Raw genomic sequence first — 93,972 nt, 5'->3', positions numbered from 1 at the left:
CGCCGGCTCTACGTCACTGGCTCGGGACTCCGGTCGTATGTGACCGGTGAGCGGTCCCGCGTTTACGCTCCCGGTGCTGGACCGGGGCCAGGCGTCCCCGGAAACGGGCCCGTGAGACAGCGTGCCCGAGCGCTGGCGCCCCGACCCGGTGTCGGTGCCGGTTTCGTGGCCGGTGTCCGGGGTGGAGTCGGAAGGCGCCCCGAGAGGCCCGTGCGGGCCGAACCCCTCCGGGAGCGCTCCGAGTTGGTCGAAGACCTCGATCAGCTCGTCGTCGGGGCCCGGCTCGGGCAGCAACTCGGCAGCCGAGGCGAGCGCCTTGCGCGCCCCCGTGGCGGTGCGGAACCGCGCGTGCGGGTCGGGCTGCAGCAGCGTGGCCACGACCTGCCACAGCGGTTCCGGTATGCCCCGAGGAGCGGACGGCGTGCCGTTCTCGGAGAAGTACTCGATCAGCGCCTTGGCATCGGGTTTGGCGCCCTCCAGCAGATACAGGGCGACCAGGGCCACGGCGAACAGATCGGCCGGGAAGTCCGGTTCAGCACCCATCATCTGCTCGGGAGCGAGGTAACCCGGCGTTCCGACCACGTAGTTGGTCTCCGTCAGCCGGGGCTCGCCCAACCGCATCGCGATGCCGAAGTCGGACAGGCGCAGCCGTGGCCGTGCGGTGCCGGTCGCTTCGAGCAGCACGTTGGCGGGTTTGATGTCCCGGTGCACGACCCCCTCCGCATGCACGGCGGCGACGCCCGCAAGCAGCTGGTCGAGCAGGACGCAGACGAACGAAGGAGGCAGCGGGCCGTAGTCGTTGACCAGGTGGACCAGAGAGCCCCCGGCGACCAGATCCATGGTGAACAGGACCTTGTCGTCGTCGGCGGCCCAGCTGGCGGGAGCCAGCACATGGGGATGGTCGATCCGCAGCGCCTGCTCCCGCACGAAACGCAGCAGCGCGTGCGCGTCGCTCTGCTGCAGCACCTTGGCGGCCACATACCGCCGCCGCCGGTGGTCCCAGGCGCGCCAGACCGCACCGACTCCCCCGCGTCCGATCGGGTCGACCAGTTCGTACCGGCCGGCGAAGACCTCACCCATCGTCGTGCGTCGCTCCCCTTCGGCGGTCGGTCCGGAGGCCTCTTCCGAGGTGCCCGGCTGCCTGACGTGCGGCGGCTGGAAGCTGTAACGGGCCTCCCGCGACCGGGCGTTCGGCGGCCGGGCGGCCTGCTCAGCTCTGGTGGGACTGGTAGTGCGCGACCGCGTCGGAGGTACGGCCGGCGCCGTAGACCCGGAGGAACTCTGCCAGTTCCGGGTGGCTCGGGGCGAGGGTGTCCGCCGCGTCGATGATGTCCCCGGCGGCTGCCACCGAGCGCAGCAGCGACTGGATCTCCCGGACCACACGCTTGACCGTGGGCGCTCCCGAACTGGTCGTCGACTGCGTGGTGTTGCTCAGCACCGATCCCCCCTGCGACCTCTTGATCTCGTCCATGCGCTCGGTCGCCTCGGCGGCGCTGACGCTGCCGTCGGCGACCTGCCCCGCCAGGTCCTGCAGCAGCTGCACTCGCTGGACCACCGCGGGATTGCCGATCTTGGCGCGCTGACCGCTCATCAGCTGCGACAGCATGGGCGCGGACAGCCCCAGCACCCCGGCGAGACGCGCCTGGTTGAGCCCCAGATCGTCGATGAGCCTACGGAAGAGCGCCCCCAGCGGCTCCCCGTACCAGTTCCGCTGCAGCTCCCGGGCTCTTGCGGTCGCTTCCTGCTGTGCGGCGTCCATTGCGTCTCCCCATCGCTTCCCCAAATACCGCGGTTCGCTGTAGCGAACCACGTCGAGCATCCTACGGAGAGTGGTCGTCCACGGGGAGCCCCCATCTTTTTGCGAGATCCCGGCGATGACCCGGTACTCTGGTCTGCGACGCTCGTCGGCAGGGTGTTTCTGCGGTCGGACGTTCCTCTTACGGGGCCTTAGCTCAGTTGGTAGAGCGCTGTCTTTGCATGGCAGATGTCAGGGGTTCGACTCCCCTAGGCTCCACACCTCGGACCGGTCAGACGCCCCTCGCGGCGGCCTGGCCGGTTTTTTTATGCCCATTTTCTCCCCCGTGCGGTGACCTGAGTCACGGGATGATCTTTGCATGCGTTGCATTTCTTTGCGCAAACAAGTCCGGGGTGCGATGTCCGCATGCACGCCGTTCCGACGGTCGGTGTCGGCACGCGCTGGACGTACGTCCGTGCGGATGCCTTGTGTGGGCTGGCGGGAGCGGTGCCGTGTAGCCGGACCATCGCATTCCGTCAACAAAGTCTGCACGGATCCTGCACGCGGGGGCCGTTGCAAACGTCATCGAGGGGTTGTGCGTAAATCACCCCGCGCCGGCGTCATCGCCCGTTCCACGTGAAACATCGCCGTGGGGCAGAAGACGAAGTCTCCTGCCCCACGGCGATGTTGAGGACGGGTTCAGTGGCGGTCGTCGCGGTCCGCCGCTTCCTCGTCGGCTTCCTTGGCCTGAACCTCGGGATCGAGAGTGGGCTGACCGCTACCGTCGACCGACGCCAGGCGCTCACCCACCGGGACCTCGGTTGCGGCGGGCGGCTCGACCAGCCAGTCGGGGTTGGCCTGCTTGTCCCACCACTTCCAGGCGGCGAAAGCGCCACCCGCCAGAACGCCCAGGACGGCCAGCCCCTTCGCGAGACGGCCGGCCTTCGCCCGCCGCTCGTGCTTGCGGACCAGCTTCTGGATTTCCTTCGACGAGACCTGGCCGCGCAGCGCGGCCACCGCCGCCGCACCGCGTGATACAGCCTCCTCCCGAACGGGCTGGGCCGCGGCCACCGCCTGCTCGATCCTCGGCTTGGAATAGTCGGCGGCCTGACGAGCCGCCTTGCGGGTACGGACGGCGGCCACATGAGCGGCCTGGTCGACCTTCGGCGGCACATGCGTGCGAGCCTGCGTACGGGCCTGCTCAAAACGCGGCGCGAGATGGGCGTCGTACTGCACGCGGGCCTGTCCAGCGGCCTGCGACACCTTCGGCGCGAGCCGGACGCGCGCCTCGTGCGCATACTGCGAGGCCCTGTCCTTGGCCGTGTCGGCGTAAGGCGCCACCACTTCCGCGGCGTGCAGCACGCTGTCCTTCGCCGAGCCGGTCGCGGCGCGCACGCTGTCAATGCGGGTCACGGGTTTCCTCCTCCTCGGTGGCGTACGTCGGGGGTCCGGGTACCCCCAATGACACACAGTTCACCTTTCCACCCTTATCGGGATCATGCCCGCCCGAGCGGTCCGGGGCATGTGAGGGCGGGCATCCGGGTCACGGGTACTTGAATCAGGGTGACTCCGAACCGAGAGCCGGTCAGGTGTCGATCAAGTGAGATAGCGGATGAATACGGGGCAACAGGAGCTTGTCGTCGACAATGCCACGGATCGCCGCGACGCGCCCCCGTCCCGGGGCCACTCGACTGTATTTCTGCAAGCACGACGCCCCGGCATTCGCCCAGAGGTGGTGGTCGGGCGACGAGCGGCGCCGACCATGCGAGGATCGGGGAGTCAAAAGAAGGCAACGGAAGGCAGATCGTGGCTGAGCAGCTTTACGCCACCCTGAAGACCAACCACGGCGACATCGCAGTCCGGCTGCTGCCGAACCACGCGCCCAAGACGGTCCGGAACTTCGTCGAGCTTGCCAAGGGCGAGCGTGAGTGGGTCAACCCGGAGACGGGCGCGAAGTCCACGGACAAGCTCTACGACGGCACGGTCTTCCACCGGGTGATCAGCGGTTTCATGATCCAGGGCGGTGACCCGCTGGGCAACGGCACCGGCGGTCCCGGCTACCAGTTCGAGGACGAGTTCCACCCGGACCTCGCCTTCGACAAGCCCTACCTGCTGGCCATGGCCAACGCCGGCCCGGGCACCAATGGCTCGCAGTTCTTCATCACCGTCTCCCCGACGGCCTGGCTGACCCGCAAGCACACCATCTTCGGCGAGGTCACCGACGCGGCCAGCCAGAAGGTCGTGGACACCATCGCGAGCGCCCAGACCAACCCGCGCACCGACCGCCCGGTCAACGACGTCGTCATCGAGTCGGTCGTTGTCGAGACCCGCGAGGGCTGAGCCCGCGGGCTCGCACCACGGACTTACTGGACTCGCAGCGCCGAGTCCGACCACCGGACTCTCAGCGCCGAGTCCGAAGGCTCCCGCAGGGAACCAAACGCCCCGTTCATCCGTAAGGATGGACGGGGCGGCGCGTTGCGCACACAAGCCCCGTGAGCCCGCGCGCGGGCCGTCGTACGGAGATTGAGGGGACCCCATGGACGAGGCGCCAGGCAGCCCGCAGGGCCCGCGGGACCAGGGACCGCAGGACGCCCAGAGCCTGCCCACCTGCTACCGGCACCCGGACCGCGAGACCGGCATCCGCTGTGCCCGCTGCGAGCGCCCGATCTGCCCCGAGTGCATGGTCAGCGCCTCCGTCGGCTTCCAGTGCCCCGAGTGCGTCCGCGGCGGCTCCGGCACCGGCCACTCCCCGGCCGCCACCCAGCCCCGCACCCTCGCCGGCGGCACCGTCACCGCCGACCCCCGGCTCGTCACCAAAATCCTGATCGGCGTCAACCTCGCCGTCTTCCTGGTCCAGCTGTCGGTAGGCGACAGCTTCACCGACCACTTCGACCTCTTCGGCCGCGCCTGGCTCTCCGGGCAGCTGCAAGGCGTCGCCGAAGGCCAGTGGTACCGGATGCTCACGGCGATGTTCCTGCACGGCAGCTACATCCACATCCTGTTCAACATGCTCAGCCTCTGGTGGATCGGCGGCCCCCTGGAAGCGGCCCTCGGCCGCGCCCGCTACGTCGCCCTCTACTTCGTCTCGGGCCTCGCAGGCAGCGCGCTCACCTACCTCATCGCCGCCCCCAACCAGCCGTCGCTCGGCGCCTCCGGCGCGATCTTCGGCCTGTTCGGCGCGACCGCCGTCCTCATGCGCCGGCTCAACTACGACATGCGTCCTGTCATCGCCCTGCTGGTGATCAACCTGATCTTCACCTTCGGGTGGAGCAACATCGCCTGGCAGGCGCACATCGGCGGCCTCGTCGGCGGCGTGCTCATCGGCTACACGATGGTCCACGCGCCGCGCGAGCGCCGGAACCTTATCCAGTACGGCGTGTGTGCTCTGGTCCTGGCCGCTGTGGTGGTCGCGGCGCTGGTCAGGACCGCTCAGCTCACCTGAGAGACCGATGTTGTCCACAGATCGTGGCGGATCTTGTGCATGCTGTACGGGAACAGCTGTGCCCCCTGTCGCTGACCCGAGTTTCCCCAGGTCGGACAGGGGGCGAACAGGCTTACGGATCCCGGTAGGTCAGTCACACCGGCGTCAACCTCGGATGAGTTATCCACAGATCGTCGTTCTTTTTCCACCGCTGTGGACGACTGTGGACGGTAGCTGTGGATAACTCAGTGGATAGCCCTGGGCAGAGCTACTTCCCTGGGGCTTTCCAGGGCCTTCCGAGCCGCTACTTCCACTGCGTGGAGACGCCGAATCCCGCCGCGATGAAGCCGAAGCCGACCACGATGTTCCAGTTGTCGAGGGCGTCGATCGGCAGGGAGCCGTCCGTCACATAGAAGATGACGATCCAGGCGAGGCCGATGAGGAACATGGCCAGCATGACCGGTGCGACCCAGCCGCGACTGGTCAGCTTGATATTGGTCGCCTGCTTCGCCGGGGGCGGCGTGTAGTCGGCCTTCTTGCGGATACGTGACTTCGGCACGAGGGTCTCTCCTGTCGATGCGCTGCGTGGCCGCGCAGGGAACTGGGGCGGGCTCCGGGGCAGCGTACAAGGGGACACTGAGCGCTCCCCCGGGCGTCCGTTAGCGTAGTGCTTCCGCGGCGCCGAAGGAGATAAGGGTACGTTGAGCAATTCTGCCGACTCCCCCGGGACGGGTTCCAGTCCTGCCGGTACGCGCCGTTTCCGGCCTGTACGCGTACTGACCGCGGCCGTGTTCGCCCTGGCCGGCCTTATTTTCTTCACCAGCTTCAATACGGCCAAGGGCACCAATATCCGCACGGACACGTCTTTGCTGAAGCTCTCCGACCTGATCCAGGAGCGCAGCCACAAGAACGCGTCGCTGGACGACTCCAACGGTGTCCTGCGCGACGAGGTGGACGGGCTCGCAGGGCGCGAGGACGGCAGCAGCAAGGCCGAGGACGCCAAGCTCGCCGCCCTGGAGAAGAACGCGGGCACCCAGAAGCTCAAGGGCAAGGCTGTCACGGTCACCCTCAACGACGCCCCGCCGAACGCCACGGCCAAGCTGCCCGGCTATCCCGAGCCGCAGCCCGACTACCTGGTCATCCACCAGCAGGATCTGCAGGCGGTGGTGAACGCCCTGTGGCAGGGCGGCGCCCAGGGCATCAAGGTGATGGACCAGCGCCTGATCTCCACGAGCGCCGTGCGCTGCGTCGGCAACACCCTGATCCTCCAGGGCCGCGTCTACTCACCCCCGTACAAGATCACCGCCGTCGGGGACCCGCAGAAGCTGCAAGACGCGCTCGCCGCGTCCAAGGCGATCCAGAACTACATGGTGTACGTCAACGTCTACGGGCTCGGCTGGAAAGTCGAGGAGAACGGGACGGTGACTCTTCCCGGCTACTCGGGCACAGTGGATCTCCACTACGCGAAGCCCGTGGAGTAACTGCCGCCGGGGGGACCTTGTGTCGGTGCGAGTGGTCGTCAGGACGATCAGTGAACTGTGCATCACCGTGGGCACCCTGATCGTGCTCTTCGTGGTCTACCTGCTGTTCTGGACGGGTGTGAAGGCCGACAGCGCGATGGACCACCAGATCGATGTGCTGCAGAAGCAGTGGTCGAAGGGGGCGGTGGCCCAGGAGTCGAGGGCTCCCTCGGACACCATGGCCACCGAGAGCCCGAAGGCGCCCGGTGCCTATGGATACGGCAAGCCCTTCGCGGTGATGTACATCCCGCGTCTTGGTTTCACGTGGAACAAGCCCGTGCTCGAGGGCACGGCCACGGACGTCCTGAAGAACGGGCTCGGGCACTACCGGGGCACCGCCCAGCTCGGCCAGGAGGGCAACTTCTCGATCGCCGGCCACCGGCGCACGTACGGGGACCCCTTCAAGGACTTTCCGAAGCTGCGCCGCGGCGACGCGGTGGTGCTGACGGATGGGACGACCTGGTTCACGTATCGGATCGACAAAGGCCCCTACAAGACGCTGCCCTCGGACATTGAGGTGATCGACCCCGTGCCACGTAAGTCGGGGTACACGCGGCCGGGCCGCTATCTCACGCTGACCACCTGCGATCCGGAGTGGGGGCACAGTCACCGGCTGATCGTCTGGGCGCATCTTGATTCCACACAGCCTGTGGAGGCCGGGAAACCGCGGGCTCTGCGCCGTTAGTCTGGTGCGGTACGGCGACGGAAGGGACGGCATGTACGGCTGGATCTGGCGGAATCTGCCGGGGAATGTATGGGTGAGGGCGCTGATCTCACTCGTACTGGTCCTCGCGGTGGTCTACGTGCTGTTCCAGTACGTCTTCCCGTGGGCCGAACCGCTGCTTCCCTTCAACGATGTGACGGTGGACAACCAGTGAGCGCGCGGATCCTCGTCGTGGACAACTACGACAGCTTCGTCTTCAACCTGGTCCAGTACCTGTATCAGCTGGGCGCCGAGTGCGAGGTACTGCGCAACGACGAGGTGTCGACCGCGCACGCCCAGGACGGCTTCGACGGGGTGCTCCTGTCACCGGGCCCGGGCGCTCCCGAGCAGGCAGGGGTCTGTATCGACATGGTCCGGCACTGCGCCACGACGGGCGTCCCCGTCTTCGGTGTCTGCCTCGGAATGCAGTCGATGCAGGTGGCGTACGGCGGTGTGGTGGACCGCGCGCCCGAGCTGCTGCACGGCAAGACGTCCCTGGTGGAGCACGAGGGCAGGGGGGTCTTCGCGGGCCTGCCGTCGCCCTTCACCGCGACGCGCTATCACTCCCTGGCGGCAGAGCCGGCGACCGTCCCCGCCGAGCTGGAGGTCACGGCCCGTACGCACGACGGGATCGTCATGGGCCTCAGACACCGTGCACTGCCCGTCGAAGGCGTGCAGTTCCACCCCGAGTCGGTGCTGACCGAGCACGGGCACCGGATGCTCGCCAACTGGTTGGTGGAGTGCGGCGACCAGGGGGCCGTGGCGAGGTCGGCGGGGCTCGCCCCGGTGGTGGGCAGGGCCACGGCGTGACCGCGCTGCGCCCCGAGCGCGACAGCTCTCCCTACGGCGGCGAGGCCGCGTACGGGGGCGGCGACGCGTTCGAGGTTGCGGGTGCCGGTGCTCTTGAAGGCACGGGTGCTTTTGAGGCGGCGGTCGACCGGCTTGCCGACCCGCTGACGGATCCGCTGCCGGGGCAGCCGCGGAGAGGGCAGCAGGAGGAGTGGTACGACCCGGAGGGGTACGCGCGCGACTGGTACCCGGGTCAGGGACAGGGGCAGGGGCAGGGGCAGGGACGGCGGCGAGCGCAGATGCCTGCGCCGCCGCAGCCGCAGCAGGTGGAGGAGCGGCCGTCTCCGCCGTCGTACGAGGAGACGTACACCCCGCCGTACGAGGAGCCGGTGGCCGTCCCGTACGGCGAACCGGTCGCCGCTCCCTACGAGGAGCCGGTCGTCGCGCCCCTGCCGCTGGACGACGAGACGGTGGCGCTGCGGATCCCGGACGCACCGGACAAGCCGCGAATAAGCGAGAGCGGGGCCGTTCCCGCCTCCGGGGGCCGTGCGGCGCGGCGCAAGGCGGCCCGGCGCCATGGGCGGCGTGGAGGCGCTCACGACCCTCTGGAGTCCCAGGAGCCCCACGAGGCCCGGAAGTCGGCGGACAAGGCCGCTGGGGCGCCTCTCAGCCGTCTGGAGGCCCGCCGGGCGGCGCGCGCACGGAAACCCGGTGCGGGCGTCATCGCGAGTCGGTTGATCGGCGAGGTGTTCATCACCACCGGCGTGCTGATGCTGCTGTTCGTGACCTACCAGTTGTGGTGGTCGAACGTGCGGGCGCACCAGCAGGCGGGCAGCGCGGCGCACCACCTTCAGCAGGACTGGGCGAGCGGCAAGCGGACCCCGGGAACCTTCGCACCCGGGCAGGGGTTCGCCATCCTGCACATTCCGACGCTGGACGTGGTCGCGCCGATCGCGGAGGGCACCAGCAAGACGCAGGTGCTCGACCGCGGGATGGTGGGCCACTACGGCGAGGGCGCGACCAAGACGGCGATGCCGGACGCCAAGACGGGCAACTTCGGGCTGGCGGGGCATCGCAACACGCACGGGGAGCCGTTCCGGTACATCAACCGGCTCAAGCCGGGCGATGAGATCGTGGTGGAGACGCAGGACGACTACTACGTCTACGAGATGACGTCGATCCTGCCGGTGACGCAGCCGAGCAATACGAGCGTGCTCGACCCGGTTCCCAAGGGGTCGACTTTCACCAAGCCGGGCCGCTACATCACACTGACCACCTGTACGCCGGAGTTCACCAGCAAGTACCGGATGATCGTCTGGGGCAAGATGGTCGAGGACCGGCCGCGCAGCAAGGGAAAGCCGGACGCGCTCGTCAGCTGAGAGCACGTGGGTAAGCCTGAGACAACCTGAGACAGACCAGACGGGGCAGATGCACAGTGGCAGCGAGGACCGACCACGACGAGCGCGCCGAATCGGAAGCCGAGGCAGAGTTGGCCGCGCCCGCACCGCGACGCCGCCGCTTCGGCCGTATCGCGATGGCGGTCAGCGTCTTCGGTGAACTCCTCATCAGCGCGGGTCTGGTGCTCGGCCTGTTCGTCGTCTACTCGCTGTGGTGGACGAACGTCGTCGCGGACCGGCAGGCGCACCAGCAGGCCGACAAGGTCCGCGACAACTGGGCGCAGGACAAGGGCGGTCCCGGCGCGCTGGACACCAAGGAAGGCATCGGCTTCCTGCACGTCCCCGCGATGAAGAACGGCGAGGTGCTCGTGGAGAAGGGCACCTCGACCGAGGTCCTCAACGACGGCGTCGCCGGCTACTACACGGACCCCGTCAAGGCATCCCTGCCGATGACCGACAAGAACGGCAACTTCACCCTCGCCGCGCACCGCGACGGCCATGGTGCCAAGTTCCACAACATCGACAAGATCAGGACGGGCGACCCGGTCGTCTTCGAGACCAAGGACAACTGGTACGTCTACAAGGTCTTCGCGATCCTCCCGGAGACCTCGAAGTACAACGTCAAGGTCCTCCAGTCGGTCCCCACACAGTCCGGCAAGAAGAAGCCGGGCCACTACATCACCCTGACGACCTGCACGCCGGTGTACACCTCCCGCTACCGCTATGTGGTGTGGGGCGAACTGGAGCGGGTGGACAAGGTGAACAGCGACCGGACTCCGCCGAAGGAACTGGGCTGAGGCGACTGAACTCCTGCGAGGCGGGTGCCGCACTCCTGCGAGGCGGGTGCCGCACTCCTGCGAGGCGGGTGCCGCGACGGCTGTACCTCCGTCGTCCTACTCGTGGTCGTGTGCGTCAGGCACACACAGCAGAGCCCTGGCCCCCGGAGAGGGGGTCAGGGCTCTGCTGTTCTGGAAGGCGGGTCAGTCCTTGCCTCGGGCGGTGCTTCAGCCGCTGGTGCCGCCGAATATGTTCGTGCCGCCGTTGTTGTTGCCGCCGTTGTTTCCGTTGCCCAAGGTGGTGAGCGTGACCGTCGTGTTGTCGGGGGAGTCGACCGGGGAGTTCCCGGCCGGGTCCTGACTGATGACGATCGCGTTGTCGCTCTGGTCGCTGCCGTCCGCGAACTGGATGGAGTTGAATCCGGCCTGCTGCAGGGTCTGCTTGGCCTGCTTCACGGTCTGGCTGACGACGCTCGGCACGGCCGTCTGGGCCTTGGCCTTGCCGATCTGGATCGACACCTTGGAGCCGGGGTCCGCCTGGGTGTTGGCCGCCGGGGACGTCTGGATGACCTTGCCGACCAAGTTGGCGTCGTTCGTCTCGACCTCGGTGCATTCGCCGATGAGGTTGCTGGCCGTCATCTGCTGCGTGGCCACGTCACAGGTCTTGCCGGTGACGTCGGGGACCGTGACCTGCTTCTTCTCCTTGGCGACAGTCAGGGTGATCGTCGAGCCCTTCTGCACCTCTTTGCCGAGCTTCGGGGTCTGATCCAGAACCAGGTTCGGGGACTCGGTCGACTCCTCGTACTTCGTCTTCACCTTGAACTGGTATTCGTCGCCCCCGAGCAGCGTCGTGGCCTCGTCCAAGCTCTTGCCGGTGACGTTCGGCACTGCCACCTTCGGCGCCCCGGTCGACACGACCACATTGACCGTGTCGCCCTTCTTCACCTGCGTGCCCGCGCTCGGATTCTGGGAGCAGACGTTGCCCTTCGGTTCCTTCTCGCAGGGTTTGTTGGTGGACGTGAGCTTCAGTTCGCGGTTCTGCGCCATCTTCTTGGCGTCGTCGTAGGTCTGGCTCACGAAGTTGGGCGCATCGAACGAGTCGTTACTCGCCCCGTTCCCCGTAACCGCCCACTTGCCAATCAAGATCGCGCCGATAAGCACCAGCACCCCTGCCACGATCAGGAGGATCGTCGAGGTGTTCGACTTCTTCTGGCGGCGGCGGTCAGGGCGGTCGTCGTAGCCGTAGCTGCCGTCGTCCGGGTTCATCGGGGGGAGCATGGAGGTCGCCTGCGCGTCGGTGGAGCGCAGGGCCGTGGTCGGCTGGTCGTCGGGGTAGCCGCCGTAGCCGACCGAGCCCATGGCGGCCGTCGCGGCGACGGGCTGGCCGTCGAGGCAGGCCTCGATGTCGGCGCGCATCTCGTCGGCGGACTGGTAGCGGTAGTCCGGGTCCTTGACCAGGGCCTTCAACACGATCGCGTCCATCTCGGGCGTGATCTCGGGGTCGAAGACCGACGGGGGCTGCGCTTCCTCACGTACGTGCTGGTACGCGACCGCGACGGGAGAGTCGCCGATGAAGGGCGGCCGGACCGTCAGCAGCTCGTAGAGCAGGCAGCCGGTCGAGTAGAGGTCCGAGCGGGCGTCGACCTGCTCGCCCTTCGCCTGCTCGGGCGAGAGGTACTGGGCCGTGCCGATGACCGCCGCGGTCTGCGTCATCGTCATGCCGGAGTCGCCCATGGCGCGGGCGATGCCGAAGTCCATGACCTTGACCTGGCCATTGCGCGTGAGCATGACGTTGGCCGGCTTGATGTCGCGGTGGACGATGCCGTTTCTGTGGGAGTACTCCAGGGCCTGGAGGATCCCGATGGTCATCTCCATGGCGCGTTCGGGCAGCAGCTTGCGGCCCGAGTGCAGCAGCTCGCGCAGCGTGGACCCGTCGACGTACTCCATCACGATGTACGGGATGGAGGTGCCGTCGATGTAGTCCTCACCCGTGTCGTACACGGCGACGATCGCGGGATGGTTGAGCGAGGCGGCCGACTGGGCCTCCCGGCGGAACCGGGCCTGGAACGACGGGTCGCGTGCGAGGTCGGCCCGCAGCGTCTTCACCGCCACGGTGCGGCCGAGCCGGGTGTCATGCGCGAGGTAGACCTCGGCCATGCCACCACGGCCGAGCACCTGGCCCAGCTCGTACCGGCCGCCGAGGCGACGCGGCTCTTCCATAGCTACCTACCAGCCCTCTCCGTCGGTCCCGACCGCACCTTTGTGTGGTCCGGCGGTGTGCCGTCCGGGCATACCGTACCCGGCTCGCCTTCTGTGACCTGGCCAAGACCGTCAGCCGATACAGGACCGGTATCCCAACGTGCACCGATGTGAAGGAGACGTGATGGGGGTCACTTCTTGCTGTCGATGACTGCCTTCATCACGTCCTTCGCGATCGGCGCGGCGAGACCGCCACCCGTGATGTCGTCACGGTTGGCGCTCTCGTCCTCGACCACCACGGCGACGGCGACCGGAGAGCTGCCGTCGCTGAGCTTGGCGTAGGAGATGAACCAGGCGTAGGGGTTCTCGCTGTTGGCGACGCCGTGCTGGGCGGTACCGGTCTTGCCGCCGACGGTGACGCCGTTCTCGTTGATCTGGCCCTTTTTGCCGGTGCCGTCCTTGACGACCGTCTCCATCATCGACTGCAGGATCTGGGCGTTCGCCTGCGAGAGCGGCTTGCTCAGTTCCTGCGGCTTGGTCTGCTCGATGACGTCCAGGTTGTGGGTGCTCAGCTCGCTGACCATGTACGGCTTCATCAGGGTGCCGTTGTTGGCGACGGCGGAGGCGACCATGGCCATCTGCAGCGGGGTCGCGGCGGTCTCGAACTGCCCGATGGAGCTGAGCGCGGTCTGCGGCTTGTCCATGCTCTTGGGGAAGTTGGAGGCGGCGGCGCGCACCGGGGTGTCCAGCTTGTCCTCGTTGAAGCCGAACTTCTCGGCCTCCGCGAGCATCTTGTCCTTGCCGAGGTCGGCGCCGATCTTTCCGAAGACGGTGTTGCAGGAGACCCGCAGCGCGACGCGCATGGTGGCGTTCTCGCAGGGGATGTTCCCCTCGTTCTTCAGCTCGGTCCTGGTGTTCGGCAGGGTGTACGGCAGCGGGGAGGAGGTCTTCTGGTCCGCGGAGGTGTACAGCCCGTTCTCCAGGGCGGCGGCCGCGGTGACCACCTTGAAGGTGGAGCCCGGCGGGTAGGTCTCACGCAGCGCCCGGTTGAGCATCGGCTCGTCGCGGTCGTTCTTCTTCTGGAGCTTCTTCCAGGCCTGCGCGTCGCTGTCGGAGGTCCCGGCGAACGTCGAGGGGTCGTACGACGGTGTGGAGGCGAGCGCCAGGATCGCACCGGTCTGCGGGTCGATCGCGGCGACGGCGCCCTTGCCCTGCCTCAGCAGACCCTTGTACGCGGCATTCTGCGCGGCGGCGTTGAGGGTGGTGACGACGTTGCCGCCCTGCTTCTTCTTGCCCGTGATCATGTCGAGGGTGTTGCGGAAGAAGAGCCGGTCGTCGTTGCCGGTGAGGATGCCGTCGTCGAGATTCTCGAGCTGGTTGGCGCCGAAGGACTGTGAGGCGAACCCGGTGACGGGGGCCCACATCGCGCCGTTCTTGTAGGTGCGCTTGTACTCGAAGTTGTTGAGATTGTTCTGGTTGCTCTTGGTGGAGCCGGTGATCGGGTTGCCGTCGACGATGATGTCGCCGCGCGGGGTGGCGTAGCGCGCGATGGCGACGCGGCGGTTCTTGTCGTCGCTGCTGAGGGTGTCGGCCTGGACGTACTGGAGCCAGTTGTCGCGGATGAGCAGGGCGAGGACGAGGAGCCCGCAGAAGATCGCGATCCGGCGCAGGGGCTTGTTCACGGGCGGACCACCTGGGTCATCTCGGCGTCGGGGTTCGGGGCAGGGGCGGGCGCCGGTCGCCGCGCGGTGTCACTGATGCGGATCAGGATGGCGATCAGCGCCCAGTTGGCGATGACCGAGGAACCGCCGGACGCGAGGAACGGCATGGTCATACCAGTCAGCGGGATCAGGCCCATGACGCCGCCGGCGACGACGAAGACCTGGAGGGCGAAGGCGCCGGAGAGGCCCACGGCGAGGAGCTTGCCGAAGGGGTCGCGGGCCGCGAGGGCCGTGCGGACGCCGCGCTCGACGATGAGGCCGTAGAGCACCAGGATCGCCATGATTCCGGCGAGGCCCAGCTCCTCGCCGAAGGTGGCGAGGATGAAGTCGGAGTTGGCGGCGAACCGGATGAGGTCGGAGTGGCCCTGGCCGAGCCCGGTGCCGAGGGTGCCGCCGGAGCCGAAGGCCCACAGGGCCTGCATGGCCTGCCCGGAGTGGAGGATACCGTCGTGGGTCACGGTCTGGCTGAGCGTGTACTCGCGCATCGGGTTGAGCCAGGCCTGGACGCGCGTCTGGATGTGCGGTTCGAAGGTGGCCACGCCGACGGCGCCGGCCGCGGACATCAGCAGACCGAAGACGATCCAGCTGGTCCGCTCGGTGGCGACGTACAGCATGATCACGAACATGCCGAAGAACAGCAGCGACGTACCGAGGTCGGTCTCGAAGACGAGGATCAGGATGGAGATGAACCAGACGACCAGGATCGGCCCGAGGTCGCGCCCGCGCGGCAGGTACAGGCCCATCACGCGGCGGCTGGCGAGCGCGAGCGCGTCGCGCTTGACCATCAGGTAGCCGGCGAAGAAGACCGCGAGGACGATCTTCGCGAACTCACCGGGCTGGATGGAGAATCCGGCTACCGAGATCCAGATCTTGGCACCGTAGATGTTGGCGCCCAGACCCGGCACCAGGGGCAGCAGCAGCAGCACCAGGGCCGCGACCATCGAGATGTAGGTGTAGCGCTGCAGGACGCGGTGGTCCTTGAGGAAGACCAGCACGACGACGAACAGGGCGATGCCGAGCGCCGTGTACATCAGCTGGCGGGGCGCGGCGCTTCCGGCCTGATGGATCGACTGGAGCAGCTTCGACTGGTCGAGCCGCCAGATGACCACGAGCCCCAGGCCGTTGAGCAGCGTCGCCACCGGCAGCAGCAGCGGGTCGGCGTACGGCGCGAACTTGCGGACGACGAGATGGCCGACGCCGGCCAGCAGGCCGAGGCCGAGGCCGTAGCTCAGCAGGCCGGGCGGGACCTTGTCGTTGATGGCGAGGCCTACGTTGGCGTAGGCGAACACCGGGATGACAACGGCGAACACCAGCAGCGCCAGCTCGGTGTTGCGTCGGCTCGGTGTGCCGATCGAGCCGATCGTGGACGTGTGGTGTGTCGGCGTGTTCGTACTACTGCTCATCGTGTGACAGGGCCCCTCACGGCTGCTTACTGCTTACCGCACAGCGAGACCAGCTTCTGCTCTTCGTCGGAGAGGCTGGGGCCGGGTGTGGGAGTGGGTGCGGTCGCGGACTTGGACGAGGACGCTGAAGGGTTCGGGGACGGGCTGGATGTGGCCTTGGACGTCTGGGAGGTCTGTGTGGTTCCCGTGGTCCCGCCGGCCTGGCCCTCACCGGTCTTCGCGTTGTTCTCGGTCTCGGCGGCGCGGCGCTGAGCGTCCTTCTTGCACGCGGAGGCCTGCACGGCGAGCTCGTCGATCTTCGTCTGGGCGTCGCTGAGGCCGCCCTCGGCGATGGTCGCCTGGACCTGCTTCTGCTGGTACGGCGGCAGGTACTTGAGTTCGATCTCGGGGTGATCCTTCTCCACCTTCGAGAGCGAGACCCAGGCCAGGTCCTGGCTGATGCCCCGGTAGAGGGCGACGTGCTGGTCCTGGGCGCCGACGTAGTACTGCGTCTGCGTCCAGCGGTAGCCGCCGTACAGGCCGCCGCCGATGACGGCGAGCGCCAGCGTGATGTAGAGGGATCTCTTCAGCCACTTGCGTCCGGCGCGCGGCTTGACGAAGTCCTCGTCGGAGTAGTCGCCGAAGCCGCCGGTGGGTACGTAGCCGGTGGTGTCGCCGCTGCCGGGCGGGCCGAACTCGCCGCCGCCGCCCTGTCCGGGAACCGGCCGGCCGAGGCTGGAGGCGCGGCCCGCGGGTGTCTGCATGGCGCCGTTGTCGTGCAGCTGGTGCTGGTTCTCGGCGACCGCGCCGACGACGACCGGGGTGTCGGAGAGCTGCCCGGCGAGGGTGTCTCCGGAGTCGATGTCGAGGACGTCGGCGATGATGACCGTGATGTTGTCGGGGCCGCCGCCGCGCAGTGCGAGCTGGATCAGCTCCTGCACGGTTTCCTGCGGGCCCTGGTAGCTGGCGAGGGTGTCCTCCATCGTCTGATGGGAGACGACGCCGCTGAGGCCGTCGGAGCAGATCAGGTACCGGTCGCCCGCCCGGACCTCGCGGATGGAGAGGTCGGGCTCGACATGGTCGCCACTGCCCAGCGCGCGCATCAGCAGGGAGCGCTGCGGGTGGGTGGTGGCCTCTTCCTCGGTGATGCGTCCCTCGTCGACGAGGCGCTGCACCCAGGTGTGGTCCTGGGTGATCTGCGTCAGTACGCCGTCACGCAGCAGGTAGGCGCGGGAGTCGCCGACGTGGACGAGGCCGAGGCGCTGGCCGGTCCACAGCAGGGCGGTGAGCGTGGTGCCCATGCCCTCGAGCTGGGGGTCCTCCTCGACCATCATCCTGAGCTGGTCGTTGGCGCGCTGCACCGCGGTGCCGAGCGAGGTGAGGATGTCGGAGCCGGGCACGTCGTCGTCGAGCGCGACGATGGTGGAGATCACCTCGGAGCTGGCGACCTCACCGGCGGCCTGGCCGCCCATTCCGTCGGCGATCGCGAGCAGGCGGGGACCGGCGTAGCCCGAGTCCTCGTTGCCCTCGCGGATCATGCCTTTGTGCGATCCGGCGGCGAAGCGCAGTGACAGACTCATGCGCACCTCGCCCGTCGGCTCCGGGTACATCCGCACGGTGCCCACCCTCCGGTCGGGAGCGCGCCGGGGTCCGTCGTGTGGACCGCCGCTGCGTGCTCGCTCCGCTCGCTCATTGTCGTACTACTTCCGCAGCTCGATGACGGTCTTGCCGATGCGGATCGGCGCGCCCAGCGGAACGGGCGTGGGGGTCGTCAGCCGGCTCCGGTCGAGATACGTGCCGTTGGTGGAGCCGAGGTCTTCGACGATCCACTGGCCGTCCCGGTCCGGGTAGATCCTGGCATGCCTGCTGGAGGCGTAGTCGTCGTCCAGCACGATGGTGCTGTCGTGGGCGCGGCCCAGCGTGATGGTCTGCCCCTGCAGCGCCACCGTCGTACCCGTGAGGGTGCCTTCGGAGACGACCAGCTTGGTGGGGGCGCCGCGGCGCTGGCGACCACTGCCGCTCGGCGGCGCCTGCTGGCGCTGCGGCGGCGGCGCGGCCTGGCGCGCGGCCGGCTGCGGCCTGTTGGCGTCCCGGCGCGAGCCGCGCTGTGTGACGCGCGTTCCGAACAGGTCGCTACGGATGACCTGCACGGCCACGATCACGAACAGCCACAGTACGGCCAGGAAACCCAGCCGCATGACCGTGAGGGTCAGCTCTGACATTGCCCCCGCTTCACCCTTCGGCTTGCCGGTAAATGATGGTGGTGCTGCCCACGACGATCCGCGAGCCGTCGCGGAGCGTAGCGCGGGTGGTGTGCTGCCCGTCCACCACGATGCCGTTGGTGGACCCGAGATCCTGGATCGTCGAGGGCGTTCCGGTCCGGATCTCACAGTGCCGGCGGGAGACGCCGGGATCGTCGATCCGCACGTCGGCTTCGGTGCTGCGGCCCAGCACCAGCGTCGGGCGGGAGATCTGATGGCGGGTGCCGTTGATCTCGATCCAGTGCCGTGTACGGGCGCCGGGCCCCGGGCCGGCCGGCGGCCGGGCACCCATGGGCGCGGCGCCGGGACGGCCGCCGGGTGGCGGCGCGGACGGCATGGGAGGAGCGGCCGCGGGCGGGTAGCCGTAGCCGCCCTGGCCGCGGGGGGCCACGGGGGCCGGGCCCGCGGGGGCGCGCTCGGGTGCCTGGCCGGCGGAGGAGGCGAGCGTACGGCTGCGGACCCGGTACAGGCCGGTGTCGAGGTCGTCCGCCTTCTCCAGATGGACCTTGATGGGGCCCATGAAGGTGTAGCGCTGCTGCTTGGCGTAGTCACGGACCATGCCGGCGAGTTCGTCGCCGAGCTGGCCCGAGTAGGGGCTGAGGCGCTCGAAGTCCGGCGTGCTCAGCTCCACGATGAAGTCATTGGGGACGACGGTCCGGTCGCGGTTCCAGATCGTGGCGTTGTTGTCGCACTCCCGCTGGAGAGCTCCCGCGATCTCCACGGGCTGGACCTCGGACTTGAACACCTTGGCGAAGGTGCCGTTGACCAGACCTTCGAGACGCTGCTCGAACTTCTTCAGGACTCCCATGGGGCACCTCCTCCTTCGTAGCCGTCCTGGTACAGCTTGCTGTCGTCTTCCTGGCCCTGCTGGTACTGCTTACTGATCGTATCCACGCGTCGGGAAATCGGCTGGTTCCCCCTGTCGGCCCGGTCGACGGGTGTCGACGGCTTCCGAAGTCCCCTCCCGAAGTTCCCTCCGGGGCCCCTCTTCGAACTCCTCCCGGCACTACTCCTGCGCGCTGTTCTGCCAAGGATCGTAGAGGTGGCCCGTCACCAGTGTCCCGCACCTGACTGTGCGGCCCGTCCGGCTTCTGGGGAGATGGCCAGGACCGGTACGAGGTTGATACGTGAACCGGTTCTGGCTGAGACGTGCGGTGCGGCCTGCGGTGCTGCACGGGAAAAGGGGTGTGAGTCCACCCGTGGCACCGTGCTAATCTTCTGCATGTCGGCAGGCGCTCGCACCACTCGGTGGGAGACGGACGACACACCCAATGCGCGGGTGGCGGAATAGGCAGACGCGCTGGATTCAGGTTCCAGTGCCCGCAAGGGCGTGGGGGTTCAACTCCCCCCTCGCGCACAGATGGACGGGCCCCGTCAGGACGAAAGTTCTGACGGGGCCCGTCTCTCGTTGTGGCGATGGGCTGCTGCGGCCCGGACAGCGGCTTGGCAGGGCTCTGACGGTGAGGTATCTCACGGTCGGGGCCCCGCTTTTCGTGCTGCTGGTTGTTCGCCGGGGTGGTGCTGGGCCGGCGGCGGGCGGCCCGGTCAGGCAGCTGTCACCGGATGGCCTGTGGGTGTTCAGCTCCCGCGGTCTTTGGTTGTGCACCGGTGATGGGCGCGGCGGCGTGGACGCTCGCCACCGAGCCAGCGCTAGCGACTGAAGCATCGTCTGGGCCGCGATGCCGCGATGCCGCGATGCCGCGATGCCGCGATGCCGCGATGCCGGGGTGCCGCGATTCCGCGATGCGGCGTGAGCCCGCAGCTTCGATGCCCTCGATCAGTGGGTTGTTCGCGTAGCCGTTGTAGCCCTCGACGCTGTTGCGGGGCAGGAAGTAGGCCTTCCGCCATTCCGGGCCGCCGCGCTTCAGGGCCTGCCAGCGCTTGGCGCCGGTTTCGCTGACGGTGATCGTGCGCTGGCGGCAGACATGATTGGCCCCGCTGGGTTGGGCTCCGGGTCGACGAGGGGGAGCCCGCGGCCGAGGGTATGTGTGGCTTGATGGGGCACTGAGCCAGGGCTAGCAGCCGTTCTGTGGCGCTTCCCGGCCCTGCACGAGGCTTGCATCGCGGCCTCATTGCGCAGTGTCCGGCTTCGACACCGTCACCACGGTGCCCAGCGTCAGCGGCCGCGCGGAGCATTCCCTCGGCGCCCTGGTCGCCGAAATGGTCGGTGTCACCCGCGGCCGCCACGGCGACCCGCTTACACCGGCGCCGGGCGCAGCCGCGCTCGGCCGCAACGTCTCAGCTGAGCGCTACACCTCCTCAGCGCTCCGGGGGCTCCGGCTGGGATGACCGGCAGGCAGTTCGATGGGCCGGATCGTAGAAACGAATCAGCTGGTCAGCGCACTACCTCTTGATCACTCAAGTCGGTGAACCATCCCATCGGCCAGAAACATGATCGTGGCGGCGGAGTTCTTTCCGGTCGGAAGAGATTCTTCGCCGGAGGGGATTGTTCATGGTCGCGCTCTATCGATCCAGGCTTTTCACGGCCCTTGCTGGCGCGTGCGCTCTCGTGCTGACGAGTTCCTCGGTGGCGCAGGCCGGCGCTGTCGGGTCGACCCCTGTCCGGACCTTCGAGTACAGCGTTGGCGGGATGACGATGAAGGTTCCGACCGGCTGCTTGTTCACACACATCATCCGAGGCGGCGGGAAGAAGATCGCCTACCAGAACGCAGGCGTCGACTGCGCCTTTGTCGGCGCGCTGAGCAGCGGGTTCTGCAACTGGCGGATCGACTTCACGTACGCCGACACCAACAACACGACCTATCGGACGTCCCGAGGGCGGACGCATCCCGAGTGCAAGATCGATCCGGTGAGGAACAACTCTCCCCAGACGTTGCCTCGTTATGGAAAGGCGTGTGCGCATCTCTACGTCAATGGGGTGCGGCGGGTGAGTCAGTGCCACCACATCACGAAGTGAGCCGTTCATGATCGATCAACAGCATGGGCAGGAACAGCCGGGGGAGGCGCGACGGCGGTCGGCTGGGGTCGCCGCGTTCGTGGCGGGTCTCGTAGCGACACTCGCCTTCTTCGCCTTCTTCCCTGGACTCCCGCACGTCATTGACTGGGGGGCGATCGCTGTCTCCGTCCTGGTAGGAGCGCTCGCCCGATGGGTTTGCCAGTCCTGGAGCGGAAAGAGGAGCAGTGAGAGAAGGTGAGTTCGGGAGTCGTTACGCGGGCCGTCGACGTGCCCCTTGTGGCTACTGAGTGCGGACGTCGTGCGGATGCCAGCCGCTCGGGGCCTTGACGCACCTGGGCTGCGCCGTGGGAAATCTGCTGCGACAGCGCGGGAACGATCTACGTGCCGGACTCTCTCGTTATCCGTGTAGCCGACCCTGCGGTGAGGTATCTCACGGTCGGGGCCTCAGCGGGAGCGGGCGAGGCGACCACGTCGTCATCCAGACGTCCGCCCTGTTCGACAGTCATCTGCTGGCGGTGGCCGTCTCCCTGCGCGGGCGGCGTGCCTGTGATGATCTCCCTGCAGCTGGATGCCAGTACGGTCACCCTGATGGCGGCCCGGCTCAAGCAGCCGTGGCTGGTCCACGATGTCGAGACCGCGGGCAACACCGTGGAGATCTCACCGGTCGACGACCCCGCAAGCCCCATGCGGGGATGATCGGGGCCACCGAGGTGAGAGCAACCGCACCGGTGTCCGGTACGCGTCATCCGGTCACAAGCTGTGGATCGGCGGGCGCACCCGCGACGTAACGGGTGCGCACGGTCGAGTTCTTCCGGGGCGTGGCGAACCCCATCGGCGTCAAACCGGACCATGAGGCCTCGGCCGATACCGCGTTGCGCCTCATCGGCCCTCTGGACCCGATCGCCTGGTCGGCCGGCTCACCTTCATCACGCGCATGGGCAAGGAGGGTACGGGACCTGCTGCCTCTCCTCGTTGAGAAGGTGAGCGCTTCCGGCGCGCGGCCGGCCTGGGTGTGCGACCCCATGCACGGCAAGACGTTCGACGCGCCGCCCGGCCACAAGAGGCGCCGTCTCGAGGACGTCCTCGATGAGATACGGGGCTTCCTCGAGGCGCACAGGCGCCTCGGCACCCGTCCGGGCGGGGTGCACAGAGATGACCGGCGAGGCCGTCACCGAATGCGTGGGCGGGAGCGAGGACGTCACCTTCGAGGACCTGCCCTCCCGGCACGAGTCGACGTGCGCCCCCCGTCTGCGCAGAGGGCAGTCGCTCGACCCGGCCCCCGGCATCCCCGAACGGTCGGCCACCGGGCCGGGAATCGCGCGGTGGCCGGGAATCGCGCGGCGGCTACGCGGCGAGGCGCTCGGTGACCTCCTTGGCCTTGGCGGCCGCGGCGTCGAGGGCCTGGGTGCGGGAGGCCTCGAAGAGGGGGACCAGCTCGGACATCGCCGGGTTGTGCGGGGCCATGGTGAGCTCAGGAACGATGAAGTGGAGGTCCAGGGCGAGGGTGTCGGCGAGGATCGCCGTCAGGTAGTTCTGCACGTACTCGTACGGCTCGCGCGGGGTGCCCGGCGCGTAGGAGCCGCCGCGGCTGGCGACGACGGTGACCGGGGTGCCCTTGACCTTCGACTCCTCGGTCATGGCGGTGCGGCCGATGAGGACCACGTTGTCCAGCCACGCCTTGAGGGTCGAGGGGATCGCGAAGTTGTACATGGGCGCGCCGATCAGGATCGCGTCCGCCCGCTCCAACTCCTCGATGAGCTGCACGCGCTCGGCGAAGGCCGCGGCCTGCTCGGGGGTGTGCGCGTCCGGGGCGGCGAAACCGGCGGTGTGGGCGTCGGCGGTGATGTGCGGCACGGGCTCGGCGGCGAGGTCGCGGTAGATGACCGTGCCCTGCGGGTGCTGCTCCTCCCAGGTCTTGCGGAAGGCGTCCGTCACCGCGCGGGAGGCGGAGGCCGGGCCCGGGAACACGGACGAGTCGAGGTGGAGGAGGGTGGCCATGGGGTTCTCCAAGTTGATCGAGGTCATATCGGTGTCATCGGAGGCGGGTGGGCTTCCGACCGGGTGTCAGCGGAGCCGGAGCCGGCCCGATGTCGTCGGGGTTGGCGAGGGCTTCCGTTTCGTACTCAACTAGAGATAACACAGCTACTTACTTTTTTTCATCCCCTTGCGTGGACGCAGTACTCTGAACTCATGGCGGAACGGGGAAGCCACGACGCAGGGGCGTGCCAGAAGGTCGACGACGGCATGACCCGGGTCTTCCAGCTGCTCGGAAAGCGCTGGACCGGCCTGATCGTGGCGGTGCTGCTGCAACGCCCCGTGCACTTCGCCGAGCTGCGCAGGGCGATCCCCGGAATCAGCGAACGGATGCTCTCGGACCGGCTCACCGAACTCGGCGCGGCGGGAATCGTCGTGCGCGAGGTCGACGAAGGCCCCCCGCTGCGGGTCTCGTATCGCCTGACAGAGGCGGGCGCCGCGCTGGAACCGGCGCTGAAGGAGTTGGGGTCCTGGGCGGAGAGGTATCTGCCGGAGGGTGGGCAGTGCCCGCGGTGATGCGGCTCCGTATCGGTGACCGTGGAGTTGTCCACACACATGACGGCGGAGTTGTCCACAGGGTCTGACGCGTTTCGGCGACCGGCTGTACGGTCAGCACGAGTTGATGTTCGTGCACGGGGGAGGCGGTCGCGGTGACCGAGCTGGGTACAGCGGTTCCGGCGCAGCAGGGAGAGCTCAGGGCTCTTGGGGTACGGGAATTCACGGTGCCGGGATTCGCCGCGCGGCCGGTGCAGGGCTCGCCCAGGGAAGAGGGCAAGGCCCTGCGCGGGCCGGTGCCGCGCGCCGCGCACGCCGAGCTGACGGTGGACGCCGGCCGACCGGACGCCGTGACCGCGGTCGAGGAGTCCAACCGGGGCCGCATCCCCGAGCTGACGCCCATACGGGTCGGCAGGATGGCGGCGACACCTTTCGCCTTCCTGCGCGGTTCGGCGGGCCTCATGGCGTACGACCTCGCCCGCACCTCCATGACCGGCATCGGCACCCAGATCTGCGGCGACGCGCACGCGGCGAACTTCGGGCTGTACGGGGACGCGCGCGGCGGCCTAGTCATTGATCTGAACGACTTCGACGAAACGGTGCACGGCCCCTGGGAGTGGGACCTCAAGCGGCTCGCCACCTCGCTGGTGCTCGCGGGCCGTGAGGCCGGCGCCGACGAGGACACCTGCCGGGCCGCCGCGCACGACACGGTGGGCGCGTACCGCCGCACCCTGCGCCTGCTGGCCAAGCTGCCGGTACTGGACGCGTGGAACGCGATCGCGGACGAGGAACTCGTCTCGCACACCGACGCCCACGATCTGCTCGGCACGCTGGAGCGGGTCTCCGAGAAGGCGCGGGCCAACACCAGCGGACGGTTCGCCGCCAAGTCGACGCAGGCGGTGGAGGGCGGCGGCCGCCGCTTCGTGGACGCGACGCCGGTACTGCGCCGCATACCCGACGCGGAGGCGGCCGCGGTCGCGGCGTCCCTGGAGCACTATCTGACGACTCTCTCCCAGGACCGCCTCCCCCTCCTCGCCCGGTACGCGGTGCACGACGTCGCCTTCCGCGTCGTGGGCACGGGCAGCGTCGGCACCCGCTCGTACGTCGTGCTGCTCCAGGACCACCGCGGCGAAGCCCTGGTCCTCCAGGTGAAGGAGGCCCGCGCCTCGGCGCTCCTCCCGCATCTGGCGACCGCCGGTCACGCCATCCCCGAGGTGCCGCACGAGGGCCGCCGCGTGGTCCTCGGCCAGAAGCGCATGCAGGTCGTCAGCGACATCCTGCTGGGCTGGACCTCGGTCGAGGGCCGCCCCTTCCAGGTACGCCAGTTCCGCAACCGCAAGGGCAGCGTCGACCCCGCCGCCCTCGCCGCCGGCCAGATCGACGACTACGCCCGCATGACCGGCGCCCTCTTGGCCCGCGCCCACGCCCACAGCGCCGACCCCCGCCTCATCGCCGGCTACTGCGGCAAGAACGAGGAACTGGACGAGGCCATCGCGTCGTTCGCCGTGATCTACGCGGACCGCACGGAGGCGGACCACGCGGAGCTGGTGGCGGCGGTCAGGGAGGGACGGGTGGCCGCGGAGCTGGGGGTGTGACGGGTTCGGAGCCGGGGATGGGCGAGTTCGGCCGGGGTGAGCCTGCGCCCCGAGCAGCCCACGTGCACGGTGGCCCGGAAGCCATGCCCAGCGGCCCTGCGTGGGCGCGCGGACTGTGGCCTACGCTGGTCGGGTGACGACCCCGGAAGCTGATCAGCCCCAGTCCGCGCCCGACGACGACGGCCCGTGGGAGCGGGTCGATGCCGAGGCGCCGTCCGGCGCGGCTGAAGAGGGCGTAAGCACCACCGGCGAGGCGCAGGAGGGCCAGGCGCACGGCGGTGAGGAGCAGGAGGGCCAGGCGCATGGCGGTGAAGGGCACGGCGGTGAGGCCGGGGCGGGGCGGCCCGAGGAGCGGCTCGAGCGGGCCGTGCGGGCGGCCGAGCAGGCGTTGATCGAGTTCGAGATCGCCGTGGAGACCTTCCGCGTCGAGGTGGACAACTTTTCGCGGCTGCACCACCAAAAGCTCGGGCCGATGTACTCCCGGCTCGACGAGCTGGACGCCGAGATCGCCGAGGCGCGGGCCGCGCGCACCGGTGACCCGGACGACATACGCAAGGCGCACGAGGCACGGGCGCGGGTCATGCCCATGCCCGGGGTCGAGGAGCTGTTCCACGGCTGGATGGACTCCGAGGGCCTGTTCCCGGAGGCCGTGGCGATGCTCACCGACCAGCCCGTACGGCCCCCGCAGCGCGTGCGCCCCAGCGAGGAGGCCCGCAAGCTCTACCGCGAGCTGGTCCGCAAGGCCCACCCCGACCTGGCACAGGACGAGGACGAGCGGGGGCGGCGCGACGAGTTCATCGCCCGGGTGAACGCCGCCTACGGCCGGGGCGACGAGGCGCTGCTGCGGGAGCTGTCCGAGGAGTGGGCCGCAGGCCCCGTGCCCGAAGAGTGGAAGCCGAGCCGCAGCGAGGAGCTCTACGCCCGCCTCGAATGGCTCGCCCAGCGCAAGGAAATGCTCAGCTTCGTCGCCCGCGAACTGGAGGAGAGCGCGATCGGCGCGATGCTCAAGCTGGCCCCGGACGACCCGGACCGCCTCCTGGAGGAGATCGCCGAACAGCTGCTGGCCCAGGTCGGCGAGCGCGAGGCGGAGCTGGCGGAGCTGATCGGCTAGACCGTCGCAGCGCGGCGAGCGGCCTGCCTGGTCAGGTAGCGTCGGAGGCATGAGTTTTGGAGCTGGTGTGCCCACAGTCGAGGTCGGGGACCTCGCGGACGGTGACTTCCTTCTGGACGTCCGGGAGGACGACGAGTGGGAGGCAGGTCATGCCCAGGGGGCGCTGCACATCCCCATCAGTGAATTCGTCGCCCGCTACGGTGAGTTGACCGAGGCGGCCCCACAGGACGGCCGGGTCCACGTGATCTGCCGTTCCGGAGGCCGTTCGGCCCAGGTCACGACGTATCTGGTCCAGCAGGGCATCGACGCCGTGAACGTCGACGGCGGCATGCAGCTCTGGGCAGCCGCCGGCCGCCCGGTCGTGGACGACAAGGGCCAGCCGGGCTTCGTGCTGTAGGCGCCGGAAGGCGCCGGAAGGCTCCGGTGAACCCGTGGCACCGGCCCCCGGTGAACCCGGGCACCGGCTCCCTGTGTCCCCGGGGCCGTCGACGCCGGTCGACAGGTGCCGCCGGTGCCGACGGCGCCCCCGTCGACGGGGCGCTGCCCGGCGCCGCTCGGCGGAAGTCTCCGCGTGCCGGTGGCGCACGCTCGTCGCCCCGCCCCGCGTTCAGCCCAGCGGATGCGCCGCGAGCAGATCCCCGAGGGACTCCTCGTGCGCGGCCGCCGGTCCCAGTGACAGCTCCAGCTGTTTGGCCCAGGCGTGGTACCGGTGCAGTGGATAGTCGGTGTCGGCACCGAACCCCCCGTGCAGGTGCTGCGCGGTCTGCACGACCCGCCGTACCCCTTCCGACGCCCAGATCTTCGCGACGGCCACGTCCCCGGACGCCGGCAGTGCACCCCCGGCCCCCGTACTGATCCGCCACGCGGCCTGCCACAGCGTCGCCTCCATCGCGCGCAGGTCGATATAGCGGTCGGCGGCCTGCACCGCGACCGCCTGGAACGTGGCGACCGGGAACCCGAACTGCTCCCGTTTGCTGGTGTATTCACTCGTCATCCCGAGCGCACGCTCCCCGAGCCCGAGTGCGAGCGCACAGGTCCCGGTGGCAAGAAGGTCACTCAACCACTCCCACGCCCCCTCCTCCTCGATGACATCCCGGCCGGCGATCCGCGCGGCCTCCAGCCGCACCTCACCGAGCCGCTCACCGGTGGTGGAGATCTGCTCGGCGAGCACGACCCCGTCGTGGACGCGGGGGACGAGGGCGAGTACGGTCCGGTCGGCATCCGTGTGCGCGGGTACGACGGTGAAGTCGGCGTTGTGCGCCCAGGAAACCGCCGTCTGCACCCCGTCCAGCACCCATACCTCACCGTCCCGCCGCGCGGTCACGGCGAGCTCGGCCGGGTCATGGCCGGTCCGGCCGTTGGCGGCGACGGTCAGCACGACCTCCCCCCGACCCGCCCGCGGCAACAGGTCGGCCTTCAACTCCGCGCCGCCATAAGCCTGCACGGCCACCGCCGCCGCGCTGCTCTCCAGCAGCGGCACCCGGGCCAGGACCCGCGCCGACTCGCGCAGCACCAGGCACAGCGCGACCGCGTCGAGGCCTGCCCCGCCGCAGTCGGCATCGAGCAGCAGGCTCAGTAGGTCCGCGTCGGCGAGCTTCGCCCACAGTGCCCGGTCGAAGTCCTCGGCGACCGCGCCCGCGGTGAGCGCGGGGCTGGGCACCCCGTCGGGCGCGACCCCGGCGAACACCGCCTTCGCCGCCTCGACCGCCGCCTGCTGCTCCTCGGTGAAGGTGAAGTCCACGGTCCTGTCCTCCCACGCGCCGGCCAACCGACTCGAGTTCCGGAGCGCCGGAGCCCCGGATCTGACGGAGCGTCAAGATAGAACAGGTTCTACGAGAAGGGAACGGTCAGCCCCCGCTCACCCCACTCATCACCCGCACACCGCTCAGCGGTCGAAGTCCAACTCCACCTTCTCCGTGGCCGGGTGTGACTGACAGGCCAGCACATACCCCGCCTCCGTCTCCTCCGGCTCCAGCGCGAAGTTGCGGTCCATCCGCACCTCGCCCGAGACGAGGAAGGCGCGACAGGTGCCGCACACACCGCCCTTGCAGGCGTAGGGCGCGTCCGGCCGGTTGCGCAGCACCGCCTCCAGGAGCGACTCGCCGTCCTGGACGGGCCAGGTCCCGCCGCGTCCGTCGAGCCGGGCGGTCACCGTGCTGTGCGCGGGAGCCGATGTCGCCGTGGCCGGGGCAGCGCCTGCGTCCACGTGGAATATCTCCTCGTGGATCCGCGTCCGCGACACTCCGAGTCCGCGCAGCGCCCGCTCCGCCCCCTGCACAAGCCCCATCGGCCCGCACAGGAACCATCCCGACACTCCCTCCACGGGCAGCAGCGCCGGAAGCAGCCCGGTGAGCCGCTCCTGGTCGAGGCGCCCGGACGGCAGTCCCGCCTGCTGCTCCTCCCGGGAGAGGACCGTCACCAGCTGGAACCGCTGCGGATAGCGGTCCTTGAGGTCGGCCACCTCCTCCAGGAACATCGTCGACGCCGACGTCCGGTCGCTGCGTATCAGGCAGAACCTCGCCTCCGGCTCCCGTGCCAGCAGCGTCGAGACGATCGACAGCACCGGGGTGATCCCGCTGCCGCCCACCACCGCCGCGTACAACCCGGCCGACGGCTCCAGCGTGAACCGTCCCGCCGGCGTCATCACCTCCACCTCGTCGCCGACGGCGATCTCCTTGAGCGCGTACGTCGAGAACGCGCCGCCGTCGACCAGGCGGACCCCGACCCGCAGGGTCCGCGGTCCCTCGTCGCCGGGTGCGGGCGCCGGTGAGCAGATCGAGTACGTACGGCGTACCTCCGTGCCGTCAACCGTGCGGCGCAGCGCGAGGTGCTGGCCGGCAGCGTGCCGGTACTCCTCGCGCAGGGCGCCCGGCACCGTCAGTGTCAGCGCCACGGAGTCGTCGGTGAGCCGGTCGACCGCGGCCACCGGGAGCGGGTGGAAGCGGGCCATCACAACTCCTTGAAGTGGTCGAACGGTTCGCGGCAGGACAGACAGCGCCGCAGCGCCTTGCAGGCGGTGGACGAGAAACGGCTGAGCAGCTCGGTGTCGGCCGAATCGCAGTTCGGGCAGCGCACGGCTTCCATCCGGGAGGTGTCCGTACGGGTGGGGCCGAGCTGCACCGAGATCGGACCCGAGGCGTGCTGCGTACGCGGTGGCGCTATACCGAACTCCCGCAGTTTGCGACGCCCTTCGTCCGAGATGTCGTCCGTCGACCAGGCGGGACTGAGCACCGTACGGACGGAGACCTCCCGTACGCCGTGCTCGTGCAGCACCCGCTCGATGTCCATGGACATGGCCTCGATGGCTGGGCAGCCGGTGTAGGTGGGGGTCAGCTCGACCTCGACCGAGTCGGCGCCACGGACATGTACGGCGCGCAGTACGCCGAGTTCCTCAAGGGTGAGTACGGGCAGCTCGGGGTCCGGCACGGACCCGGCCAGCCTGCGCAGTTCCTCCTCGAGGGCGGTGGTCGTCACCATGACGCCCCCGGATGACTGCGGTGCAGATGCTGCATCTCGGCGAGCATCCGCCCGAAGGATTCGGTGTGCAGACCCTGTCGTCCGGCGCCCGCCGTCCAGGCTCCGGACTGCGGTCCCTCCGGAATCGGCAGAGTGGCGCGGCGCAGGACGCTCCCCACGGACTCCAGCCAGTCGGTGCGCATCGCGTCCCAGTCGACGGCCAGGCCCTCGATCGGCTGGAACATCTCGCCCGTGAACCGCCACAGTGCCTCGCCTGCCCGCCGCATCCGTTCATGGCTGACGTCCGTGCCGTCGCCGAGCCGCAGCGTCCACTGCTCGGCGTGGTCCTGGTGGTAGGCGACTTCCTTGACGGCCTTCGCCGCGAGCGGGGCGAACTCGCTGCCCGCGGTGGCCAGTCGCGTGTACAGAAGCCGTTGGTAGGTGGAGAAGTACAGCTGGCGGATGATCGTGTGCGCGAAGTCGCCGTTTGGCTGCTCGACGAGCTGGAGGTTGCGGAAGGCACGCTCCTCGCGCAGATACGCCAGCTCGTCCTCGTCGCCAACCATGGACAGCAGTACCCGTGCCTGGCCGAGCAGGTCGAGCGCGATGTTGGCGAGGGCGACTTCCTCTTCGAGGACGGGTGCGTGGCCCGCCCACTCCCCCAGGCGGTGCGAGAGCACCAGGGCGTCGTCGCCGAGAGCCAGGGCTGCCGCGGTGTTCACGGTGACCGTCACAGGTGCTTCACCCCTTCCGGGATCTCGTAGAACGTCGGGTGGCGGTACGGCTTGTCCGCGGAAGGTTCGAAGAACGGGTCCTTCTCGTCGGGCGACGAGGCCGTGATGGCGGCCGACGGGACGACCCAGATCGAGACGCCCTCGCCGCGGCGCGTGTACAGATCGCGCGCGTTGCGCAGGGCCAGCTCGGCGTCCGGCGCGTGCAGGCTGCCTGCGTGTGTGTGCGAAAGCCCGCGGCGTGAGCGCACGAAGACCTCCCACAGGGGCCAGTCGTTGGTCGTCATGCTCGCGTCGCTCCTGTCTCGCCGGTGTGCTTGGCCGCGTACGCCGCGGCCGCCTCCCGTACCCACGCGCCCTCTTCGTGAGCGCGCCTGCGCTGCGTTATGCGCTGTTCGTTGCACGGGCCGTTGCCCTTGAGGACCTCCCGGAACTCCGTCCAGTCGATCGCGCCGAAGTCGTGGTGCCCCCGCGCCTCGTTCCACAACAAGTCCGGGTCGGGCAGGGTCAGGCCCAGCGACTCGGCCTGGGGGACGCAGATGTCCACGAAGCGCTGGCGCAGCTCGTCGTTCGAGTGGCGCTTGATCTTCCATGTCATCGACTGCGCCGAGTGGGAGGACTCGTCGTCGGGCGGGCCGAACATCATCAGTGAGGGCCACCACCAGCGGTTCACCGCGTCCTGCGCCATCTCGTGCTGCTCGGGGGTGCCGCGGCTGAGGGCCAGCAGCAGCTCGTACCCTTGGCGCTGGTGGAAGGACTCCTCCTTGCAGACGCGGACCATCGCGCGCGCGTACGGCCCGTACGAGCAGCGGCACAGGGGGACCTGGTTGGTGATCGCGGCGCCGTCCACCAGCCAGCCGATGGCGCCGACGTCCGCCCAGGTCAGCGTCGGATAGTTGAAGATCGACGAGTACTTCTGGCGGCCGGTGTGGAGCTTGTCGAGAAGTTCGTCGCGACTGGTGCCGAGCGTTTCGGCCGCGCTGTACAGATACAGCCCGTGGCCGGCTTCGTCCTGGACCTTGGCCATCAGGATCGCCTTGCGGCGCAGCGAGGGCGCGCGCGTGATCCAGTTGGCCTCCGGCTGCATGCCGATGATCTCGGAGTGGGCGTGCTGGGCGATCTGCCGGACGAGCGTGGATCGGTAGGCGTCCGGCATCCAGTCGCGGGGTTCGATGCGCTCGTCCGCCGCCACGGCGGCGTCGAAGACGGCCTCGTACGCCGCGGTGCGCACGGCCTCGTCCGCCGGTCCGTCCGCCTCTCCGCGGGCCGTGTGGTGCGCTGCTGCTGTCGCCATGCGGTCCCCCTTGACCTCTCACTCCCGACCGACCGATCGTTCGGTCCGCTCGATTCCATGGTCGGTCGCGCGCCGTAAGGTGTCAACCGCTGTGGATAACCTCGTCGGCGCTGTTGCGTCCGCTGTGATTCTTGGGACTGTGCCGGGCGGCCGGGTCTGAGTACGGTGCCCGTGCGAACGTCGCGGTGTGGCGCGGTGTGGTGCGGCGTGGCGGTACGGGGCCCGCGGCCCGGCGGTCGACATTCGGATGCGGATCGTGAATCGGGGCGGAATGGACGCGTACGACGAGGGCTCGAAGAGCGGGCCGGGGCCGGACGGGCCCGACGGTGCCGTGCCCGACGGCTCCCCGCGCGACGCTTCGAGGCCCTGGGCGCTCGCGTCTGAGGCTCCTGAGCCCGAGGGCCCCGCGGCTAAGACCCCCGATGCTGGGACCGTCCCGCCCGAGTCCGTCCCGCCTGAGACCGCTGTCCCGCCCGAGACCGTCCCGCCTGAGACCGCCGTCCCGCCCGAGACCCTCCCGCCCGAGACCCTCCCGCCCGAGACCCTCCCGCCCGAGACCCTCCCGGCCGAGAACCTCCCAGCCGAGAACCCCAAGCCCGAGATCCCCAAGCCCGAGCACCTCACGTCCGGCATAGCCGCCCTTCCCCTCCGTTCCCAGATCGCCGCCGCCCTCGCCCTCGCGGTCGTCGCGGTCGCCGCCTGTGTCCACCTCGGCATGGTGTTCCTGCACGTCGCGCCCTCGAACACGGTCACCAAGCAGCACGGCCGTGCGATCGACGAGTGGATCTATCCCGAGTTCGAGCAGAACTGGAAGCTCTTCGCTCCCAACCCGCTGCAGCAGAACGTCGCCGTCCAGGTCCGCGCCCTGGTCCGCACCTCGGACGGCACCAGCCGCGAGACCGGCTGGTACGACCTGTCCGCGCTCGACGGCAAGGCCATCGACGGCAACCCGCTGCCGAGCCACACCCAGCAGAACGAACTGCGCCGTGCCTGGGACTTCTACATCGGTACGCATGACGGCCAGAACCGTCCCGCGGGCCTACGCGGCGACCTCTCCGAACGCTATCTGCGCCGTGTCGCGGTCTTGCGCCTCCACCGGGAGCACGCCGACGGCGACGGCGCCGTCATCGAGCGCCTCCAGGTCCGCTCCCGCACCACTGACGTGCCGCCCCCCGAGTGGAGTGAGGAGAAGGTGTCCGACAAGCCCATCGTCCGCGAGTTGCCCTGGTGGTCCGTCCCCGAGGGCGATCGTGAGGACGGGCTGACGGAGGCGAGCGCCCGATGAACCGATTCGCCCTGTCGGCCTCGCGCGGCATCACCCGTGTCACCGAGTCCGCCCTCGGTCCCTACCAGACAGCCGTGATCCGCATCGGCTTCTCCGCCACCTGGCTGTTGTTCCTGCTGCGCGAGTACCCGCACCGCCAGGAGATGTACGGGCCCGACGCACCGTGGAGCTGGGACCTCGCGCAGCAACTCATTGCGGGCAACCATGCCTTCACGGCCCTGATGTGGTCCGACAGCCAGGTGTGGTTCGAGATCGTCTACGCTCTCGCCGTCCTCTCCAGCGCGCTGCTGCTGATGGGCTGGCGGACCCGCGCGATGTCGGTGCTCTTCATGGTCGGCGTGCTCTCCCTGCAGAACCGCAGCGTCTTCATGGGGGACGGCGGGGACAACGTCATCCACCTCATGGCGATCTACCTGGTGTTCACCCGCTGTGGTCAGGTGTGGTCGCTGGACGCGCGCAGGCAGCGGCGCGCGCGCGAGGCACACGCGCGTGCCGGGCGGACGGCGGACGACCGGGTCGGGCCCGCCCTGTGGGGTGTGCTCGGTCTGTTCCTGGCCTCGGTGACGTTCACGGGCCGGCTGAGCGGCGGCTGGCTGGTGGTCTTCTGGGGCCTGTGGGCGGTGCAGGGCCTGTGGTGGCTCGTCGGCCGCCGCGCGCGCACCGCGGAGCCGCGGATCCTGCTGGACGTCGTCGCCAACCTCGTGCACAACGCGGCCCTGCTCGTCATCATGGCCGAGGCGTGCCTGATCTACGCGACCGCCGGCTGGTACAAGATCCAGGGCTCGCGCTGGCAGGACGGCACCGCCGTCTACTACCCGCTCCACCTGGACTACTTCTCGCCCTGGCCGGCTCTGTCCGACCTGCTGGCCGCGAACGGCACGATGGTGATGCTGGTGACCTACGGGACGGTCATCGTGCAGGTCGCCTTCCCCTTCACCCTGTTCAACCGGCGGGTCAAGAACGTCCTGCTGGCGGCCATGATGACGGAGCACGCCGTGATCGCCGTGGTACTCGGGCTGCCGTTCTTCTCGCTCGCGATGATCGCCGCGGACGCGGTGTTCCTGCCGACGTCCTTCCTGCGGCGCCTGGGCGGATGGGCGGCACGCGCGCGTGGACGGCTGTTTTCGCCGCTGCCGAAGGACGACCGTACGGTGCCGGGCCAGCGCGCCGAGGAGGAGCGCACCCCGGAGACCGCCGAGCACCCGCACGTAGGCTTCAGGGCATGAACGACCCCGCCCACGATCCGGTGAGCGCCTGGCGCCGGCTCGCCGACGACGCCGTGCTGCTCGACGGCTTCCACACTGTCAAACACGCGGTGCGCTTCCAGGCGCGTATCCCGGTGGCAGTCACCAGCGACCGGAAGGCGGCTCTGGAACTGGCCGACCAACTGGCTCCCGACGTACGCGACGCCCTCGAAGCACTCCTGACCGAGGTCCCGGAAGGGACGCTGAAGGCGCTGCTGCCCCGTCCGCACCCCACGGCGGTCGCCGCCCTGGCCGTACGGCCCTCCCGGGCCGCCAACCTGGACAGGCTGGCCCGCACCCCCCGCGGCACGCCCGTCGTCGTCCTCGACAACCCCCGCAACCTGGGCAACGCCGGTGCCGTGATCCGGCTCGCGGCGGGCTTCGGCGCGACCGGCGTGGTCACGACGGGCACGCTCGACCCCTGGCACCCCACGGTCGTACGCGGCGGCGCGGGCCTGCACTTCGCGACCGCCGTGGAGCGGCTGACGGTGGACGAACTGCCGCCCGGACCGGTGTTCGCCCTCGACCCGGAGGGCGAGGACATCCGCGGACTGAAGCTCCCGGACGACGCCGTGCTCGCCTTCGGCTCGGAGCGCACCGGACTGTCCGCCGAACTGCGCGCCCGCGCCGACCACTTGGTGTCACTGCCGATGCGCCCCCAGGTCTCCAGCTACAACCTCGCGACCAGTGTGGCCATGACGCTGTTCCACTGGAGCGCGACCGGGGGCACAGTGGCGTAAGAGGTCACAGCGGCTTAAGGGATCACGCCTCCCGTCGCACCTCCACCACCCGGAAGCGGTTGGCCACGAACGCCCCGTCGCACAGGGCCGAGTTGGCCGCCGCGTTGCCGCCCGAGCCGTGGAAGTCCGAGAAGGCCGCCGTCTGGTTGACGTAGACCCCTCCCGTGAGGTTCAGGGAGAGCTGGGCGCACTCCTCCAGGCAGGCCTCCCGCACGGCCTGCTCGACCTCCTCGTCGGTGGTGTACGCGCCGACGGTCATCGCGCCCTTGTCCCTGATCGTGCGCCGCAGCAGCTCCACGGCGTCCGCCGCCGAGTCGACCGCGACGGCGAAGGAGACCGGCCCGAAGCACTCGCCCAGGTAGGGCGCCTCGTCGTCCGCGCCCTCCCAGTACTTCCGCGCGCCGTCGAGCTTCACGATCACCGGCGTACGGACGACCGCGTTCGGGAACTCGGGGTTGTCGACCTCGCGGGAGGGGAGGGCGACTTCGCCGAGTCCGGCCGCGGCCTCCAGGCGGGCCTTCACGTCCGGGTTCACGATGGCGCCCAGCAGGGCGCCCGCGCGCGCGTCGTCGCCGAGAAGCCCGCCGACCGACTTGGCGAGGTCGGTGACCACCTCGTCATACGACTTGGGGCCCTCCTCCGTGCGGATGCCGTCGCGGGGGATCACCAGGTTCTGCGGCGTCGTGCACATCTGGCCGCTGTACAGCGACAGGGAGAAGGCCAGGTTGGACAGCATGCCCTTGTAGTTGTCGGTCGACTCCACGATCACCGTGTTGACGCCGGCCTTCTCCGTGTAGACCTGCGCCTGGCGGGCGTTGGCCTCCAGCCAGTCGCCGAACGCCGTCGAACCCGTGTAGTCGATGATCCGGATCTCGGGCCGTACGGCCAGGGTCTTGGCGATGCCCTCCCCGGGACGCTCGGCGGCCAGCGCCACTAGGTTCGGGTCGAAGCCCGCTTCGGCGAGCACCTCGCGCGCGACCTGGACCGTGAGCGCGAGCGGCAGCACCGCGCGCGGGTGGGGCTTCACCAGCACCGCGTTGCCGGTGGCGAGGGAGGCGAAAAGGCCCGGATAGCCGTTCCACGTCGGGAAGGTGTTGCAGCCGATCACCAGCGCGATGCCGCGCGGCACCGGCGTGAACTGCTTGGTCAGCGCGAGCGGGTCGCGCTTGCCCTGCGGCTTGGTCCACTCCGCGGTGTCCGGGGTGCGGATCTGCTCCACGTACGCGTACGCCACTGCTTCGAGGCCGCGGTCCTGCGCGTGCGGGCCGCCCGCCTGGAACGCCATCATGAAGGCCTGGCCGCTGGTGTGCATGACCGCGTGCGCGAACTCGTGCGTGCGGTCGCTGATCCGCTTGAGGATCTCCAGACAGACCACGGCGCGGATCTCCGCGCCCGCGTCGCGCCAGGCGCGCTGCCCGGCCCGCATGGCGGGCAGCAGCACGTCGACGACCGCGTGCGGGTACGCAACGCCCAGATCGATCCCGTACGGCGACACCTCGCCGCCCACCCAGTCGTCCGTGCCGGGCTGGCCGAGGTCGAGGCGGGTGCCCAGCAGGGCGTCGAAGGCGGCCTTGCCCTCTTCCATGCCCAGGCTGCCGTTCTCGCCGTACGCCTTGGGGTGCTCGGGGTGCGGGGACCAGTACGCGCGCGTGCGGATCGCTTCCAGCGCCTGGTCGAGGGTGGGCCGGTGCTGGGCGATCAGCTGGTGCGCGGTGAGTTCGGCGGCCATCAAGGACCAACTCCTCGTCTCAAGAGCTCTTCGTCGAGCTCGCGAGCTGGGCAGGAATGGACAGTCAGAGTTAGAGTAACCGAACGATCGGTCGGGACAAGGGGGTCCGCCGCATCTGTGGAAAACCCCGTGCGGGAGGATCGCGCACATGACAGCACTCGACCTCAGCAGCCCCGTGGCCGTCGTCGGCACCGGCACCATGGGCCAGGGCATCGCCCAGGTCGCGCTGGTAGCGGGCCACCCCGTGCGGCTCTACGACGCCGTTGCCGGGCGTGCCGAAGCGGCGGCCGAAGCGATCGGCGCCCGTCTCGACCGGCTCGTCGAGAAGAACCGGCTCACCGGCGCCGAACGGGACGCCGCACGCGCCCGGCTGCGACCGGCCGAAACCCTGGAAGACCTCGCGGACTGCGCGCTCGTCATCGAGGCGGTGCTCGAAGAACTCGACGCGAAACAGCGGCTGTTCCGGGATCTAGAGGACATCGTCGAGGACGACTGTCTACTCGCCACCAACACCTCTTCCCTGTCCGTCACGGCCATCGGCGGTGCCCTGCGCAACCCCGGCCGCCTCGTCGGACTGCACTTCTTCAACCCCGCGCCGCTGCTGCCCCTGGTGGAGGTCGTCTCCGGGTACGCGAGCGACTTCTCGTCGGCCACGCGCGCGTACGAGACGGCACGCGCCTGGGGCAAGACCCCGGTCGCCTGCGCCGACACCCCCGGCTTCATCGTCAACCGCATCGCGCGGCCCTTCTACGCCGAGGCCTTCGCGGTCTACGAGGCCCAGGCCGCCGACCCGGCCACCATCGACGCGATCCTGCGCGAGTCCGGCGGCTTCCGGATGGGCGCCTTCGAGCTGACCGACCTGATCGGGCAGGACGTCAACGAGTCCGTCACGCACTCCGTGTGGCAGTCCTTCTTCCAGGACGTCCGCTTCACGCCCTCGCTCGCCCAGCGTCGGCTGGTCGAGTCGGGCCGGCTCGGCCGCAAGACGGGACACGGCTGGTACGACTACGGGGACGGCGCCGAGCGGTCCGAGCCGCACACCGCGGAGAAGGCCCAGGCGCCCGCGTACGTCGTCGCCGAGGGCGATCTCGGCCCGGCCTCGGAACTCGTCGCCCTGATCCGCGAGGCGGGCATCCAGGTCCGCGACGACGAGGAGGACCACGGCACCCGTCTGGTGCTGCCCAGCGGAGGCCAGCTGGTCCTCGCCGACGGTCAGACCTCGGTCGAGTTCCGCGACGTCGTCTACTTCGACCTGGCGCTCGACTACCGCAAGGCGACCCGGATCGCCCTGTCCGCCTCGCAGGACACCGCTGCCCAGACGCTCTCCGAGGCCATCGGCCTCTTCCAGGCGCTCGGCAAGGACGTCAGCGTCATCGGGGACGTCCCCGGCATGATCGTCGCCCGGACGGTGGCCCGGATCGTCGACCTGGCGCACGACGCCGTCGCCAAGGGGGTGGCCACCGAGGAGGACATCGACACCGCGATGCGGCTCGGCGTGAACTACCCCCTCGGCCCCTTCGAGTGGTGCCGCAGGCTCGGCAGGAGCTGGGCATGCTCCCTGCTCGACGATCTGCACCAGCGCGACCCCTCCGGGCGCTACGCCCCGTCCCTCGCGCTCTACCGCCACGCGTACGCCACCGAGAAGCGGGAGGGCACCTCATGACCACCGCCAAGCGCGACACCTACACCCCGGAGACGCTGCTCTCGGTCGCCGTCCAGGTCTTCAACGACCGCGGCTACGACGGTACGTCCATGGAGCACCTCTCCAAGGCGGCCGGCATCTCCAAGTCGTCGATCTACCACCATGTCGCGGGCAAGGAGGAGCTGCTGCGCCGCGCCGTCAGCCGGGCGCTCGACGGCCTCTTCGGGATCCTCGACGAGGAGCACGCGTGCGTGGGGCGTGCCGTGGAGCGCCTGGAGTACGTCGTACGGCGGATGGTCGAGGTGCTCACCGCCGAACTTCCCTATGTGACCCTGCTGCTGCGGGTACGCGGCAACACGGACACTGAGCGCTGGGCTCTGGAACGGCGCCGCGACTTCGACCACCAGGTGGCCGAGCTCCTGAAGGCCGCGGCCGCCGACGGGGACGTACGCCCGGACGTGGAGGTCCGGCTCGCGACCCGGCTGGTCTTCGGAATGATCAACTCGGTCGTGGAGTGGTACCGGCCGGACGGCCGCGGCATGGGCGCGCGGGAAGTGGCCGACGCGGTCGTGCAGTTGGTCTTCGGCGGGCTACGCAACGAATCCTGAGCTCCCTCGGGCTGATCAGCCGTGCCGCTCCGCTCCTGGGCGCCCTTGGGCGGGATCAGCCCTGCGGCTCCACGTCCTCCTCCTCGAAGACCAGCAGCGTCCGCGTGCTGAGCACCTCCGGGATGGCCTGGAGGCGGGTGAGTACCAGTTCGCGCAGCGCCCGGTTGTCCGGCGTGTGTACCAGGAGCAGTACGTCGAAGTCGCCGCCCACCAGTGCGATGTGGGAGGCCCCCGGAAGCACCCTCAACTGCTCGCGCACCGTACGCCAGGTGTTCTGCACGATCTTGAGGGTGATGTACGCCGATGTGCCCTGCCCGGCGCGTTCGTGGTCGACGCGGGCTCCGAAACCGCGGATCACGCCGTCCTCGACGAGGCGGTTGATCCGCGCGTAGGCGTTGGCCCGGGACACATGGACGCGCTCGGCCACGGAACGTATCGAGGCGCGGCCGTCCGCCTGGAGCATCTGCAGGATGTCCTGATCGATGGCGTCGAGCGGGCGGGCGGGCGGAAGGGCGGGGCCGGCCTCCGGTGGCTCGGCCATTTGTTCAGGTGCCATGTCCCCCCGCCTCCCTACCATGGACGTACTGCGTCCATCTCAGGCTGTGCAGAACCGTTTGTCCACAGCCTGGTGGTGCCTGTAGCCAAAATGTGCCGACGACCGAACAATCGGTAGGTGAGGCGCCTCACACCCGTGACGCGCCTGAAGCCGCTCCCACGAGGAGGTGCCGTCATGACGGTCATGGAGCAGCGAGGCGCTTACCGGCCCACGCCGCCGCCCGCCTGGCAGCCCCGCACCGACCCCGCGCCGCTGCTGCCCGACGCGCTGCCGTATCGCGTCCTCGGCACCGAGGCGGCCGCGCGGGTCGACCCGGGCTTGCTGCGCCGGCTGTACGCGGAGCTGGTGCGTGGCCGCCGCTACAACACGCAGGCCACCGCCCTCACCAAGCAGGGCCGTCTCGCCGTCTACCCCTCCAGCACCGGCCAGGAGGCCTGCGAGGTCGCCGCCGCGCTCGCTCTGGAGGACCGCGACTGGCTCTTCCCCAGCTACCGCGACACGCTCGCCGCCGTCGCCCGCGGCCTCGACCCCGTCCAGGCGCTCACCCTCCTGCGCGGCGACTGGCACACCGGGTACGACCCCCGTGAGCACCGCATCGCGCCCCTGTGCACCCCGCTCGCCACCCAGCTCCCGCACGCCGTCGGACTCGCGCACGCCGCCCGCCTCAAGGGCGACGACGTGGTCGCTCTCGCCCTCGTCGGCGACGGCGGCACCAGCGAGGGCGACTTCCACGAGGCGCTGAACTTCGCCGCCGTATGGCAGGCGCCGGTCGTCTTCCTCGTGCAGAACAACGGCTTCGCCATCTCCGTCCCGCTCGCCAAGCAGACCGCTGCTCCGTCGCTGGCCCACAAGGCCGTCGGCTACGGGATGCCGGGCCGCCTGGTCGACGGCAACGACGCGGCGGCGGTGCACCAGGTGCTCGCCGAGGCCATCGCCCACGCGCGCGCGGGGGGCGGTCCGACGCTCGTCGAGGCGGTGACGTACCGCATCGAAGCCCACACCAACGCCGACGACGCCACCCGCTACCGCGCCGACGCCGAGGTCGAGACCTGGCGCGCGCACGACCCGATCGCGCTCCTGGAACACGAGTTGACCGAACGGGGCCTGCTCGACGACGAGGGCATACGGGCCGCGCGCGAGGACGCCGAGACGATGGCCGCGGATCTGCGCGAGCGCATGAACCAGGACCCGGTGCTCGACCCCATGGATCTGTTCGCCCATGTGTATGCCCAGCCCACCACTCAACTGCTGGAGCAAGAAACCCAGTTGAGGGCGGAGCTGAACGCGGAGGAGGCAGCGGCAGACGGTCCGCACCACCACGGCCCGGAAGGAGCCGGGCGATGACCACCGTTGCCGTGAAGCCGGCCACCATGGCGCAGGCCCTCGGCCGCGCGATGCGCGACGCCATGGCCGACGACCCCGCGGTCCACGTCATGGGCGAGGACGTGGGCGCCCTCGGCGGTGTCTTCCGGGTCACCGACGGCCTCGCCAAGGAGTTCGGCGAGGACCGCTGCACGGACACTCCGCTCGCCGAGGCGGGCATCCTCGGAACAGCCGTCGGCATGGCCATGTACGGCCTGCGGCCGGTCGTGGAGATGCAGTTCGACGCGTTCGCCTACCCGGCGTTCGAGCAGCTGATCTCGCATGTGGCGCGGATGCGCAACCGCACGCGGGGCGCCATGCCGCTCCCCATCACGATCCGCGTCCCTTACGGCGGCGGCATCGGCGGCGTCGAACACCACAGCGACTCCTCCGAGGCGTACTACATGGCGACTCCGGGGCTCCATGTCGTCACGCCCGCGACCGTCGCCGACGCCTACGGGCTGCTGCGGGCCGCCATCGCCTCCGACGACCCGGTCGTCTTCCTGGAGCCCAAGCGGCTGTACTGGTCGAAGGATTCCTGGAACCCGGACGAGCCGCCGGCCGTTGAACCGATAGGCCGCGCGGTGGTGCGGCGCTCGGGCCGGAGCGCCACGCTCATCACGTACGGACCGTCCGTGCCCGTCTGCCTCGAAGCCGCCGAGGCGGCGCGGGCCGAGGGCTGGGACCTCGAAGTCGTCGACCTGCGCTCCCTGGTGCCGTTCGACGACGAGACGGTGTCGGCCTCCGTACGGCGGACCGGGCGCGCGGTCGTCGTGCACGAGTCGGGCGGGTTCGGCGGCCCGGGCGGGGAGATCGCGGCCCGCGTCACCGAGCGCTGCTTCCACTATCTGGAGGCGCCGGTGCTGCGCGTGGCCGGGTTCGACATCCCGTATCCGCCGCCGATGCTGGAGCGGCACCACCTGCCCGGCGTCGACCGGATCCTGGACACCGTGGGGCGCTTGCAGTGGGAGGCGGAGAGCTGATGGCCCAAGTGCTGGAGTTCAAGCTCCCCGATCTCGGGGAGGGACTCACCGAGGCGGAGATCGTCCGCTGGCTGGTGGAGGTCGGCGATGTCGTCGCCATCGACCAGCCCGTGGTCGAGGTCGAGACCGCCAAGGCGATGGTCGAGGTCCCCTGCCCCTACGGCGGCGTGGTCACCGGCCGCTTCGGCGAGGAGGGCACGGAACTGCCCGTGGGAGCCCCGCTGCTGACCGTCGCCGTGGGCCCGCAGGCCTCGGGCGAGGACGACGAGGGCTCCGGAAACGTACTGGTGGGGTACGGCACGGGGGCGCCCCCCGCGCGGCGCAGGAGGGTACGGCCGCCCGGCGCAGGGCCCGTACGCCGGCCGACGGCACCGTCCGCCGGCGAGCACCGCGGAGCGGCGACCGGGCCCGCGGGGCACGAGCCGGGACGACCAGGGCGCCCTGTCGGCGCGCGCTCCGGCGACCAGGACCGTCCGGTGGCCGACGGCCAGGAACTGCCGGTAGCCGACGGCCAGGGACCGCCGGCCGCCGCCTCGTACGGCGCCGGCGTGCTGCGCGGTGAGGGACCCGTACCGGTCATCTCGCCGCTCGTGCGGCGGCTCGCCCGCGAGAACGGCGTGGATCTGCGGGAGCTGGAGGGCTCGGGGCCCGACGGGCTGATCCTGCGCGCGGACGTGGAGTACGCGCTGCGCGCCGCGGCCACCGGTCCTCAGCTCCTCCAGGCCCCTGCGGCCGGACGCGGCCCGAGCGCTCCCACATCTGAGGAGTTCCTCCAGCTCCGCGCGGCCGTACACGGCGCGAGCGCGCCCGTATGCGCGTCCCCGTCGGTGTCCGAGCCTTCGCAGGCACCGTCGCAGTCCCCCGTGCCCGGAGCGGCACCGGCTTCTCGGGGCGGGGCCCAGCACGGCATCCGCACCCCCCTCCGAGGCATCCGCGGGGCCGTCGCCGACAAGCTCTCCCGCAGCCGTCGCGAGATACCCGACGCGACCTGCTGGGTGGACGCCGACGCGACGCAGCTCATGCACGCGCGCGTGGCGATGAACGCGGCGGGCGGGCCGAAGATCTCCCTGCTCGCGCTGCTGGCCCGGATCTGCACCGCCGCGCTGGCGCGATTCCCCGAGCTCAATGCGACCGTCGACATGGAGGCCCGCGAGGTCGTCCAGCTCGACCACGTGCACCTGGGCTTCGCGGCGCAGACCGAGCGGGGGCTCGTCGTACCCGTCGTACGGGACGCACACGCCCGCGACGCGGAGTCGCTGAGTGCGGAGTTCGGCCGGCTGACCGAGGCGGCGCGGACCGGGAGGCTGACGCCCGGGGAACTCACGGGCGGCACCTTCACGTTGAACAACTACGGGGTGTTCGGCGTCGACGGCTCCACACCGATCATCAACCACCCCGAGGCGGCCATGCTGGGCGTCGGACGGATCATCCCCAAGCCCTGGGTGCACGAGGGCGAGCTGGCGGTGCGGCAAGTCGTCCAGCTCTCGCTCACCTTCGATCACCGGGTGTGCGACGGCGGCACGGCGGGCGGCTTCCTGCGATATGTGGCGGACTGCGTGGAACAGCCGGCGGTGTTGCTGCGCACGCTGTAGTCCCGCGGGGTCCGGTCATCCCCGTCCACATGCTGTGCACGGGGGTGGCAATGATCCTTGGGGCGCCCATACTCGGGGGATGACCGCGTACGAGCCACCGGGCACGTCCGAGCCATCGGACAGCCCCGACCCGCCGGACAGCCCGCAGCGGCCTCGCAGCCCCGGCGGTGCTGTCCCGTACGACGCCGTCGTGCTCGCGGGCGGCGCCGCGCGGCGGCTGGGCGGCGCGGACAAGCCCGGACTGCGGGTGGGCGGCCGGGCGCTGCTCGACCGCGTGCTGGCCGCCTGCCGGGGTGCCGCCACCACCGTGGTCGTCGCCGAGCGCAGGGCCACCGAGCGCCCCGTGGAGTGGGCCCGCGAGGACCCGCCCGGCGGGGGGCCTCTCGCCGCGCTCGACGCCGGGCTGCGGCACACCTCGGCGGAGCACGTCCTGGTGCTCTCAGCCGATCTGCCGTTCCTGGACGAGGAAACGGTCCGGAGTCTGCTGAGCGCCCTGCGGACGAGTGGCGCCCCGGCGGACTCGGCCAAACACGAGGGCGTGCTCCTCACCGACTTCGACGGTCGCGACCAGCCGCTGGTGGCCGCGTACCGCACGGCGGCCCTGCGCCGGGAGCTGGCCGCACTCGCCGCCACCCACGGCGCGCTGACCGGGCTGCCACTGCGGCGACTCACCGCCGCGCTCGATCTCACCCGCATCACCGACCCCGTCGCGTCCTTCGACTGCGACACCTGGGACGACATCGCCGCCGCCCGGGCACGTATCAGGGAGCATGGGCACGTGTTGGATGAATGGATTTCCGCAGTCAAGGACGAGCTGGGCATCGATCTGGACGTCGACACCGGCGTACTGCTCGACCTGGCCCGCGACGCCGCGCACGGAGTGGCCCGGCCCGCCGCGCCGCTGACCACGTTCCTCGTGGGCTACGCGGCCGCGCTGGCCGGCGGAGGCCCGGAAGCCGTCGCGGAGGCCTCCCGCAAGGCCGCCGCTCTGGCGCTCCGCTGGGCCGACGAGGATGTCCCCGAGGCCAAGCCGGATGCTTCCGACGCCAAGCCCGACGCTTCCGAGGCCAAGCCGGACGCCGGATGACCGGGCCGGGTGCGCGGGCCGCCGGCAGCCAGGACGCCGACGAACTCGACGTGGAGGAGGCTCTGGCCTTGGTGAAGGACAGCGGTGACCAAAGGCCCAGGGAGCCGGGGTCCGGCGGCCGGCAGAACGGGGACGCGCACGATCTCGACGTCGAAGAGGCCCTCGCCCTGGTGAAGGAGAGCAACGCCCGCGCCCCGGAGCACAGCGACGACACCCCTTCCGTCCCCGCCCCCGCCCCGCAGGGCGGGCCGGGCGCGCACGCCGTCCAGCACGAGCACCACAAGGCCACCCCCTGGCCCGAGGCCCGCGTCGCCGCCGAGCGAGCCGCCCGCTCCGTACCGCGCCGAGCCCCCGCCTCCGTACCCCTCGAGGCCTCCCTCGGCCTCGTCCTCGCCGCCCCCCTCAGCGCGCTCACGGACCTCCCCTCCTTCGACACCTCCGCGATGGACGGCTGGGCGGTCGCGGGACCCGGCCCCTGGGAGGTACGGGAGGAGCGGGTGCTCGCCGGGCACGCCGAGCCGCAGGCGCTCACCGACGGCGAGGCGGTGCGGATCGCCACCGGGGCGCGCATCCCCCAGGACGTCACCGCCGTACTGCGCAGCGAGCACGGTCGGACGGACGACAAGGGGCGGCTGCATGCGACCCGGGAGGTCGTGCACGGGCAGGACATCCGCCCGCGCGGCCAGGAGTGCCGCAACGGCGATCAGCTGCTGCCCGCCGGCGCACTCGTCACCCCCGCCGTGCTGGGCCTCGCCGCGGCCGCCGGGTATGACACCCTCACGGCCGTTCCCCGCCCGCGCGTCGAAGTCCTCGTGCTCGGCGACGAGTTGCTCGTCAAGGGTCTGCCGCAGGATGGGCTCATCCGGGACGCGCTCGGCCCGATGCTGCCGCCCTGGCTGCGCGCGCTCGGCGCCGAGGTCGTCAGGATGCGCAGGCTCGGCGACGACGCCAAGGCGCTGCACAAGGCGATCGCCGGTTCCGACGCCGACCTGATCGTCACCACCGGCGGCACCGCCGCGGGCCCCGTCGACCACGTCCACCCCACCCTGCGCCGCATCGGCGCCGAACTCCTCGTCGACGGCGTCAAGGTGCGCCCTGGCCACCCGATGCTGCTGGCCCGCACCAAGGAGAACCAGCACCTCGTCGGCCTGCCCGGCAACCCCCTGGCCGCCGTCTCCGGTCTGCTCACGCTCGCCGAACCCCTGCTGCGCACCCTCGCCGGCCGCGCGGCCCCGGAGCCGTACACACTGCCTCTGAAGGACGCCGTGCACGGGCACCCGTACGACACTCGGCTCATCCCCGTCGCCCTGCGCGCCGAGGAAGCGGTGCCGCTGCACTACAACGGCCCGGCGATGCTGCGGGGCATCGCGGCGTCCGACGCCCTCGCGGTCGTACCACCGGGCGGTGCACGAGCAGGTCAGGAACTCGAACTCCTGGACCTGCCCTGGGCCACCGCCGGAATCGACGTGTGTTTCACGTGAAACTTCCGGGCCATGACGCGATCGCCCGCCAGGCGGACGAACATCTCGTGACCCATCGGGTGAAACTCCCGAAGAAAGTCGTGGAACGCCCGGTCCGGCAGGTCGGCACACGGCTGGTGATGGCCCTGCTGGTGCTCGTCGCCACCGCGTTCATCGTCTGGATCGACCGCGGCGGCTACCACGACAACTCGGACGGCGCCGTCGACCTGCTCGACGCCTTCTACTACGCGACCGTCACCCTCTCCACCACCGGATACGGCGACATCACCCCGGTCAGCGACGCCGCCCGGCTCACCAACATCTTCGTCATCACGCCGCTGCGCGTGCTGTTTCTGATCATCCTGGTCGGCACCACCCTGGAGGTCCTCACGGAACGCACCCGGGAGGAATGGCGGCTGAACCGCTGGAGGGCGACTTTGAGGGATCACACCGTTGTTGTCGGCTTCGGGACCAAGGGGCGGTCGGCCATTGAGACGGTCTGTGCGACCGGGCTGAGGAAGGAACAGGTCGTGGTCGTCGACCCCAGTTCCAAGGTGGTCGACGCGGCAACGGCTGACGGATACGCGGGGATCGTCGGCGACGCTACGCGCAGCGATGTGCTGGTGCGGGCCGAGGTGCGCAAGGCGCGGCAGATCATCATCGCCACCCAGCGGGACGACACCGCCGTACTGGTCACTCTGACCGCCCGGCAGATGAACCGTGCGGCGAAGATCGTCGCCGCCGTGCGGGAGGAGGAGAACGCGCCGTTGCTCAAGCAGTCCGGCGCCGACGCCGTCATCACCAGCGCCAGCGCCGCCGGCCGCCTGCTCGGGCTCTCCGTGCTCAGCCCCGCCGCGGGCATGGTCATGGAGGACCTCATCCAGCAGGGCAGCGGGCTCGACATCGTCGAACGGCCGGTCATAAAGGCCGAGGTGGGCAAGGGCGTACGCGAGACCGCCGACCTGGTGGTGAGTGTCGTACGAGGGCATCGGGTGCTCGGATACGACGATCCGGCCGTCGGAACACTGCAGTTGACGGACCGGCTCATCACCATCGTGCGTGTCACCCCCGGCACGCAGGTGGCGCCCGACATCCGGCCCCTCCCACACGAGTAGCCCGCGCCGCCCAGGAGTAGCGTCGCCCTCATGTACGCGATCACGATTCCAGAACCTGGTGGGCCCGAGGCGCTGGTGTGGGACGAGGTCCCGGATCCTGTGCCCGCCGAGGGCGAAGTGCTGGTCGAGGTGGTGGCCAGCGCCGTCAACCGCGCCGACCTGCTGCAACGGCAAGGCCTCTACAACCCGCCGCCCGGCGCGTCCCCGTATCCCGGGCTCGAATGCTCGGGGCGCGTCGTCGACGTCGGACCCGGTGTCTCGGGATGGGCGGTCGGCGACGAGGTCTGCGGGCTGCTCGCGGGCGGCGGATACGCCCAGAAGGTCGCCGTTCCGGCCGGACAGCTGCTGCCCGTGCCCGCGGGCCTGGACGTCAAGCAGGCGGCCGCGCTGCCGGAGGCGACCTGCACCGTCTGGTCGAACGTCTTCATGGTGTCGCATCTGCGCCCTGGGGAGACCCTGCTCGTGCACGGCGGCTCCAGCGGCATCGGCACCATGGCGATCCAGCTGGCCAAGGCCGTCGGCGCGAAGGTCGCGGTCACGGCGGGCACCAAGGAGAAGCTCGACTTCTGCGCCGAACTGGGCGCGGACATCCTGATCAACTACCGCGAGCAGGACTTCGTCGAGGAGATCAAGCAGGCCACCGACGGCGCCGGCGCCGACGTCATCCTCGACAACATGGGCGCCAAGTACCTGGACCGCAATGTGCGCGCCCTCGCCGTCAACGGACGGCTCGCGATCATCGGTATGCAGGGGGGAATCAAGGGTGAGCTGAACATCGCCACCCTCCTCAACAAGCGCGCCGCCATCAGCGCGACCTCGCTGCGCGCCCGCCCGCTCGGCGAGAAGGCGGCGATCGTCGCGGCCGTACGCGAACATGTGTGGCCGCTGATCGACTCCGGTCACGTACGTCCGGTCATCGACCGCGAGCTGCCGATGAGCGACGCGGCCCAGGCCCACCGGGTTCTGGAGGAGAGCGGCCACATCGGAAAGGTGCTGCTCGTCGTTCCCTAGCAGCCGCTCGGCCGCCCGGTGGGCGCGCCGTCTCAGCGGCGCCGGACCCGCAGCGCCACGAATGCCAGCCCCAGCCCCAGGCCGATGAGGATCAGCCCGCTGCCCAGGGGCAGGATTTCGAGTACGGGCTGCGGGTCGGGACCGGAGCGTACGACGCTCTGCTCGGCGGGGATCGCGTCGTGGGGCGACGGCTGGGGGGCGATGCTCGCCTCCGAGGTGTCCGGGACCTCGGCGTCGGGGTCGGCCTCAGGGTCCGAGTCGGTCGCCTCGGTGTCCTCGGAGTCCGTTTCGTTCGAGGTGTCCGAATCCGGGCGCCCCGGGCGAGCGCGTCCCACGCCCGCGGGGCTCCCCGCATGGGAGGCGTCGGCGCTGGGCCGGGCGACGTCCGGAAAAGCACGCTCGGCGGCGTACGGAGCACGCTCGGCGGCGTATGGGGCGGGCTCGGCCGCGTACGGAGCGAGCTCGGCCGCGTGCGAGACACGCTCGGCGTAGGACGGATGCGCGGCGCCGGTCACGAGGACGGCGGCCGGCAGGCCGGTGGCAAGCAGCGTGCGGAGCCATGGACTCACTCCGATGACCCCTTCCCAATAGGTCCCGATTTCGACGGAACCAGCCTCACATGACTCCATGCGCACGGCATCTCGACGGAGTGTGACCGCACTGCTCGCGTGCACCGGGCCGAATGGCGCCCGCGGATGTGGTGGATCACCCTCTGTGGGGGGCACCACCGTGATGTGGTGGAGCCGTGCGAGAGAATGGCGGCATGGAGATGCCGAGGAACGAAAGGTCGCCGGAGAACCCTCAGATCCTGGTCGTTGGCCAGGACGGGATGGCTCTCGGTGGCACCGGAGACGAGGACTCCCGCGAGGTCCCAGTGACAGAGATGGTGGAACAGCCCGCCAAGGTGATGCGCATCGGCAGCATGATCAAGCAGCTGCTGGAGGAGGTGCGTGCCGCGCCTCTGGACGAAGCCAGCCGCGTCCGGCTCAAGGAGATCCACGCCAGCTCGGTGAAGGAGCTGGAAGACGGTCTGGCCCCCGAGCTGGTCGAGGAACTCGAGCGGCTCTCCCTGCCCTTCACGGACGACGTGACTCCCAGTGACGCCGAACTGCGAATCGCGCAGGCCCAGTTGGTGGGCTGGCTCGAGGGTCTCTTCCATGGGATCCAGACGACCCTGTTCGCCCAGCAGATGGCGGCCAGGGCCCAGCTGGAGCAGATGCGCCGCGCCCTCCCACCGGGTGTCGGCGGCGGCGAGGGCGATGAGGACCCCCGCACGGTCGGCCGCTCCGGCGGTCCGTACCTGTAACCCCCCCGTCAGATCACTGACGACGGAACGGGCCCGGCACCGAAGTGCCGGGCCCGTTCCTCGTGCTGCCGCTCAGGCCGGGTCGCCCGTCGAGACCTTGAGCTCGATCTCGGGCATCTTCTTCGGGTCGACGTCCGTTCCCTCGGAGGGGAACTGATCCATGATCGTGTCCTCGCCGTAGACGTTCTCGTCGACGCGTGTGACCTTCATCTGCCAGCCCGCGGCCTGGAAGCAGGCCTTCACCGACGTCAGGTTCTTGTACTGGAAGCTGGGGATCTGGATCTTGTTCGGGTCGTCGTACGACTCTTCCGGAGAGGTGCACTTCTCCTTGTCGATCGTCTTCGACGTGTCGGGATCCCGGTGACCCGCCACCACGGTCGGCGACTTGCTGGCGTCTCCGCCGTTCCCGTTGTCGTCGCTGCTGCCGCCGTTCAGCGTGAGCGCGGTGATCAGGCCGCCGATCGCGATGAGCGCGACCGCGATCGAGCCGACGATGACGCCCTTGTTGCTCTTTCGCCCGCCCGAGCCGCTCGAGACTGGAGTCGTGGCCTGGGGCGTGAGGTTGTACGGCGGCGGAGTGGAGGTGGCCTGCTGCGGGGCGTACGCGGCGGTCTGCGGCGGTGTCTGGTAGCCGCCTTGCTGCGGATAGCCGTACGCGGGAGACGGCGCCGGGGTCGGCGTGCCGTACGGGCCCGGCTGGTACGGCGTGTGGACGGGGCCCGGCGCCGGAGTGCCCTGCTCGACCGGCGGGAAGACGGCGGAGGCGACGCCCGCGCCGCTCGACGTCTGGGCGCCGGGCACGATGCTCGGCGCGGCGGCCTGGAACGACTGGGCCACGCGCAGGCACTCGTCCCGCATGATCTCGGCGCTCGGGAAACGCTCGTTCGGGTTCTTCTTCAGCGCGCGGGCGACCAGCGCGTCCACGGCCGGGGGCAGCGAGCGGTTGATCGAGGAGGGCGCGACGGGCTCCTCCTGGACGTGCGCGTAGGCGATGGCCAGTGGCGAGTCCGCCTCGAACGGCAGTCGGCCGGTGACCAGTTGGAACAGCATGATGCCGACCGAGTACAGGTCGGATCTGGCGTCCACGCCTCTGCCGAGGGCCTGCTCGGGGGAGAGGTACTGCGGGGTGCCGACGACCATGCCGGTCTGCGTCATCGAGGTGACGCCGGACTGCATGGCGCGGGCGATGCCGAAGTCCATCACCTTGACGACGCCGCGCTTGGTCATCATCACGTTGCCGGGCTTGATGTCCCGGTGGACCAGGCCCATCTCGTGGCTGATCTCCAGGGCCGCGAGCACATCCGCGGTGATCTTCAGGGCCTTGTCGGCGGGCATGGCGCCGTACTGCGCGACGTCCTGGTCGAGCACGGAGCCGAGCGGGCGGCCCTCGACGTACTCCATGACGATGTACGGGGTCGTCATGCCGTCCAGGTCGTCCTCGCCGGTGTCGAAGACGGAGACGATGTTGGTGTGCGTGAGCTTGGCCACCGACTGGGCCTCGCGGCGGAAGCGCTCACGGAACGCCTGCTCGCGGCCGAGTTCGGTGTGCAGCGTCTTGATCGCCACCTGGCGGTCGAGCACCGAGTCGTACGCGAGATGCACCGAGGCCATGCCGCCCTCGCCGAGCAGATCGCGCAGCTGGTAGCGGCCGCCGGCGACCGCACGCCCCGCGTACCGGCCCTGTGCGCCGTCCTGGCTCATGTTCTGCGTCCCCCGCGGCCTCGATGATCGATTGGCTTATTCCCGGCCAAGTCTGCCCGAGGGCACTGACACGTCAAGCTCGGTGCCCGTTCCGTGACCGTCTGCGAAAGAAGCGTCGCGGAAGCGTTACAGGTGCCGTACGGCCGGTACACAGAATTTGCACGCGGGGACCTGCGAGGGGTTTGATGGCCGGTCCATCTCACGCTCATCTCGGACCGGCGCCTTGCGCGGAGCCTGTAGCGTGGCCCGACGGAGACCGTAACAACCACCGCGCAGACCGCGGGCAGAAACGACGGCGAGGACTGATGGCACAGCAGCAGCGCGCTCAGGGCCCGTCCGACCCCGAGGCGACTGGCGGCGGTATGTCAGATGCGCCGGAGATGTGGGGTAACGGCGGGCTGGTCGGCGACGGCCGATATCGGCTGACCCGCAGACTCGGCCGGGGCGGCATGGCCGAGGTGTTCGCGGCCGAGGACGTACGCCTCGGACGCACCGTCGCGGTCAAGCTGCTCCGTTCCGATCTGGCCGAGGACCCGGTCTCCAAGGCCCGTTTCACACGCGAGGCCCAGTCGGTCGCGGGGCTCAACCACCACGCGGTCGTCGCCGTGTACGACTCCGGCGAGGACGTGGTCGGCCACGGCGTCGTCCCCTACATCGTGATGGAGATCGTCGAGGGCCGCACGATCCGCGATCTGCTGCTCAACGCCGAGGCCCCCGGGCCCGAGCAGGCGCTGATCATCGTCTCCGGTGTCCTGGAGGCGCTCGCCTACTCGCACCAGCACGGCATCGTGCACCGCGACATCAAGCCGGCGAACGTGATCATCACGCACACCGGCGCCGTGAAGGTGATGGACTTCGGCATCGCGCGCGCCCTGCACGGCGCGCAGTCGACGATGACGCAGACCGGCATGGTCATGGGCACCCCGCAGTACCTCTCCCCGGAGCAGGCGCTCGGCAAGGCCGTCGACCACCGCTCCGACCTGTACGCGACCGGCTGTCTCCTGTACGAACTCCTCGCGCTGCGGCCCCCGTTCACCGGTGAGACACCGCTTTCGGTGGTCTACCAGCACGTCCAGGACACCCCGGTGCCGCCGTCCCAGGTCTCCGACGCGGTGCCGCCGGAGCTCGACGGCCTTGTCATGCGCTCGCTCGCCAAGGAACCGGACGACCGGTTCCAGACCGCCGAGGAGATGCGCGGGCTCGTCCAGTACGGGCTGCAGATGCTGTACGACCAGGGCGGGCACACCGGTACCTGGAACACCGGCCCGGTGGACGTGCACGAGGGTCTGCACACCCCGGCCGCGGGCTTCGCGGGCACGACCGCGCTGCCGCATCCCGGCGACTCCGGGACCACGCAGATCCCGCAGCAGATCCTGCCCAACGGGTACGGCGGCCGGGACGACGGCGGTTTCGAGGGGCACGGCAACAAGGGCGGCGGCCGCGGCAAGCTGTGGATCCTCGCGGTCCTCGCGGTGATCGCCATCGCGGCGGGTGTCGCGCTCGCCCTGCACAACACCAGTGGCGGCACGGGGGGCAAAACCGGTACCACCCAGTCGCCGACCACCACGCACTCCAGCACGGACAACCAGTCCAGCGAGACGCCCAGCGACGAGGCGACGGACCAGCCCACGGACCAGTCGACGGACGACTCGACGAGCAACAGCGGCGGCACCGGTTCCGCGCCGTCGTACACGCCGTCCGCGAGCGACACCACGCAGCCCACGGACGCGCCGAGCGACGAGCCGACCAAGTCGACGCCGACCACCGAGGCACCGACGGACGGTCCGACGACGCCTACGGGGGGCCCGACGACGCCGGTTCCGACGGACGGCGGCACCGGCACCGGTGGCACCATCGCGGGCGGGGACGGGGGTCTTTGACCCGCCGGCTTGCCGACCGAACCACCCACCACGCGCGCGTGCGGCCCGAAAACGGGCTCCACGCGCGCGTGCCGTTGGTGACCGCCCCCGGAGTGCCGATCAGCCCACGAACGCCTCGCGCACCGACTCGTACTCCCGCGTCCACCACACCGCCAGAGCCGAGGCCGCCGGGAACTGTGGATCGGCGCGGGTGTCCCCGCGCTCGTAGTGCCAGCGCAGTATCCAGAAGTCGTTGAGGCGCTCCCACCACACCCGGTGCACGGCGGCGGTGAGTTCGGCGGGAGTGGCGCCCGCGGTACGCCGGTACGCGCGCGCGTAGGACCGTACCTTCGTCAGGTCGAGCGTGCCGATGGGACGTACGAAGAAGATCACCGCGGCGCGTACCGCCTCCTCGGCGCGGGGCTGGACGCCGAGGCGGTCCCAGTCGACGATCGCGGCCGGTTCGCCGTCGCGGTACAGCAGGTTGAACGGATGGAAGTCGCCGTGCACCCAGCCCACCGAACCGCCCTGCGGGGGACGCCGGTCGGCGTGCCGCTCCAGGAGGGCGCGCCGCTCCAGGAGCCGGTGCCGGGCCAGTTCGTCGAAGGCGTCACAGGGGCGATGTCGGCGCACCTGGGCGAGCAGGTGGTCGATGAGCGCGAAGGTGGCGGAGGGGTCCGCGCTCTGGGGGCGTGCGCCCCCAGCGCTCCTCTCGTCCGGTGACCGCGCTTCGGAGGCGCGCGCCCGTGGAGCGCGCCTCTGCGTCGGCATCACCCGTTCCAGACTGGCGTGTACGACGCCCAGGAGCGCCCCCAGTCGCGCGCACTGCGCGGTGCTGAGCTGGCCGCCGTGCCGGTGCCGTCCGTCGATCCACGGGTGCAGTGCGTACGCGTGGCCCGCGATGACGGCGACCGTGCGTCCGTCGGTGCCGGGCAGGGGCGGGGCGACCGGGACGCCGAGGTCCGCGAGGCGCTGGGTGGCCCGGTGCTGGCGGGCGATGGCGACAGGGTCGGCGGTCTCCGGGTCGAAATGGTGCTTGAGGAAGTACCGGCCGCGGGTGGTGCTCAGCCGGTAGCCGCGGTTGAGCAGCCCCTGGTCGACGGGTTCGCAGGTCAGCGCGGACCCGGCGGCGTACTGGCGGAGGAGGGCGCCCAGAGGGGGCGCGTGAGGCACAGGGGGTGGTACAGATGAGCGCGGCACGCGCCAGATGCTAGGGCACGAGCCGGGCCTCTGACCTCGTGCTTGTCACAGACAGTCGTCTTCGGTCAGAGCACAGTCACAGGAAGTGCTGGAACCGCCGTTCCAGGCCACCGTCCGTCGAGTGCACGGTGGCCAACTGTGGCTCGATACCCAGATAGACCGGTTCGAAGGGCTCGCCGTCCACGAGGCGCGGGGCGGGACCGAAGAGCTCCAGTTCGGCGGCGGTCGGCTCGGCCGGCTCGCACTGGCCCACGATCTGCACGGACCACAGACTCTCGCCCGTCCGCGCGGAACTCAGGTTGTCGGTGCCGTACACGACGCTGCCGGCACAGGCGTGGTGGTATCCGCAGCCGCGGGGCATGCGCAGCAGCACACGGCCGTCGACCACGATGTGCCGGGCGAACGCGAGGAAGGGCAGCGCACGCATGCCGGTGGCCACCCGGCCGTAATCGGTGCCGCCGATCAGGTCCACGGCGAGCCGTTCGACGGTGGGCATGCCACCAAATCTCCGGCACCCGGAGGGACTCGAAAAGAGCCAACCGCCTCCCGAAGGGAGGCCATAAGTCCGGAATAACTCAGTGCCGCTCATTCTCGGCCTGCAACCGCGCCACATATGCCGCCGCCTGAGAGCGCCGTTCCATTCCCAGCCTGGACAGCAGACTCGACACGTAATTCTTGATCGTTTTCTCGGCGAGATACAGCCGCTCCCCGACCGCGCGATTGGTGAGCCCTTCGCCGATCAGGTCGAGTACCCGCCTCGCCGACCACCTCGTTGTCGTCCTCGACCGAGAGCAGCTCATGGACTCCGCGGCGGACCACCTCATGATCGTCGAGGAGAAACACGGTGATTGTCCCGTTTTCACGCACGGTGTCAGTGACACACGATCATGGGCACTGCTCCAAGTGAAGTCTTCCCGTGCGTGGGGTGAGCGGGATAACGTGCCGGTGTTCCGGCCCCCTGCGAGGCTGTGACCAGTGCTGTGACCAGCGGCTGTTCCCGACCGAGTCGATTTAGTAGGAAACCCAAGTTTGGAAGTACTTGGATTTCCTATCAAAATCCCAGGTCAGGAGGGGTTTCGCAGAATTGTGAAGCACTGGGTAACGTGACTGCTGCAGGGCGCTCGCCGGGGCACCTGTCATGCTTGTTCCCGGTCGAGTGGCACCCACCCCGTGCACGGGTACCGGGAAGAGGCGAGCCGCACTGGTTACCCGGCAATCCCGGGGGCCGGACCGACGGAGGAGCACACGTGACCGTGGAGAGCACTGCCGCGCGCAAGCCGCGACGCAGCGCCGGGACGACCGGCGCGAAGAGCGTCGCGAGCAAGCGCGCCGGCGCGGCCGCCAAGGAGTCCCCGGGCGCCGGGCCCGAACTTGTTCAGCTGTTGACCCCGGAAGGCAAGCGGGTCAAGGACGCCGAGTACGACCCGTACGTGGCCGACATCACCCCCGACGAGCTGCGCGGCCTGTACCGGGACATGGTGCTGACCCGCCGCTTCGACGCCGAGGCCACCTCCCTGCAGCGCCAGGGCGAGCTGGGCCTGTGGGCCTCGCTGCTCGGCCAGGAGGCCGCCCAGATCGGTTCCGGGCGCGCCACCCGCGAGGACGACTACGTCTTCCCGACCTACCGTGAGCACGGCGTCGCCTGGTGCCGCGGGGTGGACCCGACGAACCTGCTCGGCATGTTCCGGGGTGTGAACAACGGCGGCTGGGACCCGAACAGCAACAACTTCCACCTCTACACGATCGTCATCGGCTCGCAGACGCTGCACGCCACCGGCTACGCCATGGGCGTCGCCAAGGACGGCGCCGACTCGGCCGTGATCGCGTACTTCGGGGACGGCGCCTCCAGCCAGGGCGACGTCGCCGAATCGTTCACCTTCTCCGCGGTCTACAACGCGCCCGTCGTGTTCTTCTGCCAGAACAACCAGTGGGCGATCTCCGAGCCGACCGAGAAGCAGACCCGCGTCCCGCTCTACCAGCGCGCGCAGGGCTACGGCTTCCCCGGCGTCCGCGTCGACGGCAATGACGTGCTGGCCTGCCTGGCCGTCACCAAGTGGGCGCTGGAGCGGGCCCGCCGGGGCGAGGGCCCGACCCTCGTCGAGGCGTACACCTACCGCATGGGCGCGCACACCACCTCCGACGACCCGACCAAGTACCGGGCCGACGAGGAGACCGAGTCGTGGGAGGCGAAGGACCCGATCCTGCGCCTGCGCACGTATCTCGAAGCCTCAAACCACGCGGACGAGGGATTTTTCGCGGAACTCGAAGCCGAGAGCGAAGCGTTGGGCAAACGAGTACGCGAAGTCGTCCGGGCCATGCCGGACCCGGACCACTTCGCCATCTTCGAGAACGTGTACGCGGACGGGCACGCGCTCGTCGACGAGGAGCGGGCCCAGTTCGCCGCCTACCAGGCGTCGTTCGCGGACTCAGCGGTTGAAGGGGAGGGCAAGTAGCGATGGCGGCAGAGAAGATGGCGCTGGCCAAGGCGATCAACGAGTCGCTGCGCACGGCCCTGGACACCGACCCCAAGGTCCTCATCATGGGTGAGGACGTCGGCAAGCTCGGCGGTGTCTTCCGGGTCACCGACGGCCTGCAGAAGGATTTCGGTGAGAACCGGGTCATCGACACCCCTCTCGCCGAGTCGGGCATCGTCGGCACCGCGATCGGCCTCGCGCTGCGCGGCTACCGCCCGGTGGTGGAGATTCAGTTCGACGGATTCGTCTTCCCCGCCTACGACCAGATCGTCACCCAGCTCGCGAAGATGCACGCCCGGGCCCTCGGCAAGATCAAGATGCCGGTCGTCATCCGCATCCCGTACGGCGGCGGCATCGGCGCCGTCGAGCACCACTCCGAGTCCCCCGAGGCGCTCTTCGCGCACGTGGCGGGCCTGAAGGTCGTCTCCCCCTCGAACTCCTCCGACGCGTACTGGATGATGCAGCAGGCCATCCAGTCGGACGACCCGGTGATCTTCTTCGAACCGAAGCGGCGTTACTGGGACAAGTCCGAGGTCAACAAGGACGCGATTCCGGGGCCCTTGCACAAGGCGCGCGTGGCGCGTGAGGGCAGCGACCTCACGCTCGCCGCCTACGGTCCGATGGTGAAGGTATGTCTGGAGGCCGCCGCGGCCGCCCAGGAGGAGGGCAAGTCGATCGAGGTCCTGGACCTGCGCTCGATGTCGCCCATCGACTTCGACTCCGTCCAGGCCTCGGTGGAGAAGACCCGCCGCCTGGTCGTGGTGCACGAGGCACCGGTGTTCCTCGGCACGGGCGCGGAGATCGCCGCCCGGATCACCGAGCGGTGCTTCTACCACCTGGAGGCACCCGTCCTGCGAGTCGGCGGCTACCACGCCCCCTACCCGCCGGCCCGCCTGGAGGACGAGTACCTCCCGGGCCTGGACCGGGTGCTCGACGCCGTCGACCGCGCCCTGGCGTACTGAGGAGAGGGTCGTGACGACGATGACTGAGAACGCGTCGGGGCTCCGCGAGTTCAAGATGCCCGACGTGGGCGAGGGACTCACCGAGGCGGAGATCCTCAAGTGGTACGTCCAGCCCGGTGACACGGTCACCGACGGCCAGGTCGTCTGTGAGGTCGAGACCGCCAAGGCGGCGGTGGAACTGCCCATCCCCTATGACGGTGTGGTGCGCCACCTCCACTTCCCCGAGGGGACGACGGTGGACGTCGGCCAGGTGATCATCGCGGTGGACGTGGCCGGAGGCGCGGCCGCCGAGGAAGCCCCGGTCCAGGAGCCCGTCCAGCAAGCCTCCGTTGCCGAGGCTCCCGCCGCCGAGGAGCCCAAGCCCGAGGGCCGCACGCCGGTCCTCGTCGGGTACGGCGTCGCCGAGTCCTCCACCAAGCGCCGCCCCCGCAAGAGCGCCGAGATCCCGGCCCAGCAGCCCGAGACGCTCTACGCGGCCACCGCGATCCAGGGCGAGCTCAACGGACACGGGCCTGGGCACACCACCCAGCAGCGCCCGCTCGCCAAGCCCCCGGTCCGCAAGCTCGCCAAGGACCTCGGGGTGGACCTCGCGACGATCACCCCGTCGGGCCCGGACGGCATCATCACGCGTGAGGACGTGCACGCGGCGGTGGCTCCCGCCCCGCAGCAGCCCACAGTGGCCGCGCCCCCGTTCACCCCCGCTCCCGCTCAGGTCCAGGCGCCTGCGCCGGTCGCCACCCACGACGCGGCGCGGGAGACCCGTATCCCGGTCAAGGGCGTCCGCAAGGCGACGGCCGCGGCGATGATCGGCTCGGCGTTCACCGCGCCGCATGTCACCGAGTTCGTGACGGTCGACGTGACGCGCACGATGAAGCTCGTCGAGGAACTGAAGCAGGCCCCCGACAGCTACGGGCTGCAGGGCCTGCGGGTCAACCCGCTGCTCCTCATCGCCAAGGCCCTCCTGGTCGCGGTCAAGCGCAACCCGGACGTCAACGCGTCGTGGGACGAGGCCAACCAGGAGATCGTGCTCAAGCACTACGTGAACCTGGGCATCGCCGCCGCCACACCCCGCGGTCTGATCGTCCCGAACATCAAGGACGCCCACGCCAAGACCCTGCCCCAACTCGCCGAGTCCCTCGGCGAGTTGGTGGCCACGGCTCGCGAGGGCAAGACCTCCCCGGCGGCGATGCAGGGCGGCACGGTCACCATCACCAACGTCGGCGTCTTCGGCATCGACACCGGCACGCCGATCCTCAACCCCGGCGAGGCCGCGATCCTCGCCGTCGGAGCCATCAAGCTCCAGCCCTGGGTCCACAAGGGCAAGGTCAAGCCCCGCCAGGTCACCACGCTGGCCCTCTCCTTCGACCACCGCCTGGTCGACGGAGAGCTGGGCTCCAAGGTGCTCGCCGACGTGGCGGCGATCCTGGAACAGCCCAAGCGGCTGATCACCTGGGGGTGAACCACGGACACGGGGCCGTCTCCGAGAGGCGGCCCCGTGTGAGGTTCACAGTCAGCCATCGTGGACGCGGTGACGACCGAACTGTCACCGAAGAACGGTGCACGTACGACGAAGGGGGCCCGCCGCCGGATGAGCGGCGGGCCCCCTTCGTCGTATGCCGGGACCGGGTCCCGTACGCCTCGGACTACTTGGCGAAGGCGTAGTTCATCAGCTTCGTCGCGTCCGACTCGCGCGCGGGGATCGACGTCGAGGACAGGACCGTACCGATGACCGTTTTGCCGTTGCGGGTGGCGGCGAAGACGAGGCAGTATCCGGCCTCCGGGCCGGAGCCGGTCTTCACGCCGATGGCGCCGCTGTAACTGCTGAGCAGACCGTTGGTGTTGGTCCAGGCCGCCATGGTGCGGGTGCTGCCGGTGCTCGTGATGGTCTTCGCCGTGTACGACTTCGTCTTCACGACCGTCTGGAACGTGGTGTTCTTCATCGCGCTGCTCGCGATCTTCGTCAGGTCGCGCGGCGTCGAGTAGTTGGAGCCGTTGCCGATGCCGTCGAACGAGTCGAAGTGCGTGTTCGTCAGGTGCAGGCTCGTCGCGGCGGCGTTCATCTTGCCGATGAACGACTTCACGCGGGCGGCGCGGGTCGTGCCCGAGCCGTACTTGTCGGCGAGCGCGTATGCGGCGTCGCAGCCGGACGGCAGCATCAGCCCGTACAGGAGCTGGCGGACGGTGACCTTGTCGCCGACGATCAGGTGGGCCTGGGAGGCGTTGTTGGCGACTACGTAGTCGCTGTAGGCCTTCTGGATCGTGACCTTGGCGTCCAGGTTGAGGTTCGACTGAGCCAGAACCACCTTGGCCGTCATGATCTTGGTGGTGGACCCGGTGGAACGCCGGGTGTCTGCGGCCTTGGTGTAGAGGGTCGTGGCCGTGCCGTTGTTCATCACATAGCCGCCCTTGGCGGCGATCGTGGGCGTGGTCACGGCGCCCGCGGGTGCCGCGCCGAAGGCTCCGGCCGCCAGCACGGCGCCGGTCGTGACGGTCACAGCGGCGGCCCTGCGGAAACGCGTGCCCTTAATGCCGGTAATCAAAATGAACGCTCCGAATGCGCGAAATGCCCCTGGGAGAACGGCACATGGGAGTGCCGTCTCACGTACGGACTCGCGAGACGCGCAAAGGGATGTACGCCGAAAGGGTGGGGGTTATGTGACGTGGGTTACATGGAGTGGCTCGCGGAGTCCTGAACGGCCGCCCGTGGTCCCGAACGGCGCCCGTGATCCTGGCGCGGCGCCCGTGGTCCCGACGCGGCGCCCGTGGTCCGCATTCTGGAACAGGCGCCACCATGCGTACGTGTTGTATCTATGATGTGCGCATGCCCTCTGCACCACCCGCGCCCACCAGCCAGCCCGTGCGGCAGCCGTTGAAGCAACCGCCCGCCGCCGAACGCGTCTACGCGCACGTCAAGCAAGGCGTCCTGGAACGCCGGTACGAGGGCGGGACGCTGCTCACCGAGGGCGAGCTCGCCGACGCGGTCGGCGTCTCCCGCACGCCGGTGCGCGAGGCGCTGCTCCGGCTCGAGGTCGAGGGGCTGATCAAGCTCTACCCGAAGAAGGGCGCCCTCGTCCTGCCCGTCTCGGCGCAGGAGATCGCGGACGTGGTGGAGACCCGGCAGCTCGTCGAGGAGCACGCGGCGCGGAAGGCCGTACCGGCGTCGCCGCAGCTGATCGCCCGGCTGGAGGAGCTGCTCGCCCAGCAGAAGGAGCAGGCCGCCGCCGGTGATCTGGCCGCCGCCGCCGTCACCGACCGCTGCTTCCACGCCGAGATCGTCCGCAGCGGCGGCAACGAGATCCTCTCCCGGCTCTACGACCAGCTCCGCGACCGGCAGTTGAGGATGGGCGTCGCCGTGATGCACGCCCACCCCGACCGGATCACCAAGACGCTCACCGAGCACGAGCAGATCCTCCAGGCGCTGCGCTCCGGTGACGCCGAGGCGGTCGTCGGCCTCATCCACGGGCACGTCAGCTGGTTCTCCAACCTGGCGCGGGGCGAGGTCCGATGAACTCCTCGGCCACGCTTCCCGGGGACCCGCCCGGCGGCCGGCGCGCCCTCGCCGTCTGGGGCATAGGCGTCTCCGTCTACTTCGTCGCCGTCATCTTCCGTACGTCACTGGGGGTGGCCGGGATCGACGCCGCCGACCGCTTCCACGTGGGCGCGTCCGCCCTGTCCACCTTCTCGATCCTCCAGCTCCTCGTGTACGCGGGCATGCAGATACCGGTCGGCCTGCTGGTCGACCGGCTCGGCACCAAGAAGGTGCTGACCATCGGCGTCCTGCTGTTCACGGCGGGGCAGCTGGGCTTCGCGTTCTCCCCGTCGTACGGCACGGCGCTCGCCTCGCGCGCGCTGCTGGGCTGCGGTGACGCGATGACGTTCATCAGCGTGCTGCGGCTGGGTACGCGGTGGTTCCCGGCGCGGCGCGGGCCGCTCGTCGCGCAGCTCGCCGGCCTGGCCGGAATGGCGGGCAACCTGGTCTCGACCCTCGTCATCGCGCGGCTGCTGCACGGGGTGGGCTGGACGGCGGCGTTCGCCGGCAGCGCGGCGGCCGGTGTGGTCGTCCTCGTACTCCTGCTGCTGTTCCTGAAGGACCACCCCGAGGGGCACGAGCCGGAACCGTTCCCGCACCAAGGGGCCGCGTACGTCCGCCGTCAGATCGTCGCGTCCTGGCGGGAGCCCGGGACGCGGCTCGGGATGTGGGTGCACTTCACCACGCAGTTCCCGGCGATGGTGTTCCTGCTGCTGTGGGGCCTGCCGTTCCTGGTCGAGGCACAGGGGCTGTCGCGGGCGACGGCCGGTGAGCTGCTGACGCTCGTCGTGCTCTCCAACATGGTGGTCGGGCTGGTGTACGGGCAGATCGTCGCCCGGCATCACGCGGCGCGGCTGCCGCTGGCGCTGGGCACGGTGTCCGCGACCGCGGCTGTGTGGGCGGCCACCTTGGCCTACCCCTCCGCGCACGCGCCCATGTGGTTGCTCGTCGTGCTGTGCACGGTGCTGGGGGCCTGTGGACCGGCTTCCATGCTCGGCTTCGACTTCGCCAGGCCCGCGAATCCGCCCGAGCGGCAGGGGACCGCGTCGGGCATCACCAACATGGGCGGCTTCGTCGCCTCCATGACGACGCTGCTGGCGATCGGGGTGCTGCTCGACGCGACCGGGGACAACTACCGGATCGCGTTCGCCGCGGTGTTCGTTCTCCAGGCGGTTGGCCTCAGTCAGATCTTCCGGCTGCGGAAGCAGGCCGACCGGAGGGAGCGGGAGCGGTTGGTGGCCAGCCGGGTGGAGACGGTGCACGTGCCGGCCTAGGGGGTTTTCGCCCCCTCCGCCCCTACCCTTTCCCGTACCTGGGGGCTCCGCCCCCAGACCCTCCATCGCGCTTCGTGCTCGTCCTCAAACTCCCCCACTCTCGGCTTCGCTCGAGCGGGGGGACCCCCACGACGGGCTGAAATCTCCGCTACGACGTCACCGCTAGGTTCCTCAGGATCGCTGCCGTCAGGTCGGGGTCGCCCTCCGCCTTGATGCGGTCGGACACGGCGTCAGCGTGCACGCGGCCGCAGGTGAGGCGGACGAAGGTCTCCCAGTCGAGGGCGAGGGTGGCGGCGGGGCCGAGGGAGGGCGCGCCGTCTATCGAGCCGCGCCCCTCGGCGTCGACGCGGACCGTGCGGAGGAACTCGACGGGCCCGTGGACGTCGAAGACGACCGCGGAGTTCGCGGGAGCGCCCGCGTCCTTGGCGACCACCTTCGGCAGCGCGGCGAGGAGTTCGTCGCGGGCGACGAGCGCGCCCGGGGAGTCGAGGTTGCCCGGCCGGCCGAGCGCGGCGCGCAGGTCCTGCTCGTGCGCCCAGACGTCGAATGCGTGGTTGCGCATGGCCTGTTCGAGGGTGATCTCGGTGCTGAGCGGGCCGCGCATCTTGGTGCCGGGCTGCCGGGACTCGTTCCGCAGCTGACGGTTGCGGCGGATGATCGTGTACTCCAGCTCGGAGGTCATCTCCGGTGCGGTGTGGTGACGTCGTACGTCGACCTGCATCTCCATGTACCGCTGGTGCTCGTTGGTCACGTGGTACAGGTCACGGGGGAGCGTGTGGATGGGCCGGGGATCGCCGAGCATCTCGCAGTCGAGACCGATGACGTGGGAGACGAGGTCGCGGACGGACCAGCCGGGGCAGGGGGTCCGCCGGTTCCACTCGCCTTCCACAAGCGGCTGCACCAGCTCGGATATCGCTTCGATCGAGTGGGTCCAGGCGTCGGCGTAGGACTGAAGGCTGGGATGCAGACTCACGGAACGGGACCCCTCGGGCGGTTGGACGCGGGCAGTGCACAGTCAGCGGGTGTCTTGGGACGCTAAGTTACGCTGCTGTGAGGCACCCCGGCAGTGCTTTCGTGTGACGATCGTAGGCCCGTATGGACGGCTCGAATGCCAGGACGGTGGTACTGTGCGCGCCTCTCTCCTCCAGATCGACGTAAACGAGCGTGAATCGGTCGATTCGCGCAGGCAGCGGGTGGCGGCTCTGGTACGAGAACAAGCCGGAGTCGATCTCGTGGTGCTGCCCGAGCTGTGGACGACCGGCGCGTTCGCATACGAGAGGTTCGGGGCGCAGGCCGAGCCGCTGGAGGGGCCCACGTACGAGGTGATGGCCAAGGCGGCGAGTGACGCGGGCGTGTGGCTGCACGCGGGCTCGATCCCCGAGCGCACGGCATCTGACAGCGGCTCCGCCGCTGATGAGGGGCCGCTCTACAACACCTCCCTCGTCTTCTCGCCCGCCGGTGCACTCGCAGCCGCCTACCGAAAGATCCACCGCTTCGGCTTCGACAAGGGTGAGGCCGTGCTGATGGGGGCCGGGTCGGAGCTGGTGACGGCGCGGCTGCCGGAAACGGTGGTGGGTCTCGCCACGTGCTACGACCTCCGTTTCCCCGAGCTGTTCCGGGGGCTTGTCGACGCGGGCGCCGAGACGCTCGTCATCCCGGCCGGGTGGCCCGAGCGACGGCGCTCGCACTGGACGCTGCTCGCGCGAGCGCGGGCTGTGGAGAACCAGGCGTTCGTGCTCGCGTGTGGAACGGCCGGTACGCATGCGGGAGTTCCCCAGGCCGGTCACTCGATCGTGGTCGATCCGTGGGGGGAGGTCCTTGCCGAGGCCGGCTCCGGGGAGGAGATCCTCACGGTGGAGTTCGACCCGGCGAAGGTCGCCACCACGCGTGAGCAGTTCCCGGCGCTGAAGGACCGCGTGCTGGGCCTCGAGGTCCCGCGTCGCTGACCTACGTAGGTCAGTCCTCCCCTCGCTCCTTCTCGGACAAATGGATCACGCATACCGCCACCGCGATCAGCAGCGCGGGATCCGCGTCGTCGCGTACGACGTCCACGCCGTATGTCTCGCGGAGGTGAAGCCATCGGCGGGAGATCTGGGCGAGGAGCTCGTTGTCGTAGTCGATGGCGAACTCGCGGTCGAGGATCTTGCCGCTGACGTCGAGTTCGGTGCCGTCGACGAGACAGACGCGGTAGTGGTTGCGGAGCAGCGACAGGCGCTTGCGCTTGATGGTCGCCAGGGGGCTGCCGTCCCGCTCGATGATCATCGTGTCGCGCAGGGCGAGCATCTTCTGGTGGATGTCGATCAGCACTCGCCCCTGTGTGTCCTTGAGCTCGAAGGTGTCCCGCAGCCGCATGGCCTTGCCGTCGACGAAGAAGACCTCGTTGCCGTGGTCGTCCTCGATCCAGTAGTCGTCGCCGAAGCCCAGCAGCCGGTCGCGTACGAGGTATCTCATGCCATCACCGCTTCCCCGGCGGGCGGTCCGAAACGCCGCCGGTAGGCCGACGGACTGAGTCCGGTCGCCCGGCGCAGCCGCGCCCGCAGGTTCGCGGCGGTGCCGAGACCGCTGCGGTCCGCCACCACGTCGAGCCGTTCCTCCCCGCGCTCGATGAGCCGGCAGGCCAGCGCGACCCGCTCACCGGTCAGCCACGCCAGCGGCGTCGTGCCGAGCTGTGCGCGGAAGCGCCGGTGCAGGGTGGCCGGGCTGACCGCCGCGCGGGCCGCGAGCTCCACCACCGTCAGCGGTTCGCCGAGCCGCTCCTGCGCCCAGGCCAGCAGCGGCGCGAGGGACTCGTCCGGTACGTCGGGCACGGGCCGCTCGACGAACTGGCGCTGGCCGCCGTCCCTGTGGGCGGCGAACACGAGCCGCCGGGACACCGCGTTGGCGATCTCGGCGCCGTGATCGCGCCGGACGACGTGCAGCCCCAGGTCCAGCGCGGACGCGCTGCCCGACGCGGTGAGGATGTCCCCGTCGTCCACGAAGAGCACGTCCGGCTCGAGCCGCACTCGCGGAAAACGCGTGCGGAAGGACTCCGCCCACATCCAGTGGCAGGCCGCCCGCCGCCCGTCCAGCAGCCCGGCCTCCGCGATCGTGAACGCGCCGGAGCAGAAGCCGATGAGCCGGGCGCCCCGCGCGTGCGCCCGGCGTACGGCGTCCAGGACGAGCGGGGAGCGGGGGGCCTCGGTGTCGGGACGGTTCGGCACGATCAGCGTGTCCGCCTCCTCGACCGCGTCGAGCCCGGCGACATCGGTGAGAGTGAAGAAGCCGTCCCGCATCCGGGTCCGCGGGTCGGCCGCGCACAGCCGGAAGTCGTAGAGCTCACGGCCGAGTTCGGGTCTGCGCAACCCGAAGACCTCGATCGCGCAGCTCATCTCGAAGGGGTTCGAGTTCTCGTCGACGACGAGGACGACGCGGTGCGCACGTCCTGCGGAACTCTCCGGCCGACGCGCACCGACGGAAGAGGGCTGAGAGGATCCTTGCGGCATATGCGATTTCTAGCACTCGCGGCACGCCCCGGCCACCGCCGAGGATCTCCCTATGACCAGCGAACCCAGCCAGGACACGCCCAGCCGGCCCGCACAGCGCGGCGAACCGGTCTCCCTCTCCACCGCCCTCGCGTCCTTCACCGACCTGTGGAGTCCCCGCATCGTCACCTCCGTCAACGACTACGACGTACGCGTCGCGAAGGTCGAGGGTGAGCACGTCTGGCACGTGCACGACCACACGGACGAGTTCTTCCTGGTGCTCGAGGGCGAGCTGACCATCGCGCTCCGCGAGGCGGACGGCGAACGCACGGTGACCCTCCCCAAGGGCTCGGTCTTCACCGTCCCGCGCGGCACGCAACACAAGCCGTCCGCCGCGGACGGCGCCGCGATCCTGATGTTCGAGCCCACGGGCACGCTCACCGTCGGCGACCGGCACGACAAGGTCCCGGACCATGTGGACGCCACAACGGGGCACGCGTTGAGCTGAGTTCATTTGTCCTCGACTCCGCTGTCCGTTCACAGAGTGAGCAACTCGAGTGTGTCTCGGTCGCGCGGGCCGAGGGGCGACGGCGGCGGCGGTTCGATCCCGAGAGACGACTATGGATCATCTGGGCTGGGGAAGGGCGGGCGGAATAGCGCGCAGGGGTTTGTGGTTCGCTTCATCCATGGCAAAGCGAGCACGTGTCCGGGCCCCTGAACTCACGGGTAAGGGCGGCTGGATCAACACAGGCGGTGGACAGCTCGGTCTCGCTGATCTACGAGGCCGCATCGTAATCGTTGATTTTTGGACATTTTGTTGTGTGAACTGTCTGCACGTCCTGGACGAGTTGCGGGAGCTGGAGGAGAAGCACCGGGACACGGTGGTGATCATCGGGGTGCACTCGCCGAAGTTCGTGCACGAGGCCGAGCACCAGGCGGTCGTCGACGCCGTGGAGCGGTACGGGGTGGAGCATCCGGTGCTGGACGACCCGGAACTCGCGACCTGGAAGCAGTACGCCGTACGGGCCTGGCCGACGCTCGTCGTGATCGATCCCGAGGGATACGTGGTCGCGCAGCACGCCGGTGAGGGGCACGCGCACGCGATCGCCCGACTGGTGGAGGAGCTGGAGGCCGAGCACACGGCGAAGGGAACGCTGCGGCGCGGCGACGGGCCGTACGTGGCGCCCGAACCCGAGCCGACCGTGCTGCGCTTCCCCGGCAAGGCGCTCGCCCTGCCGGACGGGAACTTCCTGGTCAGTGACACCACCCGGCACCAGCTGGTGGAGCTGGCGGCCGACGGCGAGTCCGTCATAAGGCGAATCGGATCCGGCGTACGGGGGTTCGTGGACGGCTCGGCCGACGCGGCCGGGTTCAGCGAGCCGCAGGGGCTCGCCCTGCTCGACGACGGCTCGGTCGTCGTCGCGGACACCGTCAACCACGCCCTGCGGAGGCTGGATCTCGCGACCGGCGAGGTCACGACCCTCGCGGGAACAGGCCGCCAGTGGTGGCAGGGTTCGCCGACGTCCGGCCCCGCGCGCGAGGTGGACCTGTCCTCGCCGTGGGACGTGGCCGTCTTCGGCGGCCGGGTGTGGATCGCCATGGCCGGGGTTCACCAGTTGTGGGCGTACGACCCGGCCGACGCGAGCGTCGCAGTCGCGGCCGGCACGACGAACGAGGGACTGGTGGACGGACCCGGCGCCGAGGCCTGGTTCGCGCAGCCGTCAGGTCTCGCCGCCACCGCCGACCGGCTCTGGCTGGCCGACTCCGAGACCTCCGCGCTGCGCTGGGTCGACCTCGACTCAGTCGTGCACACCGCCGTCGGCACCGGGCTCTTCGACTTCGGGCACCGCGACGGCCCGGCCGAACAGGCGCTGCTGCAGCACCCGTTGGGCGTCACCGCCCTTCCCGACGGCTCGGTCGCGGTCAGCGACACGTACAACCACGCCCTGCGCCGCTACGACCCGGCCACCGGCGAAGTGACCACATTGGCCACGGACTTGCGGGAGCCGAGCGACGCGGTGCTCGTCGGGGACGACATCGTGGTCGTCGAGTCGGCCCGTCACCGGCTGACCCGGCTGCGGCTCCCCGAGGAGGCCGTACGGGTCGAGTCGGTCGCCCACCGCACCCGGCGCGCGGCCACCGAAGTGGCCCCAGGTCACCTCCGGTTGGACGTCATCTTCCAGGCCCCGGCAGGCCAGAAGCTGGACACCCGGTACGGCCCCTCGACCCGACTGCTCGTCTCCTCGACTCCTCCCGAGCTGCTGCTCAGCGGCGAGGGCGCGGGCACCGATCTCACCCGCGCCCTCGAGCTGAACCCGGCCGTCACGGAGGGTGTTCTGCATGTCTCCGCGATGGCGGCGTCCTGCGACGACGCCCCTGACAACGACTACCCGGCCTGCCATGTCCACCAGCAGGACTGGGGTGTGCCGGTCCGCCTCACCGAGTCGGGGGCGGACCGGCTGCCGCTCGTCCTCGCGGGGATGGACGGCGACGGCTGACTAGACGCCGTATCCGTCGCTGTAGCCGCCCCGGTGCTGCGGTCGGTCCTCTTCGACCACCGGGGTGGTGGGCGGTACGACCACTCGCCTCCGCCGGGCGATGCTGCTGAAGGTCGCCACGCCGATCAGCCCCACGATCATGAAGATGACGCCGACCAGATCGAGGTTGACCCCCTTCATGTTCCAGTCGGTCGCGAACGTAAGAATCGCTCCCGCAGCGATGAGGATGATGCATCCTCCCAGGCCCATGAGTCTCGCCTCCCTGCCCGTACAGGTGTTCCGGGCAGGAGCCCGAGTACCCGTGACCCCGCGCACCATGCGAAGCGGATCGCTCACTTCACGTCGACGTAGTCCAGATCTCGGTCACCGTCACACGGGCGAGCGGCTGCCACGCGCCGCCGGCGCACACCTCGACGCGGCCGGAGACCTTCGCCGACGAGGACAAGGGGGGGACTATCCCTCCAAAAACGCCACCAGCGCGTTGGCCAGCAGGAACGGGTCGTCGGCGCCGCAGAGTTCGCGGGCGCTGTGCATGGAGAGGATGGCCACGCCGATGTCGACGGTCTTGATGCCGTGCCGGGCCGCGGTGATGGGGCCGATGGTGGTGCCGCAGGGCATGGAGTTGTTGGAGACGAACGACTGGAACGGCACGCCGGCCTTCTCGCAGGCGGCGGCGAAGAGGGAGCGGCCCGAACCGTCGGTGGCGTAACGGTTGTTGACGTTCACCTTGAGGATGGGGCCGCCGTTGGCGCGCGGGTGGTGCGTCGGGTCGTGCCGCTCGGCGTAGTTGGGGTGGACGGCGTGGCCCGTGTCGGAGGACAGACAGACGGTGCCGGCGAAGGCGCGCGCCCGGTCCTCGTACGAGCCGCCGCGCGCGAACACCGAGCGCTCGAGCACGCTGCCGAGCAGCGGCCCGTCGGCGCCGGTGTCGCTCTGCGAGCCGTTCTCCTCATGGTCGAAGGCGGCGAGCACGGGGATGTAGGGGAGCCCGGAGTCGGCCGCGGCGACCGCGGCGAGGGCGGCCGTACCCGCGTGCACGGACAGCAGGTTGTCCATCCGGGGCCCGGCCAGCAGCTCCTTGTCGCGGCCGAGGTAGGAGGGCCGCTCGATGGAGTGGGGCATCAGGTCCCAGCCGGTGACCTCGCCCGCGGCCAGCCCCTCCTCCTCCTCAAGGAAGGCGATCAGATCGCCTTCACGAGGATCGCCGAGCCCCCAGATGGGCTGCAGATGACGCTGCTTGTCGAGCTTGAGCCCCTCGGTGGAGACGGAACGGTCCAGGTGGACGGCGAGCTGGGGCACGCGCAGCAGGGCGCGGTCGATGTTCACCAGGCGCGTCGAACCGTCTCTCAGCGACAGGCGTCCCGCCAGGCCCAGGTCCCGGTCCAGCCAGGAGTTCAGCAGCGGCCCGCCGTAGACCTCCACTGCGACCTGCCGCCAGCCGTGCGCCCCGCTGTCCGGCAGCGGCTTCACCCGAAGGTTCGGGGAGTCGGTGTGCGCGCCCACGATCCGGAACGGGGTGTGCGTCGCGGCGCCCTCCGGCACGTACCAGGCGATGATCGCGCCGCCGCGCAGCACGTACTTCCCGCCGCTCGTCCCCTCCCACGCGTCGGTCTCGGCAACCTGACGGAATCCGGCCTTCTCCAACCGCTCGGCGGCGTTCACCACCGCGTGGTACGGCGTCGGGCTCGCCGACAGGAAGGTCATGAGGTCGTCGGTGTGGCCGCGATCGAAGCGGGAGGGTGTGCTCATGGGTTCACCTTAACGACGCACGGCGGCCCGCTCCCGGCGATGGGGAACGGCCCGTCGTAAGGGGGATGTGAAGGGATCAGCCATCCCGGCCCGAGCAGTCGGCGTCGTTGATCTTGCCCCCCTTCCCCAAGCTCTCAACTCCGTTCGAGCAGGGGAGACCCCCTCCACCGACGGCGGCCCGCCCCCGGACATCACATCCGGAAACGGGCCGCCGGTGGTGGCCTGGAAGGCGTACGCCCTAGAACGCCGCCTCGTCCAGCTCCATCAGGTCCAGCTCCACGCCCTCGGCGAGCTCGCGGGCGCCGGTGACGCCGGGCAGGACGTTGGCGGCGAAGAACTTCGCGGCCGCGATCTTGCCGGTGTAGAAGGGCTTGTCCTTGGCGGACGCGGTCTCCAGCTTCTCGGCGGCGACCGCCGCACCGCGCAGCAGCAGGTAGCCGACGACCACGTCGCCGGAGGCGAGCAGCAGGCGGGTGGTGTTCAGGCCGACCTTGTAGATGTTCTTGACGTCCTGCTCGGTGGCCGCGAGGTCGGTGAGCATCAGGCCGACGATGGCCTCCAGCTCGACGGCCGCCTTGGCGAGCTGCTCGCGGGCGGCGGACAGCTCCTCGCCGCCGGTGCCGAGCGCCAGGAACTTCTTGATGTCCTCGGCCAGCGAGTTCAGCGCCGCGCCCTGGTTGCGGACGATCTTCCGGAAGAAGAAGTCCTGGCCCTGGATGGCGGTCGTGCCCTCGTACAGGGTGTCGATCTTGGCGTCGCGGATGTACTGCTCGATCGGGTACTCCTGCAGGAAGCCGGAGCCGCCGAAGGTCTGCAGGGACTGCGCGAGCTGCTCGTAGCCCTTCTCGGAGCCGTAGCCCTTGACGATCGGCAGGAGCAGGTCGTTCAGCGCGTGCAGGGCGCTGACATCCTCGCCCGCGGCCGACTGGAGCGCGATCTCGTCCTGGACGGCCGCGGTGTGCAGCACAAGGGCACGCATGCCCTCCGCGTACGCCTTCTGCGTCATCAGTGAGCGGCGCACGTCCGGGTGGTGCGTGACGGTGACCTTGGGCGCGGCCTTGTCCATGAAGTTCGCGAGGTCCGGGCCCTGGACGCGCTCCTTGGCGTACTCTAGCGCGTTCAGGTAGCCCGTCGACAGCGTGGAGATCGCCTTCGTGCCGACCATCATGCGGGCGAACTCGATGATGCGGAACATCTGGCGGATGCCGTCGTGCTTGTCGCCGATCAGCCAGCCCTTTGCGGGGTGACGGTCGCCGAAGGTCATCTCGCAGGTGTTGGAGGCCTTCAGGCCCATCTTGTGCTCGACGTTCGTCGCGTACACGCCGTTGCGCTCGCCCAGCTCGCCGGTCTCGAAGTCGAAGAGGTACTTCGGGACGAGGAAGAGGGACAGGCCCTTGGTGCCGGGGCCGTGGCCCTCGGGGCGGGCGAGGACGTAGTGGAGGATGTTCTCCTCCATGTCGTGCTCACCGGACGTGATGAACCGCTTCACGCCCTCGATGTGCCAGGAGCCGTCCTCCTGCTGGATCGCCTTGGTGCGGCCGGCGCCCACGTCGGAACCCGCGTCGGGCTCGGTGAGGACCATGGTCGAACCCCAGGTCCGCTCGACCGCGATCTGCGCGATCTTCTTCTGTACGTCGTTGCCCTCGTCGAAGAGGATGCCGGCGAAGGCGGGGCCCGAGGAGTACATCCACACGGCCGGGTTCGCGCCGAGGATCAGCTCCGCGTATGCCCAGATCAGGGACGGGGGTGCGGTCGTACCGCCGATCTCCTCGGGCAGCCCCAGACGCCAGTACTCGGAGTCCATGAAGGCCTTGTACGACTTCTTGAAGGACGCCGGTACGGGAGCGGTGTTGGTCTCCGGGTCGAAGACCGGGGGGTTGCGGTCGGCGTCCGCGAACGACTCCGCCAGTTCGTTCTCCGAGAGGCGCGTCAGCTCCTCGAGGATGCTCTTGGCGGTATCGGTGTCCATCTCCGCGAACGGGCCGGTGCCGTACAGCTTGTCGCGCCCGAGCACCTCGAAGAGGTTGAACTCGATGTCGCGGAGATTCGACTTGTAGTGCCCCATGGCGACGGCTCCGTTAAGGGATCGGCGAGGCACTGATTCCTCGCACCTAGTTCACGTACCAACAAGTAGCTACGATGATGCTACCCGTCAGTAATAAGAATCAACCCCTGATGGTCCATATGTGGCCCACTACTCTTTGACGCATGTACGGCTACGACCAGAGCGCAGGCGCCCAGCAGGGATACGTCCCGCCGCAGCAGCAGATGCCGGGCGGGTACGGCCAGCAGCCGCCGCTGTACCCCGAGCCGTCCCCGCCGTCCCTCGCGGACGCGGTCCGCGCGTTCACCACGGGATCGATGTCCGCGGAGGACTTCCAGCAGGTCTTCGCCACCTCCAAGGTGTACTGCCCACGCGGCGACAACCCCGGCTTCCTCGCGCTGCACAACACCCAGCAGCCGGTCATCCCCATGTTCACCTCGCTCAAGGAGCTGCGCCGGTACGCCGGCAAGGAGTCCAAGTACTTCGTGATCACCGGCGCCGAGGTGATCGATCTGCTGCCGACCGGCTACGGCTTCGTCCTCGACATGGAGGGCGAGCACCGGATGGTCTTCGACGCGAAGGCCGTGGAGCAGATGGTGGACTTCGCGATGCGCCGTATGTACGGCTAGCTCTTCGCCCTGCGACATCCCGGACGCCCGGAGGGAATGCCCTCCGGGCGTTCGTCGTTACGGGTAGCAGAAAGTTCAACAATCAACTAACCTCGAAGCACAAGGAGGTACCGACATGCCTGCAGTGACCGTCGAGAACCCGCTGACCCTGCCCCGTGTGGTCGCGCCGGCCGACGCCGTGGCCCGTCCCGTGCTGGCCGTGGCGACCGCGCCGAGCGGCTTCGAGGGTGAGGGCTTCCCGGTCCGCCGTGCGTTCGCCGGGATCAACTACCGCCACCTCGACCCGTTCATCATGATGGACCAGATGGGCGAGGTGGAGTACGCGCCGGGAGAGCCCAAGGGCACCCCCTGGCACCCCCACCGCGGCTTCGAGACCGTGACCTACATCATCGACGGGATTTTCGACCACCAGGACTCCAACGGTGGCGGCGGCACCATCACCAACGGTGACACCCAGTGGATGACTGCGGGCTCGGGCCTCCTGCACATCGAGGCGCCGCCGGAGGCCCTCGTCATGTCCGGCGGCCTCTTCCACGGCCTCCAGCTGTGGGTGAACCTCCCGGCCAAGGACAAGATGATGGCCCCGCGCTACCAGGACATCCGCGGTGGCACGGTGCAGCTGCTGAGCACCCCCGACGGCGGCGCGCTGCTGCGCGTCATCGCCGGTGAGCTCGACGGTCACCAGGGCCCGGGCATCACGCACACGCCGATCACCATGGTCCACGCGACCCTGGCGCCCGGCGCCGAGCTGACGCTCCCGTGGCGCGAGGACTTCAACGGTCTCGCGTACGTCCTCGCCGGACGTGGCTCGGTCGGCACGGACCGCCGCGCGGTCCACACCGGCCAGACCGCCGTCTTCGGCGCGGGCTCCTCGCTGACCGTCCGCGCGGACGAGCAGCAGGACTCCAACACCCCGGACCTCGAGGTCGTCCTCCTCGGCGGCCGGCCCATCCGTGAGCCCATGGCCCACTACGGCCCCTTCGTGATGAACACCCGCGAAGAACTCCAGCAGGCCTTCGACGACTTCCAGAAGGGCCGGCTCGGGACGATCCCGGCCGTGCACGGGATGTCCGAGGGCGGTCTGTAAGCCTCCGTCAGGTGAGTCACGGCAAAGCCCCGTCCGGCGAAACGGACGGGGCTTACCCGTGCGCGCGCGGGTGGGGCTCGCGCACGTTGTTCGGCATGCTCGCGCGGGGCTCCGCGGGTAGCTTGTCGGGCAGGCGTGTCGGCGCGGTCATCGCACCCCGGCTCTTCCGGGCCAGTCACAACTCACTTGCTAGGAGCGTCTGATGCTCACCTCGACGAACGTTCCGGGCGGCCCGAACTGGCTCGACCTGGGGACACCGGACATCGACGCGGCCGTCGCCTTCTACGAGGGCACGTTCGGCTGGCGGTTCCAGTCCGCGGGACCGGAGGCCGGGGGCTACGGCTTCCTGCAGAAGGACGGCAGGACCCTGGCCGCCGTCGGCCCGCTGACCGAGGAGGGGGCCTCGTCCGCCTGGACGGTCTACTTCCGCACCCTGGACGCCGACGCCACCGCGAAGGCGGTGGAACAGGCCGGCGGCTCGGTCCGCTTCCCGCCCACGGACGTCTTCACCGAGGGGCGGATGGCCGGCTTCACCGACCCGACGGGCGCCGAGTTCGCCGTGTGGGAAGCCCGCGACATGGACGGCCTGGAGGTCGTCAACGAGCCAGGCACCCTCAGCTGGATCGAGCTCTACACCACGGACGCCGCGGCGGCGAAGGACTTCTATCGCACGGTCCTGTCCTGGGACACGCGGGACATGCCCATGGGCCCGGACGTCGTCTACTCCATCGCCGGGCCCGCGGGCGGTGGCGAGACGACCATGCACGGCGGGATCATGCAGCTCCCGGAGGAGCACATGCGGCGCGGCTCATCCTCCGAATGGCACCCGTACTTCGAGGTCGAGGACTGCGACGCCGTGGTGGCCAGGGCTCAGGAGCTGGGCGCGACGGTCATCATCCCGGCCGTCGACGCCGAGGGCGTCGGCCGCCTTGCCATGTTCCTCGACCCGTTCGGAGCGCCCTTCGCCGTCCTCACGAGCGCCACGGCCTGACCGAGCCGCGTAACGCCGGTCGCTGACGCTGCGTCACCCGGGCGGGCCTCCCCGCAGGACGGCCCGCCCGGCGCGTGTTCGGGTGGAAACGTGCAGCTACTCCCCGAAGGTGCCCGGCGGCTGGCCGCCTGGTGTGCCGTGGTTCTGCTTGTCGCCGGTGTGGGATGGGTGGCGATCGTGCTGTGCGGAGAGCTCCGTACGGCGGTGGTGCCGGTGCTGCTCGCGCTGCTGGGGACCGCGCTGCTCGGGCCGCTGTACCGGCGGCTGGTGCGGATGCGGGTCAACCGATCGCTGGCCGCCGGGCTCACCTGTGTCGCGGTGGTCGTCGTGGCGGGCGGCGCCGTCTACATCGTCGTTGCCGCACTCATCGACACCGGGGACCAGATCGTCGACTCGCTCAAGCAGGCGGGGCAGTCCCTCGCCGAGCACTTCGGGGCGGCGGGGACCTCGCTGGACGATCTGGCCTCCAACGCCAAGGAGCTGCTGACCAAGTTCGGCGGCACGGCCGTGTCCAATGTCATCAGTGGTGTGAGCATCGTGGGCGAGTCCATCGCCATGGCCGTACTCGCCCTGCTGCTCGTCTTCTTCTTCCTGCGGGACTCGCACCGGGCGGCCGACACGCTCAGAGCGCTCGCGCCGCGTGGGAGCGCCGACACCGTCGAGGCGATGGCCCGCCGTGCGTTCGAGGCCGTCGAGGGGTTCATGCGCGGGACGACGGTCATCGCGCTGATCGACGCCCTCTGCATCACCGTCGGGCTGCTGATCCTGCGGGTCCCGGGCGCGGTGGGGCTCGGCGCGCTGGTCTTCGTGGGGGCGTTCATCCCCTATCTCGGCGCGTTCATCTCCGGCGCGGTGGCGGTGCTGGTCGCGCTGGCGGACCGCGGGTTCGTCATCGCGCTGTGGGCGCTCGGGGTCGTCCTCGCCGTGCAGGTTCTGGAGGGGCATGTGCTCCAGCCGATGATCCAGAGCCGGACCGTGCAGATGCACCCGGCGCTGGTGATGCTGGCGATCACGGCGGGCGCGTCCGTCGCCGGGATTCTGGGCATGCTGCTCGCCGTACCGCTGACGGCGGCGGCGTTCGGGGTCCTGTCCGAGCTGCGCGGCCGTTACGCCCCGGGCGCCGACGCCTCGTAGAACTCGAACCAGATGCTCTTGCCCTCACCCCGCGGGTCGACGCCCCACGCGTCCGCGAGGAGTTCCATGAACACCAGCCCGCGTCCGGAGGACGCCAGCTCCCCGGGGTGGCGCCGGTGCGGCAGGTCGTCGCTGGCGTCGGTGACCTCGACCCGCATCCGGCGTTTGCCCGGCTCGCCGGTCACCTCGGCGACGAGCAGCGCGTCGGCGTCGGTGTGCACGAGAACGTTGGTGACGATCTCGGAGACGAGCAGGACGGCGGAGTCGCACTGGTCCTCGGAGGCCCAGTCGTGGAGGAGTTCGCGCAGCTGCTGGCGGGCTCCGGCGATCCGCTCGGGCTCGGCCTGCGCCACGGTCAGCATCGTGCGGCGCACCCTCGGCCGTACGGCCCTGACCGTGGCGCCGCGGCCGCACCCCTCGCCCTGCCGGCACAGCAGCAGCACCGCTATGTCGTCCTCGCGCCGGTCGGCCAGCGGCCCGGTGGTGTGGTGCGAGGAGGGCCCGTGCACGGCCTGGACGAGCGCGTCGGCGAGGGACTCCATGTCGCCGTCGTGCGCTTCGAGGGTGCGGCGGATGCGGCGCCAGCCGGTGTCGAGGTCGTGGCCGCCGGTCTCGATGAGCCCGTCGGTGCAGATCAGCATGGTCTCGCCGGGTTCCAGGACGAGCCGGGTGGTCGGGTAGTCGGCGTCCGGGTCGATGCCGAGCGGCAGCCCGCCCGCGGTCGGCCGCATCAGCACCGTCCCGTCGGCCATGCGTATCGCGGGGTCCGGGTGCCCGGCGCGGGCGATGTCGAGCGTCCCGGTCGCCGGGTCGACCTCGACGTACAGGCAGGTCGCGAAGCGAAGGTCGCCGCTCTCCCCGTTGTCCGGGTTGTCCGCGCCGCCGCTCTCCCCGTCGTCCGCGTTCTCCGCGCCGCCGCTCGATCCGTACGTCACCGAGTCCGTGACGCCGTACAGGAAGCGCGAGGCCCGGGAGAGCACCGCGTCCGGGCGGTGGCCCTCGGAGGCGTATGCGCGCAGGGCGATGCGGAGCTGGCCCATCAGCCCCGCCGCACGGACGTCGTGGCCCTGGACGTCACCGATGACCAGGGCGAAGCGGCCGGTGGGGAGCGGGATCATGTCGTACCAGTCGCCGCCGACCTGGAGGCCGCCGCCGGTGGGGACATAGCGCGCGGCGACGCTCATGCCCGGTATCCGGGGGCCCAGCGTGGGCATCATCGAGCGCTGCAGGCCGTCGGTCAGCTCCCGCTCGGTCTCGGCGGCCCCGGCGCGCGAGAGGGCCTGCGCGAGCATGCGGGCGACGGTGGTGAGGACCGAGCGCTCGTCGGGTGTGAAGGTGACGGGGTACGTGAAGGCCGCCATCCACGCGCCCATCGTGCGGCCCGCGACGGTGAGTGGAAGGAACGCCCAGGACTGCCGCCCGAAGTGCTGGGCGAGCGGCCAGGAGACCGGATAGCGCTCCTTGTACTCCTCCGGGGAGGACAGATAGACCGCCCGGCCCGTACGGACGACCTCCGCGGCCGGATAGTCCGTGGACAGCGACATGTGCGAGAAGGGCCCTTCGTCCCCCGGCTGCTGCCCGTGGTGGCCGATGATCGTCAGCCGGTCGGCCTCCGCACCGAAGACGGCGAGTCCGTCCGGCGAGAACCCGGGCATCGACAGCCCCGCCGCGACCCGCAGCACCTCCGCCGTGGACCGTGCCTCGGCCAGGGCCCGCCCCGCGTCCAGCAGGAACGCCTCGCGTGAGCGGCGCCAGTCGCCGGTGACGGGGGTGCGCGCGGCGGCGCTCGGGGGCGGCTCGGTCACCTCCTGGAGGGTGCCGGTCAGCGTGAAGGTCCTGGTGGCGGGATCGAAGGTCGGCTTGAATCGGCTGCGCACGGTACGGATCACCCGTCCGGGTTCGTCCATGATCCGCACCCGGACCTCGCCGAGCGTGTCCTCGGCGGTGGCGAGCTGCACAACGCCGACGAGCTCGTTCCAGTCGACGGGGTGGAGGCGGGCGCGTACGCCCGCGGTGGTGAGGGTGGCCGGCTCGGCGGGCAGCCCGAGCATGCGTGCGGTCTCGGCGTCCACGGTGACGGTCCCCGCGGCGTCATCCCACCGCCACAGGCCGGTCGCAAGAGCCGTCAGGACGCCTCCTACGGCGGGCAGGGGCTCACCAGTGCGCATTGCCCCACTGTAAGAAGAGGTGATTGGTAGCTGCCACCGAGAGTATTGGCGATGGCGATCTTGGGGTGGCCGGTACCCTTGGGAGGTCCGGGCTTCGGCCCCGACGTTTCACGTGAAACAGACCCGGATGAGCAGATCCGGGTCTGTCTGCCCTCAATCCGCGAAGACTGGATGAACGACGATGCATCGGTACAGGTCCCACACCTGCGGCGAGCTCCGCGCCTCTGACGTCGACAGCGACGTCCGGCTGAGCGGCTGGCTGCACAATCGCCGAGACCTGGGCGGCATCCTCTTCATCGATCTGCGCGATCACTACGGCATCACGCAGCTCGTCGCCCGCCCCGGCACGCCCGCCTACGAGGCCCTCGACAAGGTCTCCAAGGAGTCGACGGTCCGCATCGACGGCAGGGTCGTCTCGCGTGGCGCGGAGAACGTGAACCCGGACCTGCCGACCGGCGAGATCGAGGTCGAGGTGAGCGAGGTGGAGCTGCTCGGCGCCGCCCAGCCGCTCCCCTTCACGATCAACGCCGAGGACGGGGTCAACGAGGAGCGGCGCCTGGAGTACCGCTTCCTCGACCTGCGCCGCGAGCGCATGCACCGCAACATCATGCTGCGTACGGCCGTGATCTCCGCGATCCGTCACAAGATGACGGCGCTGGGCTTCAACGAGATGGCGACCCCGATCCTCAGCGCCACCTCCCCCGAGGGCGCGCGCGACTTCGTGGTCCCCTCCCGCCTCAACCCGGGCAAGTTCTACGCGCTGCCGCAGGCGCCGCAGCAGTTCAAGCAGCTGCTGATGATCTCCGGCTTCGACCGCTACTTCCAGATCGCGCCCTGCTTCCGCGACGAGGACGCGCGCGCGGACCGCTCGCCGGGCGAGTTCTACCAGCTCGACGTGGAGATGTCCTTCGTCGAGCAGGAGGACGTCTTCCAGCCGATCGAGAAGCTCATGACGGAGCTGTTCGAGGAGTTCGGGCGTGGCCGCCACGTCACCTCCCCCTTCCCGCGCATCCCGTTCCGCGAGGCGATGCTGAAGTACGGCTCCGACAAGCCGGACCTGCGTGCCCAGCTCGAGCTCGTCGACATCACCGACATCTTCGAAGGCTCGGAGTTCAAGGCCTTCGCGGGCCAGCACGTACGTGCCCTGCCGGTGCCGGACGTGTCCGCGCAGCCCCGGAAGTTCTTCGACCAGCTGGGTGACTTCGCGGTCTCCCAGGGCGCGAAGGGCCTGGCCTGGGTCCGGGTCGCCGAGGACGGCTCGCTGACGGGCCCGATCGCGAAGTTCCTCACCGAGGAGAACGTCGCGGAGCTGACCAAGCGCCTGTCGCTGTCGGCCGGCCACGCGGTCTTCTTCGGCGCGGGCGAGTTCGACGAGGTATCGAAGATCATGGGCGCGGTGCGGGTCGAGGCCGCCAAGCGTGCCGGGCACTTCGAGGAGAACGTCTTCCGCTTCTGCTGGATCGTCGACTTCCCGATGTACGAGAAGGACGAGGAGACCGGCAAGATCGACTTCTCGCACAACCCCTTCTCGATGCCGCAGGGCGGGCTCGAGGCCCTGGAGACCCAGGACCCGCTGGACATCCTGGGATGGCAGTACGACATCGTCTGCAACGGCGTCGAGCTGTCCTCCGGCGCGATCCGGAACCACGAGCCCGAGATCATGCTCAAGGCCTTCGAGATCGCGGGCTACGACCGGGAGACCGTCGAGGAACAGTTCGCCGGCATGCTCCGCGCCTTCCGCTTCGGCGCCCCGCCGCACGGCGGCATTGCCCCGGGCGTCGACCGCATCGTCATGCTCCTCGCGGACGAGCCGAACATCCGCGAGACGATCGCGTTCCCGCTCAACGGCAACGCGCAGGACCTGATGATGGGCGCGCCCACGGAGCTGGACGAGGCCCGTCTGCGTGAGCTGCACATCTCCGTACGGAAGCCGCAGCCGAAGTAGCCCTTCGTAGGCGGGAGTGGCTCGGAACCGACACCGGTTCCGAGCCACTTTCGCGTCGTGCGCCAAAACCACAGTCCCTACCCATGCTGTTGACAGCTGGGCTCCCTACGGTCCGGCCCATGACTGAGACTCAAGGACCGGCACACAAACGGAATATGACCCGACGCAAGGTCGTCGTCGCAGGTGGGGCGGCCGTCGCGGTCGCGGGCGTGGGCGGCGGCATCGCCGTGAACGCGTTCGCGGGCGAGACGAGCACCGACACCTCGACGTCCTCGTCGAGCGCCGAGACGTGTTACACCCTCACCACCGAGACCACCGAGGGCCCCTACTACATCGACGCGGACAAGATCCGCCAGGACATCACCGAGGACCAGGAGGGCATCCCTCTGACCCTCAAGCTCAAGGTCATCGACGCGGAGAGCTGCAAGCCGCTCAAGAACGCGGCGGTCGACATCTGGCACTGCACGGCGCTCGGCGTGTACTCCGGCTACGAGGCGATGGGCAGCGGAGGTGCGGGTGGCGGCGGCGCGCCGTCCGGTGCCCCGACCGACGCCCCCTCGGGCACGCCGACCGGCACCCCGACGGGCGAGCCCCCGTCCGGCGCGCCCTCCGGCGGTACGGGTGGCGGCCACTCCGAGCCCACCGATGACGAGCGCTACCTGCGCGGCACCTGGAAGACCGACAAGCACGGCTATGTCACCTTCACAACCGTCTTCCCCGGCTGGTACCAGGGCCGCTGCGTCCACATCCATGTGAAGGTCCACGTGGACGGCGAGTGGACCTCCTCCGGTTACGAGGGCGGCCACACCTGCCACACCGGCCAGCTCTTCTTCACCGAGAAGTCGGTCCTGGCGTCGGCGGAGGTCTCCCCGTACTCCACGAACACCACCACCCGCACGACCCTCACCGAAGACACGATCTACCCCGAGAACGGCCACGAGGGCGGCCTCCTGTATCTCACGTACGACAAGAAGCACATCGCCAAGGGCGTCCACGCCCACCTGACGATGGGCGTCGTCCCGGACGAAACCCACGACAGCACGGACACCCGGCCGACCGCTTCGGCGTCGGCTTCGTCGAGCTGATCCTCGTTCGCCCATGAAGGGCCCGGAACGCCACTGGTTCCGGGCCCTTTTGCCACGCCTCGAGGCCGCCCCCCGGTGAGGGGTCAGGCCTGGTCCTGGTCGGTTTCCGGCTCCTCGGCGAACAAGGCCTCGGCAGTGGTGGCCGTCAGGGCGCGGTCGAACCAGAGGGCGAGGGTGTCGAGGTCGGTGCAGGAGGTGATGCGGTCGCGGGTGTCCTCGTTGACGGAGATTCCGTGCTTGTCCAGCACACGCAGAACCAGCGAGGCCCGATCTTCGGCCTTGCCTTGGGCCTTGCCTTCTGCCTTGCCTTCTGCCTTGCCTTCGAGGTAGGCCGTCTCCCGAACGGTGCCCCGGCCGGGGAAGTAGCTGACGAAGCTCAAGATTTCCCTCCACTTGTCTCCGGCGGGGGTGGCCCCCAGACCGATTTCCACAAACTCGTAGTAGTACTCGGCGGACTTCCCGTGCATTGACTGGAGGACGCGGGCCAGTGGATCCAGTGACGAGCAGCAGTACCGGGAGGCGGTATTTCGCCCAGAGGTACGACACGTAGTACGCCCAGCTCGACTCCTTGTCCGCGTCCCGACGGCCCTGCGCCTCGATGGCGAGCAGGAAACCGTCTCCGTCGGACGGGCCGATTCGCAGCACGCTGTCCACTCGGCGTTCGAGGGGGCGTAACTCCGTTGCGTCGGGAGAAGAAGCTCAAGACGACGGTGAACTGGATACCGAGCCTTGCGGCAGGGCTCCAGAGCTCTGCGAAGAACCTTCCGACGGAACTGGCGACCACGACCGGCTCCGGCGTCCTGACCCCGTAACCGAACCCCTCACGTCAGGCGTGCTGTGCGCGGGCGAGGCGGTCGACCTGCTTCCTGATGAGGTCCATCGGGAAGTGGCCGCTGTGGTCAACGTCCAGCATGGAGAAGAGCGCGGTGACCTGGCCGACCCGCACAAGGACCAGCTGCTCATTGCGCACGTGGTCGTTGACGGGGGTGGTTGTCCGGAAGGCGATCGACTCGTCCCCGACCCGGGCGATCTTCTCCGTCGCCACGTGGGCGCTGACCTTCCCCGTGTAGCCGACTCCGGTGTAGTCGGCGCACGTCTTGAGCGAGGTGCGGACTCGGGCGAAGGTGTCCTCCGCCTCCGTACCGTCGTACGAGGCGAGACCGAAGCCGCCCGCGTAGATGCTGTCCTTCCAGTTGATGATCCCGTCGACGACGGCCGACGCGGTGCCGGCACCGAGGGCGTCGAGCATCTTCTGGCAGGAGGAGTCCGAGACCGGAGGGAAGGTGTTGTCCATGGTGGAAGGATCACGCTCGTCCGCCGAGACACCACGATTTCCCGGCACCTCGTCACCCGTGATCGCGAGGGACTTCAACTCCCGGGCGGACAAGGCCTCCTGAGGAGAGGCGGAGGCGGAAGCGGAAGCGGAAGGAGAGGCGGCGGCACCGCTCGACTCCGCGGCCCCGCAGGCCGTCGCGGCGTACGCCAGCAGCACCGTGCCCACCAGCAGCCACCCGTGTCTCCGTGCGCGCACCCGTGCCCCCAGCCCCTCGCGTCTCGGTGGGCCAAGACTAGCGGGGCACCTCCCGGGCGCCCGGCCGGTCGGGGGTCCTTCCGCAAGAGCCGAGTTGCCGCCCCGTCCTGATCGGACATGGACAGGCCAAGGCGCGGTGCGGCGGGGTCAGGACACCCACTTGTAGCCGCTCCAGCCCGTCGCGATCCGCGTACCGCCGAAGGAACCGTGCCGGTGCCGTTGTCGCGCCGGACGGTGCCCGAGGTGTCGCAGGCTCAGGTGTCGTACGTGCCGTCCCACGGCTCACCGAAGCCGAGCCGGTCCGGATAGAGCTCGGCCCAGCCGCCGTCCTCGTCCTCGCCGCTCAGCAAGCCGAACAGCACGCCATCGACGGTGAGTTGGAAGGGACGGACCGCGATGTCCGTGTAACTGCGCCGCGGAAGGCTCCTCAGTAGCTTCGCCAGATGGGCCTGGGCCCGGGCGAGCACCGAGCCCTCGCCGTGCGGGGCGCGCTGCTGCTCGGCCCAGGTGCCCGCGCACCAGACCTCCGACTCGCGGTACCGGCCCTCGGCGTCGAAGGTGTGCAGCACCGTGTACAGGCGCTTGTGCTCTTCCCAGCCGTCGTCGGGACGGAACCCTTCGGGGAAGGCGTACGTGACCGACGCCAGGAACTGACCATCCGCGTAACGGCCGATGGCCTCGGTGCGGTGGTGCGGTTCATAGGCGATCGGAATGACCTCAGGGACTGCCATGGCGGAAACCATACGGGTGAACCGGGTCATGTCAGAAGTGGGGTCGGTTTGTGGCCGGGGGACGCGAAGGGGCCCCGCACCCTGCGGTGCCGGGCCCTTCCGGAACGCCGGATTTACTCCGGTGCGCCGCCGAAGCGCTCCTTGTACGACTCCAGGTCCTCGTCCGTGATCTTCGCGAAGAGGACCGGCGGGACGGTGAACGGGGTGCCCGCCGGGACAGCGGACAGGGCGCGGGCCCCGTCCGGCGTGACCCAGCTGGCCGTGTCGTCCTGCAGGGCGAACGCCGAGCGCATGGCCTTCGCCGACGCCGGGATGAAGGGCTCCGAGACCACCGAGTAGAGGTGGATCAGGTTCATCGCCGTGCGCAGGGTCAGGGCCGCGCCCTCGGGGTTGGTCTTGATCTCCAGCCAGGGGGCCTTCTCCTCCAGGTAGGAGTTGCCGGCCGACCACAGGGCACGCAGCGCGGCGGCCGCCTTGCGGAACTGGAGGGCTTCCATCTGGGTCTCGTACTCGGCCAGCAGGCTCGCGATCTCCGTGCCCAGCTTCGTCTCGGCCTCGCCGGCCTCCGCGCCCGCCGGAACCTCCTCGCCGAAGCGCTTCTTGGAGAAGGAGAGGACGCGGTTGACGAAGTTGCCGAGGGTGTCGGCGAGGTCCTTGTTGACCGTCGCCGTGAAGTGCTCCCATGTGAAGGACGAGTCGTCCGACTCGGGGGCGTTGGCGATCAGGAAGTAGCGCCAGTAGTCGGCGGGCAGGATGTCCAGGGCGTGGTCGGTGAAGACGCCTCGCTTCTGGGACGTGGAGAACTTTCCGCCGTAGTACGTCAGCCAGTTGAACGCCTTGACGTAGTCGACCTTCTTCCACGGCTCACGGACGCCCAGCTCAGTGGCGGGGAACATCACCGTGTGGAACGGGACGTTGTCCTTGGCCATGAACTCCGTGTAGCGGACCGGGTTCTCGCCCGCGTCGGCCTCGTACCACCACGACTTCCAGTCGCGGTTCTCCGGGTCCTGGTCGGACCACTCCTTCGTCGCGCCGATGTACTCGATCGGGGCGTCGAACCAGACGTAGAAGACCTTGCCCTCGGCCGCCAGCTCCGGCCAGGTGTCGGCCGGGACGGGGACGCCCCAGTCCAGGTCACGGGTGATCGCACGGTCGTGCAGGCCCTCGTTCAGCCACTTGCGGGCGATCGAGGAGGCCAACTGCGGCCACTCCTCCTCGTGCCGGGCCACCCATTCCTCGACCTCGTGCTGCAGCTTCGACTGGAGGAGGAAGAGGTGCTTGGTCTCGCGGACCTCCAGGTCCGTCGAGCCGGAGATCGCCGAACGCGGGTTGATCAGGTCGGTCGGGTCCAGGACACGCGTGCAGTTCTCGCACTGGTCGCCGCGCGCCTTGTCGTAGCCGCAGTGCGGGCAGGTGCCCTCGACGTAGCGGTCCGGGAGGAAACGGCCGTCCGCCGGTGAGTACACCTGGCGGATCGCGCGCTCCTCGATGAAGCCGTTCTCGTTCAGGCGGCGCGCGAAGTGCTGGGTGATGTCGCGGTTCTGCGGGCTGGAGCTGCGGCCGAAGTAGTCGAAGGCCAGTTCGAAGCCGTCGTACACCGCCTTCTGCGCGTCGTGCGCCTGCGCGCAGAACTCGTCGACCGGCAGGCCCTGCTCCTTCGCCGCCAGCTCGGCCGGGGTGCCGTGTTCGTCCGTCGCGCAGATGTACAGGACGTCGTGGCCGCGCTGGCGAAGGTAGCGGGAGTACACGTCCGCCGGGAGCATGGACCCCACCATGTTGCCCAGGTGCTTGATCCCGTTGATGTACGGAAGGGCGCTGGTGATGAGGTGTCGAGCCATCGCGGGCTGCTCCCAAGTCGCTACGCGGGGCGACGATCGTCGGTTGTGTGGTCGGCGGGTCGTCGTCAGTGAACCTTGAAATCGTAGCCGACATGGGTGGGCCGCCCGCCTCCCGTTTTAAGGGGTGGGAAGCGGGCGGCCAGGTGTCGCAGATACGAGGGTCACGGGGCGTTACGAGGCGTTACGGACGCCAGTTCGCCAGTACGCCCTCGTAGAGTTCCGCGTCCGTCAGCTCGCGCGGGGTCGGGCCGGCGTGGAAGAAGGCCGTGTTGTCGGTCTTCAGTTTGCGGAGGTAGTCGAAGGCCTTGTTGTCGTGCTCGCCGAACGCGACGAACGAGAAGAAGACGGTGGGGTGGTCCTTCGCCGCGTCCGTGAGGGACTGGGTGGCGGGGGTCTTGGCGTCGGGGGCGCCGTCCGTCTGGAAGATCACCAGGGCCGGGTCCGTGGTGCCGGACTTCTGGTGGTGGGTGAGCACTTCTTCCACTGCGGCGTGATAGCTCGTACGGCCCATGCGGCCGAGGGCCGCGTGCAGCTCGTCGATCTTGTTCTCGTGCTCGGGGAGGGTGAGCTCGCCGGTGCCGTCCAGCTCTGTGGAGAAGAAGACCACGTGGACGGTGGAGTCCGGGTCGAGGTGGACGGCGAGGGCGAGGGCCTGCTCGCCGAGGGCCTGGGCGGAGCCGTCCTTGTAGTACGGGCGCATGGACGCGGAGCGGTCGAGGACGAGGTAGAGCTTGGCGCGGGTGCCGGTGAGGTCCCTCTTCTTGAGGGCCGTTCCCGCTTCCTTGTACGCCGTGACCAGGGCCGGGGCGTGGGTCCTCACGTGGGTGAGGGGGACGGCAGGGTTGCCCTTGGCCGGGCCGGCGTCCGCCTCGGCTTCGCCTTCGGACGTGTCGTTCCCGCCCGCACCACCCGTGCCGCTCTCGGTGTCGGGTGCGGGTGGCCCCTGTGGGGCCTGATCGCCGTCGGCGGCCGCCGGTTCGTCCGCCTGCGCTACGAGCATGGCGGGCTCTTCGACGACGACCGGCTCCGGCTCGGGCTCGGGCTGGGGGTCGGGCTCGGTCTCGGCGACAACGTCGACGACGGGTTCCGGCTCGACCTCGGCAACCGGCTCCGGCTCGACCACGGGCTGAGGCTGGACCTCGGCAACCGGCTCGGGGTCGGCGGCCGGCTCCGGCTCGACCACGGGCTGAGGCTGGACCTCGGCAACCGGCTCGGGCTCGGCGGCCGGCTCCGGCTCGACCACCGGCTCAGGCTGGATCTCGGCAACCGGCTCGGGCTCGACCTCCGCCTCGGGGGTCACGTCCGCCTCGGGAGTCGCCTCCGCCTCAGGAGTCACCTCCGCCTCGGGGGTCGCCTCCGCCACCGGCGCGTCCTCCGCCGAAGGCGTCGGCTTCGGAACGGTCACATTGTCGAACGCCGCCGAGACCAGCTCGTCCACCACGGACGGCTTGGACGCATTGGACGGCTTGGACGGCGTGGCCTCCAGTCGCGGCTCGGTCGAAGGTGCCGGAATCCTCGGCGCGGCCTCCCGCGCAGGAGCCGGCTCGGCGTCCTGCACGGGAACCCGTTCGGTGGCCGGGGCCGGAACCGTCGGGGTCGGAACCGTCGGAGTCGAAGCCTCTCGCGAGGTCTCTCCGTCGGCGTCACGACCCTTGCGTGAGCGGCCGAACGCGTTCCGCAAGACGGTGAGAATGCCCATGTGCGCAACCCTTCGCGTGAGTTGATGCCGTCAATCCCTGGCCAGGACGGACACGTAAGGTTAGCGGCCGCAGATAGTGATCTTGGGCAGGGTCGACTTCCAGCCACCCGTTCGTATCCTGTCCGTGTTTCTCAGTGCGGCGAAGCGATCGCTCGTGCCGCCGCGACCTCCTGCCGCACGGGTTCGAGGACGCTGCCCGACGGGCCGGTGAGATCCGTACGGACGGCGACGAGCACGTCCGTCCGGCGCAGTCCCTCGGACAGCTCCCGCAGCTGGAGCGCGATGTGGGCGACCTCGGCGGCGGACGGCTCGGCCGCGCCCTGCTTGATGCGTACCCGCGCGGCGGTGGTCGCGTCGACGATCCGTTCGACGGCGACGACGAGTGGCCACCAGGCGGCGGCGCGGCGCCCGGTGGGCGGCGGTTCGGTCAGCGCGCGCTGGAACTCCGTACGGATGGAGGACAGATCGCGGTACAGGCGCCGTCGGCTGCGGGCGCGGGCGGCGGGGTCGGGGGTGCCCCCGAAGGCCAGCTCCACATAACCGGCGGTGTCCGCGACGGCGTCGGCGAGCCGGTCGCCGACCCGGGTGTGCCAGCTCTCCGGCCACAGGAGGTACCCGGCGACGAGCGCGATCGCGCACCCCATGAGGGAGTCGACCAGACGGGGCACGAGGAGCCCGGTGCCCTGGTGGTTGAGGACGTCGGAGAGCAGGAGGATCACCGGCGTGATGGCGGCGGTCTGATAGCCGTAACCGCGCGGGGTGAACGCCGGGATGAGCGGGGCGAGGACGAGCAGCACCGGCACGTCCCACCAGCCGATCGGTACGACGGCGAGGACCCCGGCCGCGACGACCAGCCCGACCACGGTGCCGAGCGCGCGCAGCAGCGCCCGGGAGAAGACGGACCCGAAGTCGGGCTTCATCACGAAGGTGACGGTGAGCGCGACCCAGTAGGAGCGCGGCACCGGGATGAGGGAGACCAGGGCCTGCGCGACGCCGATGCACAGGGCCAGGCGCAGTCCGTAGCGCCAGGAGGCGCCGGACAGCACGACATTGCGGGCGGCGCGGGCGGCGCGGACGCGGAGGGCGGCGGGGCGACCGAGGCGGTCGTCCAGGGTGGGGGCGGCGGGGGCCTGATCCGTCACGACGTCGGCGGCGTGCCGCACGGCGTGGTCGATGGCGCGCGCGGTCTCGGTGGTGGGGACGGGCAGGCGGAGCCCTATGGGCCCGGTGTAGCCGCTCTCCACGGCGTCGGCGAGGTGGCGTACGGCCGTGGAGACCTCGGCGGGCAGCGGCTCACCGTGCTGGTGGGCGGCCGGCGCCGCCTCGATGACCGGCGTCATGGCGTTCAACTGGGCGAGCAGCCGGACGAGGTCGGGGCTGCGGCCGTGGTGGAAGGCGCGCCGGGCGAGGACGAGGTCGTAGGACTGGTTGAGGGACTGGGTGACGGCGAAGCGCAGGTCGTCGTACGCGGGAGTGCCGCTCGCGGCGAGCAGGTCCGCGACCGTCCGGTAGGTGCCCGCGACGGCGGCGCGTTCCGGCACCCCCGACCGCAACGGCCAGGCGAGCAGGGCCAGTACGAGGACGAGAAGGCCGCCGCCGGACATCAGCAGGGGCGCCAGCCACCACGCGCCCGGTAGGGGGAGGCCGGCGCCGATCGCGCAGTTGAGGAGCAGCAGCAGTCCGGACACGGAGGCCACGGCGCCGATCGTCGAGATCATCCCGGAGACCAGCGCGACCCCGGTGACGGCGGCGACGGCGACCCAGCCGTGCCCGAACGCGAGCGCGCCGATGGTGACACCGATCGCGCCGAAGAGCTGGGGTACGGCGATGTTGAGGATCCGCATGCGGTAGGCGTCGGCGGTGTCGCCGATGACTCCGGACAGGGCACCCATGGAGGCGAGGGCGCCGTAGGCCGGCTGTCCGGCGGCGAGACCGATGGTGAGCGGGAGCGCCATGGCGACGGCGGCGCGGGCGACGGCGGCCCAGTTGACGGACGCCTGCTGCGGTTGGAGGTTCCTGACCAGCCAGTCGGGCGGGGTGAGGCCGATGGGGAACTCGCGGGACATCCCCCAAGTATGGGGGGTGCGCGGGGCGGTGCCCCGGCTCATTCGTGCTGGCGGAGAGCGAGATCGACGACCAGGGCGCGGTGGTCGCTGCCGGTGATCCGGACGAAGGACGCCTCGTTCGCCGAGAAGCCCCGGGAGACGAGGACGTGGTCGATCTGCGCGCCGAGCGTCGGAGCGGTCCTGGCCGGCCAGCTCGGGGTGCGGGGGTGTCCGGCGAGGCGGGCGCTGTCGCGCAGACCGGTGTCGAGGATGCGGCGGAAGGCGGCGTGGTCCTGGGAGGCGTTGAAGTCCCCGGCGAGGATGGTGGGGCCCTTGTCCGCCGCCGCGTAGTCGCGCAGTTCGCCGAGCTCGCGCCGCCAGACGCCGAGCTGGCCGGGGAGCGGGGGCATGGGGTGCGCGAGCTGCAGCCGTACGGTGTGCCCGTGTACGTCGGCGACGGCGCCGGGCATGCCCATGGTGCCGCGCACGCCGTCGGCCCCCGTGAGCGGAAACCGGCTCATGATGACGGACCCGTCGGACCCGGCGCCCTCGACGGCCTCCCGGTACGGATAGACACCGTCGCTCCCGCCGAAGGCGTCCTCCAGCGCCCGCGAACACCCGTACTCGCACTCTTCCACGAACAGGATGTCGGGCTTGCGCTCGCGCACGGCGGTGAGGAGCGAACCGGTCCCCCGCCCGAACTCCACGTTGGACGTCATCACCCGCAGCTCGGCGAGCGGAGCCCCGCCCGGCTCACTGGTCTTCCCGTACGGCTCGATGAACCACGCCACGCACCCCAGCAGAACCACGCCCCACACCATCCCGATCCGCCAGCGCGCGAGCAGCGCGAGCAGCAGCCCGAGACCGGTGGGGGCGAGCAGCCACGGCAGGAACGCCAGCAACTGCGGTACGGGCGTGATCCCGTCGCTGTCGGCCATCCGGCAGCCGACGACCGCACTCACCGCGGCCAGCAGCAGCCCGGCCGCCCAGCCCCCGAACCTCCGCCCGACCCGCCGCTCCACACCGGCCGGCCCCCGCGCCCCCGCCCATTCAGCCGCCGCAGTCTCCAAGTCCCGGCCTTCCGCTCGTCCGCGTGGGATGCCCGAATCCTCCCTCAAAGACGGGGCGCGCGGGTGCGGGGTTGCCGGTTCGGCGGCTTACGGCGTCGTGGCCGGCCGGCCGGCCGTCGCCAGGGCCCACATGACGAAGACGGCGATGACGATGGCGATGAGTGACCAGATGGGGGCATAGGGAATGAACATGAAGTACTCGATCATGTAGAGGGCGGTGAGGCCGATGCCCACCCCGCGGGCCCAGCCGGCGCCCTTGAGGACGCCCCAGCCGGTGATCGCGACGAGCACGCCGATGACGAGGTGGATCCAGCCCCAGGTGGTGAGGTTGAACTCGTAGACATATGTGCCGATGCGGGCGTAGACGTCGTCCGCGGCGATGCCCGCGATGCCGTTGAGCACGCCCAGGATGCCGCTGACCATCATCAGGACGCCGGCGAAGACCGTGCCGCCGGTGGCCCAGCCGGAGTCTTGTGCCGGGCCTGCGCTGGGCTTGGGGCTGAAGGGCGCGGCGTTCTGGGCCATGGGATCTCCTCGGGAGTCGGGGTCTCCTTCGAGGTTCGCCCCGGGGGGCGGCCGCCCGCATTCCGCGTGGGCCGAACGGGGGACCGGTTCCCAGGTGGATATGGGTCAGTGGGCGACGAAGCGGGCCAGGAAGTCCGCCAGCACGTCGTTGAACTCCTCCGCGCGCTCCAGATTGGGCATGTGCGCCGCCGAGCCGATCACGTGGAGCGTGGAGTCGGGGAGCGCCGCGTGCATCGCCTCCGCGTCCGAGACGGGGGTGTACTCGTCGTCGGCGCCCACGACGACCAGGGCCGGAACGGTGACCCGGGTCAGCAGGTCGCGGTAGTCGGGGCGTTCGGCACGGCCGCGCAGGGCTGCCGCCGCGCCCTCCGGGGGCGTCGAGACCATCATGCGCCGCACATGCTCCGCGACCCCCGCGTCCGCGTAGGGCGCGACCATCTTGTGCAGCACCTCGTCGGCGTACCCGCGCATCCCCTCCCGCAGCAGCCGGTCCGCCATGTCGTTGCGGGCCTTCTTGCCGTCGGGCGTCTCCGCGGCCGGGAACGTGTCGGCCAGCACCAGCCCACGGATCCGCTCGGGGAACTGCCGGTAGCACTCCATGGCGATCTGGCCGCCCATGGAGAGCCCGGCCAGCAAGAACGTGCCGATATCCAGCTCGTCCAGCAGCGCCGCGATGTCCTCGGCGAAGGCGGAGAGCGGGGTGATACCGGGGATGACGGGGGAGGCGCCATAGCCGCGCAGATCGGGGACGACCACCCGGCGCGAAGGTGTGAAGGCCGCGATCTGGGGGTCCCACATCGTGTGGTCGAAGGGATGGCCGTGGATCAGGACAAGGGGCAGCGCCGTCGAACCGACGCCCCCTTTGTCCTCGTACGCGAGGAAGGGTGCCATGGTCACGACCTTAGGCACGCCCAACTCCTCGGTGCAATAAGATCTTTGCCCTCGGTGCAATGTGAAGGGGAACCGCGTGGAGGACTACCGGCGCATCGCCGACCGGATCGCCGACGACATCGCCGCCGGCCGCCTCACCCCCGGCCAACGGCTTCCCCCGCAGCGGGCGTTCGCCCGACGGCGCGGGATCGCCGGGTCGACGGCCGGGCGGGTGTACGGCGAACTCGTACGGCGCGGACTGGTCGTCGGCGAGGTCGGCCGCGGCACCTTCGTCCGGGCGTCCCCCGCCCCCTCGGGCCACGCGCTCACCGAGCCGGGCACCACCGCACCCGTCAACCTGGAGCTCAACTACCCCTCCGCACCGGGCCAGTCGGAGCTGCTCGCCCCCGGCCTCGCCCCGCTCCTGCGCCCCGACCTCCTCACCGAGTCCCTGCGCACGGCGTCCGCCACCGGCACGCCGGCCGCCCGGGAGGCCGTCGCCGCGCTCCTGGCCACCCCGGGCTGGCACCCCGCCCCGCCCCGGCTGGCCTTCGCGGGAAACGCCCGCCAGGCCATCGCGGCGACCCTCGCCTCCCTCGTACGGCCCGGCGGCCGCGTCGGCGTCGAATCCCTCACCTACCCCCTGGTCAAGGAGATGGCGGGCCGCCTGGGCATCACCCTGGTCCCCCTCCCCATGGACGCGCAGGGTCTTAGCCCGGACACGCTCACAGCGGCCCACCGCTCGACCCCGCTGTCCGCCGTCTACGTCCAGCCGACCCTGCACAACCCGACATCGCTGACGATGGGCGAGGTCCGCCGACGCCAACTGGCCGCCACCGCACGCGAGCTGGGTCTCCCCCTCATCGAGGACCGCATCTGGTCCTTCCTCCATGAGGACCTCGACCCCCTCGCCGCATACGCCCCCGAGCGCACGTATGTCATCGACGGCCTCTCCAAGCGCGTGGCACCCGGGCTGACGGTCGGCTTCCTGGTCGCACCTCAGGAACGGGTCGAACACGTGGCGGCGGCCCTGCGCTCGGGCGGGTGGACGGCGGGGCGGTTCGCCCTGGAGGCGGCGGTGCGGTGGATCGCCGACGGCACGGTGGACCACCTGGTCCGCGCCAAGCGGGCGGACGCGGCACGACGGCAGCGACTCGTCTGCGAGCACCTCGCCGGCTTCTCGGTACGGGCCGACCCGCGGGCGTATTACGCCTGGTGGGAGCTGCCGCATCCGTGGCGCGCCGACACGTTCACGGCGGCGGCCGCGAGGCGGGGCATCGCGATCACGCCGGGCTCCGCCTTCCTGACCGGGGGCACGCAAGCCGCCCACGACTGCGTCAGGCTCGGACTTGCGTCGACGGCTCCGCCGGATCTTGCGCGGGCACTTCGGACGCTCGCCGGTATCGCCCGTACGCGCCCGTGAGCACGGCGGTCAGGGCCACGGTCACGCCCAGGGCCAGGAGCAGCCAGGACACCAGGCGGAGGGTCTCGGTGAGGGCGTCGTACACCGCGCCCGCGGCCGTACGGGACACATCGGGCGGCAGGTCGGCGAGGGTGAGCCGGCGCCCGACGGCGATCGCGACGCCGAGGAGCGCGGCGCCCAGCGCGGTGCCGAGCCCCGTCGCCAGGAGCGCCCTGCGGCGGCAGACCGCGACGAGGACCCCGCCCGACGCGAAGACGACCGCCGCGATCGGCAGCCAGAAACCGGCGACTTCGACCACGTGGAACCCCTTTCGGAGCCGGCTCAGATCCTCGGCCTCGAGCACCGTGACCTCGGTGTGCTCGACGGGGATCCGGTTCGCCAACGGCATGTGATTATGGGTGAGTTGACGCTTCACCCGCTCGGTGACGGGCGCGAGGTCGACGGTCACCGGTCCCTCGCGGTCGTCGCGCAGCGCCCGCATCACGGCGTCGTGCGCGGCCAGGTTCGCCGCCTGCCACGCCGTGCGGTACGCCTCGGTCTCGGTGAAAGAGCGCACCGCGTCCCGCACGTAGTGGTTCACGGGACCCTGCAGCCGGGGCCGTACGTGGACCTCGCGCAGGATGCCGTCCGTGACACCGGCCGCGATCGCGTCCCGCACATCGGCGTCGGCGGCGAGCGGCGCCATCGTGGCCTCGTACCGCCGGGCGTCACCGAGTCCATACGTCGCCCAGGTCGACAGCGCGCCGAACGGCGCGAGCAGGCAGGCGAGGACGATCAGCACCGCCGACAGAGCGCTCCGGACACGTGGGGACACTCCCCCAGGCAAGGCCTCCCGCTCACCCCGCGCGAGCGTTTTGACTGCAAATGGGCGCATACGACAAGCCGAACGGGACCTCGAACCGCCCGCACGGGGACGCCGCCGCCCCTCTTCGCCGCTCCGCGGCGGTCTCTGTGCCGCTCCGCGGCCCGTTTCACGCCGCTCCGCGGCGCTTTCCCGGCGCTCCGCGCTGGATGTTTCCCACCCACACCGCCCGTCTCGGTCGGTTGGGAAGTGGGCCATCAAGCCCTACCCCTACCCCTAACCCCTCCCCATCCGCACCCGCCCACGCACGGGAGGGGCCGTGTCGGTACATCGAATGCCCGCATCCGGACGGATCCAAGGAAGACAGCACCCTCCAGCCCACAGCCGATCC

Annotated in this window: 85 protein-coding genes, 2 tRNA genes and 2 pseudogenes; 47 read left to right on the top strand and 42 right to left on the bottom strand. The window is 70.0% G+C overall.

The window, feature by feature from the left end:
• Together AB0D27_RS12970 and AB0D27_RS12965 are read right to left on the bottom strand one after the other, a co-directional pair.
• The coding region (locus tag AB0D27_RS12970; protein ID WP_362506347.1) for a serine/threonine-protein kinase at positions 1 to 1,080 on the bottom strand (1,080 nt) is incomplete at its 3' end.
• 130 nt (positions 1,081 to 1,210) lie between these two features.
• Complete coding sequence (locus tag AB0D27_RS12965) at positions 1,211 to 1,759, bottom strand: DNA-binding protein (protein WP_362506345.1); 549 nt, start codon at positions 1,757 to 1,759, stop codon at positions 1,211 to 1,213.
• A gap of 182 nt (positions 1,760 to 1,941) precedes the next feature.
• On the opposite strand from AB0D27_RS12965, the gene AB0D27_RS12960 reads away from it, so the two are divergent.
• Positions 1,942 to 2,014 (top strand) — tRNA-Ala (locus AB0D27_RS12960).
• A 420-nt stretch (positions 2,015 to 2,434) separates the two neighbouring features.
• On the opposite strand, the gene AB0D27_RS12955 is transcribed toward AB0D27_RS12960, so the two are convergent.
• Positions 2,435 to 3,148 (bottom strand): DUF5324 family protein, encoded by a 714-nt coding sequence (locus tag AB0D27_RS12955; protein ID WP_362506342.1) that lies wholly within the window; start codon positions 3,146 to 3,148, stop codon positions 2,435 to 2,437.
• 393 nt (positions 3,149 to 3,541) lie between these two features.
• Between AB0D27_RS12955 and AB0D27_RS12950 the strand changes: the two genes are divergently transcribed.
• Together AB0D27_RS12950 and AB0D27_RS12945 are read left to right on the top strand one after the other, a co-directional pair.
• Positions 3,542 to 4,075 carry a peptidylprolyl isomerase gene (locus tag AB0D27_RS12950; RefSeq protein WP_362506339.1) on the top strand — a complete coding sequence of 178 codons (534 nt, stop codon included), beginning with the start codon at positions 3,542 to 3,544 and terminating at the stop codon, positions 4,073 to 4,075.
• A gap of 196 nt (positions 4,076 to 4,271) precedes the next feature.
• Positions 4,272 to 5,177, top strand: coding sequence for a rhomboid family intramembrane serine protease (locus AB0D27_RS12945; RefSeq protein ID WP_362506336.1), 906 nt, complete (start codon positions 4,272 to 4,274; stop codon positions 5,175 to 5,177).
• A gap of 283 nt (positions 5,178 to 5,460) precedes the next feature.
• On the opposite strand, the gene crgA is transcribed toward AB0D27_RS12945, so the two are convergent.
• Positions 5,461 to 5,715, bottom strand: a complete 255-nt coding sequence (crgA, locus tag AB0D27_RS12940) for a cell division protein CrgA (protein ID WP_099502056.1) — start codon at positions 5,713 to 5,715, stop codon at positions 5,461 to 5,463.
• A 142-nt stretch (positions 5,716 to 5,857) separates the two neighbouring features.
• Between crgA and AB0D27_RS12935 the strand changes: the two genes are divergently transcribed.
• The 6 genes from AB0D27_RS12935 (at position 5,858) to AB0D27_RS12910 (ending at position 10,362) form a co-directional block, all read left to right on the top strand.
• Positions 5,858 to 6,637: a DUF881 domain-containing protein gene (locus tag AB0D27_RS12935; protein WP_362506333.1), complete on the top strand. Its 780-nt coding sequence runs from the start codon at positions 5,858 to 5,860 to the stop codon at positions 6,635 to 6,637.
• Positions 6,638 to 6,662: 25 nt separating this feature from the next.
• The gene (locus AB0D27_RS12930; RefSeq protein ID WP_362506331.1) at positions 6,663 to 7,361 is read left to right on the top strand and encodes a class E sortase; all 699 of its coding nucleotides are present in this window, start codon (positions 6,663 to 6,665) and stop codon (positions 7,359 to 7,361) included.
• Positions 7,362 to 7,392: 31 nt separating this feature from the next.
• Positions 7,393 to 7,554, top strand: a complete 162-nt coding sequence (locus AB0D27_RS12925) for a hypothetical protein (RefSeq protein WP_362506328.1) — start codon at positions 7,393 to 7,395, stop codon at positions 7,552 to 7,554.
• On the top strand, positions 7,551 to 8,189 hold the full coding sequence (locus AB0D27_RS12920) for an aminodeoxychorismate/anthranilate synthase component II (RefSeq protein WP_362506325.1): 639 nt from the start codon (positions 7,551 to 7,553) through the stop codon (positions 8,187 to 8,189). The genes AB0D27_RS12925 and AB0D27_RS12920 overlap by 4 nt, the downstream gene beginning before the upstream one ends.
• A complete protein-coding gene (locus AB0D27_RS12915) occupies positions 8,186 to 9,547 on the top strand; it encodes a class E sortase (RefSeq protein ID WP_362506322.1) in 1,362 nt (453 codons plus the stop codon). Before AB0D27_RS12920 ends, AB0D27_RS12915 begins: the two co-directional genes overlap by 4 nt.
• A 110-nt stretch (positions 9,548 to 9,657) precedes the next feature.
• Positions 9,658 to 10,362, top strand: a complete 705-nt coding sequence (locus AB0D27_RS12910) for a class E sortase (protein WP_362506446.1) — start codon at positions 9,658 to 9,660, stop codon at positions 10,360 to 10,362.
• A 207-nt stretch (positions 10,363 to 10,569) separates the two neighbouring features.
• On the opposite strand, the gene pknB is transcribed toward AB0D27_RS12910, so the two are convergent.
• The 6 genes from pknB to AB0D27_RS12880 all read right to left on the bottom strand — a co-directional run bounded on the left by pknB (position 10,570) and on the right by AB0D27_RS12880 (position 18,712).
• The gene (gene pknB / locus AB0D27_RS12905) at positions 10,570 to 12,561 is read right to left on the bottom strand and encodes a Stk1 family PASTA domain-containing Ser/Thr kinase (protein ID WP_362506319.1); all 1,992 of its coding nucleotides are present in this window, start codon (positions 12,559 to 12,561) and stop codon (positions 10,570 to 10,572) included.
• 170 nt (positions 12,562 to 12,731) lie between these two features.
• Entirely contained in the window at positions 12,732 to 14,222 is a 1,491-nt protein-coding gene (locus AB0D27_RS12900; protein WP_362506316.1) for a penicillin-binding transpeptidase domain-containing protein, read from the bottom strand.
• Positions 14,219 to 15,664: an FtsW/RodA/SpoVE family cell cycle protein gene (locus tag AB0D27_RS12895; RefSeq protein ID WP_362506313.1), complete on the bottom strand. Its 1,446-nt coding sequence runs from the start codon at positions 15,662 to 15,664 to the stop codon at positions 14,219 to 14,221. The genes AB0D27_RS12900 and AB0D27_RS12895 overlap by 4 nt, the downstream gene beginning before the upstream one ends.
• A 26-nt stretch (positions 15,665 to 15,690) precedes the next feature.
• Entirely contained in the window at positions 15,691 to 17,253 is a 1,563-nt protein-coding gene (locus AB0D27_RS12890; protein WP_362506443.1) for a Stp1/IreP family PP2C-type Ser/Thr phosphatase, read from the bottom strand.
• 90 nt (positions 17,254 to 17,343) lie between these two features.
• Entirely contained in the window at positions 17,344 to 17,865 is a 522-nt protein-coding gene (locus AB0D27_RS12885; protein WP_362506310.1) for an FHA domain-containing protein, read from the bottom strand.
• Positions 17,866 to 17,875: 10 nt separating this feature from the next.
• Complete coding sequence (locus AB0D27_RS12880) at positions 17,876 to 18,712, bottom strand: DUF3662 and FHA domain-containing protein (protein WP_362506307.1); 837 nt, start codon at positions 18,710 to 18,712, stop codon at positions 17,876 to 17,878.
• Positions 18,713 to 19,177: 465 nt separating this feature from the next.
• Here AB0D27_RS12880 and AB0D27_RS12875 point away from each other — a divergent pair.
• The 5 genes and pseudogenes from AB0D27_RS12875 to AB0D27_RS12855 all read left to right on the top strand — a co-directional run.
• Positions 19,178 to 19,261, top strand: a tRNA-Leu gene (locus AB0D27_RS12875).
• 722 nt (positions 19,262 to 19,983) lie between these two features.
• A complete protein-coding gene (locus tag AB0D27_RS12870; RefSeq protein ID WP_362506304.1) occupies positions 19,984 to 20,193 on the top strand; it encodes a hypothetical protein in 210 nt (69 codons plus the stop codon).
• A 301-nt stretch (positions 20,194 to 20,494) separates the two neighbouring features.
• Positions 20,495 to 20,821, top strand: a complete 327-nt coding sequence (locus tag AB0D27_RS12865) for a hypothetical protein (protein ID WP_362506301.1) — start codon at positions 20,495 to 20,497, stop codon at positions 20,819 to 20,821.
• 549 nt (positions 20,822 to 21,370) lie between these two features.
• Positions 21,371 to 21,517, top strand: coding sequence for a hypothetical protein (locus AB0D27_RS12860; RefSeq protein WP_362506298.1), 147 nt, complete (start codon positions 21,371 to 21,373; stop codon positions 21,515 to 21,517).
• A gap of 95 nt (positions 21,518 to 21,612) precedes the next feature.
• Positions 21,613 to 22,039, top strand: a pseudogene (locus AB0D27_RS12855) (3-deoxy-7-phosphoheptulonate synthase); the annotation flags it as partial.
• Between the two features lie 126 nt (positions 22,040 to 22,165).
• Here the strand turns inward: AB0D27_RS12855 and AB0D27_RS12850 are convergent.
• On the bottom strand, positions 22,166 to 22,819 hold the full coding sequence (locus AB0D27_RS12850; RefSeq protein WP_362506440.1) for an NAD(P)H-dependent oxidoreductase: 654 nt from the start codon (positions 22,817 to 22,819) through the stop codon (positions 22,166 to 22,168).
• 192 nt (positions 22,820 to 23,011) lie between these two features.
• Here AB0D27_RS12850 and AB0D27_RS12845 point away from each other — a divergent pair, with 192 nt between their 5' ends.
• The 4 genes from AB0D27_RS12845 to AB0D27_RS12830 all read left to right on the top strand — a co-directional run bounded on the left by AB0D27_RS12845 (position 23,012) and on the right by AB0D27_RS12830 (position 26,453).
• Positions 23,012 to 23,371, top strand: a complete 360-nt coding sequence (locus AB0D27_RS12845; protein WP_362506437.1) for a helix-turn-helix domain-containing protein — start codon at positions 23,012 to 23,014, stop codon at positions 23,369 to 23,371.
• A gap of 206 nt (positions 23,372 to 23,577) precedes the next feature.
• Positions 23,578 to 24,945, top strand: coding sequence for a DUF2252 domain-containing protein (locus AB0D27_RS12840; protein WP_362506434.1), 1,368 nt, complete (start codon positions 23,578 to 23,580; stop codon positions 24,943 to 24,945).
• 133 nt (positions 24,946 to 25,078) lie between these two features.
• Complete coding sequence (locus AB0D27_RS12835) at positions 25,079 to 26,056, top strand: hypothetical protein (RefSeq protein WP_362506295.1); 978 nt, start codon at positions 25,079 to 25,081, stop codon at positions 26,054 to 26,056.
• A 67-nt stretch (positions 26,057 to 26,123) separates the two neighbouring features.
• On the top strand, positions 26,124 to 26,453 hold the full coding sequence (locus AB0D27_RS12830; RefSeq protein ID WP_362506431.1) for a rhodanese-like domain-containing protein: 330 nt from the start codon (positions 26,124 to 26,126) through the stop codon (positions 26,451 to 26,453).
• Between the two features lie 210 nt (positions 26,454 to 26,663).
• On the opposite strand, the gene AB0D27_RS12825 is transcribed toward AB0D27_RS12830, so the two are convergent.
• From AB0D27_RS12825 to paaA, 6 genes are all read right to left on the bottom strand, one after another.
• A complete protein-coding gene (locus AB0D27_RS12825; RefSeq protein ID WP_362506293.1) occupies positions 26,664 to 27,797 on the bottom strand; it encodes an acyl-CoA dehydrogenase family protein in 1,134 nt (377 codons plus the stop codon).
• Between the two features lie 144 nt (positions 27,798 to 27,941).
• On the bottom strand, positions 27,942 to 29,006 hold the full coding sequence (locus AB0D27_RS12820; protein WP_362506291.1) for a 2Fe-2S iron-sulfur cluster-binding protein: 1,065 nt from the start codon (positions 29,004 to 29,006) through the stop codon (positions 27,942 to 27,944).
• Positions 29,006 to 29,533, bottom strand: coding sequence for a 1,2-phenylacetyl-CoA epoxidase subunit PaaD (gene paaD, locus AB0D27_RS12815; protein ID WP_362506288.1), 528 nt, complete (start codon positions 29,531 to 29,533; stop codon positions 29,006 to 29,008). The genes AB0D27_RS12820 and paaD overlap by 1 nt, the downstream gene beginning before the upstream one ends.
• Complete coding sequence (gene paaC / locus AB0D27_RS12810) at positions 29,527 to 30,246, bottom strand: 1,2-phenylacetyl-CoA epoxidase subunit PaaC (RefSeq protein ID WP_362506285.1); 720 nt, start codon at positions 30,244 to 30,246, stop codon at positions 29,527 to 29,529. The genes paaD and paaC overlap by 7 nt, the downstream gene beginning before the upstream one ends.
• Complete coding sequence (gene paaB / locus AB0D27_RS12805) at positions 30,243 to 30,530, bottom strand: 1,2-phenylacetyl-CoA epoxidase subunit PaaB (protein ID WP_359559844.1); 288 nt, start codon at positions 30,528 to 30,530, stop codon at positions 30,243 to 30,245. Before paaB ends, paaC begins: the two co-directional genes overlap by 4 nt.
• A complete protein-coding gene (gene paaA, locus AB0D27_RS12800) occupies positions 30,527 to 31,537 on the bottom strand; it encodes a 1,2-phenylacetyl-CoA epoxidase subunit PaaA (protein ID WP_362506282.1) in 1,011 nt (336 codons plus the stop codon). The genes paaB and paaA overlap by 4 nt, the downstream gene beginning before the upstream one ends.
• Before the next feature lie 271 nt (positions 31,538 to 31,808).
• On the opposite strand from paaA, the gene AB0D27_RS12795 reads away from it, so the two are divergent.
• The 3 genes from AB0D27_RS12795 to AB0D27_RS12785 are packed head-to-tail and all read left to right on the top strand — an operon-like array spanning position 31,809 to position 34,806.
• Positions 31,809 to 32,822: a DUF5819 family protein gene (locus AB0D27_RS12795; protein ID WP_362506428.1), complete on the top strand. Its 1,014-nt coding sequence runs from the start codon at positions 31,809 to 31,811 to the stop codon at positions 32,820 to 32,822.
• The gene (locus tag AB0D27_RS12790) at positions 32,819 to 34,048 is read left to right on the top strand and encodes an HTTM domain-containing protein (protein ID WP_362506279.1); all 1,230 of its coding nucleotides are present in this window, start codon (positions 32,819 to 32,821) and stop codon (positions 34,046 to 34,048) included. The genes AB0D27_RS12795 and AB0D27_RS12790 overlap by 4 nt, the downstream gene beginning before the upstream one ends.
• Complete coding sequence (locus tag AB0D27_RS12785; RefSeq protein ID WP_362506276.1) at positions 34,045 to 34,806, top strand: TrmH family RNA methyltransferase; 762 nt, start codon at positions 34,045 to 34,047, stop codon at positions 34,804 to 34,806. Before AB0D27_RS12790 ends, AB0D27_RS12785 begins: the two co-directional genes overlap by 4 nt.
• A gap of 22 nt (positions 34,807 to 34,828) precedes the next feature.
• On the opposite strand, the gene paaN is transcribed toward AB0D27_RS12785, so the two are convergent.
• The gene (gene paaN / locus AB0D27_RS12780) at positions 34,829 to 36,535 is read right to left on the bottom strand and encodes a phenylacetic acid degradation protein PaaN (RefSeq protein WP_362506273.1); all 1,707 of its coding nucleotides are present in this window, start codon (positions 36,533 to 36,535) and stop codon (positions 34,829 to 34,831) included.
• Positions 36,536 to 36,683: 148 nt separating this feature from the next.
• On the opposite strand from paaN, the gene AB0D27_RS12775 reads away from it, so the two are divergent.
• Together AB0D27_RS12775 and AB0D27_RS12770 are read left to right on the top strand one after the other, a co-directional pair.
• Positions 36,684 to 38,198 carry a 3-hydroxyacyl-CoA dehydrogenase gene (locus AB0D27_RS12775; RefSeq protein WP_362506270.1) on the top strand — a complete coding sequence of 505 codons (1,515 nt, stop codon included), beginning with the start codon at positions 36,684 to 36,686 and terminating at the stop codon, positions 38,196 to 38,198.
• The gene (locus AB0D27_RS12770) at positions 38,195 to 38,785 is read left to right on the top strand and encodes a TetR/AcrR family transcriptional regulator (RefSeq protein WP_362506267.1); all 591 of its coding nucleotides are present in this window, start codon (positions 38,195 to 38,197) and stop codon (positions 38,783 to 38,785) included. The genes AB0D27_RS12775 and AB0D27_RS12770 overlap by 4 nt, the downstream gene beginning before the upstream one ends.
• Before the next feature lie 55 nt (positions 38,786 to 38,840).
• Here AB0D27_RS12770 and AB0D27_RS12765 read toward each other — a convergent pair whose 3' ends face one another.
• A complete protein-coding gene (locus AB0D27_RS12765) occupies positions 38,841 to 39,326 on the bottom strand; it encodes an Lrp/AsnC family transcriptional regulator (protein WP_362506425.1) in 486 nt (161 codons plus the stop codon).
• Positions 39,327 to 39,515: 189 nt separating this feature from the next.
• Between AB0D27_RS12765 and pdhA (AB0D27_RS12760) the strand changes: the two genes are divergently transcribed.
• The 7 genes from pdhA (AB0D27_RS12760) to AB0D27_RS12730 all read left to right on the top strand — a co-directional run bounded on the left by pdhA (AB0D27_RS12760) (position 39,516) and on the right by AB0D27_RS12730 (position 47,951).
• Entirely contained in the window at positions 39,516 to 40,685 is a 1,170-nt protein-coding gene (gene pdhA, locus AB0D27_RS12760; protein ID WP_362506264.1) for a pyruvate dehydrogenase (acetyl-transferring) E1 component subunit alpha, read from the top strand.
• Positions 40,682 to 41,686 carry an alpha-ketoacid dehydrogenase subunit beta gene (locus AB0D27_RS12755; protein WP_362506261.1) on the top strand — a complete coding sequence of 335 codons (1,005 nt, stop codon included), beginning with the start codon at positions 40,682 to 40,684 and terminating at the stop codon, positions 41,684 to 41,686. The genes pdhA (AB0D27_RS12760) and AB0D27_RS12755 overlap by 4 nt, the downstream gene beginning before the upstream one ends.
• Complete coding sequence (locus AB0D27_RS12750; protein ID WP_362506258.1) at positions 41,686 to 43,278, top strand: dihydrolipoamide acetyltransferase family protein; 1,593 nt, start codon at positions 41,686 to 41,688, stop codon at positions 43,276 to 43,278. Before AB0D27_RS12755 ends, AB0D27_RS12750 begins: the two co-directional genes overlap by 1 nt.
• Before the next feature lie 79 nt (positions 43,279 to 43,357).
• Entirely contained in the window at positions 43,358 to 44,365 is a 1,008-nt protein-coding gene (locus AB0D27_RS12745) for an NTP transferase domain-containing protein (protein ID WP_362506255.1), read from the top strand.
• A complete protein-coding gene (locus tag AB0D27_RS12740; RefSeq protein ID WP_362506252.1) occupies positions 44,362 to 45,846 on the top strand; it encodes a molybdopterin molybdotransferase MoeA in 1,485 nt (494 codons plus the stop codon). Before AB0D27_RS12745 ends, AB0D27_RS12740 begins: the two co-directional genes overlap by 4 nt.
• Positions 45,843 to 46,940 (top strand): potassium channel family protein, encoded by a 1,098-nt coding sequence (locus tag AB0D27_RS12735; RefSeq protein WP_362506250.1) that lies wholly within the window; start codon positions 45,843 to 45,845, stop codon positions 46,938 to 46,940. The genes AB0D27_RS12740 and AB0D27_RS12735 overlap by 4 nt, the downstream gene beginning before the upstream one ends.
• Before the next feature lie 30 nt (positions 46,941 to 46,970).
• The gene (locus AB0D27_RS12730) at positions 46,971 to 47,951 is read left to right on the top strand and encodes an NAD(P)H-quinone oxidoreductase (protein ID WP_362506247.1); all 981 of its coding nucleotides are present in this window, start codon (positions 46,971 to 46,973) and stop codon (positions 47,949 to 47,951) included.
• A gap of 32 nt (positions 47,952 to 47,983) precedes the next feature.
• Here the strand turns inward: AB0D27_RS12730 and AB0D27_RS12725 are convergent, their stop codons facing one another.
• Positions 47,984 to 48,520, bottom strand: coding sequence for a hypothetical protein (locus AB0D27_RS12725; RefSeq protein ID WP_362506244.1), 537 nt, complete (start codon positions 48,518 to 48,520; stop codon positions 47,984 to 47,986).
• A 194-nt stretch (positions 48,521 to 48,714) separates the two neighbouring features.
• On the opposite strand from AB0D27_RS12725, the gene AB0D27_RS12720 reads away from it, so the two are divergent.
• Positions 48,715 to 49,257, top strand: coding sequence for a bacterial proteasome activator family protein (locus AB0D27_RS12720; RefSeq protein ID WP_362506241.1), 543 nt, complete (start codon positions 48,715 to 48,717; stop codon positions 49,255 to 49,257).
• Positions 49,258 to 49,329: 72 nt separating this feature from the next.
• Here AB0D27_RS12720 and AB0D27_RS12715 read toward each other — a convergent pair whose 3' ends face one another.
• Positions 49,330 to 50,958 carry a protein kinase gene (locus AB0D27_RS12715; RefSeq protein WP_362506238.1) on the bottom strand — a complete coding sequence of 543 codons (1,629 nt, stop codon included), beginning with the start codon at positions 50,956 to 50,958 and terminating at the stop codon, positions 49,330 to 49,332.
• Between the two features lie 305 nt (positions 50,959 to 51,263).
• Between AB0D27_RS12715 and AB0D27_RS12710 the strand changes: the two genes are divergently transcribed.
• The gene (locus tag AB0D27_RS12710; RefSeq protein ID WP_362506235.1) at positions 51,264 to 52,838 is read left to right on the top strand and encodes a protein kinase; all 1,575 of its coding nucleotides are present in this window, start codon (positions 51,264 to 51,266) and stop codon (positions 52,836 to 52,838) included.
• Positions 52,839 to 52,937: 99 nt separating this feature from the next.
• Here the strand turns inward: AB0D27_RS12710 and AB0D27_RS12705 are convergent, their stop codons facing one another.
• The 3 genes and pseudogenes from AB0D27_RS12705 to AB0D27_RS12695 all read right to left on the bottom strand — a co-directional run bounded on the left by AB0D27_RS12705 (position 52,938) and on the right by AB0D27_RS12695 (position 54,884).
• Positions 52,938 to 53,990, bottom strand: a complete 1,053-nt coding sequence (locus AB0D27_RS12705) for a phosphotransferase (protein WP_362506232.1) — start codon at positions 53,988 to 53,990, stop codon at positions 52,938 to 52,940.
• A gap of 103 nt (positions 53,991 to 54,093) precedes the next feature.
• Positions 54,094 to 54,513 (bottom strand): pyridoxamine 5'-phosphate oxidase family protein, encoded by a 420-nt coding sequence (locus AB0D27_RS12700; RefSeq protein WP_362506229.1) that lies wholly within the window; start codon positions 54,511 to 54,513, stop codon positions 54,094 to 54,096.
• Positions 54,514 to 54,592: 79 nt separating this feature from the next.
• Positions 54,593 to 54,884: pseudogene (locus AB0D27_RS12695) on the bottom strand (LuxR C-terminal-related transcriptional regulator).
• 380 nt (positions 54,885 to 55,264) lie between these two features.
• Here AB0D27_RS12695 and pdhA (AB0D27_RS12690) point away from each other — a divergent pair.
• The 3 genes from pdhA (AB0D27_RS12690) to AB0D27_RS12680 are packed head-to-tail and all read left to right on the top strand — an operon-like array spanning position 55,265 to position 58,912.
• Complete coding sequence (pdhA, locus tag AB0D27_RS12690) at positions 55,265 to 56,470, top strand: pyruvate dehydrogenase (acetyl-transferring) E1 component subunit alpha (protein WP_362506226.1); 1,206 nt, start codon at positions 55,265 to 55,267, stop codon at positions 56,468 to 56,470.
• Between the two features lie 2 nt (positions 56,471 to 56,472).
• Positions 56,473 to 57,453 (top strand): alpha-ketoacid dehydrogenase subunit beta, encoded by a 981-nt coding sequence (locus AB0D27_RS12685; protein WP_362506223.1) that lies wholly within the window; start codon positions 56,473 to 56,475, stop codon positions 57,451 to 57,453.
• Positions 57,454 to 57,463: 10 nt separating this feature from the next.
• The gene (locus AB0D27_RS12680; protein ID WP_362506220.1) at positions 57,464 to 58,912 is read left to right on the top strand and encodes a dihydrolipoamide acetyltransferase family protein; all 1,449 of its coding nucleotides are present in this window, start codon (positions 57,464 to 57,466) and stop codon (positions 58,910 to 58,912) included.
• Between the two features lie 184 nt (positions 58,913 to 59,096).
• Here AB0D27_RS12680 and AB0D27_RS12675 read toward each other — a convergent pair whose 3' ends face one another.
• Positions 59,097 to 59,993: a D-alanyl-D-alanine carboxypeptidase gene (locus tag AB0D27_RS12675; protein WP_362506217.1), complete on the bottom strand. Its 897-nt coding sequence runs from the start codon at positions 59,991 to 59,993 to the stop codon at positions 59,097 to 59,099.
• A 281-nt stretch (positions 59,994 to 60,274) separates the two neighbouring features.
• Between AB0D27_RS12675 and AB0D27_RS12670 the strand changes: the two genes are divergently transcribed.
• On the top strand, positions 60,275 to 60,961 hold the full coding sequence (locus tag AB0D27_RS12670) for a GntR family transcriptional regulator (RefSeq protein ID WP_362506214.1): 687 nt from the start codon (positions 60,275 to 60,277) through the stop codon (positions 60,959 to 60,961).
• Positions 60,958 to 62,256 (top strand): MFS transporter, encoded by a 1,299-nt coding sequence (locus AB0D27_RS12665; protein WP_362506211.1) that lies wholly within the window; start codon positions 60,958 to 60,960, stop codon positions 62,254 to 62,256. The genes AB0D27_RS12670 and AB0D27_RS12665 overlap by 4 nt, the downstream gene beginning before the upstream one ends.
• 148 nt (positions 62,257 to 62,404) lie before the next feature.
• Here AB0D27_RS12665 and AB0D27_RS12660 read toward each other — a convergent pair whose 3' ends face one another.
• Positions 62,405 to 63,229 (bottom strand): maleylpyruvate isomerase family mycothiol-dependent enzyme, encoded by an 825-nt coding sequence (locus AB0D27_RS12660; RefSeq protein ID WP_362506208.1) that lies wholly within the window; start codon positions 63,227 to 63,229, stop codon positions 62,405 to 62,407.
• Positions 63,230 to 63,383: 154 nt separating this feature from the next.
• Between AB0D27_RS12660 and AB0D27_RS12655 the strand changes: the two genes are divergently transcribed.
• Positions 63,384 to 64,202: a carbon-nitrogen family hydrolase gene (locus tag AB0D27_RS12655; RefSeq protein ID WP_362506205.1), complete on the top strand. Its 819-nt coding sequence runs from the start codon at positions 63,384 to 63,386 to the stop codon at positions 64,200 to 64,202.
• Between the two features lie 10 nt (positions 64,203 to 64,212).
• Here the strand turns inward: AB0D27_RS12655 and AB0D27_RS12650 are convergent, their stop codons facing one another.
• Together AB0D27_RS12650 and AB0D27_RS12645 are read right to left on the bottom strand one after the other, a co-directional pair.
• Complete coding sequence (locus AB0D27_RS12650) at positions 64,213 to 64,707, bottom strand: LURP-one-related family protein (protein WP_362506202.1); 495 nt, start codon at positions 64,705 to 64,707, stop codon at positions 64,213 to 64,215.
• Positions 64,704 to 65,738, bottom strand: a complete 1,035-nt coding sequence (locus tag AB0D27_RS12645) for a helix-turn-helix domain-containing protein (protein ID WP_362506199.1) — start codon at positions 65,736 to 65,738, stop codon at positions 64,704 to 64,706. Before AB0D27_RS12645 ends, AB0D27_RS12650 begins: the two co-directional genes overlap by 4 nt.
• Before the next feature lie 52 nt (positions 65,739 to 65,790).
• Here AB0D27_RS12645 and AB0D27_RS12640 point away from each other — a divergent pair, with 52 nt between their 5' ends.
• A complete protein-coding gene (locus tag AB0D27_RS12640) occupies positions 65,791 to 66,225 on the top strand; it encodes a cupin domain-containing protein (RefSeq protein ID WP_362506196.1) in 435 nt (144 codons plus the stop codon).
• A gap of 178 nt (positions 66,226 to 66,403) precedes the next feature.
• Positions 66,404 to 68,215, top strand: a complete 1,812-nt coding sequence (locus AB0D27_RS12635; protein WP_362506193.1) for an NHL domain-containing thioredoxin family protein — start codon at positions 66,404 to 66,406, stop codon at positions 68,213 to 68,215.
• Here AB0D27_RS12635 and AB0D27_RS12630 read toward each other — a convergent pair whose 3' ends face one another.
• From AB0D27_RS12630 to AB0D27_RS12620, 3 genes are all read right to left on the bottom strand, one after another.
• On the bottom strand, positions 68,216 to 68,464 hold the full coding sequence (locus AB0D27_RS12630; protein ID WP_362506190.1) for a DUF6458 family protein: 249 nt from the start codon (positions 68,462 to 68,464) through the stop codon (positions 68,216 to 68,218).
• A 204-nt stretch (positions 68,465 to 68,668) separates the two neighbouring features.
• Positions 68,669 to 69,964: a M18 family aminopeptidase gene (locus tag AB0D27_RS12625; protein ID WP_362506187.1), complete on the bottom strand. Its 1,296-nt coding sequence runs from the start codon at positions 69,962 to 69,964 to the stop codon at positions 68,669 to 68,671.
• 238 nt (positions 69,965 to 70,202) lie between these two features.
• Positions 70,203 to 72,029, bottom strand: a complete 1,827-nt coding sequence (locus AB0D27_RS12620; protein WP_362506184.1) for an acyl-CoA dehydrogenase — start codon at positions 72,027 to 72,029, stop codon at positions 70,203 to 70,205.
• Positions 72,030 to 72,172: 143 nt separating this feature from the next.
• On the opposite strand from AB0D27_RS12620, the gene AB0D27_RS12615 reads away from it, so the two are divergent.
• From AB0D27_RS12615 to AB0D27_RS12600, 4 genes are all read left to right on the top strand, one after another.
• Positions 72,173 to 72,637, top strand: a complete 465-nt coding sequence (locus tag AB0D27_RS12615) for an SseB family protein (RefSeq protein ID WP_362506181.1) — start codon at positions 72,173 to 72,175, stop codon at positions 72,635 to 72,637.
• A gap of 115 nt (positions 72,638 to 72,752) precedes the next feature.
• Entirely contained in the window at positions 72,753 to 73,724 is a 972-nt protein-coding gene (locus AB0D27_RS12610) for a pirin family protein (protein WP_362506179.1), read from the top strand.
• A gap of 202 nt (positions 73,725 to 73,926) precedes the next feature.
• Positions 73,927 to 74,715 (top strand): VOC family protein, encoded by a 789-nt coding sequence (locus AB0D27_RS12605; RefSeq protein WP_362506176.1) that lies wholly within the window; start codon positions 73,927 to 73,929, stop codon positions 74,713 to 74,715.
• A 90-nt stretch (positions 74,716 to 74,805) separates the two neighbouring features.
• Entirely contained in the window at positions 74,806 to 75,849 is a 1,044-nt protein-coding gene (locus AB0D27_RS12600; protein ID WP_362506173.1) for an AI-2E family transporter, read from the top strand.
• On the opposite strand, the gene AB0D27_RS12595 is transcribed toward AB0D27_RS12600, so the two are convergent.
• Entirely contained in the window at positions 75,822 to 78,017 is a 2,196-nt protein-coding gene (locus AB0D27_RS12595; RefSeq protein WP_362506170.1) for a SpoIIE family protein phosphatase, read from the bottom strand. The genes AB0D27_RS12600 and AB0D27_RS12595 overlap by 28 nt on opposite strands.
• Before the next feature lie 181 nt (positions 78,018 to 78,198).
• Between AB0D27_RS12595 and aspS the strand changes: the two genes are divergently transcribed.
• Both aspS and AB0D27_RS12585 read left to right on the top strand, forming a co-directional pair.
• Positions 78,199 to 79,962, top strand: coding sequence for an aspartate--tRNA ligase (gene aspS / locus AB0D27_RS12590; protein ID WP_362506167.1), 1,764 nt, complete (start codon positions 78,199 to 78,201; stop codon positions 79,960 to 79,962).
• A 155-nt stretch (positions 79,963 to 80,117) separates the two neighbouring features.
• Complete coding sequence (locus AB0D27_RS12585) at positions 80,118 to 81,047, top strand: intradiol ring-cleavage dioxygenase (protein WP_362506164.1); 930 nt, start codon at positions 80,118 to 80,120, stop codon at positions 81,045 to 81,047.
• A gap of 83 nt (positions 81,048 to 81,130) precedes the next feature.
• Here AB0D27_RS12585 and AB0D27_RS12580 read toward each other — a convergent pair whose 3' ends face one another.
• The 9 genes from AB0D27_RS12580 to AB0D27_RS12540 all read right to left on the bottom strand — a co-directional run bounded on the left by AB0D27_RS12580 (position 81,131) and on the right by AB0D27_RS12540 (position 91,377).
• The gene (locus AB0D27_RS12580; RefSeq protein ID WP_362506161.1) at positions 81,131 to 81,514 is read right to left on the bottom strand and encodes a hypothetical protein; all 384 of its coding nucleotides are present in this window, start codon (positions 81,512 to 81,514) and stop codon (positions 81,131 to 81,133) included.
• Between the two features lie 359 nt (positions 81,515 to 81,873).
• Positions 81,874 to 82,578 (bottom strand): hypothetical protein, encoded by a 705-nt coding sequence (locus tag AB0D27_RS12575; RefSeq protein WP_362506158.1) that lies wholly within the window; start codon positions 82,576 to 82,578, stop codon positions 81,874 to 81,876.
• A 254-nt stretch (positions 82,579 to 82,832) separates the two neighbouring features.
• On the bottom strand, positions 82,833 to 83,309 hold the full coding sequence (locus AB0D27_RS12570) for a hypothetical protein (RefSeq protein WP_362506155.1): 477 nt from the start codon (positions 83,307 to 83,309) through the stop codon (positions 82,833 to 82,835).
• 113 nt (positions 83,310 to 83,422) lie between these two features.
• Complete coding sequence (metG, locus tag AB0D27_RS12565; RefSeq protein ID WP_362506152.1) at positions 83,423 to 85,147, bottom strand: methionine--tRNA ligase; 1,725 nt, start codon at positions 85,145 to 85,147, stop codon at positions 83,423 to 83,425.
• Between the two features lie 181 nt (positions 85,148 to 85,328).
• Entirely contained in the window at positions 85,329 to 86,846 is a 1,518-nt protein-coding gene (locus AB0D27_RS12560; RefSeq protein ID WP_362506149.1) for a VWA domain-containing protein, read from the bottom strand.
• 131 nt (positions 86,847 to 86,977) lie between these two features.
• Positions 86,978 to 88,912, bottom strand: coding sequence for an FUSC family protein (locus tag AB0D27_RS12555; protein WP_362506146.1), 1,935 nt, complete (start codon positions 88,910 to 88,912; stop codon positions 86,978 to 86,980).
• Between the two features lie 38 nt (positions 88,913 to 88,950).
• Entirely contained in the window at positions 88,951 to 89,913 is a 963-nt protein-coding gene (locus AB0D27_RS12550; RefSeq protein WP_362506422.1) for an endonuclease/exonuclease/phosphatase family protein, read from the bottom strand.
• A gap of 135 nt (positions 89,914 to 90,048) precedes the next feature.
• A complete protein-coding gene (locus tag AB0D27_RS12545; RefSeq protein WP_362506143.1) occupies positions 90,049 to 90,486 on the bottom strand; it encodes a hypothetical protein in 438 nt (145 codons plus the stop codon).
• A gap of 105 nt (positions 90,487 to 90,591) precedes the next feature.
• Positions 90,592 to 91,377, bottom strand: coding sequence for an alpha/beta hydrolase (locus AB0D27_RS12540; protein WP_362506419.1), 786 nt, complete (start codon positions 91,375 to 91,377; stop codon positions 90,592 to 90,594).
• A 76-nt stretch (positions 91,378 to 91,453) separates the two neighbouring features.
• Between AB0D27_RS12540 and AB0D27_RS12535 the strand changes: the two genes are divergently transcribed.
• Positions 91,454 to 92,779 (top strand): PLP-dependent aminotransferase family protein, encoded by a 1,326-nt coding sequence (locus AB0D27_RS12535; RefSeq protein ID WP_362506140.1) that lies wholly within the window; start codon positions 91,454 to 91,456, stop codon positions 92,777 to 92,779.
• Here AB0D27_RS12535 and AB0D27_RS12530 read toward each other — a convergent pair.
• The gene (locus AB0D27_RS12530; protein ID WP_362506137.1) at positions 92,694 to 93,593 is read right to left on the bottom strand and encodes a hypothetical protein; all 900 of its coding nucleotides are present in this window, start codon (positions 93,591 to 93,593) and stop codon (positions 92,694 to 92,696) included. The two genes, AB0D27_RS12535 and AB0D27_RS12530, sit on opposite strands and share 86 nt — an antisense overlap.
• Positions 93,594 to 93,972 lie beyond the last annotated feature (379 nt).

Source organism: Streptomyces sp. NPDC048415, from assembly GCF_040651675.1.
Classification (GTDB): Bacteria; Actinomycetota; Actinomycetes; order Streptomycetales; family Streptomycetaceae; genus Streptomyces.
The sequence above is the reverse complement of the archived record's forward strand: the minus strand, read 5'-3'. Positions and strand labels throughout refer to the sequence as shown.

What these genes read in the sequence shown, in the direction of transcription:
- AB0D27_RS12710 (WP_362506235.1), top strand. Translation starts at nt 51,264, where the DNA reads ATGGCACAGCAGCAGCGCGCTCAGGGCCCGTCCGACCCCGAGGCGACT.
- AB0D27_RS12795 (WP_362506428.1), top strand. Translation starts at nt 31,809, where the DNA reads ATGGACGCGTACGACGAGGGCTCGAAGAGCGGGCCGGGGCCGGACGGG.
- pknB (WP_362506319.1), bottom strand. Translation starts at nt 12,561, where the DNA reads ATGGAAGAGCCGCGTCGCCTCGGCGGCCGGTACGAGCTGGGCCAGGTG.
- AB0D27_RS12750 (WP_362506258.1), top strand. Translation starts at nt 41,686, where the DNA reads ATGGCCCAAGTGCTGGAGTTCAAGCTCCCCGATCTCGGGGAGGGACTC.
- AB0D27_RS12635 (WP_362506193.1), top strand. Translation starts at nt 66,404, where the DNA reads ATGGCAAAGCGAGCACGTGTCCGGGCCCCTGAACTCACGGGTAAGGGC.
- paaA (WP_362506282.1), bottom strand. Translation starts at nt 31,537, where the DNA reads ATGGCGACAGCAGCAGCGCACCACACGGCCCGCGGAGAGGCGGACGGA.
- AB0D27_RS12540 (WP_362506419.1), bottom strand. Translation starts at nt 91,377, where the DNA reads ATGGCACCCTTCCTCGCGTACGAGGACAAAGGGGGCGTCGGTTCGACG.
- paaB (WP_359559844.1), bottom strand. Translation starts at nt 30,530, where the DNA reads ATGACGACCAACGACTGGCCCCTGTGGGAGGTCTTCGTGCGCTCACGC.
- AB0D27_RS12785 (WP_362506276.1), top strand. Translation starts at nt 34,045, where the DNA reads ATGAACGACCCCGCCCACGATCCGGTGAGCGCCTGGCGCCGGCTCGCC.
- pdhA (WP_362506264.1), top strand. Translation starts at nt 39,516, where the DNA reads ATGACGGTCATGGAGCAGCGAGGCGCTTACCGGCCCACGCCGCCGCCC.
- AB0D27_RS12890 (WP_362506443.1), bottom strand. Translation starts at nt 17,253, where the DNA reads ATGTACCCGGAGCCGACGGGCGAGGTGCGCATGAGTCTGTCACTGCGC.
- AB0D27_RS12790 (WP_362506279.1), top strand. Translation starts at nt 32,819, where the DNA reads ATGAACCGATTCGCCCTGTCGGCCTCGCGCGGCATCACCCGTGTCACC.
- AB0D27_RS12895 (WP_362506313.1), bottom strand. Translation starts at nt 15,664, where the DNA reads ATGAGCAGTAGTACGAACACGCCGACACACCACACGTCCACGATCGGC.
- AB0D27_RS12605 (WP_362506176.1), top strand. Translation starts at nt 73,927, where the DNA reads ATGCTCACCTCGACGAACGTTCCGGGCGGCCCGAACTGGCTCGACCTG.
- AB0D27_RS12765 (WP_362506425.1), bottom strand. Translation starts at nt 39,326, where the DNA reads ATGGCCGAGCCACCGGAGGCCGGCCCCGCCCTTCCGCCCGCCCGCCCG.
- AB0D27_RS12625 (WP_362506187.1), bottom strand. Translation starts at nt 69,964, where the DNA reads ATGAGCACACCCTCCCGCTTCGATCGCGGCCACACCGACGACCTCATG.
- AB0D27_RS12850 (WP_362506440.1), bottom strand. Translation starts at nt 22,819, where the DNA reads ATGGCCACCCTCCTCCACCTCGACTCGTCCGTGTTCCCGGGCCCGGCC.
- AB0D27_RS12585 (WP_362506164.1), top strand. Translation starts at nt 80,118, where the DNA reads ATGACCCGACGCAAGGTCGTCGTCGCAGGTGGGGCGGCCGTCGCGGTC.
- AB0D27_RS12715 (WP_362506238.1), bottom strand. Translation starts at nt 50,958, where the DNA reads ATGAGCCAGGACGGCGCACAGGGCCGGTACGCGGGGCGTGCGGTCGCC.
- AB0D27_RS12610 (WP_362506179.1), top strand. Translation starts at nt 72,753, where the DNA reads ATGCCTGCAGTGACCGTCGAGAACCCGCTGACCCTGCCCCGTGTGGTC.
- AB0D27_RS12965 (WP_362506345.1), bottom strand. Translation starts at nt 1,759, where the DNA reads ATGGACGCCGCACAGCAGGAAGCGACCGCAAGAGCCCGGGAGCTGCAG.
- AB0D27_RS12640 (WP_362506196.1), top strand. Translation starts at nt 65,791, where the DNA reads ATGACCAGCGAACCCAGCCAGGACACGCCCAGCCGGCCCGCACAGCGC.
- AB0D27_RS12945 (WP_362506336.1), top strand. Translation starts at nt 4,272, where the DNA reads ATGGACGAGGCGCCAGGCAGCCCGCAGGGCCCGCGGGACCAGGGACCG.
- AB0D27_RS12620 (WP_362506184.1), bottom strand. Translation starts at nt 72,029, where the DNA reads ATGGGGCACTACAAGTCGAATCTCCGCGACATCGAGTTCAACCTCTTC.
- AB0D27_RS12925 (WP_362506328.1), top strand. Translation starts at nt 7,393, where the DNA reads ATGTACGGCTGGATCTGGCGGAATCTGCCGGGGAATGTATGGGTGAGG.
- AB0D27_RS12665 (WP_362506211.1), top strand. Translation starts at nt 60,958, where the DNA reads ATGAACTCCTCGGCCACGCTTCCCGGGGACCCGCCCGGCGGCCGGCGC.
- paaN (WP_362506273.1), bottom strand. Translation starts at nt 36,535, where the DNA reads ATGGCCGCCGAACTCACCGCGCACCAGCTGATCGCCCAGCACCGGCCC.
- AB0D27_RS12860 (WP_362506298.1), top strand. Translation starts at nt 21,371, where the DNA reads ATGATCTCCCTGCAGCTGGATGCCAGTACGGTCACCCTGATGGCGGCC.
- AB0D27_RS12720 (WP_362506241.1), top strand. Translation starts at nt 48,715, where the DNA reads ATGGAGATGCCGAGGAACGAAAGGTCGCCGGAGAACCCTCAGATCCTG.
- AB0D27_RS12670 (WP_362506214.1), top strand. Translation starts at nt 60,275, where the DNA reads ATGCCCTCTGCACCACCCGCGCCCACCAGCCAGCCCGTGCGGCAGCCG.
- AB0D27_RS12700 (WP_362506229.1), bottom strand. Translation starts at nt 54,513, where the DNA reads ATGCCCACCGTCGAACGGCTCGCCGTGGACCTGATCGGCGGCACCGAT.
- AB0D27_RS12755 (WP_362506261.1), top strand. Translation starts at nt 40,682, where the DNA reads ATGACCACCGTTGCCGTGAAGCCGGCCACCATGGCGCAGGCCCTCGGC.
- AB0D27_RS12645 (WP_362506199.1), bottom strand. Translation starts at nt 65,738, where the DNA reads ATGCCGCAAGGATCCTCTCAGCCCTCTTCCGTCGGTGCGCGTCGGCCG.
- AB0D27_RS12775 (WP_362506270.1), top strand. Translation starts at nt 36,684, where the DNA reads ATGACAGCACTCGACCTCAGCAGCCCCGTGGCCGTCGTCGGCACCGGC.
- AB0D27_RS12560 (WP_362506149.1), bottom strand. Translation starts at nt 86,846, where the DNA reads ATGGGCATTCTCACCGTCTTGCGGAACGCGTTCGGCCGCTCACGCAAG.
- AB0D27_RS12740 (WP_362506252.1), top strand. Translation starts at nt 44,362, where the DNA reads ATGACCGGGCCGGGTGCGCGGGCCGCCGGCAGCCAGGACGCCGACGAA.
- paaD (WP_362506288.1), bottom strand. Translation starts at nt 29,533, where the DNA reads ATGGTGACGACCACCGCCCTCGAGGAGGAACTGCGCAGGCTGGCCGGG.
- AB0D27_RS12820 (WP_362506291.1), bottom strand. Translation starts at nt 29,006, where the DNA reads ATGGCCCGCTTCCACCCGCTCCCGGTGGCCGCGGTCGACCGGCTCACC.
- AB0D27_RS12570 (WP_362506155.1), bottom strand. Translation starts at nt 83,309, where the DNA reads ATGGCAGTCCCTGAGGTCATTCCGATCGCCTATGAACCGCACCACCGC.
- aspS (WP_362506167.1), top strand. Translation starts at nt 78,199, where the DNA reads ATGCATCGGTACAGGTCCCACACCTGCGGCGAGCTCCGCGCCTCTGAC.
- AB0D27_RS12845 (WP_362506437.1), top strand. Translation starts at nt 23,012, where the DNA reads ATGGCGGAACGGGGAAGCCACGACGCAGGGGCGTGCCAGAAGGTCGAC.
- AB0D27_RS12685 (WP_362506223.1), top strand. Translation starts at nt 56,473, where the DNA reads ATGGCGGCAGAGAAGATGGCGCTGGCCAAGGCGATCAACGAGTCGCTG.
- AB0D27_RS12880 (WP_362506307.1), bottom strand. Translation starts at nt 18,712, where the DNA reads ATGGGAGTCCTGAAGAAGTTCGAGCAGCGTCTCGAAGGTCTGGTCAAC.
- AB0D27_RS12770 (WP_362506267.1), top strand. Translation starts at nt 38,195, where the DNA reads ATGACCACCGCCAAGCGCGACACCTACACCCCGGAGACGCTGCTCTCG.
- AB0D27_RS12630 (WP_362506190.1), bottom strand. Translation starts at nt 68,464, where the DNA reads ATGGGCCTGGGAGGATGCATCATCCTCATCGCTGCGGGAGCGATTCTT.
- metG (WP_362506152.1), bottom strand. Translation starts at nt 85,147, where the DNA reads ATGGCTCGACACCTCATCACCAGCGCCCTTCCGTACATCAACGGGATC.
- AB0D27_RS12615 (WP_362506181.1), top strand. Translation starts at nt 72,173, where the DNA reads ATGTACGGCTACGACCAGAGCGCAGGCGCCCAGCAGGGATACGTCCCG.
- AB0D27_RS12865 (WP_362506301.1), top strand. Translation starts at nt 20,495, where the DNA reads ATGACGATGAAGGTTCCGACCGGCTGCTTGTTCACACACATCATCCGA.
- AB0D27_RS12580 (WP_362506161.1), bottom strand. Translation starts at nt 81,514, where the DNA reads ATGCACGGGAAGTCCGCCGAGTACTACTACGAGTTTGTGGAAATCGGT.
- AB0D27_RS12730 (WP_362506247.1), top strand. Translation starts at nt 46,971, where the DNA reads ATGTACGCGATCACGATTCCAGAACCTGGTGGGCCCGAGGCGCTGGTG.
- AB0D27_RS12885 (WP_362506310.1), bottom strand. Translation starts at nt 17,865, where the DNA reads ATGTCAGAGCTGACCCTCACGGTCATGCGGCTGGGTTTCCTGGCCGTA.
- AB0D27_RS12745 (WP_362506255.1), top strand. Translation starts at nt 43,358, where the DNA reads ATGACCGCGTACGAGCCACCGGGCACGTCCGAGCCATCGGACAGCCCC.
- AB0D27_RS12650 (WP_362506202.1), bottom strand. Translation starts at nt 64,707, where the DNA reads ATGAGATACCTCGTACGCGACCGGCTGCTGGGCTTCGGCGACGACTAC.
- AB0D27_RS12545 (WP_362506143.1), bottom strand. Translation starts at nt 90,486, where the DNA reads ATGGCCCAGAACGCCGCGCCCTTCAGCCCCAAGCCCAGCGCAGGCCCG.
- AB0D27_RS12555 (WP_362506146.1), bottom strand. Translation starts at nt 88,912, where the DNA reads ATGTCCCGCGAGTTCCCCATCGGCCTCACCCCGCCCGACTGGCTGGTC.
- AB0D27_RS12595 (WP_362506170.1), bottom strand. Translation starts at nt 78,017, where the DNA reads ATGCGCACTGGTGAGCCCCTGCCCGCCGTAGGAGGCGTCCTGACGGCT.